This is a genomic window from Cupriavidus sp. a3 (assembly GCF_051015765.1).
In the GTDB taxonomy this organism is placed as follows: domain Bacteria; phylum Pseudomonadota; class Gammaproteobacteria; order Burkholderiales; family Burkholderiaceae; genus Cupriavidus; species Cupriavidus oxalaticus_A.
In genome coordinates, this window is record NZ_CP170643.1 from 966328 (window position 1) to 1079106 (window position 112779).

Consider the following 112779-nt stretch of genomic DNA (forward strand, 5'->3'; position numbering starts at 1 on the left):
CCAGCGCCTGCCAGCCGTAGCTGTTCCAGAACAGGATGGCGACGAGCGCGGTAAAGGTGACCAGCGCGATGCCGAAGAACACCAGCCCGAAGCAGGCCAGCAGTGCGACCTTCATCAGGCGCGTGCGTTCCTCGGCGAATTCGACGCTGGCAAGCTCCAGGCGGGTCTGGACCATCGCAACCACCGAGTTGAGGAGATTGCGCACGGATTCCAGCAGTTTGGGAGAGGGGGTGGGTTCGCTCATGGATTCGCTCGGCGGCTCCGGCGTGAAAGCGGCACGCCGGCCTGGCCGGGCGTGCCTTTCTGCGGACGGGGCCGGGCGCCGCTGTGCGGGCCCCCGGGCCACTGGCAACCCGTGCCTCGCGCGGGTTGCCGCTCTGGTGCGGCGCCTGGGGCCGCACCGGGACTTCAGCCGCTTACTTGCGGTTCAGCAGCAGACCGATCAGCAAGCCCACGCCGGCCGCCACGCCCACGGCGCGCCACGGGTGGTCGTGCACGTAGTCGTCGGTGGCGCGAGCGGCTGCCTTGCTCTTGGTCACGACGGCATCCTGCAGGTCCTGGGCCTTTTCTTTGGCTTGCTTGAGCAGACCCATGCCGCGCTCGCGCAGTTCGGCGGCTTTTTCGCCGGTGGTCGAAGCGGCTTGCTTCAGCAGCTCCTCGGCGTCGGACAGTACGGTCTTGACATCGCTCATCAGTTTCTCCTGTTTGCGGGCGGTTGGTTCGGTTTGTGCGGATTCTGACATTTTCTACGCTCCGAGGCTAACGGCATTGTCTGTCTGATACTTAGCATATGTGGCGGGCGGCGGTGGTTTCAAGGCCACGTGCCTCGACGCCGGTATCGGCGGGGCCATTGCCAGCATGCCCGAAAGCGCGCGAAAAGACTGTCAGAAAATGTCTATATGACTACGAGTGATTTTGTAGTGACTTTATATTCGTTTGGGTTGGATATCAATCGGGATACTCTGGTTCCACTTCGAAATCAGGAGATCTGAACATGGCATTGCGTCTCGGCGATATCGCCCCGGACTTCGAGCAGGATTCGAGCGAAGGCCGCATCCGCTTCCATGAGTGGCTCGGTGATGGCTGGGGCGTGCTGTTCTCGCACCCGGCCGACTACACGCCGGTGTGCACCACCGAACTGGGCCTGACGGCAAAGCTGAAGGACGAATTCGCGCGCCGCGGCGTCAAGGCGATCGCGCTGTCGGTCGATGGCGTGGAATCGCACCGCGGCTGGATCCGCGACATCAACGAGACCCAGTCGACCACGGTCAATTTCCCGATCCTGGCCGACGGCGACCGCAAGGTTTCGCAGCTGTACGACATGATCCATCCGAACGCCAATGAGACCCTGACGGTGCGTTCGCTGTTCATCATCGATCCGAAGAAGAAGGTGCGCCTGATCATCACCTACCCGGCCAGCACGGGGCGCAACTTCAACGAGATCCTGCGCGTCATCGATTCGCTGCAGCTGACCGACAACCATAGCGTGGCCACGCCCGGCAACTGGCAGGACGGCGACGATGTGGTGATCGTGCCCTCGCTGAAGGACGAGGCCGTGATCCGCGAGAAATTCCCGAAGGGCTATACGGCCGTGCGGCCATACCTGCGGCTGACGCCGCAACCCGGCAAGGCATGACGATCCAATGAACGCGGCCCCGCATGTTGCGGGGCCGGCGTCCAGGACAGGTGTTTTATCGACGGGGGCAGCCTCGTCGTCTCCTTGGTAGTGTGCTTGGCCCGGCTTTGCAGCCGGGCCTTTTTCATTCCGGGAGATCCTGTCCGTAAGGGCCTGGTTCCGGCTTCAGAAGAACGCCTGGAGGCCGGTCTGGGCGCGGCCCAGGATCAGCGCGTGGATGTCGTGCGTGCCTTCATAGGTGTTGACCACTTCCAGGTTCACCACGTGGCGGATCACGCCGAACTCGTCCGAGATGCCGTTGCCGCCCAGCATGTCGCGCGCCACGCGGGCGATGTCCAGCGACTTGCCGCACGAGTTGCGCTTCATGATCGAGGTGATTTCCACCGCGGCGGTGCCTTCGTCCTTCATGCGGCCCAGGCGCAGGCAGCCTTGCAGGCCCAGCGTGATCTCGGTCTGCATGTCGGCCAGCTTCTTCTGGACCAGTTGCGTCTGGGCCAGCGGACGGCCGAACTGCTTGCGGTCCAGCGTGTACTGGCGGGCGGTATGCCAGCAGAATTCGGCGGCGCCCAGCGCGCCCCAGGCGATGCCGTAGCGGGCCGAGTTCAGGCAGGTGAACGGACCCTTCAGGCCCTTTACGCCCGGCATGATGTTCTCTTCCGGCACGAACACCTGGTCCAGCACGATTTCGCCGGTGATCGAGGTGCGCAGGCCGACCTTGCCATGGATGGCCGGTGCCGACAGGCCCTTCCAGCCCTTCTCCAGGATAAAGCCGCGGATGTCTTCCTTGCCGTCTTCGCCTTGCAGCTTGGCCCAGACCACAAATACGTCGGCGATCGGCGAGTTGGTGATCCACATCTTGGCGCCGGTCAGCTCATAGCCGCCGTCGACCTTCTTGGCGCGGGTGACCATCGAGCCCGGGTCGGAGCCGTGGTTCGGCTCGGTCAGGCCAAAGCAGCCGATCCACTCGCCGGTGGCCAGCTTGGGCAGGTACTTCTGCTTCTGCGCTTCGGTGCCGAATTCATAGATCGGCACCATCACCAGCGACGACTGCACGCTCATCATCGAGCGGTAGCCCGAATCGACGCGCTCGACTTCACGGGCGATCAGGCCGTAGCTGACGTAGTTCAGGCCGGGGCCACCGTATTGCTCGGGGATGGTCGGGCCGAGCAGGCCCAGTTCGCCCATCTCGCGGAAGATCTCGACGTCGGTCTTCTCGTTGCGGAACGACTGCAGCACGCGCGGCATCAGCTTGTCCTGGCAGTACGCCGCGGAGGCGTCACGCACGGCGCGTTCGTCGGCGGTCAGTTGCTGGTCGAGCAGCAGGGGATCGGCCCAGTGGAATTCGGCGTTGGCAGCCATGCAGGTCTCCTTCGGTGGCGCGGTGGAAGCGGGGCGACTGGCGCGGTGCTTCCGGAGTATCGGGTTCGGTGGTTCGTGCGGAGGATTTTTGGTTCCGCATTGCGGAACTGTGTTCCGTTGAATTAGTATATCGCAATGGGTTTGCCGTGCAACCGGCAAAACCCCAAGCCACCGATCCCTTGTGCGATGAGCGGACAACCGCCGAACAGAGAGGAGCACATCTTGAACAGTCCGTCACTTCCGAGCGACGCACCGACGCCGGACACGCCGGTGCGTGAGAGCGATCCCAATTTCGTCACCGCGTTGGCGCGCGGGCTGGAGCTGCTGCGCTGCTTCCGTACTGGCGAAGCGATGCTTGGCAACCAGGATTTCGTACGCCGCACCGGGTTTCCCAAGGCCACGGTCAGCCGCCTGGCCGGCACCCTGGTGCAGTTGGGTTACCTGCGCTATGACGACAGCCTGGGCAAGTACGCGCTCGATGCCGGGGTGCTGGCGCTGGGGTACGCGTACTTGTCGGCATCAGACGTGGTGGCGCTGGCGCGGCCGCATATGCTGGCGTTCGCGCAGTCGTACGGCGTGTCGGTGTCGCTCGGAAAGCGTGAGCGGATGGAGGTGATCTACCTCGAGTCGATCCGTAACGACGCCGGCGTGATGCTGGGGCTTGGGGTGGGGTCACGGCTGTCGCTGGTGTCCAGTTCGATGGGACGGGCATATCTGGCGGCGCTGCCTGCGGCGCGGCGGGATCGGGTGCTGGCTGAGTTCAGCCAGGCGTTTCCAGAGCAGTGGAAGCAGCAGGAGGCGGCGACGCGGGTGGCGTTGGCTGATGCGCAGCAGCGCGGGTATGCGTCGTCATTCCGGGATTGGCATCCGGCGATTCATGCCTGCGCGGTGGCGTTTCGGCCCGTTGGGGAGAAGGATCTGCACATGCTGAGTTGCAGCGCTTCTTATGGGGCCGTGGAGGAAGAGGTTTTCCACCGGACGCTGGCGCCGGCGCTGGTGGCGCTGGCTGGGAGGTTGTCAGATGGGGTTTGAGGGCGGTCGAACGACTGGCTCTACTTCATGGTGGCGCCGGCCCTCACCCTCGGCCCCCCTCCCGAAAGCGGGAGAGGGGAGCAAACAGGCGAGCAGGGAGGGGTTCAAAGATCCGTCCTCAACCTCCACAGTTCCGGAAACAACACCACATCCAGCATCTTCCGCAAATAGCTGACGCCCTCGGTGCCGCCCGTGCCACGCTTGAACCCGATCACGCGTTCAACCGTCGTCACATGCCGGAACCGCCATTGCCGGAACGAATCCTCGAGGTCGACGAACTTCTCGCCAAGTTCGTATAGCTCCCAATGCGCGGAGGGATTGCGATAAACCTCAAGCCAGGCCGCCTCGACCGAAGCGTTGTAGCCAGCGGGCTGCGTCCAGTCGCGCTCGACGCATTCCGCATCGATCGCAAACCCGCGCCGCGCCATCAGGCGGATGGCTTCGTCATAAAGAGAGGGCGTCTTCAACGCGGCCTCAACCAGCGCCAGATGCTCGGCCCGATGCGCATGCGGCTTCAGCATGGCCGCATTCTTGTTGCCGAGGATGAATTCGATTTCCCGATACTGGTACGACTGGAATCCGGAGGACATCCCCAGGTAAGGCCGCATCGCCGAATACTCCGGCGGCGTCATCGTCGCCAGCACGTTCCAAGCCTGCACCAGCTGGTCCATGATGCGCGACACGCGCGTCAGCATCTTGAATGCCGGCGGCAGGCTGTCGGCCTTGACCGATTCCCGCGCCGCGCGCAGCTCATGCAGCATCAGCTTCATCCACAGCTCGGTGGTCTGGTGCTGCACGATAAACAGCATTTCGTTGTGGTCCGGCGACAGCGGGTGCTGCGCGCTCAGGATCTGGTCCAGGCCCAGATAATCGCCATAGCTCATGTCCTTGGCGAAATCCATCTGCGCGCCATGCCAGCCGTCGCGCTGCGATGCCGTTTGCGATGCGCTCGCCGCGCCCGAGAACGGGCATCCCTTGATTTCACTCATGATGTAACTCCCGATCAGGTCACCTGGCCGCGCACCTGAAAGCGCGCATCGCGATACGTGCCGCTATCCAGCACATCGCGCAGGATTTCCACTGCATCCCAGACTTCGGTGAAGCTGGTGTACAGCGGCGTAAAGCCGAAGCGGGCGATGCGCGGCTCTCGGTAGTCGCCGATGACGCCGCGCTCGATGAGCGCCTGGACCACGGCATAGCCTTCCGGATGTTCCCAGCTCACCTGGCTGCCGCGGCGCGCATGCTCGCGCGGCGTGACCAGCGTCAGCGGATGCTGGCCGCAGCGTGCTTCCACGAGCTCGATAAAGAGATCGGTCAGGAGCAGCGACTTGGCGCGCAGCACTTGCATGCTGGTCTGGGCATAGATGTCCAGCCCGCACTCGACCATCGCCAGGGACGTGACCGGCTGCGTGCCGCACAGGAAACGGCGCACGCCGTCCACCGGGCGATATTGCGGTTCCATCGCGAACGGCGCGGCATGGCCCCACCAGCCCGACAGCGGTTGCCAGAACGCATCGCGCAGCGCCGGCGCGACCCACACGAACGCGGGCGAGCCCGGGCCGCCGTTCAGGTACTTGTAGGTGCAGCCGATGGCGTAGTCGGCGCCGGACGCCTTCAGGTTGACCGGCACGGCGCCGGCGGAGTGGCACAGGTCCCAGACGGTCAGCGCGCCGCGGGCATGGGCCAGTTCGGTCAGCGCGGCCATGTCGAGCATCTCGCCGCTCTTGTAGTTGACGTGCGTCAGCATCAGTACCGCGGTGTCGGCGCCGACGGCGGCGTCGATCTCGGCCGGCGAGTCGACCAGGCGCAGCGAGTAACCCTGCTGGAGCAGGTCGGCCAGGCCCTGGGCGATATAGAGGTCGGTCGGGAAGTTGCTGGATTCCGAGACGATCACCTTGCGCGCCGGATCGCGCGTCTGCTGCACGCGCAGCGCGGCGGCCAGCACCTTGAACAGGTTGATCGAGGTAGTGTCGGTCACCACCACTTCGTCCTCGCCGGCGCCGACCAGCGGGGCGAGCTTGTTGCCCAGCCGCTGCGGCAGTTCGAACCAGCCGGCGGTGTTCCAGCTGCGGATCAGGCCATCGCCCCATTCCTCGGCCACCACCTGGGCGGCGCGCGCGGCGGCGGCGCGCGGGCGGGCACCGAGCGAGTTGCCGTCGAGGTAGATCACGCCCTCGGGCAGGGCGAACTGGTCGCGCAAGGGGCGCAGCGGGTCTTGCTGGTCGAGCCGTAGACAGTGCTCGCGGTCAATGGTCGTCATGTCTTGATGGTGGGTATGCGTGAAGTTTTGATGTGTTCAATCCAGGCTGCGCAGCACGGCGCGCACCGGGCTGGCATCGAGCCCGGCAAAGCGCAGCGGCAGCGCGATCAGTTCGTAGTCGCCTTCGTCGACGTCATCCAGCACGATGCCTTCCAGGATTGCCAGTCCATGCCGGCGCACGGCGTTGTGCGCGTCCATGGTCTTGGATTCCTGCGGGTCGAGCGAAGGCGTGTCGATGCCGACCAGCTGCACGCCATGCGATGCGAGCAGCGCGATGGTCTCGGCGGCGACAGCGCAGAAAGCGGGGTCCCATTGCGCCAGTGGCGCCTGCCGGTAGGTGCGCAGCAGCACGCGCGGCGGCAGGTCCCGCAGCGCGTGCTCGACATGGCGCGGTTCCACCACCGGCGATGCGCCGATGCAGTGGATCACCCGGCAGGTGCCGAGGTACGGCGTCAGCGGCACGTCGCCGATCGGCGCGCCGTCGGCCGCATAGTGCAGCGGCGCGTCGGCGTGGGCCCCGGTGTGTGGCGACAGCGTGATGCGGCCGACATTCACCGGGCAGTGTTCGTCCATCTGCCACGCGGGCGCTTGCTGGAACGGTGTGTCGCCGGGCCACACCGGGGTGGCCGGGGACAGCGGCGGGCTGATGTCCCACAGCCGGCGTGGGTCTTGTCTGGGGGCGGTCATGGAATGGGGCGGCGATGCCGTCTTTGTCTGCCTCGATGTCGGCATATTAGACAAATTCCCCGGGAAGAGGCTTGCGAAATGAGCGGTCCGGCACGTCATCTTTCGCATAAAATTCGAATATCTACATATTCATCGCAGGAAATTCGAATGACCCTCGATCCCATCGATCTGCGCATTCTCGCGTACCTGCAGGAGAACGGCCGCATCAGCAACCAGGACCTGGCCGACCGGGTGGCGCTGTCGCCTTCGGCATGCCTGCGCCGCGTACGGTTGCTGGAAGAGTCAGGAGTGATCGGCGGCTACCGCGCCTGGTTCGATGCCGAGCAGCTCGGGCTGGAGCTGGAGGCCATCGTGCAGGTGTCGATGCGCCATGACGTGGAGGGCTGGCACGACACCTTTATCGCCGCGGTCCAGTCCTGGCCCGAAGTGCTGTCGGCGTACATCATCACCGGCGACAGCAACTACATCCTGCGCGTGCAGGCGCGCAACCTGAAGCACTACTCGGATTTCATCGTGAACCGGCTGTACCGCACCAAGGGCGTGATGGATATCCGCTCGAACATCGTGCTGCAGCGGATCAAGACCGACAGCTCGCCGCTGGCGATCCTGAAGGCGGCAGGGGAAGACGCCTAGCGCTGCGTGTGCAGCGCGATCAGCTGGCGCAGCGTTTCCTTGAGCTGCGCCCCTTGCTCGGGGCCGAAATCGTTCAGCACCGCGTGCTCATGCTGGGCGGCGCGTTCCAGCAGCGGCCTGGCCAGCGCCAGCCCGCGCGGCGTGATCGAGATCAGCGCATGGCGGCGGTCGGTGGTGCCGGCGGTGCGCTTGACCAGCCCCTCGGCGGCCATGCGGTCGACCAGCTTGGTCAGCGTGGGCTGCTTGGTCAGCGTGATTTCGGCCAGCGCGCCGATGGTGCAGTCGGCGCGGTCGGCCAGCGTCGCCAGCACGCGCCATTCCGGCACAGACAGGCCGCGGGCTTCGACCTCGCGGTGGAATTCGCCGGAAATCAGATGGCTGGCGCGGGCCAGCAGGTAGGCCAGGTAGCCGTCGACGAAAGGCTGGTCCGCCATGATGGAGCCGCAGGCGCTCAGGGTTCGAGCGGACTGGTGGTGGAGAACTGGCCGCCCTGGAACACCAGCGGGCCATCGGGGCCTTCGAGCACGCCGCAGCGCTCGACCTCGCCGACGAAGATCACATGGTCGCCCTCGTCGTAGCGGCTGCGGTTATGGCATTCGAACCACGCCAGCGCATTGGCCAGGATCGGCAGGCCGGTGGCCGACAGCCGGTAGTCGACGCCCGCGAAACGGTCGCCCTTCAGCGTGGCGAAGCGCTGGCACAAGTCCAGTTGCGACGCTGACAGCACATTGATGATGTAGTGGGTGCCGTCGCGGAACATCGGCAGGCTGTTGGCGCGCGTGGCCATGCTCCACAGCACCAGCGGCGGATCCAGCGACACCGAGTTGAACGAACTGGCGGTGATGCCGATGAACGGCGGCGCGCCGGCCGCGACCGATTCGGCGCTGGCGCGGGTGGTGATCACCGTCACGCCGGTCGCGAACTGCGACAGCGTGCGGCGGAAATGCTGCGCATCGAAGTCCGGTGCGGCGGCGACGTTGGCGATCCGTGGCTGGGCCTCAGGCATGCCCATTGGGGCTCCACTGGAGTTCATGAAATTTCATATATATTATTCGCGCCAGGGACTTCAACCAAGTCCGCCGACACGCCGCCCTGCAGCGGGTGCCGGCCAGGATACAAAAAACAGCGCGGCGCATGCCGCCAAGAAAACACGCAGGAGACAAGACATGCTCATCGAGCAGATCGAACACCGATGGCTGGCGGCATTCCGGCGCACCCTGGAACTCTGTGCCCTGCAGGGCGCGGAAGTTGTTGGAATTGTAACGGAGTCGCAATCCCGCCCTGTCAACGTGGCCTTGGCCGAGCTGGCGGTGCAGTCGCTGGGCGCCACGCCCGTCCGGATCCAGGTGCCGACACCGGCGCTCAGTGCGCCGGCGCCGGTACGCTCGACCGGCGCCAGCGATGCCCTGCAACACCTCGCCCCGGTCGTGGCCGCACTGTCCCGCTGCCACCTGGTGCTCGACTGCACCGTCGAAGGCCTGTTGCATGCCCCCGAGTTGCCGCTGATCCTGCGCGGCGCCGACGGCGTGGTGCCGCGCATGCTGATGGTCAGCAACGAACATCCCGAGATCCTGGAGCGCTGCCAGCCTGACCCGGCGCTGGAAGGCACGGTGCGCGCCGCGATGAAGCGCCTGCGCGGCGCGAAAGAAATGCGCGTGCATTCGGCCGCCGGCACCGAGCTGCGCATCGGCCTGGCCGACGCTCGCGTGGGCGGCGTCTGGGGCTTTTGCAACAAGCCGGGGCAGGTCTCGCACTGGCCGGGCGGCCTGTGCCTGGCGTTTCCGGCCAGCCGCCAGGTCAACGGCACGCTGGTGCTGGCGCCGGGCGATGTCAACCTGACCTTCAAGACCTACCTGCGCGACACCGTGGTCTGCCATATCGAGGACGACTACATCGTCGCCGTCGAAGGGCAGGGCGTCGACGCCGACATGATGCGCGGCTATTACCAGGCATGGGCCGACCGCGAAGGCACGCGCGACGCGTACGCGGTCTCGCACGTCGGCTGGGGCCTGAACCGGACGGCGCGCTGGGATGCGCTGGCCTTCTACGACAAGCGCGACTGTAACGGCACCGAACTGCGCGCGTTCGGCGGCAACTTCCTGTTCTCCACGGGCGCCAACGAGGTGGCGGGCCGCCATACGCTGGGCCATTTCGACCTGCCGCTGTGCAACTGCACGGTCTCGCTCGACGGCCGCAATGAGGTGGAGGCAGGCCAGCTAGTGGAGGTGCAGGCATGAGCGCTCCCAACCTCCGCAGGCACGCCAACGGCATCGCCACGCTGGAATGGGGTGACGGCGAGGGCCCGGTCGCTGTCGTGATGCTGCACGGGATCGGCGGCGGCAAGGCCGCGTGGCCGGCGCAGGGCGAGGCGCTGGCGCAGGCGGGCTACCGCGCGCTGGCGTGGGACATGCCCGGCTATGGCGACAGCGCCATGATCGACCCCTACGATTTCGACGGCCTGGCCGGCGCGCTGGCGCCGCTGCTGCAGGCCGAGCGCGATGCCGGCCGGCGCGTGGTGCTGCTCGGCCACAGCATGGGCGGCATGGTGGCGCAGCAGGCGTATGCCGCCACGCCGGCGCTGGTCGACGGCATGGTGCTGTCCGGCACCTCGCCCGCATTCGGCAAGGGCGACGGGCCGTGGCAGCGCGAGTTCATCGCCGCGCGCACCGCGCCGCTGGACGCCGGCAAGAGCATGGCCGAGATGGCGGCGGGGCTGGTGCGCACGATGGTGGCGCCGGACGCCGACGCGCCCGCGGTGGCCTTCGCCACGAGCGTGATGGCCGCCGTGCCCGCACCCGCCTACCGCGCCGCGCTGGGCGCGCTGGTGCGCTTCAACCAGCGCGACGCGCTGCCGCACATCGCCGTGCCGGTGCTGGCGCTGGCCGGCCAGCACGACACCAATGCCTCGCCCGAGGTGATGCAGCGCATGGCGCAGCGCATCCCCGGTGCCGAGTACCTCTGCCTGCCCGATGTCGGCCACCTGGCCTGCATGGAGCGGCCGGCGGCCTTCAACGCGCCCGTACTCGCTTTCCTCCAGCGGCATTTCCCGGTGCGCTGAAACGCGCGCCGGTCCCGAAGTCCCTGAAAACCAGATCAACGGCGCAGGTCCATATCGGCCCGCGCCAAGGAGACCGCGACATGCCTTCCGGCCAGCTCGACTTCATTCCTGCCGTTGGTACGGCGGATTTCACCCCGCGCCAGGCGCGCCTGCTGGCGCTGGCCAACCGCCTGGGCCGCGAACGCTTTGCCGCGCGCGCTGCCACCTGGGACCGCGAGGCCAGCTTTCCGTTCGCCAACTACGACGACCTGCGCGAGGCCGGCCTGCTGGCGCTGTGCGTGCCGGAAGCCTTCGGCGGCGAGGGCGCGGACTTTGCCACCTATTGCATGGTGGGCGCCGAGATCGGCCGCTTCTGCGGCGCCACGGCGCTGACGTACAACATGCATATCTGCTCGACCATGTGGACCGGCACGCTGTCCGATGGCATCGAGATGACGCCCGGACAGCGCGCCGAGCACGAGGCCCGCCGCGCGCTGCATTTCGCACGCGTGGTGCGCGACGGCGCGGTCTACGCGCAGCCGTTTTCCGAAGGCTCGGCGGCGGCCGCCGGCAAGGCGCCGTTCGGCACCACCGCGCGCAAGGTCGAAGGCGGCTGGGTGCTGAATGGCCGCAAGATCTTCGCCTCGCTGTCGGGCGCGGCCGACTACTACGGCATTCTCTGCACCGAGGACCGCGGCGACCAGCATCCCGACATGCGCGATACCCTCTATATCGCCGTGCCGGGCAAGGCCGACGGCCTCACCGTCACCGGCGAATGGGATCCGATGGGCATGCGCGGCACGGTCTCGCGCACGCTGCTGCTCAAGGACGTGTTCGTGCCAGACCAGGAGCAGCTGATGCCGCGCGGGGTCTACTACCGCGCCGCGCAGACCTGGCCGGCCATGTTCTTCACGCTGTCGCCGACCTACCTCGGCGTGGCGCAGGCCGCCTACGACTTCACCGTGCAGTACCTGCGTGGCGAGGTGCCGGGCCAGCCGCCGGTCAAGCGCCGCATGTACCCGACCAAGCAGATCGCGGTGGCGCAGATGCGCATCCAGCTGGAGAGCATGCGCTCGATCTTCTGGCGCGTGATCCATGAAGCGAAGCCGAACCCTTCCAAGGACGAGCGCCTGCGCCTCTACGCCGCGCACTACACCGTGATGGAAGGCGCCAACGATATCGCGCGGCTGGCGATCCGAACCTGTGGCGGGCAGTCGATGCTCAAGGACCTGCCGCTGGAGCGCCTGTACCGCGATTCGCGCTGCGGCGCGCTGATGCTGCCCTGGACCGCCGAACTGATCCTGGACCGCATGGGCCGCGAAACGCTGTATGAATCCGGCGAGCGCGACGAATGAGCGGCGCCCGCCCTGGCCCTGGCCCCTCCCGTCCCGGTGCCGCCGGACTCGGCGCGCTGCCGGCCATGCTGTGGGCGCATGCCGAGGCGGCGCCGCAGCGGCCCGCACTGCATTACCTCGGCCGCACCTTCAGCTACGGCAAGCTGTGGCGCCGCGTGGAGCGCGCCAGCGCCCACCTGGCGGCGACATGGGCCATCCGCCCCGGCGACCGGGTCGGCACGCTGTGCCTGAACCATGAATTGCAGCTGGTGCTGCTGTTCGCCTGCGCGCGGGTCGGGGCGATGTTCGTGCCGCTGAACTACCGGCTCGCCGCGGCCGAGCTGCATGCCATCGCCGGCCATGCGCAGCTGGCGCTGCTGTTCCACGATGACGCGCATGCCGCGCTGGCGCTGGAGGCCGGCGCCAGCCAGTGCCGGCTGGCGCATCTGGAACGCATCATCGATCACCCGGCGCCGGCCGTCGCCAGCTTCCCGCACGTTGCCGGCGACGCGCCGCTGCTGCTGGCCTACACCTCGGGCACTACCGGCAAGCCCAAGGGCGCGGTGCATACGCAGGCCGGGCTGCTGGCCAATGCGCGCGCCAGCTGGTGGGCGCACGGCATGACGCCGGACGATCACGTGCTGTCGGTGCTGCCGGCCTTCCATGTCGGCGGCCTGTGCATCCAGACGCTGCCGGCGCTGCTGGCCGGTGCGCAGGTGACGCTGCATGACCGTTTCGCGCCCGGCGCGTGGCTGGCGTCGGTCGCGCAAGCGCGCCCGAGCCTGGCGCTGATGGTGCCGGCCACGCTGCGCGCGGTGCTGGAGCATCCCGGCTGGGACGGCGCCGACCTGTCGCCGCTGCGCGGCGTGATGGCCGGCTCCTCGACCATCCCACGGTCGTATATCGACGCGTTCCACGCGCGCGGCGTGCCGCTCGGCCAGGTCTATGGCGCGACCGAGACCGGACCGGTGTCGGTGGTGCTGAAGCTGGAAGACGCGATGGCGCGGCCCGGCTATGCCGGCTGGCCGGTGCCGGAGGTGACGGTGCGGCTGGCTGGCGCGGATGGTCCCTGCGGCGCCGAGGTAGCGCAGGGCGAAGTCGGCGAATTGTGGGTGCGCGGCGCCAACGTCATGGCCGGATACTGGAACCAGCCCGCCGATGGCCTGCCCGGCGGCTGGTTCCGCTCCGGCGACCTGGCCCACCGCGATGCCGACGGCTGCATCGAGGTGGTCGGCCGCAGCAAGGACATGATCATTTCCGGGGGCGAGAACATCTATCCGGCCGAGATCGAGAATGTGCTGCTCGGCCTGCCCGGCGTGCAGGAGTGCGCAGTGGTGGGGGTGGCCGACGCGCGCTGGGGCGAGGTGCCGGTGGCGGTGATCGTGCCGGCGCCGGGCGCCGACCGCGCGCCGCTGGCCCCGGCGCCGGTGCGCGAGGCGCTGGCCGCCCGTATCGCCCGCTTCAAGCTGCCGCGCGAGGTGGTGCTGCTAGACGACCTGCCGCGCAGCGCGCTGGGCAAGGTGATGAAGCCCCAGTTGCGGGCGCTGCTGGAATCGCAACGCCAAGGCGACCACGCCGGCTGACACGGCAGTCCAGCCGCATGGCCGATGCGCGCACGCCCGTCTGCGCTTATGCTTGAGGTCCGTGACACCGGACAACCATAGACATAGACCAGCCAAGGGAGCGGCGCACATGGAACAACGATTTGATACGGCCACGCTGGGGGGCGGGTGCTTCTGGTGCCTGGAGGCGGTCTACCAGCAGGTCAAGGGGGTAGTCGCGGTGGAGTCGGGCTATACCGGCGGCCATGTGGATCATCCGACCTACCAGCAGGTGTGCGAGGGCGATACCGGCCACGCCGAAGTGGTGCGCGTCACTTTCGACCCGTCCGTGATCACTTTCCGCGAGATCGTCGAGATCTTCTTTGCCATCCACGACCCGACCACGCCGGACCGGCAGGGCAACGACGTCGGGCCGCAATACCGCTCGGTCATTTTCACGCACTCGGAAGCGCAGCGCGCCGTCGCCGAGTACGTAATGCGCGAACTGGCCACGGCCAAGGTCTTCGATGCCCCGATCGTCACCCAGGTCGAGCCCGAGCAGCCGTACTGGCGCGCGGAAGAGGGCCACCAGAACTACTTCCAGGACCACCCGAGCCAGGGCTACTGCGCCTTCGTGATCTCGCCCAAGCTGGCCAAGTTCCGCAAGCAGTTCGCCGCCAAGCTGCGGGTGTAGCGGACGCTTACAGCCGTGCGGCGATGGCCTCGGCCATTCGCACGATGCTCAGCGGCGCGCAGCCTTCGGCATTGTTGCTGACGATGACGATGGCGGGCTGGCCGGCGCGCAGGGTGCCCGCCACGACGTCGGCGATGGCATCGCGCGTGCCGGGATCGTCGTCGACGATGCGGTCGAAGGGCGCGTACAGCTTCTCGGCATACGCGTAGGGCCTGCCCGCATGCAGCATCCAGCGCAGCAGCAGCGGCCCGGGGCCGGCTTCATCCATCAAGGCCTGCGCTGCGGCCTGGCGCGGCACCGCCGGCAGGCGGTCGCGCGCCGACAGGCAGAAGCGCGCGCCGTGGCGGCGCAGCAGCTTGATATAGCGCGGCGTCAGCAGCGCCGGGTCGCGCAGCTCGACGGCATAGCAGGCATGCGGCGTGATGGACGGGTCCAGCGGCGGCAGCGCGCCCAGGAACGCGTCGAGCCGCTCCAGGAATACGCCGCTGTCCGCCAGGCTGCCCATCGGCGACAGCTGGAACAGCAGCGGCCCGCATTTGCCGCCGAGGCCGGCGCTCGCCGGGGCGATGAAGTCGCGCACCGCGATCTCCGCGTCCAGGAACGCCGCGTTGGCGAGCCGGCCGGCGCCGTCCGAGCCGCGCAGCCAGGCGTCGCAGACGCTGGCTGGCGCCTTGACCACGAAGCGGAAGCCATCCGGCACTTGCGCCGCGTAGGAAAGGTAGTCGGCCAGCGGGATCGGCCCGTAGAAGCCGCGATCGATCCCCGCCGCGCGCAGCAGCGGATGGCGCGAGTATGCGGCCAGTCCCTTGCGCGACAGCATGCTGTCGCCGTACTCGCCGTCGTAGACCAGCTGGTTCCAGCCGGGGTATGCCCACGACGAGGTGCCGAAGTAAAGGCTGGCGGGCAGGCGCGCCGACAGCGCGCGCAGTGCCTCGTCCATCGGCGCGGGTTGCACGCCCTGGGCACGGACGGACTTTGCGGGAGGGGCGGGAGCTTGTTGCGGGGCGGGCACGGGCAGCCCGCCAAAGAGGTCTTCAGTCAATCGCTTCGGTTTCGGGTTCGGTATCGTTCAGTCGTTGCGCCCGATGGGCTGCTCATAAATATAGCGGCGCGACCAAGGCACCGTGCCCGACGACATCCCGGCCTTGTGGCAGACCACCTGGTAGATCGACATCTTGTCGGTCTCGAAGGCATGCGAGCAGCCGGCCAGGTACACGCGCCAGATGCGGTACTTCTTCTCGCCGACCATATCGCGGATGGTTTCGCCCTTTGCCTCGAAATTATCGGCCCAGTGGCGCAAAGTCTGCGCGTAGTGGCGGCGCAGCAGTTCCACGTCGATCGCCTCCAGGCCGCCTTGCTCCAGCGTCTTCAGCACCAGCCCGATGTGCGGCAGTTCTCCTTGCGGGAACACGTAGCGGTCCATGAACTCGGCGCCGTCCATCGGCGTCTGGCCGTTGTCGGGATCGGGCGAGGTGATGCCGTGGTTCATCGCGTAGCCGTCATCGGCCAGCAGTTCGCGCATGCGGCGGAAATATCCAGGCAGGTTGTCCTTGCCCACGTGCTCGAACATGCCGACGCTGGTGATACGGTCGAAGGTGCCGGTGGTGTCGCGGTAATCCTGCAGCCGGATCTCGATGCGGTCGGACAGTCCTGCCGCCCTGACGCGCTCGGCGGCCAGGTCAAACTGGTTCTGCGACAGCGTGATGCCCACGCAGCGCGCCCCGTACTTCTGCGCGGCGCGCAGCACCAGCGCACCCCAGCCGCAGCCGATGTCCAGCAGCGTCTGCCCGGGCTGCAGCCGGATCTTGGTCAGGATATGGTCGATTTTCTTCAGCTGCGCGGTGGCCAGGTCCTCGTCGCCGTTCTCGAAATAGGCGCACGAATACACCATGTTGGGATCGAGCCAGAGCTTGTAGAAGTCGTTGGAAACGTCGTAGTGGTACTGGATCGATTCCCTGTCTTTCTGCCTGGTGTGCGAGAAATGCTGCGCCACCCTGGCCAGCGCGCCGCCGGCGCGCCGCGTGGCGGCCGCCGACAGGCCGTAGCCGACCTTGATGATGTCGGCCAGCCTGCCGTCAAAGTCGATCTTGCCCTGCACGTAGGCCTCGCCCAGGTTGTCCAGGCTTGGCGTCAGCAGCAGCGGCAGTGCCGCGGCCTCGCGCACGGTCAGCGTGACCTGCGGCTTGTCGAAATGGCCCAAGGCATATTCGGTGCCATTCCACAGGCGCAAGCAGACCGGCAGGTTGGCATTGTCACGCAGGTCGGCGATCCAGTTGTCGAGTTGCTTTTCCAGGGCTTGCTTGAAAAACATGCGCTTTACCTCCCGATGGTTGCGGCACGCGCTCGACCGGTCCTCCGGACAAGGCAGGTACTGCCCCGAGCCTTGACCCGAGTCCGTCGCGAGCGCTTGCGTAAAAATCACCAAGCGACGCCAGTCCCACTTTAGTCGAATTCCGCGGGCAGTGCAGCGCACCCTCGGGAAGCCCCCGGGACAGACCCGTCCGGACCTCCGTGGCCAGCGCGTCAGGGCGAAAGGCGCACGATCTGCCAGGCACCGCCCGGCTGGACGCGATAGGCGATGCGGTCATGCAGGCGCGAAGGGCGCCCCTGCCAGAATTCCATCGCGGTCGGCACCAGCCTGTAGCCGCCCCAGTGCGGCGGGCGCGGCGGGTTGTCGCCGAACTTGCTGCGGTATTCCAGCTCGCGCTGCTCAAGCACGTCGCGGCCGGGCACTTCGCGGCTTTGTTCGGAAGCCCACGCGCCCACGCGCGAGCCGAGGGGGCGCGAGGCGAAATAGGCGTCGCTCTCGTCGTCGGCAACTTTTTCGACGATGCCTTCCACGCGCACCTGGCGCTCCAGCTGTACCCAGTGGAACAGCAGCGCGGCGCGCGGGTTTGCCGCCAGGTCCAGCCCCTTGCGGCTCTCGTAGTTGGTGAAGAAGGTGAAGCCGCGGTCGTCGATGCCCTTGAGCAGCACGATGCGCGCGGAAGGCTGGCCATCGGCGCCGACAGTGGCCAGCGTCATGGCATTGGGTTCGGGCAGCTTGGCCGTGACCGCCTCGTCGAACCAGCGCTTGAACTGGCTCATCGGGTCGGGGGCCACGTCGGTTTCGGACAGCGAGCCCAGGACATAGGTACGGCGGAGGTCGGCGAGTTGAGTCATGGCACAATCATCGGAGAATCGGTCGGGATGCGCGGCGGGCCCCGGGGGCGAGGGCGCAGGTCCGGCTGATTCGAGTATAGCGAATGCTTCGCGGGCCGCATTTGCGCGCCGGCAAGGCGTGCGGGCGGCGTCACAGTGGACAGGGCGCGCGCCGGGGCTCAAGCCGGCGGCAGCGCCCGGCGTCCCTGGCGCCGCGAGTAGTAACCGGCCACGCCCATGGCTCCGGCCATCGACAGGAAGATTGGCAGCATGCCAAGCGCCGTGCCGACCACGCCGAAGGTCAGCGGCCACACTACCTGGCTGGTATTGAGCACCGCGGAGCGCAGGCCCAGCGCCTCGCCCGCGCGCCCGTGCGGCGACACCGTGTGCAGGATGTTCATGACATTGGGCTGCGCGCTGCCCAGCGCCAGCCCGAGCACGAAGGCCAGCCCGCACATCAGCCAGAAATGCGTGACGAACGGGTAGGCCAGGTAGGCCAGAGCGCCCACCAGCAGCGCGGTGCGGATGATCTTCCACTCCGACAGGCGGCGCGACACCAGCGGCATCGCCACGCGGATAATCAGCGTGGCAATGGCGAAGGCGCCCAGCACCCAGCCGATCGACGACGGCGACAATCCGATGCGCGAGCCCTGGATCGGGATCAGGAAGGCATGCAGGTCCCAGGCCGCCGACAGCACCGCGCTGGCGACAAAGACGGCGCGCAGCTCGGGATACTGCAGCAGGTCCAGCGTGGAGCGGCGGCTGCCGTCCTCGATGGCGATGCGGCCGGCATTGCCGCCCTGCGCCGGCAGCCGCGGGCGCACCCACTGCAGGCCGGCCTGGCCGACCAGCGCCACCCCGACCAGCACGGTAAAAGCGGGGCGGAATCCGGCATGCTCGATGACGTAGCCCATCGCCACCGGCCCCAGCGTGCCCGACACCGACAGCCCGAGCGCGTGCCAGGTGTAATTGCGCAGCCGCGTCTCGTTGGTCGAGACCTGGCCGATCAGCAACTGCATTGCCACCTGGACCAGCATGAAGCCCACGCCGATCAGCGCGCACGACAGGTACAGCGCATCCAGTTCATGCCACAGCGCCGGCAGCAGCGTGCCGGCCACTAGCATCAGCGAGCCGGCGGTCATCGGCTTGCGTGGACCGATCTCGTCGATGCGCTTGCCGGCGCGGATCGCGAGCAGCATCGGCAGCAGCGCATACAGCGACATCAGCACGCCGAGCGTGACTGTGGAAGCCTTGAGGGAAATCGCGAAGAGCGACACCACCACGCGGCTGGCGTTGAATGCCACGTGGTTGCACACCGTCAGCGCGATCAGCCAGGTGATCGGCGGGACGGCGGTGTGCGGCAGCGACATGGGGGCGGGCGAGTGGCGTCGTGGGGCCGCGCTCGTGGGCGGCCGGCGGCCGTGCCGAGGCGGACAACAAAAAACGAAAACAAGCGGAAACAAAGGGCGGCCGCAGCCGCGCCTTCCGAAGAATGCGAACGGGCGAACCCGCCTCGCATCCGATGCTTGCCATGCTTAAACTTCTTGTAAATGGCCGTTTAATTATGCGCCGCATGTGGGCGAGTTACAACGGCAATCTGCGACGGGATGTCGCAGCCGGCGGAAGTGTTGCTGTTTCGCTTCAGACAACTGCAGACATGTCGCCACGCGGCGACATTCCCGGCAAGGCGCCGGGGTGTCCATTGGCTCAGCCGCCCTTGTATAGCGCCGCGTCGTTGTCCGGGCGCAATGGCTTGCGCGCTTCGCGCTCTGGCGGGGGCGACCGGTGTGCAGGGCGGCCGGCCTGCGCCTCGGCCTGTGCGGCGGTGCCGGGCGTTTCCGGCGGGATCGGCTTGCCTGCGGTCATGCCCGCGGTACCGCCGGCCTTTGGATCCTTATAGGTCTTGCCGGGAGGCGGCGCGAGCGGGCGCTTGCGCAGGTCGGCCAGCAGTGTGGCGCACTTGCTGCTGTCGCCGCCGGGCGACAGGTCCACCAGCGGCAGTACCGCGGTGGCGACCGGCGCCACCAGGGCGAGCGACAGCGCCCCGCCGGCGCGCAGCGCCAGCACGCCGATGTCGGGGCTGACGGTCGGCTTCTTCATGGTTCCGCCCACGTACAGCGGCGAGCGCAGGGAAAAGATGCGCAGGCCCTTGGAGTCCGGATGGATCGTCAGCGCCAGCCGCTCGCTGCGCAGGTCGATGCCGCCGGTGGTCACGATGACGGCATCGTCGGTATCGAGCACGAAGGTGCGCGCGCGTGCGATGCCATTGGTAAAGGCAAAGTCACTGACGCCGCAGTTGATCTGCACCGGCCGGTCGCCGAACAGCTTGTTGATCACCAGGCTGCCCACGTTCAGGCCGATCGCTTCCAGGATGAACTTGCTGACGGTGCCGTTCTCTACCAGCAGCTTGGCCTCGCCGTTGGATGTTCCCAGCAGTGTCCCGACCGAATTGCCGGTGGCGGACAGCCTGGCGCTGCCATTGAGTTCGCCGATGCTGGCGCGCATCAGGTCGATGGTGGGAAACAGCTGCTTGAGCTTCATGTGGCGCGCGGTCATGTCGACCATCGCGCCCATTGGCTCGCGCTTGCCGTCCAGGCGCACGTTCGACACGAGGTTGCCGCCGGCCACGCCGAAGTTGAGCGGATCGAGCAGCAGCACGCCATCCTGCAGCTTCAGGTGAGTGACCAGGTTGGTGATGGGCAGGTCCGCGTCGCGGATGATGCGCTTGCCAGTGAAGTGCACGTCGGCATCGATCTTGTCCCAGCGCTCGGTACGGAACGGCGCCACCGGCAGGGCCTTGTCGGGCGGCTGCCGCACCGGGCTGTCCTTGGCCGGTTGCCCGGGCTTGGCGTCGGCGCCGATCAGCGGCGCCAGGTCGACGAAGCGCAGCTGGTTCGACTGCAGGGTGCCGGCCAGCAGCGGGCGCGGCTCGCGCTTGGTGAAGGTCAGCGTGCCGGACAGGTCGCTGCCGCCGACACGGCCGGTGAACTTCTGGTACTCGTAGATCGAGCCTTCCTTGCGCAGCGTGGCCATCAGCCGGCCGCGGGTTTCATAGGGTGGGGTCGACGGCAGCACCACGCCGGTGAGCGCATATAGCTTGGCCATGCTGTCGCCGGCCAGCGTCAGGTGGACGTCGACCGCGGCCAGGTGGGCGGGATTGGTCACGGTGCCTTCGATGAGCGCGCGCGTGGTGCCCACGCGCACATCGGCCAGGAACGGGAACGGCACATCGGTATTGCGCAGGCTCAGCACGGTGCCTGCCTTGCCGCTGGCATTGATGGTGGCATCGTTGTAGCGGCCGGTGGCTTTCCAGCGCAAGCCGTAGCGGTCGTTGCCGGCGGTGGCCGAGGCGGGCGGACCCGATGCAGACGGCGCCGAGGCGGACGGCGGGGACGTTGCCGACGGCGCGGATGCCGCCGCACCGCTGGCGGGTGGCCCGGGCGGCACGGCGGAAGCCTGCGGCCCGACCAGCGCGCCGTCGCGCGCCTTGTCATAGAGCGGGTTGTCGCCGATGGTGTCGAGCTGGGCCTGCAACTCGATCTTCTTGAACTGGTCGGCCAGCGCCAGGTTGCCGCGCGCCAGCACTACTTCGCCAATATCCAGCTCCCATTTTGACGGGCCTTTCTTGGGGCCGAACTCGAGCGTCCAGTTGTTGCGCGAATCGGCCAGCCGCTCCAGCCAGACCGCGGGGCTGTCGACGACGATGGTGGGCACGGCGATCTGGTGCGCCAGCAGCGGGATCGGGCGCAGTACGAAGATCAGTTCGCGCACGGTGGCGAGGTGGGGCTGGCTGGCCCAGTCGGTATTGGCGATGGTGATGTCTCGAGCCGACAACCGCGGCCACGGCACCAGCGTATGCCAGCCGGTCTCGCCCTCGCCGCGGCGCCAGGTCACGGTAAGGTCGCCGTTGATGGCAAAGGGACGGCCGATGGCCTCGGAAACCTTGTCGTTGAGCCAGGGTTTGACGCGGTTCCAGTCGAAGGTCAGGAACAGGATGACCAGCAGCGCGATCAGCGCGATCGGTGTCAGCACACTCCACAGGACGACCTTGCGGCGCATGGGCATGAGGGGGGCTCCTCTATGGCGGGGCAGGTCCGCTGGTACCGGCCGGCCCGAAAGGCCTGGTGGGGGCTTGCCGGGCCTTGCGTAGGGCGGCGAACGGACCACTGCAGGTCTATTGTATAGTTGCGCGCTTTCCGTCTTTGTCGGGGATTGGCTGACATCGCCGCCGGATAATGCCGGTTTTTTCTGCCGGCGCGGCCCCGGCCGCGGCCGCCTCGTCCCCACTCCGAGCCCTCAGCATGAACGATGCCGCACACCCCTTGCCTGGCGAGCTTCCCGGAGACCTCCCCGGTCATCTGCCTGGCCTGCCCGAGCCGCTGACCCACGAAAGCCCGGCCGACGACGACTACCACCGCCGCTTCGGCGGCGTCGCGCGGCTGTATGGCGCTGCCGGGCTGGCACGGCTTGAGGCGGCCCATGTGTGCGTGGTCGGCATCGGCGGCGTGGGCAGCTGGGCCGCCGAGGCGCTGGCGCGCAACGCGGTCGGCCGCATCACGCTGATCGACCTCGACCATATCGCGCTGTCCAACACCAACCGGCAGGTCCACGCGCTGGGCGATGCCTACGGGCGCGCCAAGGTCGAGGCCATGGCCGAGCGCATCGTCGCCATCAACCCGCGCTGCCGGGTGACGCAGGTCGACGACTTCGTCACCACCGACAACGTGCCCGCGCTGCTCGGCGCCGGCTATGACTACGTGATCGACGCCATCGACGCCGTGCGCGTCAAGACTGAAATGCTCGGCTGGGCGCGGCGCCAGGGCGTGCCGGTGATCACCTGCGGCGGCGCCGGCGGCCAGCTCGATCCCACGCGCGTGCGCATCGACGACCTGGCGCGCACGATCCAGGACCCGCTGCTGTCCAAGGTGCGCGCCGGGCTGCGCAAGCAGTGGGGTTTCACGCGCGACCCCAAGAAGAAGTTCGGCATTGCCGCGGTCTATTCCGACGAGCCGCTGCAGTATCCGGAGCCTGAGCAGCAGGCCTGCGAGATCGACGAGGCGCCGCCGCACGATGGGCACGCCGGCCATCCGGTTGCGAGCGGGCCGCAGGGGCTGGCCTGCGCGGGCTTCGGCTCGTCGGTGGCGGTGACGGCCGTGTTCGGCTTCGTGGCGGCGTCGGCGGCGATCGGCGCGATCGTGCGCGGCTAAGGCCGCACAGCGTCAGCCGCCGCACAACGTTCAGGCGCTCAACGCGCGCAGCAGGCCGTCGACCTCGGCCTCGCCCGGCGCCAGGTTGTCGAAGAAGATCAGTTCGGGATATTCGTCCGCGGTGGGCATGAAGCGCCGCGTGCGGTACGCGTCCCAGTGCTCCAGCTTGTAGGCATCGTTAGGGTTGCCGCGCCGGATGATGCGCGCGTGCGCTTCGTCTTCCGGCAGGTGCACCCAGACGATGCGGACGGTGGTTCCTTGCGGCACCTGCAGCCATTCCGGATCGTTCAGCAGGTGGGCGCGAATCTCGCGCGACAGCGGGCCGATCACCAGTACGCTGATGCCCAGCGCCAGGTTTTCCCGCGCGGTATCGAGCAGGCCCTGGTATTCGGGGTCGCGCAGGTTGTCGAGGTAGGCCGGGCTGTCGCGGTCGTTGGGGTCGCCGGTGATCGCGGCCATGGCAGCGGCGCTGTAGCGGCCGTACAGCGTGTCCTTGTCGAGCAGGCAGAAGGGCTCGCCGGTGGCCTGCATCAGCGGGCCGATCAGGCGGTGGGCAAGGCTGGTCTTGCCGGTGCCGGCATGGCCGCAGAAGAAGATCAGTCGTGGCATGTGCGATAAAGGTGGCGGGCGGGGCGCATACCCCACAGCATACCCGCCCGGCTTGCGCAAGATCAGATGCGGGCCGCGGCGATTCGGTATCCTTGCCGTTCCCCACACGATTTCCCCACGATTGCCGCCGCTCCCCATGGACGCCAAAGACCAGCTTTCCTCCGCCGGCCTGCCCGAAGACCTCCATCTCGGCGAACCGGTCACCGATGCCACCCACGCCGAGTTCGTGCAATTGCTGGCCGCGGTGGCCAGTGCCGACGATGCCGGCTTCCTGGCCGCGATGGACGAGTGGATCGACCATACGCGCCACCATTTCGCGCAGGAAGAACAGTGGATGGAGGCGATGGGTTTCGGCCCGCGCCATTGCCACGCGGGCGAGCACAAGCAGGTGCTGGCCGTGGCCGTCGCCGTGCGCGACAAAGTCCGGACCGACGGCGAATTCGGACTGGGCCGCCGGCTGGTGTCCGAGCTGTCAGGCTGGTTCGACCATCACGTCAAGTCGATGGACACGATGATGGTCGAGCATATGCGCGAGAACGGCTTCACGCTGGTGGAAGGGCCGGCTGAGGCGGCCTGAATCCCCCGAAGCCGGCCGAAGCCAGGTCAGGCAGGCCGCGCCGCGTCGCGGTCGATCACCACGAAATACTTGCGCACCGGCTCCAGCACCTGGAACAGGCCGGTGAAGCCCGCCGGGATCACACAGGCGTCGCCCGGGCCGAACTCGCTGGCCTGGCCGGACTCGCCGCTGATGCGGATGCGGCCGCTGATCACATGGAAGAACTCTTCCTTGCCCGCCGGGAAGGCGATGCGCCACGCGCCGGGCTCGCAGGCCCAGATACCGCAATCGAAATCGCCGTGTTCGGCGCTGTAGTGCGTCCAGGTGGTGCAGTCGGGGTTGCCCGACACCAGGCGGTCGGGCCGCGGGCGGTCGTGGGTCGGGGCGGGTTCGGTCCTGAAATCGATCAGGCGGGGCGTGGACATGGCGCTTGGCTCCCGCTCAGTTCAGCGACGTGCTCAGCTGGCGGCGCCAGCGCGACACCACTTCGGGCCGGTCGGCCAGCATCTCGAATACCGACAGCATGGTCTTGCGGCCGATATCGTCCTCGAAGCCGCGGTCGGTGCGCACGATCGCCAGCAGCTGCTCCAGCGCCGGCTCGTATTGCTGGCGCGCGATCATCAGCCGCGCCAGGTCCAGCCGGGCCGCCAGGTCGCGCGGATCGGCGGCGATGCGGCCGGTGAGGGTGGCCTCATCGGGCAGGCCGGCGGCGTTTTCCATGGCTTCGATGCGCGTGCGCAGGGCGCCGTAGCCATCTTCATGCTCGGCGCGCGGCGAGAGCGCCGCGAATTCCGCCCTGGCCCGGTCGACGGCGTTGCCGTCCAGCAGGAAGCCGATATAGGCCAGCCGCGGGGCGTCGGATTCCGGGTCCGCGGCAATCGCGTCGGCGAACAGGGTCTCGGCGCCGTCGCGGTTGCCGGCGGCGGCCAGTTCCTGCGCCTCGGCCAGCGGCGACCTGGCCTGGCCCGGCGCCAGCCGGCCCAGGAACTCGCGCAGCCCCGATTCCGGCAGCACGCCGGTGAACTGGTCCACGGCCTGGCCGTCGGCGATCGCCACCACATGGGGGATGCTGCGCACGCCGAAATGCGCGGCCAGCTCCTGGTTCTCGTCGACATTGACCTTGACCAGTTTCCAGCTGCCTTCGGCTTCTGCCTCCAGCCGTTCCAGCATCGGACCCAGCGTGCGGCAGGGGCCGCACCAGGGCGCCCAGAAATCGACCAGCACCGGCGCCTGGTGCGAGGCGTCGATCACTTCAGTCTCGAAATTCTGCAGGTTGACGTCGCTCATGAACAATCCTGGAAAGAGGCGGAGATCCCTCTATTGTGAGGGCGAAGGCGCCAAATACAACGGCTGCCCGTTGTGTTCGGCCGTAGCCGCTCGCCGGCGTCCGGGAAAGTCACCGGTTGAAAATAGAACGATCGTTCAGTTATAGTCCTTGACCATACCGACAGACCCGGTCCGAAGACCGACGCACAGGAGACGTTTCATGCAGAACCCAGCTCGCCCGCATTTCCAGTTCTGGCCAAGGCGCCTGCCGACCGCCATCGTGCTGCCCGAGACGTCGCTCTGGTACAACCTGGAAGTGTCCGCGCTGCGCTATGCCGACAAGGCGGCGATCCGCTATTTCGGCAACGCCATCACCTTCCGCGAACTGGAAGCGCAGGCCACCGCGCTGGCCGGATGGCTGCAGCAGAAGGCGGGTGTGAAGAAGGGCGAGCGGGTGCTGCTGTACATGCAGAACTGCCCGCAGTTCATCATCAGCTACTACGCGATCCTGCGCGCTGACGCCGTGGTGGTGCCGGTCAACCCGATGAACCGCGCCGAGGAGTTCAAGCACTACGTCACCGATGCGCAGGCGCGCGTGGCTATCTGCACCGCCGACCTGGCCGCCGGCGTGGACCAGGCCGTGGCGGAACTGGCGCCGGCCGAGCGCCTGCAGCACCTGCTGGTGACGCAGTACGCCGACGCGCTGCCGCCCACGCACGAGCACCCCGAAGACGCGCCGCCCGCGTGGCTGACCACGCCGCACGCGCTGCCCGCCGGCGCGACCGCATGGGCCGAGGCGCTGGCCGCAGGCCTGCAGCCGGGGCCGCATACTGCCGGGCCCGACGACATGGCGGTGATGCCGTACACCTCCGGCACCACCGGCTTTCCCAAGGGCTGCATCCATACGCACCGCTCGGTCATGCACAACATTGTCGGCGGCGCGACCTGGTCGGGTTCGGGCGCCGAGTCGGTGATCCTGTCGGTGCTGCCGCTGTTCCACGTCACCGGCATGCAGTACGGCATGAACGGCCCGATCTACAGCGGCGCCACCGTGGTGATGCTGCCGCGCTGGGACCGCGAGGTGGCCGGCCGCCTGATCTCGCGCTACCAGGTCACGCACTGGACCAATATCCCGACCATGGTGATCGACTTCCTGGCCAGCCCCAACCTGGCGCAGTTCGACCTGTCGAGCCTGCGCTATATCGGCGGCGGCGGCGCGGCCATGCCGCAGGCCGTGGCCGAGCGCCTGCGCGAGCAGTTCGGGCTGCACTACCTGGAAGGCTACGGCCTGTCCGAGACCATGGCGCCGACGCACAGCAACCCGTCGGACCGGCCCAAGCTGCAGTGCCTGGGCGTGCCGACCTTCAACACCGACGCCCGCGTGATCGACCCGGTCACGCTCAGGGAACTGCCGCCCAACGAGATCGGCGAGATCATCGTCAGCGGCCCGCAGGTGTTCAAGGGCTACTGGGGCAAGGAAGACGCCACGCGCGAGTCCTTCATCGAGTTCGAGGGCAAGACCTTCTTCCGCACCGGCGACCTCGGGCGCATGGACGAGGAGGGCTACTACTTCATCACCGACCGCCTCAAGCGCATGATCAACGCGTCGGGCTTCAAGGTATGGCCGGCCGAGGTGGAGAACCTGCTGTACAAGCATCCCGACGTGCAGGAGGCCTGCATCATCGGCACCCGCGACCCGTACCGCGGCGAGACCGTCAAGGCGGTGGTGGTGCTGCGCGCCCATGCCAAGGGCAAGACCACGCCGGACGAGATCATCGATTGGGCCAAGGAGAACATGGCCGCGTACAAGTATCCGCGGGTGGTGGAGTTCGTGGACGCGCTGCCCAAGTCGGGGACCGGCAAGGTGATGTGGCGGCAACTGCAGGAGAGCGAGAACGCGCGAGCCGTGGCAGAGCAGAAGCCCGCGGCGGCCTGATCTGCGCCGCCAGCCTATGCCCGGGGCGGGTTCCCATTGCTGGCGAACCGCCACGGGGCGAGGCTCAATGCCCCCGCACTCGCATCAGCATCTTCACCATCGTCTTGTATCCCCGCTCGCGGGCATGGCGGGTCGGCGTCACGCCTTCGCGGTCGGCCAGGTTGGCGTCGGCGCCGGCATCCAGCAGCAACTGCACCGTTTCCTCGTAGCGCGTGCTGCCATCGCCCAGCACCACCGCTTCAAGCAGAGCCGTCCAGCCCAGGTTGTTGACGTGGTCGACGGCAATGCCCGCTTTCAGCAGCAGCTTGACCACTTCCACATGGCCCTGCTGGCTCGCGCCGATCAGTGCGGTGCCGTCGTAGCGGTCGGTGCTGGACAGGTCCGCGCCATGCGCCAGCGCCAGCCGGACGATCTCGGCCTGGCCACTGGTGGCGGCCAGCAGGAACGGGCTGTTGGCGTCGGCGTCCTTGTGGTTCACGTCCGCGCCGGCCAGCATCAGCATCCGCGCGACTTCGACGTGGCGGCTCTGCACGGCGGCCAGCAGCGCGCTGCGCCCGCGTTCGTCGGCTGCGCGCGCGGTGGCGCCCGCGGCCAGCAGGCGCGCCACCATGTCCTGGTCGCCGATGCTGGCGGCGGTGATCAAATTGCGGTCGAGTGCGCTCAGGCCGTCGCTGCGCAGCGGTGCGCGCGCCGTGCCGCGCGGCTGCGCGGCGCCGGGCTGGCTGGCGCCGCCGGCCCCGGGCCGTGCCGCCAGGGTCTGGCCGCCCTGCGCCGCCAGCAGGCTGCCCCCCACCAGCAAGCCCATCAGGCCCAGCATCTCGTTGAGTACCTGTCTGCGGCTGCGGGCGGCGGGGCGCGTCATGGCGGGAACTCCTCGGCTCAGACGGTTTCGCGAGGCCGGGCCGGCAAGGGCGGGACGTCGTCCGTGCGGGTGCCGGCCGCGCCAGCCTGGGCGGCGGCGCTTTCGGCGTCGGCGGCATCGTCCGCCTGGAGCTGGCGCCACAGCCGCCCCAGATAGGGGTCATCGACGCCGTTGGTGGCCAGCCCCAGCAGGGTTTGCTGCAGGTATTCGCGCGCCGGGCCGTACAGTCCGGCGGCGTGGCGAAGCCGCTCGACCACGCTGGTGTCCGGCAGCCGGCCGGCGTAGGACTCGTGCGTGCGGTTCATGACGAAGGCCAGGGCGCGTTGCCCGGGGCCCTGATCGCCATCGGCGCCGGTGCGGATGCGCAGCCAGCGCGGGTGGTACGCGCCGGTCAGCATCTCGCGGCGCCACAGCACGCGGAATTCCTGCTCGACCACGTGGCTGGGGATGCGGAACACCATGCCGTGGCAGCAGCCACCGCGATCCAGGCCCAGTACCAGCCCCGGATTGTCCCAGGTGCCGCGGTTGATGCGGGAGTAGAGGTAGAAGCCGCGGTGGTAGCCATGCACGGTCGCGCGCCGGCGCTCGGTGTGCACCACCATCGGGTTCCAGATCAGGGAGCCATAGCCGAACACCCAGACATCGCCGCCGAGCGCGGGATCTTCGGGCTTGCATGCCAGCGCGTCGCAGAGGGACTGCTCCAGCACGTGCTCGGGCAACAGCGAGGACGCGACCGGGGTACTGCACAGCGAGGTGCGCAGCCGGTCGGATTCGAGGTCCTGTCGCGTAATGGCCATGCTGCAAGCATAAATCAAAGCTGCGTCCCGGGCAGGTGGGGAAAATGACATAACTGCCAGTTTTTCCCGGAAATGCCTGAGCCGGCGGCAGCGGTGTGGGCGCTGGACAACGGTCGCGGCCGCGTGGCGGCCTTGCTACCCGGCGTGATGCCGGATCGATGCATGCACGCGCACGCTTGTCCGCCGTCAGCCCGGAGCGTTTTGCTGGCCCGCGGTGGCGGGCAGTCTTTACAATGGGAGCCTCAATCCGACCAGGAGGAACCTGCGATGGCGCGTACGCTTACGGTGGTGTTCGGCAGCGGCAAGGAGTATGACTTCACGATCGGCGCGGACGAGCTGGCCGCGGTCGGCGAGGATGCGGCGTGGCGCTGGTTCGACCGGGAGTACACCGAACTCGATTGCCAGGCGTCGAGCCCGGTCGGCAAGGTGCTGGTGATCGACAAGATCCTGAACGTCGCCAAGTTTTCCGGAGAAGCGCGCTTCTCCGGCGATCCTGCCTGGGCGCAGGACTATGCGCGCCATGCGGCGCGTCTGCTGGACCGCGACAAGGTCCGCGTCGATGTCGGCAACGCCGCCATCGGTTTCTGAGTCCGCTGAGTCCGCTAACGAGGCGCGCGGCGCGCGCCCGTTTTGCCGCTCCCGCCCGCGCGGGAGCGACGTGGCGGCGATCAGACCGCCAGCAGTTCCACTTCAAACAGCAGCGTCGCGTTCGGCGGAATCACGCCGCCAGCGCCGCGCGCACCGTAGCCGAGGTCGGCCGGGATCACCAGGCGGCGCACGCCGCCGACCTTCATGCCCTGCACGCCTTCGTCCCAGCCGCGGATCACGTGGCCGGCGCCCAGCGGGAACACGAACGGGTCATTGCGGTCCTTGCTCGAATCGAACTTGCGGCCGGCCTGGCCGTTCTCGTACAGCCAGCCGGTGTAGTGCACGGTGACGTGCTTGCCGGCGGTGGCTTCGGCGCCGGAGCCGACGGTGGTGTCTTCGTATTGCAGGCCAGAGGGCGTGGTTTGCATGGTGATTTCCTTCCGATGAAAACTGGCAGGGACCAGTCGAGGTGAATCGGGAGCGCGGCGGTGGCCGCCTCGTTCAATCCTGGGCGCGCTGCAGCACGTCCAGTCGCAGTTGCACGTTGCGGTCGTCGTCGGCGACCCAGATATCGCCGTCCTGGATCGTCACCGACAGGCGCATCGCGCGCTGCGCCAGCGCGGCGAGCGCGTCGACCGCTTCTGTCGGGACATTGTAGACGGTGACGTTGCGCAGCTTGCCGGCCTTGCCCGCCATGCCCTTCCACCACTCGCGCGCGCTGGCGCCGCTGTAGGTGTACACGGTCACGCGCTCGGCGCGGGCGGCGGCGCGCTTCAGGCGCGCTTCGTCGGGCTGGCCCAGCTCGACCCAGTGGGCGATATCGCCGGTCAGGCGCTTGTCCCACAGGTCGGGCTCGTCGGGCTCATCCAGGCCGCGGGTGAAGGCCAGCGACTCGGTGGCTTCGCAGGCGAAGGCGAGCACGCGCACCATCATGCGCGCGTCATTCTCGGACGGATGCTGGGCGATGGTGAGGCTGTGGCTGCCGTAGTAGGGCCGGTCCATGTCGGAGACGGCCAGCTCGGCTTTGAAGATGGTGGACTTGAGCGCCATGAAGTGAGGTGTGCGGCTGCGTCCGGGCGCGGTGGCGCGGTACGCGAAAGGCCGCATCATACGCGATTCGGCGGCGCCGCCGTATGCGCGTGGGCAGGGCAAGGTGGGCCAGCCGGCACAAATGGCCGGCCAGGGACGCGGCTGGGGAACGACCTCAGCGCTTGCGGTATTCCTTCAGGTAGAAGCGCAGCAGCGCCGACAGCAGCAGCTTGGCCAGGAAGCCGGCTGCCACCACCAGCGCCTGGCCGGCATCGGTATCGAGCTGGCCGGCCACACCGAGGCGGAACAGCCAGGTGCCGACCATCATCGCCAGGAACGGCATCAGCAGGGCGCCGCGGCCGTAGGTGCGCACCGCCCACAGCGGGAAGCGGCGCAGGAATTCGCCCGGAATGCTGCACAGCAGGCAGGCGCCAGCGGCGGCCAGGGCGGCTGCGACGATGTCGCCGGAATGGATCTCGAACATGGTCTCTGTCTCGCGTTGCCGCACACGCGGCGGCGTGGCAGGGATTGAGCAAAGCGCTGATTCTACAAGAGAAAACTGCGCCGGAGGTGACGCGTTGGGCTAGCGCGCGGGGCTGGCCGCCGGCGATGCCTCTATCGCCACCTGAAGCGTCACGATGTCGCCCGCATCGGGCAGGAAGCGGGTCATGCCGAAGGCACTGCGCGGCACTTCGGCGCGGAAGTCGCCGCCGCACACCTGCCGCGCCACGCCGAACATCGTGACCTCGCCGCAGCGGAAGCGCTCGGCCTGCAGCCGCACCGGGTGGGTGACGCCGTGCAGGCTCAACTCGCCCTCTACCGCCACAAGCCGGCCGCCGTCGCTGATAAAGCGATCGGCACGCAGCCGCGCCACGGGAAACTGCGCGATATCGAAGAACTGTGCCGAGCGCAGCACGCCGTCGAGCGTGCGGTTGCCGGTGTCGACCGAGGCCAGGTCGACGGTCACGTCGACCGCGCCTGCACCGCTGTCGGCATCATAGACGATGCGGCCGTCAATCTTGCCGAAGCGCCCGCGCACCGAGCTGCGCTCGAAATGGCTGGCGCCGAAATAGACGGTGGTGTGGACCGGGTCGAGCGTGTATTCCACCGGTGCAGCGCCGGCGCCGGCGCTGCCCAGCATGGCGATCGCAACGGCTGCCAGCAGGCGTACGGCTGCCGACATGGCTAGTGCACGAACACCGGCAGCAGGAAAATCCCCACCACCGACAGGTACCCGATGGTCCAGCACAGCGTGCGCAGCGTGGCCCGGTCGGTCAGGTAGCACACGGTGTAGAGGATGCGGGTGAGGATGAAGACCATCGACAGTTCGTCGATGCGCGCCTGCGGCGCTTGCAGGAAGCTGGCGGTGAGCACCGCCGCGGCAAAGAAGGGGAAGGCCTCAAAATGGTTGCGGTGCGCCAGGTCGGCGCGCCGCGCGCGCCCGGTCTGCTTGTCGAGCCAGCCGCGCGGGTCATGGTTGTCGAAGCCGGGCGCGCTGGCCTTGGCGATGGCTACCGTGGCGAGCGGCAGCACGCCGGCCAGCAAGACGCACCAGAACGCGATCGGCATGGTTTCGGTCCTTTCCGTTGCAGTGCCGCCGCCGCAGCAGCCGGGGCGGCCGCTGCGGCCGGTAGCGCAGTCAGGCGGCGACCACGCGGATCTCGATGCCCGCCAGGCCCACCACCTGCCCGGCGCGAATCTTCGCAGTCTTGCGCGATTCGGGCGCGCCGTCCACCGAGACTTCGCCGGCGGCGACCAGCGCCTTGCCGGCGCCGCCGCTGTCGCACACGCCAGCCAGCTTGAGCAGGTCGTTAAGGGCGATGAACTCGCCCTCGAGCGGGAAGGTGATGGTCTGCACCGGAGTTGCCTTGCCCATCACTTGCCCCAGCTGTCCTTCAACCCGACGATGCGGTTGAAGACCGGCTTGCCCGGCTGAGAATCATTGCGGTCGGCAACGAAGTAGCCGTGGCGCTCGAACTGGAACCGGTCTTCCGGCTGCGCCTCGCGCAGGCCCGGCTCCAGGTAGGCTGTGACCACCTTCTTGGAATCGGGATTGAGCGCGTCCAGGAAGTTCTTGCCGCCGGCGTCCGGGTTGGGGTCGTTGAACAGGCGGTCATACAGGCGCACCTCGGCCTCGTAGCCGTGCGCGGCGCTGACCCAGTGGATCACGCCCTTGACCTTGACGCTGTCGGCGCCCGGCGTGCCGCTCTTGGTATCGGGCAGGTAGTTGGCATGCACGGCGACGACGTTGCCGTCGGCGTCCTTGTCCACGCCGGTGCACTCGACCACGTAACCGTATTTCAGGCGCACCTTGTTGCCCGGGAACAGGCGGAAATAGCCCTTGGGCGGGGTCTCGTTGAAGTCCTCGCGCTCGATCCACAGTTCGCGCGACAGCGGGAACACGCGCTTGCCCAGTTCCGGCTTCTTCGGATGGACCGGGGCCGAGCATTCCTCGCTCTGGCCTTCGGGGTAGTTGTCGATGACCAGCTTGAGCGGGTCCAGCACGGCCACGCCGCGCGCGGCCCGGCCGTCCAGGTCGTCGCGCACCGCGCCTTCGAGCGTGCTCATGTCGATCCAGCTGTCGGCCTTGGCCACGCCGACGCGGTCGCAGAACAGCTGGATCGATTCCGGCGTATAGCCGCGGCGGCGCACGCCGACCAGCGTGGGCATGCGCGGGTCGTCCCAGCCGTCGACACGGTTCTCGTCGACCAGCTGCTTGAGCCTGCGCTTGCTGGTGATGGCGTAGGTCAGGTTCAGGCGCGCGAACTCATACTGGTGCGGCAGCGGGTCGCGGAACACGCCGGCGTCACGCAGGTGCTCCAGCACCCAGTCATACAGCGGGCGGTTGTTCTCGAACTCCAGCGTGCACAGCGAGTGCGAGATATTCTCCAGCGCGTCCGAGATGCAGTGGGTGAAGTCGTACATCGGATAGATGCACCACTTGTCGCCCGTGCGGTGGTGATGCGCGTGGCGGATGCGGTAGAGCACCGGGTCGCGCATCACGATGTTGGGCGCGGTCATGTCGATCTTGGCGCGCAGCACGTGCTCGCCGTCGCCGTACTTGTCGGCGCGCATGTCGCGGAACAGCTGCAGGTTTTCCTCGACGGTGCGGTCGCGGTAGGGCGAGGGCTTGCCCGGCTCGGAGAAGTTGCCGCGGCTGGCGGCGATCTGTTCGGCCGACTGGCTGTCCACGTAGGCGGCGCCGCGCTCGATCAGCGTCTCGGCAAAGGCGTAGAGCTGGTCGAAGTAGTCGCTGGCGTAGTACAGGTGCGGCTGCTTCTGGCCGTCCTTGCCTTCGCTGTCCCAGGAGAAGCCGAGCCAGTGCACGGCGTCGATGATCGAATCGACGTATTCGGTGTCTTCCTTGACCGGGTTGGTGTCGTCGAAGCGCAGGTGGCAGCGGCCGCCATAGTCGCGCGCCAGCCCGAAGTTCAGGCAGATGCTCTTGGCATGGCCGATATGCAGATAGCCGTTGGGCTCCGGCGGAAAGCGGGTGATGACGGTCGGCAGCGGCTCGCCTTGCTTGTCCTGGCGGCCGGCATAGGTGCCGGCGGCGAGGTCCTGGTCGATGATGCTCCGCAGGAAGTTGGAGGCGGCTGGGGTGCTGTCGGTAGGCTTGTTGTCGTGGCTCATGGTGGCGCCGGTTGGCCGGCCGGATGGATCGACGGGTTGGATCGATACGGTGGCCGGTCGGGTCGTCAGATTGCGTGGCGGAATGCCAATACCGGGATTTTACCGTGCCGGCGGCGCCGCACGCGGTGAGCATCGGCTCATTTATGGTTTGTCGGTTGCCGGCGCCGGTTGGCCGCACCGAAAGTGACGCGTCGGAGTAGCATGGAGACCCGTGCCGGCCGGCCACGGCCGCCAGTCCTTCACCGCAGCAGGAACGCCCATGAACGCCCACACCGATGCGGCACAAGTGCCGCCCATGCCCCACGATGTCGTTGCCGCGCTGTGGCGCGATGCCGGCCTGCCCGCGGAGGCGCTGGCCCATCTGCGCCTGGACGGCGCCGAGCCGGTGCTGCCTTCAAGCTTTGCCGTGGGGACCGCGGCGCAGGCCAGCCTGGCCGCGTCGGCGCTGGCCGCCGCCACGCTGTGGCAGGGCCGCAGCGGCCGCTGGCAGGACGTCAGCGTCGACATGCGCCACGCGATCACCGAGTTCCGCAGCGAGCGCTACCTGCGCGTCGACGGCGGTCCCGCGCCGGAGCTGTGGGACAAGATTGCCGGCACCTACCGCTGCGGCGACGGCCGCTGGGTCCGGCTGCACACCAATTTCCCGCATCACCGCGATGGCGTGCTGCGCCTGCTGGGCTGCGCCTATGACAAGGCGGCGGTGCAGGCGGCGCTGGAAAAGTGGGAAGCCGAAACGTTCGAAACCGCCGCGTCCGACGCCGGCCTGGTGGTCGCTGCGCTGCGCAGCTTCGACGAATGGGACCGCCATCCGCAGGCCGCGGCGCTGCGCGGCCTGCCGCCGGTGACGCTCGAGCGCATCGGCGATGCGCCGCCACAGCCATGGCCGGCGCCAACGTCTGCCGATGCGCGGCCGCTGTCGGGGGTGCGCGTGCTCGACTTCACCCGCATCATCGCCGGCCCGGTCGCCGGGCGCACGCTGGCCGCGCATGGCGCGGACGTGCTGCTGGTAACCTCCGCGCACCTGCCGTCGATCGCGCCACTGGTGATCGACACCGGCCGCGGCAAGCGCAGCTGCCAGCTCGACCTGCGCGACCCTGATGACAAGCGCACGCTGCACAAGCTGCTCCACGGTGCCGACGTGATGGTGCAGGGCTACCGGCCCGGCGGCCTGGCCGAGCTGGGCGTGGGCGCGGAAGCCGCGGCGCGGGCGCGGCCGGGCATCGTCTACGTGTCGCTGAGCGCGTATGGCCACGTGGGGCCGTGGGCGCACAAGCGCGGCTTCGATTCGCTGGTGCAGACCGCCACCGGCTTCAACCACGCCGAGGCCGAAGCGGCCGGCAGCGACACGCCGCGGCCATTGCCGGCGCAGGTGCTGGATCATGCCGCGGGCTACCTGCTGGCATTCGGCGCGATGGCCGCGCTGCACCGGCGCGCGCTGGAAGGCGGCAGCTGGCACGTGCGCGTGTCGCTGGCCCAGGTGGGGCAGTGGCTGCGCGGGCTGGGGCGGGTGCCGCAAGGGCTGAAGGCGCCCGAGCAGAAGATCGACGATGTCGCCGACCTGCTCGAAGCGGTGCCGTCCGGCTTCGGCATGCTGACCGTGGTGCGCCACGCGGCGCTGCTGTCCGGGACGCCGGCGCGCTGGACGCTGCCGTCCGAGCCGCTCGGCACGCACGCGCCGGAGTGGCTGCCGCGCTAGTACAGAGTATTACGCTGCCGTTCGGGCAGCTCGCGGTCATAGGCGGCGCCGTCGATGGCGTTCTCGCTCAGCGTGGCCAGGATCTTGCCGTTGCTCGGCAGCGTCTGCCGTGCGACCTGCGCGTCCGCGGACCACAGGCGCGAGCGGATCAGCGCGCGGGCGCACTGGAAGAACACCGACTGCACCGTGATCACGAGCACCGTGGTCGGCGCCTTGCCGTCGACCACGCAGCGCGCGATCAACGCCGGGTCGACGCTGATCTGCGCGGTGCCGTTGACACGGATGGTCTCGTTGACGCCGGGGATTACGAACAGCAGGCCGACGCGCGGATCGGCCACGATATTGCGCAGGCTGTCGATGCGGTTGTTGCCGCGCCGGTCGGGCAGCAGCAGCGTGCGCTCGTCCAGCACCTGCACGAAACCGGGCATGTCGCCGCGCGGCGAGCATTCGGCCCAGTCGTCGGCGACGGTCGACAGCAGGCAGAACGGTGCGGCCTCGATAAAGGCGCGGTAATGCGGGTGCAGGTAGTCGACTTCCTTGGACAGCGAAGGTGCCGCGGGCTGGGCGTAGAGCGCTTCCAGTTCGGCCAGGGAGGTGATGGCGTGCGAGGTCATGGCGGGGCGGGGCGGTTGGCGGGGCAAGCGACAATGTAGCGCAGCCGGCGGCGCTGCGCAGGGCGGTCAGAGTGTCACGGTGCCGCGGCCAATCTCCAGCACGCGGCCGCCCACGCGGATCGCGCCGTCCGGGCCGACCGACAAGCGCAGCCGGCACGGGCGGCCGACGGCCTCGCCCTGGTCGATGATGTATTCCGCCGGCAGCGCGCGGCTGGTGGCGAGCAGCCAGCCACCGAGGTTGGCGCAGGCCGAGCCCGTGCCCGGATCCTCGGCCACGCCGCCGCCCTGCTTGGCGAAGAAATAGCGCGACAGCACGCGGCCAGGCTGTTCGGGATCGAAGGCGAACACGTACGCGGTCTTGCGGCCCAGGCTGCTCTGCGGCCAGATGTCGAGCCGCGCGCTGTCGGGATTGGCGCGTCCCACGGCATCGGTGCTGTTCACGGCCACCAGCAACTGGTCGGCGCCGGTGTCGACCCACATCGGCGACACCAGCAGGTCGCTCTCCTGCAGGCCGAGCAGGCTTGCCATCCCGGCATCGGGCAGGCCGGCCGGGGCGGTCTTCGGCATGCCGCTGTGCGGTGCGGTGAAAGTCCACACATCGCCCTGCGCCGTCACCGGGACCACGCCGGCGAGGAACTCGAGCGTCAGCGTGTCGCCGGTGCCGGCCAGTTCGCGCACCACGTGCGCGGTGCCCAGCGTGGGGTGACCGGCGAAACGCATCTCATGGCCGGGCGTGAAGATGCGCACACGCGCGCTGGCATTGTCCGACGGCAGAATAAAGGTGGTTTCCGACAGGTTGAACTGCAGCGCGAGCGCCTGCATGGTGGCCTCGTCCAGGCCGCGCGCGTCTTCGAACACGCACAGGGGATTGCCGCCGAAGGTAGATTCGGCGAAGACGTTGAGCAGGCGGAAGGCGTAGGTGGGCATGGTGCGGGCTCCGGAAGCATCCGAGCAGTGTACGGAGGCGGAGTCGGTGCGCCATGCACAGTTGGCGGGGTTGTGGGCGGGCCAGTTGCGGGGTTTGCTCCCCTCTCCCGCGTGCGGGAGAGGGAGAACACCTTGCTTAGGCTAGCTCGGGCGGCTTGGGTGCACCCAAAACCGTTGGCTTCGTTGGTGGCTCAGAACCCCACCGCCTGCCCGTCGCGCCGGCTGTCGCTGGCGGCCACGTACCCTTGCTCCGGATCGTCCGACAGGCGCCAGATAAACTGGCCCGAGCCAAAGTCCATGTACGGGTCTTCCACCGACTTCAACTGGTGCCCGCGCGCCTTCAGCCCTGCGACCGTGGCCGGGTCCATGGTGCCTTCCACGTCCAGCGTGAAATCGCGGTTGACCTTCCAGCGGGGCGCGCAGCATGCGGCCTGCGGCTGCTGGTTGTAGTCCAGCATGCGCACCACCGTCTGCAGGTGGCCCTGCGGCTGCATGTCGCCGCCCATCACGCCGAAGCTCATCACCGGATGGCCGTTTTTCGTCAGGAAGGCCGGGATGATGGTGTGGAACGGGCGCTTGCCGCCGGCCACGGCGTTGGCGGACCTGGGATCCATCGAGAAGCCCACGCCGCGGTTCTGCAGGCTGATGCCGGTGCCCGGCACCACCACGCCAGAGCCGAAGCCCATGTAGTTCGACTGGATGAACGAGACCATCATGCCGCTCTCGTCGGCGGCGGTCAGGTAGATGGTGCCGCCCACCTTGGGCATGCCGAAGTTGAAATGCGTGGCGCGCTGCATGTCGATCAGCCTGGCGCGCGATTTCAGGTACGCGTCATCCAGCATCTGTTCCGGCGTGACTTCCATGCTGCGCGGGTCGGCCACGTAGCGGTACAGGTCGGCGAAGGCCAGCTTCATCGCTTCGATCTGCAGGTGCTGCGAATCGACGGAGTCGACCGGGATCGAGGCCATGTCGAACTGGCTGAGGATGCCCAGCGCCACCAGCGCGGCAATGCCCTGGCCGTTGGGCGGGATCTCGTGCAGTTCGTAGCCGCGGTAGGCCTTGCTGATCGGCTTGACCCAGTCGGGGCGATAGTTGCGCAGGTCGTCAAGCGTCATCGCGCCGCCGCACTGCTTGCTGAAGGCGGCGATCTTCTCGGCGATCTCGCCTTCGTAGTAGGCGCGGCCGCGGGTCTCGCCAATCTTGCGCAGCGTCTCGGCGGCAGCCTTCATGGTGAACTTCTCGCCGACCAGCGGCGCGCGGCCATTGGGCATGAAGGTCTCGGCGTAGCCCGGCTGGTCCTTCAGCTCGGGCACAGCGGCGGCCCACTTGTGCGCCACCACGGGCGGCACGGCGTAGCCACGCTCGGCGATCTCGATCGCCGGCTCCATCAGGTCGGCGAACGGCAGCTTGCCGAAGCGCTCGTGCATCGCCGCCCAGCCGGCGATCACGCCGGGCACGGTGACCGAGTCCCAGCCGCGGATCGGGCGGTTGGCCAGGCCGTTGGCGTCGGTGCCGTACTTGTTCCTGAAGTACTCCGGGTTCCAGGCGGCCGGGGCCACGCCGGAGGAGTTCAGGCCATGCAGCTCCTTGCCGTCCCACAGGATGGCGAAGGCATCGCTGCCCAGGCCGCACGATACCGGCTCGACGATGGTGATCGCGGCCGCCGCGGCGATGGCCGCATCGACGGCATTGCCGCCCTTGAGCAGCATGCGCAGGCCGGCCTGCGCAGCCAGCGGGTGCGAGGTGGACACCACGTTGCGCGCAAACAGCGGGATGCGCACGGAGGGGTAGGGGTTGGTCCAGTTGAAGTTCTGCATGGCTTTGTCTGTCGTTTCAGGAAGCGGCCGGGCCGTGGTGGGCGCCGGCAGCGTTGGCACTCGCGGTGCCGTTATTCTGCCGTGATCTTGCGATCCCTGATCAGCTTGCCCCAGCGGGCGCTGTCCTTCTTCACCATGGCGGCAAACTGCGCCGGCGTGCCGCCGACCGGCTCGGCGCCCAGCTTGCCCAGGCGTTCCCTGACCTCGGGCGACTGGATGGCCTTGTTGAACTCGGCATTCAGGCGATTGACGATGTCCGCCGGCATCCCCTTGGGCCCGTAGATGCCGAACCACGTATCCGACTCAAAGCCGGGCAGGCCCGACTCGCTGGCCGTGGGGATCTCCGGTGCCAGCGGCGAGCGCCTGGCGCTGGTCACCGCCAGCGCCTTGAGCTTGCCGTCCTTCACATGCGGCAGCCCCGAGACGATGCTGTCGAACAGCACCTGCACCTTGCCCGAGATCAGGTCGGGCACGGCCAGCGCGGTGCCGCGGTAGGGGATATGGGTGATGAACACGCCGGCCTGCGCCTTGAACGCCTCGGCGGTCAGGTGCACCACGGTGCCATTGCCGCTGGAGGCGTAGTTGAGTTCGCCGGGATGCTTCTTGGCGTAGTCGACCAGCTCGCGCACGTTCTTCACCGGCAGGCTGTTCGGCACCACCAGCACGTTGGTGGCGACCGCCACCTGGCCGATCGGGGTGAAGTCGGTCTCGGTGTTGTACGGCAGGCGGGTGTTGATGTACGGGCCGATCGAGTGCGTGCTGGTGGTCGCGATCAGCAGCGTGTAGCCGTCCGGCGCGGCCTTGGCCGCCATGTCGGAACCGATCGCGCCGCCGGCGCCCGGGCGGTTGTCCACCACGATCTGCTGGCCGATGTCGGTGCCCACCTTCTGGGCGATGGCGCGCGCCAGCAGGTCGGTCGCGCCGCTTGCCGGGAAGGGCACGATCAGGCGGATCGGCTTGCCGGGATAGTTGTCGGCCAGTGCGGGCGTGGTGGCCAGGCACATGCCACAGGCAGCGGCGATGCCGGCGAGGCGCAGCCAGGATTTCATGCTTGTCTCCGGAGTCAGGCTTGGGGCGGGCATACAGCGGGCAAGGATTGATGAGCCCGCTTAATTATTCCGTGCCGCCGGTCACAAAGAAAGCTAATATTTCTTTCCAATGTCACAAGGAAAATTTAAGTATCGACGCAGCTTTGCAGCATTGCGCACGGGCACCGATGAGCACTATCCGATTCCTTCGTACCTTCGTTTCCGTAGCCGACCAGGGCTCCTTTGCCGCAGCCGCCGGCCAGGTGGCCCTGACCCAGGCCGCTGTCAGCCTGCAGATGCGCGCGCTCGAAAGCGAACTGCGGCGTGAATTGTTCGACCGCAACGGCCGCGTCGCGGTGCTCAATGCCGATGGCCGCGCGCTGTTGCCGCAGGCGCGGCGCCTGCTCGCCCTGTACGAAGAGATGCGGCTGCCGCTGGCATCGGACCAGGCCATGGCCGGTGCCGTGGCCGTGGGCGCGGTGGTGTCGGTGATGGGCGGCCTGTCGCACGCGGTGGCCCGCATGAAGCGCACCTACCCGGCGCTCGACGTGCGCCTGGTCGGCGCCAAGTCGATCGAGCTGGCGGCACAGGTCGAGGCCGGCGAGCTCGACGCGGCGATCCTGGTGGAAGGCGCCACGCGGATCCCCGGCACGCTGCGCTGGACGCCGCTGTACCAGGAGCCGCTGGTGGCGATCGCCGCACGCGGCAGCCCCGGCCGCGATGCGCGCGAGGCGCTTGCCGGGAATCCTTACCTGCGCTTCGACCGCAGCCAGCGCACCGGCGTGCTGGTCGAGCGCGCGCTGCGCCGCGCGCACCTGAAGGTCAACGAGTTCCTCGAGCTGAACGCCATCGAGGCGCTGGTCGAGCTGGTGCGCCAGGAGGTGGGCGTGACCGTAGTGCCGCTGCTGCGGCGCGCGCGCTGGCACGACGACGAGGCGCTGCGCATCCTGCCTCTGCTGGTCAACGGCGAGCCGGTCATGCGCCACATCGGCATGCTCGAGCGGCGCGACCACGGGCGCGGGCAGGTAACGGCGGCGGTGCGGGCGGCATGCAGCGAACTGTTTGGCGCCTGAGTGGCACCAGAAGCCGGTCGCCATGGCGCCATAAGCGCGGTCTATCGGCCAGATAGACAGAATCGCATTCTCCTCGGGCCGAGCTGTGCATATATTTTGGTTGCGGACAGCCGCTGCGGAAGTCAGACAGCGCGGCTTCGCCCTGCGCGCGCCCCGATCGTCACGCCGGTGCGCGCCCGCGCGCGTCCGCGCACCGGCGGCAACCAGCCGGCTTGCGTTGCAAGAACGTCCGGCGAGTCGTGCCGGAGCGGGAATCTTCGAAGTCAGACAGCTATTCGGGCAATAACAGCAATCGAGCGACCGCTGACGCCATCGCGGCAGGCGTATGCAGTACGTCCCCCTAAGGAGAGAACGTATGTCTAACGAAGCAAAGTGTCCCTTCACGCATACCGCCGGCGGCGGTACGACCAATCGCGAGTGGTGGCCAAAGCAATTGCGGCTGGACCTGCTCAGCCAGCATTCCGGCAAGTCCAACCCGCTGGGCCCGGACTTCAACTACCGTAAAGCGTTCAAGGACCTGGACCTGGCCGCGGTGAAAAAGGACCTGGCGGCGCTGATGACCGACTCGCAGGACTGGTGGCCGGCGGACTTCGGCCACTATGGCCCGCTGTTCATCCGCATGGCCTGGCACGCCGCCGGCACCTATCGCATCGGCGACGGCCGCGGCGGCGCAGGGCGCGGCCAGCAGCGTTTCGCGCCGCTCAACAGCTGGCCGGACAACGTCAGCCTGGACAAGGCGCGCCGGCTGCTATGGCCGATCAAGCAGAAGTACGGCCAGAACATCTCGTGGGCCGACCTGCTGGTGCTGACCGGCAACGTCGCGCTGGAGACCATGGGCTTCAAGACCTTCGGTTTCGGCGGTGGCCGCGAAGATACCTGGGAGCCTGACGGCGACGTGTACTGGGGCGACGAAAAGACCTGGCTCGGCGGCGACCTCCGCTACGGCAAGGGTGCCGCGGGCAAGTACGACGACGCCGGCGTGCTGGTTGCCGACGAGGACATGCATGGCGTCGAGGCCAGCCGCACCGACCACGGCCGCCACCTGGAAAACCCGCTGGCAGCCGTGCAGATGGGCCTGATCTACGTGAACCCGGAAGGGCCGGAAGGCACCCCGGACCCGCTTGCCGCGGCGCACGATATCCGCGAGACTTTCGCGCGCATGGCCATGAACGACGAGGAAACCGTTGCGCTGATCGCCGGCGGGCATGCCTTCGGCAAGACGCACGGTGCCGGACCGGCGGACAACGTCGGCGCTGAACCGGAAGGCGCGGATCTCGAGCTCCAGGGCCTGGGCTGGTCGAGCAGCTTCCGCACCGGCAGGGGCGCCGATACCATCACCAGCGGGCTGGAGGTGACCTGGAGCAAGACGCCGACGCAATGGGGCAACAGCTACCTGGAAAACCTGTTCGGCCATGACTGGGAACTGACCAAGAGCCCTGCCGGCGCCAACCAGTGGGTGGCCAAGAATGGCGGCGAGACCATCCCGCATGCGTACGATCCGTCCAAGAAGCTGCGGCCGACGATGCTGACCACCGACCTGTCGCTGCGCTTCGACCCCGAGTACGAGAAGATCTCGCGGCGCTTCCTGGAGCATCCCGACCAGCTTGCCGACGCCTTCGCCCGCGCGTGGTTCAAGCTGACCCATCGCGACATGGGTCCGCGCGCGCGTTACCTGGGCCCGGAAGTCCCGCAGGAAGATCTGCTCTGGCAGGACCCGGTGCCGAAGGTTGACCATCCGCTGGTCAACGACCAGGATGTCGCCGCGCTCAAGCAGAAGGTGCTGGCTTCGGGCCTGCCGCTGTCGCAACTGGTGCAGACCGCGTGGGCGTCGGCATCGAGCTTCCGCGGTTCGGACAAGCGGGGCGGCGCCAATGGTGCGCGCATCCGGCTGGCGCCGCAGAAGGACTGGGCCGTGAATGAGCCCGGACAACTGGGCAAGGTGCTCAAGGTCCTCGAAGGGATCCAGGCCGAATTCAATGGCGCGCAATCCGGCGGCAAGAAGATCTCGCTGGCCGACCTGATCGTGCTGGCCGGCGGCGCGGCCATCGAGCAGGCGGCGCAGAAGGCGGGGCACAAGGTCACCGTGCCGTTCTCGCCGGGCCGCACCGATGCGTCGCAGGAACAGACCGACGTGGACGTAATGGCCGCGCTCGAGCCGAAGGCGGACGGGTTCCGCAACTTCGTCAAGGCGAAATACAGCATCCCGCCGGAGCACCTGCTGGTCGACAAGGCGCAGCTGCTGACGCTGACCGTGCCCGAGATGACGGTGCTGATCGGCGGCCTGCGCGTGCTGAACGTGCATACCGGATCCGATGCGCATGGCGTCCTGACTGACCGCCCGGAAACGCTGACCAACGACTTCTTCCGCAACCTGCTCGACATGCGTCTGGAATGGAAGCCGCTGTCGGACGAGCGCGAGTTGTTCGAAGGGCGCGACCGCAAGACCGGCGACAAGAAGTGGACCGGCACGCGTGTCGACCTGGTGTTCGGCTCGAACTCGCAGTTGCGCGCGCTCAGCGAAGTCTATGCCAGCGAGGATGCGCAGGAAAAATTCGTCAGGGATTTCGTCGCGGCCTGGGCCAAGGTGATGAACCTCGACCGCTTCGACCTGCTGGATTGACGCCTGCCGTTTGAGCGGCAGCTCGGCCCCCGTCACGGTGTCATGCCGTGGCAGGGGCCGGGCATGCGCGTCGTCATCAAGAGCAGCGCGCAAAAAAACGGCCGGCATGCGCCGGCCGCCAGATTGCTGACGTATGGCTTTGCCCTACATCATCCTGTGCGCGAAGTGCCCGCGCTTTGCATCGGCCATCAGTTCCATGAACTGGTCGGTGCTCATGTGCACCAGTTCCTGGTGGTCGCCCGCTTCGAAATAGACGTCGGCGTGCGTCAGCAGGCTGTCGTCCAGCCAGGTCTGCGTGCCATACGCCATGCCGACCGGCGGGATCGCGCCATGGTCGCAGTCCCTGAACACTTCGCGCACGCCATCCTCGTGCGCCAGCGACAGGTTGCGTCCGGTCTGCTCGCGGATCTCGGCAAGTTTCAAATGGTGCGTGGAAGGAATCACCGCGGCGACATAGCCGCTGTCGTCTTCCAGCAGGACGGTCTTGGCCAGGCGGTCTCCGGGAATGTGTGCAGCGTGTGCAGTGGCCATGCTGCTCAGGCTGTAGGGGTGCCGAACGGTGTCGAACTGGCTGTGCTTGGTGCTCAGGCATTTCGCCAGCGTATTAGCCATGGTCATGATCTCAAACCTCCGACGCGCTCATCGCGACAGTTGTCCGGGTGCTAATACTATAGGTCGCTGCGGGCCCGGCGGAGGCGTGTCACCGTGTCAATTCCCGGCAACAAAAAAAGGGCACCTCGCGGTGCCCCCAGTGTTGCATTGCGAGCCGGCCCGCAGGCCGGCGGCAAGTCCTGCTTATTCTTCCTGGAACGCTTCTTCGCGCTTGGCCTTGATCGAAGGCAGCGCCACGATCACCACCAGTACCGCGGCTGCGATCAGCAGGCCCATCGACAGCGGACGCGTCACGAACACGCTAAAGTCACCACGCGACAGCAGCAGCGAGCGGCGGAAGTTTTCTTCCATCATCGGCCCCAGCACGAAGCCGAGCAGCAGCGGAGCGGGTTCGCAGCGCAGCTTGATGAACAGATAGCCGATCACGCCGAAAGCCGCGGTCTGGAACACATCGAACGTGGTGTTCTGGACCGAGTACACGCCAATGCAGCAGAACGTCAGGATGGCCGGGTACAGGTAGCGGTAAGGCACCTTCAGCAGCTTCACCCAGATGCCGATCAGCGGCAGGTTCAGCACGATCAGCATCAGGTTGCCGATCCACATCGAGGCGATCAGGCCCCAGAACAGCGCCGGGTTGCTGGTCATCACCTGCGGGCCGGGCTGGATGTTGTGGATGGTCATCGCACCCACCATCAGCGCCATCACCGCGTTGGGCGGAATGCCCAGCGTCAGCAGCGGGATGAAGGAGGTCTGCGAAGCCGCGTTGTTGGCCGATTCCGGACCGGCCACGCCTTCGATCGCGCCCTTGCCGAATTCCTGCGGGTACTTGGAGGTCTTCTTCTCCAGCGAGTACGCCGCGAACGAAGCCAGCGAGGCACCGCCGCCCGGCAGGATGCCCAGCGCTGAGCCCAGCGCCGTGCCGCGCAGCACGGCCGGAATCATGCGCTTGAAGTCTTCCTTGGTCGGGAACAGGTTGGTGATGTGGTCGGTGAAGGTCTCGCGCTGCTCCTTCTGCTCCAGGTTGGCGATGATTTCAGCAAAGCCGAAGATACCCATTGCCACCGAGACGAAGTTCAGGCCGTCGGTCAGTTCCGGCACGTCGAACGAGAAGCGCGCTGCGCCCGAGTTCACGTCGGTACCCACCAGGCCCAGCAGCAGGCCCAGAACGATCATGGCGATCGCCTTGACCAGCGAGCCCGAGGCCAGCACCACGGCGCCGATCAGGCCCAGCACCATCAGCGAGAAGTACTCGGCGGGGCCGAACTTGAAGGCCAGTTCCGACAGCGGCGCGGCGAACGCGGCCAGGATCATGGTGGCCACGCAGCCGGCGAAGAACGAGCCCAGGCCGGCGGTGGCAAGCGCCACCCCCGCTCGCCCTCGTCTTGCCATCTGGTAGCCGTCGATGGTTGTCACCACCGAGGACGATTCACCCGGCAGGTTCACCAGGATGGCGGTGGTCGAGCCGCCGTACTGGGCGCCGTAGTAGATGCCGGCCAGCATGATCAGCGCGGCCACCGGCGGCAGCGTGTAGGTCACCGGCAGCAGCATGGCGATGGTGGCCAGCGGCCCCAGGCCCGGCAGCACGCCGATCAGGGTGCCCAGCACGCAGCCCAGGAAGGCGTACGCCAGGTTCTGGAAGGTCAGGGCGGTGGAGAAGCCCAGGCCCAGGTTAGTGAGTAGTTCCATGTTGGCGGCCTCCTTAGCTTGCCAGGAAAGCCGGCCACACCGGCATCTGCAGGTTGATGCCGTACACGAACGCGCCCAGGCTGATCAGCACCAGGATGATGGCGTTCAGGATGGCACCCTTCCAGCTGAATTCGTGGCTGGCCATCGACGACACCAGCACCAGCACCAGCACCGACAGCACCATGCCCAGCGGCTTGAGCAGCAGGCCGAACAGCACCACCGAGCCCAGAATCCACAGCAGCGTCTTGATATCCCAGCGGGCCAGCTGGTCTTCCTCAGCCTTGGAAGACAGCGAGCCCCACAGCACCAGCACGCCCAGCAGGGCAAGCACGATGCCGAGCCAGAACGGGAAGTATCCGGGTCCCATTTTTGCGGCGGTTCCCATGGAATAGCCGCGTGCGACCCAGGAAAAGCCGAATCCGACCAGGATGAACATCAGGCCGGAGGCGAAGTCCTTTTGGCTACGTATGCGCAAAGTGAATCTCCTCGAAAAGACGCTTGAAATCTGCGGTTGACCCTTTGTTGCCCTGCATCAATGCGGTCTGCAACGAAGGGCCCTCCTGCGGGCAGGGTGGAAGTTAAGGGGGCGACCTTTCAGCTACCTTTCAGATGTCTGCAAACAGGGTCATGGTTCGGGTATCCCCTAGTGAGATGGCGCTTAAAAGGCGCCTGGCCGGTCCGCAAAGCCAGTCTGGACGCGGGCTGGCGGGTGGGGCGGCGAGAGGCGCTGCGCTATCATCCCGGGCATCTGTACTGCAGTCTCCGGGGGCGCCGGCCTGAAAGCCCTGTAAGGTTTGAAAGGTTCCGGCAAGGACCCATACGTGACGCAAGGAGCAGCTTGGAGAGCATCGACCACGTCATCCTGATCGGTGGCATCGTGATGTCGCTGGGCATCGTGCTGGGGGCGTTCTCGGCACGCTTCGGCGTGCCGTTCCTGCTGGTGTTCCTGGCAGTCGGCATGCTGGCCGGCGTGGACGGACCCGGCGGCATCCGCTTCAACGACACCTGGCTCAGCTTCCTGGTCGGCAACCTGGCGCTGGCGGTGATCCTGCTCGACGGCGGCCTGCGCACGCGCTTCGCCACCTTCCGGGTTGCGCTCAAGCCGTCGCTGTCGCTGGCGACCGTGGGCGTGCTGGTGACGGCCGGGCTGGTGGGCGTGTTCGCGGCGTGGCTGCTCGGTATCGACTGGCGGCTCGGGCTGCTGCTCGGCGCCATCGTCGGCTCGACCGATGCGGCGGCGGTTTTCTCGATGCTTCACAGCAGCGGCATCCGCCTCAAGGACCGGGTCGCGAGCGTGCTGGAGATCGAGTCGGGTATCAACGACCCGATGGCGATTTTCCTGACCCTGACGCTGATCGAATGGGTCACCGCACCCGGCGGGCTGACGCCGCTGGGGTTGGTGATGAGCCTGCTGGTGCAGTTCGGCGTGGGCGGTGTGCTTGGGCTGGCGCTGGGATACTGCCTGGCCCGTGTGCTGGAGCGCATCCACGTGGCCGAAGGCCTGCAGGCGATCCTGCTGTGCGCAGGCGGGGCCATGGTGTTCGCGCTGGTGCAGACCGCCGGCGGCAGCGGCTTCCTGGCGGTGTACCTGACCGGCATGCTGATCGGCAACCGCGAGCGCGCGGTCACCGCCGACGTCATGCGCGCGATGGACGGCATGGCCTGGCTGGCGCAGTCGGCAATGTTCCTGCTGCTGGGCCTGCTGGTGGCGCCGCATCGGATCCTGGAAGTGGCCGGGCCCGCGGTGGCGGTCGCCGCGTTCCTGATGCTGGTGGCGCGCCCGGTGGCGGTGTGGGTGGCGCTGCTGCCGTTCCGCTTCAATGCGCGCGAGAAGGGCTTTATCGCGTGGATGGGCCTGCGCGGCGCGGTGCCGATCGTGCTGGCGCTGTTCCCGCTGCTGCGCCAGGCGCCCGAGGCCGGCTTGCTGTTCCGCATCGCCTTTGCCGTGGTGCTGGCCAGCCTGCTGTTCCAGGGCACCACCGTATCGGTCGCGGCGCGGCTGGCGCGCGTGCGCCGGCCCGGCTATCCGGAGCCGGTGGCGCGTTCGCGGCTGCGCGGCACGCGCGCGCCGATCCTGGAGGTGATGCAGTTCTGCGTGGGGCCCAACGCGCCGGTGGAAAACGTGCGCGCCGACCAGCTCGAACTGCCGCCGCGCAGCCGCCTGCTGACGGTGGCGCGCGACGACGCGCTGGCCGAACCGAATCAGACCGTACTGCGCGCTGGCGATGCGGTTAGCGTGCTGGCACCGGCGACAACGCTGCCGAGGCTCTCGCTGTTGTTCCAGAGCCCTGGGCGCGCGCCCACCTGGGAGGAGGTCTCGCACGATTTCCTGCTGTCCGGCGATGCGCCGTTGGGCGACGTGGCGGCCATTTACGGCACGCGCGCGCTGACGCCGGAGGAAGAAGCGTTATCGCTGGAAGCGGCGATGCTGCGGGTGTTCACCTCGCCGCCGGTGGAGGGCGACAGCGTCGAGATCGCGGGGGTGCCACTGACGGTGACGCGGATGGAGGGGGCGAAGATCCTGCAGGTGGGATTGCTGCTGCCGCGGCTGGAGGGGGATTCCGGCGGGAAGCTGTGGGTGAGGCGGCGCAGGGAGGAAGCGGGCCGCGAGCGCGCTTGATTTGCGTTGGTTTGCTCCCCCCTCCCGCCTGCGGGAGAGGGAGAACACCTTGCTTGGGCTAGCTCGCGCGGCTTGGGAGCACCCAAAGCCGTTGGTCCTGCGATGGTTTGGACTTCAGTCCACCTTCGCCCCCGACACCTTGACGATCTGCGCATACTTCTTCAGTTCCTTCTGCACCAACGCCCCAAACTGCTCGGGCGTGGTCGGCGCCGGCTGTGCGCCGATCCGGGCCAGGCGCGCCTTCATGTCGTCCGTCTTCAGGATCGCTACGATCTCGTGGTTCAGCTTGTCCACGATTTCTCGCGGCGTATTGGCCGGAGCGAACACGCCGAACCACGTCGAGATATCGAAGCCTTCCAGCCCCAGCCCCTTGCCGGCCTCGGCAATGGTCGGCAGTTCGGGGAACGCCGCCGCGCGGCTGGCGGTGGTCACGGCGAAGGCCTTGAGCTTGCCCGCCTTGATATTGGCCGATGCCGAAGCCAGGTTGTCGAAGATCAGGTCGGTCTGGCCCGACAGCACCGACAGCTGCGCGGGCGACGCGCCGTTGTAGGGGATATGGACCATGCTGATCTTCGCCATGCTCTTGAACAGCTCGCCCGACAGGTGCCCGGCGCTGCCGTTGCCACCCGAGGCGTAGTCCAGCTTGCCCGGGTTCTTGCGCGCGTAGGCGACCAGGTCGCGCACGTTGTTGATGTGCAGGTCGGCGGCCTTGCCGGGGTGCATCACCAGCACGTTGGGCACGTCGGCGACCAGCGTGATCGGCGCGAAGTCCTTGACCGGGTCGTACGGCATCTTGCTGAACAGCGTCGGGTTGATGGCATGCGTGGCCACCGCGCCCATGACGATGGTGTAGCCGTCGGCCGGCTGCTTGGCGACGTAGTCCGCGCCCAGGTTGCCGCCGGCGCCCGGCTTGTTCTCCACCACCACGGGCTGGCCCAGGCTGTCGCGCAGCTTGTCGCCGATGGCGCGCGCCACGGTGTCGAGCGGGCCGCCGGCGGGATAGGGCACCACGAAGCGGACGGGCTTGGCGGGGTAGGCGGTGGTGGCCGCGGCGGCGGCGGCGGGCATCAGCGCCGCGGTCAGCGCGGCGGCAAACAGTTTCTTCAGCATGTTGCGGATGACAGAGGGATTGGGATTCTTAGCGGGCCCCGATGCCGCGCGCCATCATCACGGCGCACAGCGGCAGCAGGATCACCAGGTGCGATTCGATCATGACCCAGCGCCGCGCCGCCTTGATCTCGGACGGCGGCGGCACGTAATCGGGCAGCCTGCGCGCCTGCTTGCGCCAGCGCGCGATGGCAAAGGTCGGCGGCAGCGAGCACAGCGCGATCAGCACGAACACGCCCATCTTGGCGTGGAACCACGGATTGTGCAGGTAGAAGTCGACGCCCTTGGCGCCGTAGAACAGGCGCAGCAGGCCGGTCCCCAGCGCCAGCATCGCCGACAGGAAATAGAACAGGTCATACAGCGACAGGCGCCGCACGGTGGCCGGGGTCAGGTCCGGGCGCAGTGCCACGGCCTCGGCGGCCATCAGCGTGATCAGGACAAAGATCGCAAGGAAATGCAGGAAGGCCAGGATGGCGTCGGTCAGCATGGGTTCTCCTTTGCTTTGCGCAGGCCCGCGCGGGGGGCGCGGGCCCGTGGAAAGTACTTCAGTGGGAACTGAACTTCCGGAAAGCACCTGCGGCAGGGCAGGCCTGGCCTGCCGCGGTCAGGAGGAGAATCTTACAGCACACCTTTTGCGCGAAGTGCGGCGATCTGCCCGGCGCTGTAGCCCAGGGTCTCGCCCAGCACCGTGTCGGTGTGCTCGCCCAGCAGCGGCGGGTGGCGCAGCGCCTGCGGTGGCGTCACGCTCATCTTGATCGGGCTGCCGACCAGCTTGACCTCGCCCGCGCTGGGGTGGGGCAGGTCCACGCGCAGGCCGCGCGCCTTGACCTGGTCGTCCTCGAACACGTCGTCGAGCGTGTTGATCGGGCCGCACGGCACGCCCGCGGCTTCCAGGTCGCGGATCCACTGCGCGCGGGTGCGCGGGCGCACCATCTCGGCCAGGATCGGCACCAGCACGTCGCGGTTGGCCACGCGCTGCGGGTTTTTGGCAAAGCGCGGGTCGTCGGCCAGCTCTGGCCGGCCGCCGTCGGTGACGAACTTGCGGAACTGCCCGTCGTTGCCCACCGCGACGATGATCCAGCCGTCGGCGGCCTGGAAGGTCTGGTAGGGGACGATGTTGGGGTGCGCATTGCCCCAGCGGCGCGGCGCCTCGCCGCTGGCCAGGTAGTTGGTGTTCATGTTGGCGAGCATGGCCACCTGCACGTCGAGCAGCGCCATGTCGATGTACTGGCCCTCGCCGGTGCGGTCGCGGTGGGCGAGTGCCGCCAGCACCGCGATGGTGGCGTACTGGCCCGTCATCAGGTCGGAAATCGCCACGCCGGCCTTCTGCGGGCCGCCGCCGGGCAGGTCGTCGCGCTCGCCGGTCAGGCTCATGAAGCCGCCCATGCCCTGGATGATGAAGTCATAGCCGGGGCGCGCGGCGTACGGGCCGGTCTGGCCGAAGCCGGTGACAGAGCAGTAGATCAGGTCGGGCTTGACCTGCTTCAGGGAGTCGTAGTCCAGGCCATATTTCTTCAACTGGCCGACCTTGTAGTTCTCCAGCACCACGTCGCTCTGCGCGGCGAGGTCGCGCACGATCTGCTGGCCCTCGGGCGTGCTGATGTCGCAGGTGACCGAGCGCTTGTTGCGGTTGGCGGCCAGGTAGTAGGCGGCCTCGGCGGTGTCGCGGCCGTCTTCGTCCTTGAGCCAGGGCGGGCCCCAGGTGCGGGTGTCGTCGCCGGCGCCGGGGCGCTCGATCTTGATCACATCGGCGCCGAAGTCGGCAAGGTTCTGGGCGCACCAGGGACCGGCGAGGACGCGGGTCAGGTCGAGGACGCGGAGATGGCTTAAGGCTCCCATGGCGGTAGAAGAAATTCTGAGGTGATGCGGGGAAGGATCGGAAAACCGGCTGCCGGCGCCGCGGCGCGCAATGGCCGGCGCGGGGTGCCTGCACTGTATCACCCGGGCCCGGCGAGGCAAGCCATAAAGTGATGCAATCGGCTCTCCGTGGTATTTGATTTGGGCGATAGCCGGCCGGTCCCGGGGCGCGGTGCCTGGTCTGCCTGCCATGCCCCCGCCATGCCCCCGCCATGCCCCCGCCATGCCCTTTTGGGGCTGGCTTGCCCGTATAATCAACGGTTTGCAAATCCAAAACTGACTCGTCGCGCCCGGCCCAGCCGCAGCAGCGTCCGCCATCCCATGAAAGTCTCAGACATTCGCAGCAAGTTCCTGCAGTTCTTCGAATCGAAGGGCCATACCGTGGTCCGCTCGTCCAGCCTGGTGCCGGCGAACGACCCGACGCTGCTGTTCACCAACTCCGGCATGGTGCAGTTCAAGGACGTGTTCCTGGGCACCGACAAGCGGCCGTACACCCGCGCGACCTCGTCGCAGCGTTCGGTGCGCGCCGGCGGCAAGCACAACGACCTGGAGAACGTGGGCTACACCGCCCGCCACCATACGTTCTTCGAGATGCTGGGCAACTTCTCGTTTGGCGACTACTTCAAGCGCGATGCCATCCTGTACGCGTGGGAACTGCTGACCAGGACCTACCAGCTGCCGGCCGAAAAGCTGTGGGTGACAGTCTACGCGGAAGACGACGAGGCATACGACATCTGGGCCAAGGAAGTGGGCGTGCCGACCGAGCGCATCGTGCGCATCGGCGACAACAAGGGCGCGCGCTACGCCTCGGACAACTTCTGGCAGATGGCCGACACCGGCCCGTGCGGCCCGTGCTCGGAAATCTTCTACGACCACGGCCCGGAGGTGTGGGGCGGCCCGCCGGGATCGCCGGAGGAAGACGGCGACCGCTACATCGAGATCTGGAACCTGGTGTTCATGCAGTTCAACCGCGACGAGCAGGGCAACATGACGCCGCTGCCCAAGCCGTGCGTGGATACCGGCATGGGCCTGGAGCGCATCGCCGCGGTGCTGCAGCACGTGCACAGCAACTATGAGATCGACCTGTTCCAGGCACTGATCAAGGCCGCCGCGCGCGAGACCCATATCGACAACCTGAACCAGAACTCGCTGAAGGTCATCGCCGACCATATCCGCGCGTGCTCGTTCCTGATCGTCGACGGCGTGATCCCGGGCAACGAAGGCCGCGGCTACGTGCTGCGCCGCATCGTGCGCCGCGCCATCCGCCACGGCTACAAGCTGGGCCAGAAGACCCCGTTCTTCCACAAGCTGGTGCCGGACCTGGTCGCGCAGATGGGCGAGGCCTATCCGGAACTGGCCGAAGCCCAGTCGCGCGTGACCGAAGTGCTGAAGGCCGAGGAAGAGCGCTTCTTCGAGACCATCGAGAACGGCATGTCGATCCTGGACGCCGCGCTGGCCGAGCTGAAGCTCAAGGGCGGCAAGACGCTGGACGGCGAACTGGCCTTCAAGCTGCACGACACCTTCGGCTTTCCGCTGGACCTGACGCAGGACGTGTGCCGCGAGCAGGAAATCGCCGTGGACGAGGCCGCGTTCGATGCCGCGATGAGCCGCCAGCGCGAGCAGGCGCGCGCCGCCGGCAAGTTCAAGATGGCTGCCGGCCTGGAGTACACGGGCGACAAGACCGTGTTCCATGGCTACGAAAAGCTGGAACTGCCGCGGGCGTTGGTCACCGCGCTGTATGTGGATGGCGCCTCGGTCCAGTCCATGCAGCCGGGCCAGACCGGCGTGGTGGTGCTCGACAACACCCCGTTCTACGCCGAGTCCGGCGGCCAGGCCGGCGACCAGGGCGTGCTGAAGGCTGGCAACGCTGTATTCGCGGTCGCCGACACCACCAAGGTCCAGGCCGACGTGTTCGGCCACCAGGGCACGCTGGCAGGCGGCGCGCTGAAGGTGGGCGACGCCGTCTCGGCGCAGGTCGACGCGCTGCGCCGCGCGCGCACCGTGCGCAACCACTCGGCCACCCACCTGATGCACAAGGCCCTGCGCGAAGTGCTGGGCAGCCACGTGCAGCAGAAGGGCTCGCTGGTGGATGCGGACAAGACCCGCTTCGACTTCTCGCACAACGCCGCGCTGACCGAAGAGCAGATCCGCAAGGTGGAAGAGATCGTCAACGCCGAGATCCTGCGCAACGACGATACGCACGCCGAGATCATGCCGTTCGACGATGCCGTCAAGAGCGGCGCGATGGCGCTGTTCGGCGAGAAGTACGCCGACGACGTGCGCGTGCTGTCGATCGGCACCTCGAAGGAACTGTGCGGCGGCACCCACGTGCATCGCACCGGCGATATCGGCCTGTTCAAGATCGTGGTGGAAGGCGGCGTCGCTGCCGGCATCCGCCGCGTGGAAGCGATTACCGGCGACAACGCGCTGCACTACCTGCAGAACCTGGATGCCAGGCTCAACGAAGCCGCTGCCGTGCTGAAGGCGCAGCCGTCGGAACTCGTGCCGCGCATTGGCCAGGTGCAGGACCAGGTGCGCGCGCTGGAGAAGGAGCTGGAGCGCCTGAAGAGCAAGCTGGCGGCTTCGCAGGGCGACGAGCTGGCGGCGCAGGCCGTCGACGTGAAGGGCCTGAAGGTGCTGGCTGCCCAGCTCGACGGCGCCGACGTGAAGACGCTGCGCGAGACCATGGACAAGCTCAAGGACAAGCTGCAGAGCGCGGCAATCGTGCTGGCGGCCGTGGCCGACGGCAAGGTCAGCCTGATCGCCGGCGTCACCGCCGATGCCACCGGCAAGGTCAAGGCCGGCGAGCTGGTCAACTTTGTCGCCCAGCAGGTGGGTGGCAAGGGCGGCGGCCGTCCGGACATGGCGCAGGCTGGCGGCACCGAGCCGGCCAAGCTGCCGCAGGCGCTGGCGGGTGTCAGCGAGTGGGTGGCGGCCAAGGTCTGATGGCCTGACCATTCCGCAAGCCGATTCGCAAGCAGATGAAGAAGGGGCGCCAGTGGCGCCCCTTCTGCTTTCCTACTTCTCGGTGTTGCCCATGGCACTCCGCAGCGTCGTCAATAAATCCATCGGCAACGGAAACACGATCGTCGAACTCTTGTCCCCGGCGATCTGCGTCAGCGTCTGCATATAGCGCAGCTGCATCGCCTGCGGCTGCCGCGCCAGCATCTGCGCCGCTTCCAGCAGCTTCTCGGATGCCTGCAGCTCGCCCTCGGCGTGGATCACCTTGGCGCGCCGCTCGCGCTCGGCCTCGGCCTGCCGCGCAATCGCGCGCACCATCGACTCGTTCAGGTCGACGTGCTTGATCTCGACGTTCGAGACCTTGATCCCCCACGCATCGGTCTGCGCGTCCAGCACCTTCTGGATATCGAGGTTGAGCTTTTCCCGTTCGGCCAGCATCTCGTCCAGTTCATGCTTGCCGAGCACCGCTCGCAGCGTGGTCTGCGCGAGCTGGCTGGTGGCCTCGAGGAAGTTCGCTACCTGGATAATCGCCAGCTCAGGATCGACCACGCGGAAATACACCACCGCGTTCACCTTGACCGACACGTTGTCGTGCGAGATCACGTCCTGCGGCGGCACGTCCATCACCACCGTGCGCAGGTCCACCCGCACCATCTGCTGCACGGCGGGAATGATCAGCACCAGGCCCGGACCCTTCACCTTCCAGAAGCGCCCAAGCATGAAGACCACGCCGCGCTCGTACTCGCGCAGCACGCGGAACGACGTGATGATGAGCAGCGCCACCAGGAAGATCAATCCGCCGAAGCTGAATCCGAATGCCATGTTCACGCTCCCTTTTTTGGAGTCGGTTGAGCAGCAGAGGGCGCGGCGACCACTTCGAGCACCAGCCCGTGCCGCGCGGTCACCACCACCGGCGTGCCGCGCGCCAGCGGACTCGCGCTGCGCACGCGCCAGCGTTCGCCGCGCACCGAGGCCCAGCCTTCCTGGCCGGGTGCGTCAGGCACGTCGTCGAGCAGTTCGCCGCGGCTGCCGACCAGCGTGTCGGCGCCGCTGACCACCGGCCGCCTGCGCGAGCGCAGCAGCAGCGCCGACATGCCGAATACAAAGAACGCCGACATCGCCGACAGCGCCGCCACCATCGGCAGCGGCACGCCGAAACCCGGCACGTCGGTGTCGATCAGCATCACCGCGCCGAAGGCAAAGGCAATGATGCCGCCCACGCCCAGCGCGCCGAAGGTCGGCAGGAACAGCTCGGCGACCATGCAGCCGATGCCGAGCACCACCAGCGCCAGCCCGGCATAGTTGACCGGCAGCATATGCAGCGCGAACAGCGCCAGCAGCAGGCAGATCGCGCCAACGATGCCGGGCACCACCATGCCTGGCGTGGAGAACTCGAAAATCAGCGCGTAGATGCCGATCATCATCAGCATCAGCGCCACGCTGGGCTCGGTGATGACGGCCAGGAAGCGGTTGCGCCAGTCAGGTTCCAGCGTCACCACCGGGGCATCGCGCGTGCGCAGTTCGCTGGTTTTGCCGCCGGCGGTGACCAGCTTGCGGCCTTCGACCTGGCGCAGCAGTGCGGGCAGGTCGGGCGCGACCACGTCGATCACCTTCTGCGCCAGGGCTTCGTCGGCCGACAGGCTGACGGCTTCGCGCACGGCGCGCTCGGCCCATTCGACATTGCGCCCGCGCAGCTGGGCCAGGCCGCGGATATAAGCCGAGGCATCGTGCATCTGCTTGCGCGCCATGGTGTCTGCCGCGGCAGGTTCGCTTGACGGCGCCGAGGCCGGCGTTGCGCCCGGCAGGGCGTCCGGCTTCTGCGGCCCGCCGATGCCGATCTGCACCGGGCTGGCCGCGCCCAGGTTGGTGCCCGGCGCCATGGCCGCGACATGGCTGGCGTAGAGGATGTAGGTGCCCGCGCTGGCCGCGCGTGCGCCGCCCGGATAGACATAGCTGGCCACCGGCACCGGTGACGCCAGGATTGCCTGGATGATCTCGCGCATCGAGGCATCGAGCCCGCCCGGCGTGTCCATTTCCAGCACCACCAGCTGCGCACCGCCTTCGCGGGCGCGCGCAATGCCGCGCAGGATAAAGCTGGCGCTCGCCGGGCTGACCGCGCCTTTGAGCGGGATCACGTAGACCGGCGGGGTGGCCGTGGCGGCAGGCGCGGAGGCGGGTGCGGCGCGCGCATGCAGGTTGGCGAAGCTGACGGCCAGTGCAGCGCTGCATGCCAGCACCAGGCCGGCCAGCAGCCGAATCGCCCGCATAAACGCGGTGGCAGGTTTCATCGCAAGGGCGGGGCACGCAGGGTGCCGGGGTGGCGCCACTTTCAGTGTAGGCCACCGGGCACATCTTGCATGGCGGCAATGTGCCGACAGCCGGTCGCCGCGAGGGCGCTCAGGCTGCGACGAGCTCGGCCTCGCCTTGCGGTCCGGGTGCGTGCTTGCGCAGCATATCGACCAGCGCATGCAGCGCGGCGCCCGCCATGGCCGGATGCCAGGCCAGCATGGTGCGCACGCGGCCCGCAGGCCCCAGGCCGTGCTGGCTGATGGCGGGCAGGTCCCGGTACAGGGCCAGCACCGATCGCGGCACGATCGCGGCGCCGATGCCGGCCGCCGCGCAGGCGACGATGGCATGGTAGGAGCCCAGCTCCAGTACGCGTGGCGGCGGGGCCGAGTCGCCGCCGGCATACCAGGCCTCGACGCGCGCGCGGTAGTTGCACCCGGACTCGAACGCCAGCAGCGTCGGCACTTCCAGGTCGGCGGAGGAGCGGATCGGGCGATGCCCGGCACGCGCGATTACCACCAGCTCCTCCTCGAAGGCGGGAACGGCTGCCAGCCCCGGCTCGGAAAGCGGCTCGGCGACAAAGGCGCAATCGACCTCGAAGCGCGCCAGCGCATCAAGCGCCTGCCGCGTCGCCAGCGTCACCAGTTCCAGCTGGACCTCGGGCCACGCCTGGTGGTACGCCGCCAGCACATTGGGCAAGCGGCTGGCCGCGGTGCTTTCCATCGAGGCGATGCGCAGGCGGCCGCTGGGACGTGCCGGCAGCACCGCCTGGCGCGCTTCCTCGGTCAGCTGCAGGATGCGGCAGGCGTAGTCGAACAGGGTCTGTCCCGCCGGCGTCAGCACCATGCGCCGGCCATCGCGCACGAACAACTCGACCCCGAGCGACTGCTCCAGCTGGCGGATGCGAGTGGTCACGTTGGATTGCACCCGGTGCAGCCGCTCGGCCGCACGGGTGATGCCGCCGGCTTCGACGACGGCACGGAAGATTTCAAGCTCGGCAAGGTCCATGGCCATGGTCTCGGAACGGGAATCCGAAATCCATCTCGACTAATGATGCATTACATCTGGATAATTCATTTTTCGGGATGGCATTCACAGCGTAGCATACAGGGACTGCAATGCAACCGCTGCGCCCACAGCCAGAGCCATGTCCAAGCTCCACAGCCTCGATCCCGACCAGGTCGCCGCCGCCAGCCCCACCACTTCGATACCGGCCGCGCCGTTGCGTCACGCCGGTCCGGTGGCGGTGGCGATGGCCGGCCTGGTGTCGCTGGCGGTGGTGATGGGAATCGGCCGCTTCGCCTTTACGCCCTTGCTGCCGATGATGCTGCACGACGGCATCGTCGACTTGCACCAGGGCGGCTGGCTGGCAACGGTCAACTACCTCGGCTACTTCCTTGGCGCCGCGCTGTGCATGTTTATCCGCACGGACGCCGTGCGCATGGTTCGCTGGGGGCTGGTAGCGACGGTGCTGCTGACGCTGGGCATGGCGCTGCCGGGTGGCATGCCGGCGTGGTCGCTGTGGCGCTTCGCCGCCGGCGTGGCCAGCGCGGTGGTGCTGGTCTATACCGCCGGCTGGTGCCTGCAGCGGCTGGCCGAACTGGGCAAGCCGCAACTGGGCGGGCTGATCTTCTGTGGGCCGGGGCTTGGCATCGTCGCCACGGGCCTGGGCGCCTCCGGCATGGTCGGCGCGGGCTGGCAGGCCGACCATGGCTGGCTGGCCTTCACCGTCTTGGCCGCGGTGCTTGTGGCTCTGGTGTGGCGCATTTTCGTGGCGCCGCCGATCGCCGCGGACGCCGGCCAGGCGCGCGCCACTGGCGCCGCGCAGCCGGCCGGCGCCGCCGCGCGGCTCGACGCCCAGACCTGGACCCTGACGCTGGCCTACGGCCTGGCCGGCTTCGGCTACATCATCACCGCCACCTTCCTGCCGGTGATTGCGCGCGAGGCGCTGCCGGGCACGGTCTGGGCCGACCTGTTCTGGCCGATCTTCGGCGCCGGCGTAGCGGTCGGGGCCGTGCTGGCGACGCGGGTGAGCATGGCGCACGACAGCCGCAAGCTGCTGACGATTTCCTACGGCATGCAGGCGCTGGGCGTCGCGATTGCGGTGCTGTGGCCGACGGTGGCGGGGTTTGCGCTGAGCAGCCTGCTGGCCGGCCTGCCGTTCACCGCGCTGGTCGCCTTCGCCATGCGCGAGGCCCGGCGCCTGTGGGGCCCGCACGCGCCGCGGCTGATGGGGTTGATGACCGCGTCGTACGGCCTCGGCCAGATCGCCGGACCGCCACTGGCAACCGCGCTGGTGGCGCGCACTGGCGGCTTCGCCAGCTCGCTGGCCTGCGCGGCGGCATCGCTGCTGGTGGGTGCGCTGGTGTTCGCCTGGATGCGCCGCGCCTGGCCGCTGGCGCCCGCACGGAGCGGATCGTGAAGGTGCGCTACAGTATCGCCTTTGCCGCCTGACGCGCCACGCATCGCGGCTGCCGCGCCTGCGCCGCAGCCCGTGGCGCAGCACAGAAGGCCGGGGCCGACCCCGGCACGCGAGACCGGGCGGCGCAGGAGCGAGCCCCATGTCTTTTGCCTTGCAGCCCGCGCGTGCCGCGGGCGCCTCCCCGCAGCCTGTCTCCGCCGAAGAGCAGCGCGTGCGCCTCGACCTTGCCGCCGCCTACCGGCTGGCCGCGCGCGAGGGCTGGGATGACCTGATCTACACCCATATCTCGGCCACCGTGCCCGGCGAGCCGGACCATTTCCTGATCAACCCGTTCGGCTTTGCCTTCGACGAGATCCGCGCCAGCGACCTGGTCAAGATCAATGGCCGCGGCGAGGTCGTCGGCGAGACTGTCCACCAGGTCAACGTCACCGGCTTCTCGCTGCACGCCGCCGTGCACGCGGCCCGGCCCGACGCGATGTGCGTGATGCACCTGCATAACACCGCCGGCATCGCGGTGTCGGCGCAGGCAGCCGGCCTGCTGCCGCTGTCGCAGCACGCGATGCGCTTTTACGGCCGCATCGCTTATCACGACTACGAAGGGCTGGCCTTCAGCCCGGCCGAAGGCGGGCGGCTGACCGCTTCGTTGGGCGAGCACCCCGCCATGCTGCTGCGCAACCACGGCACGCTGACCGTGGGCCGCACCGTGGCCGAGGCCTATGTGCTGATGGCGACGCTGATCAAGGCCTGCGAGATCCAGATCGCTGCGCAGGCGGGCGGCGCGCTGGTGCAGCCGGATCACGGCGTCGCCCACAAGACCTCCGGGCAACTGTTCGACAACGGCGCCATCGAGGGCGTGATGGAGTGGCCCGCGCTGCTGCGCAAACTCGATAGAATCGATCCTTCCTACCGGGACTGATTGCCACGTCCCGTGGCGACTACCTAGAACACCAATCATCACAAGGAGCATTGCATGCCGACTTTCCACGTCGAAATGTTTGAAGGCCGTACCATCGATCAGAAGCGCAAGTTCGTCGAGGAAGTGACGCGCGTCACCTGCGAGACGCTGGGCTGCTCGGCCTCGGCCGTCGACATCATCATCACCGACGTCAAGCGCGAGAACTGGGCCACCGGCGGCGAGCTGTGGGCCGACAAGAAGTAAGGCACTGAACGGCCTGGACACCATGCAGCACTTCGCCTCCGACAACTACGCCGGCTTCTGCCCGGAATCGCTCAAGTATTTCCTGGAAGCCAATGCCAGCGGCCACGAGCAGGCCTATGGCGACGACAGCTGGACGCAGAAGGTCTGCGACCGCATCCGCGACCTGTTCCAGACCGATTGCGAAGTGTTCTTCGTGTTCAACGGCACGGCGGCCAACTCGCTGGCGCTGTCGGCGCTGTGCCAGTCGTACCACTCGGTGATCTGCCACGAACTGGCGCATATCGAGACCGATGAGTGCGGCGGCCCGGAGTTTTTCTCCAACGGCTCCAAGCTGCTGACCGCGCCGGGCGAGAACGGCAAGCTCACGCCCGATGCGATCGAGGCGCTGGTCACGCGCCGCTCGGACATCCACTACCCCAAGCCCAAGGTGGTGTCGCTGACGCAGTCGACCGAGGTCGGCACGGTGTACAGCGTGGAAGAGGTGCGCGCGATCGCGGCCATCGCCAAGCGCCGGCAGCTGCGCGTGCATATGGACGGCGCGCGCTTTGCCAATGCGGTGGCGTCGCTGGGCGTGCATCCGTCCGAGATCACCTGGCGCGCCGGCGTCGACGTGCTGTGCTTCGGCGGCACCAAGAACGGCTTGCCGGTGGGCGAGGCGGTGGTATTCTTCGACCGCCGCCTGGCCGAGGATTTTGCCTATCGCGTCAAGCAGGCCGGGCAGCTGGCGTCGAAGATGCGGTTTATCTCGGCGCCATGGCTGGGGCTGCTCGAGAACGATGTGTGGCTGGCCAACGCGCGCCATGCCAACGCCATGGCGCAACTGCTGCAGCAGCGCATTGCCGACATCCCCGGCGTGCGCATCATGTTCCCGACGCAGTCCAACGCCGTCTTCGCCGAGCTGCCGCTGCCGGCGATCGAGGCGCTGCGCGCCAGGGGCTGGCGCTTCTATACCTTCATCGGCGCCGGCGGCTGCCGCTTCATGTGTTCGTGGGACCTGCAGCCGCAGACGGTGGAGGCGCTCGCCGCCGACATGCGCGCGGCATGTGGCGCCTCAAGGGGTGCCTGAGCAGGTGCTTGAACGAGGCGGCGCGATCATTCTGATAACGAGACACCTACAGGAGCCCCCCAATGCAATACCGATTCTGCCCGCAGTGCGGCGCGCCGCTCGAGGTGCTGCCGCTGTCCGGGCGCGAACGCCATGCCTGCGTGCAGCATGAATGCGGCTTCGTGCACTGGAACAACCCGCTGCCGGTGCTGGCGGCGGTGGTGGAGTACCAGGACAAGCTGCTGCTGGCGCGCAACGCCGCCTGGCCGGAGAAGATGTTTGCGCTGGTGACGGGGTTCCTGGAGCGCGACGAGCCGCCCGAGCTGGGCGTGGCGCGCGAGCTGAAGGAAGAGACCAACCTCGATACCGAGTCGGTCTCGCTGATCGGCGTCTACGAGTTCATGCGCAAGAACGAGCTGATCATCGCCTACCACGTCAAGGCGACCGGCACCGTCCAGCTGTCCGAGGAACTGGCCGAATACAAGCTGGTGGCGCCCGAGGACGTGCGCGTGTGGTCGGCAGGTACCGGCTTCGCCGTGGCCGACTGGCTGGCCGCGCGCGGTTACCCGGTGCGCTTCTTCGACCGGCAGACCGGCGCGGATATTCCGGACCCGCGCCGCCCGCATGACTTCAGCCAGGTCGGGGCTTCGCTACAATATCGCTGGTGAGAGTCCCCCGAATAGCCTCAGAACCCGAAGGAAGAGACGAATGGAGTTCCAGAAAGAAGTGGATGCGCGCGGCCTGAACTGCCCGCTGCCGATCCTGCGCACCAAGAAGGCGCTGGCCGACATGGCCAGCGGCGAAGTGCTGAAAGTGCTGGCGACCGATCCCGGCGCGACGCGCGATTTCCAGGCCTTCGCCAAGCAGACCGGCAACGAGCTGCTGTCGCATTCGGAAGTCGACAAGGTGTTCGTGTTCTACATGCGACGCCGCTGATCGATCTCGACGAGAGACAAAGAAAAAGCCGCTTCAAGCGGCTTTTTCATTTGGTGAACGAGGCGAACGTTCAGCTGTTCGGCCGCGTCAGGTGCTCGCGCGATTCCAGATAGGCGCTGAATTCGGCGCCGACTTCCGGGTGCTTCAGCGCAAACTCGACCGTCGCCTTCAGGTAGCCCAGCTTGCTGCCGCAGTCATAGCGGCGCCCCTGGTATCGGTAGGCCAGCACCTGCTCCTGGCCCAGCAGCGACTGGATCGCGTCGGTCAGCTGGAACTCGCCGCCGGCGCCAGGCTTCAGCTCGCGCAGGTGGTCGAAGATGCGCGGCGTCAGGATGTAGCGGCCGACCACGCCCAGGTTCGACGGGGCGTCTTCCGGGGCAGGCTTTTCCACGATGCCCGATACCTTGATCACGCCTTCATCCCACTCGCGGCCATCGATCACGCCGTAGGAGCGGCTCTGCTCCGGCGAGATTTCCTCGACGCCCAGCACCGAGCAGTTGTAGTGGTTGAAGGTATCCACCATCTGCTTCATCACCGGCGGGTTGCCGTCGATCAGGTCGTCGGCCAGCATGATCGCGAACGGGGTGTCGCCGACCAGCTTGGCGGCGCACAGCACCGCGTGGCCCAGGCCCAGCGCCTCGGGCTGGCGCACGTAGTAGCACTCCACGTTGGCGGGCTTGATCGAGCGCACCACGTCCAGCAGCGCCTGCTTGTTCTTGGCTTCCAGCTCGACTTCCAGCTCGAAGGCCTTGTCGAAATGGTCCTCGATGGCGCGCTTGGAGCGGCCGGTGACGAAAATCATCTCGGTAATGCCGGCGGCCATGGCTTCTTCCACGGCGTACTGGATCAGCGGCTTGTCCACTACCGGAAGCATTTCCTTCGGGCTGGCCTTGGTGGCTGGCAGGAAGCGGGTGCCCAGGCCTGCGACCGGGAAGACGGCCTTGGTGACGCGATTTTCCATATCAGGTGTACCTCTCAGATGCTGGTTCATAACCCTGCCAGCCATTACCGGCGCCGTCTGTCCGGTTCCGTCCGACGCCGCTGGACGGAAACCAGACTGGCAGGGGCGTCATCGGCTGCCGGTCAGGCCGGCAGCCGTTGCAGCTGACCCTGCAGCTTGGCCAGCGTTTGCTCGAAATCAGCGAGTCGTTGCGTCTCTTGCGCCACCACGGCGGGCGGCGCCTTGGCGACAAAGCTTTCATTGGAGAGCTTGCCGCGGCACTTGCCGATCTCTGCAGCGATGCGTTCGACCTCTTTCGACAGGCGCGCGCGCTCGGCGGCGACGTCGATTTCGATCTTCAGCAGCAGGTGGTTGCCGCCGGCAATGGCTACCGGCGCACCTGCGCCTTCGGCCTGCAGGGTGCTCTCGTCTTCGAAGACGCGCACCTCGGAAAGTTTCGCCAGCGCCTGAATATGTGCGCTGGCCGCCTTCAGGAATTCGCTGTCGCCTTCGGCATAGAGCGGGATGCGCTGCGCCGGCGAGATGCTCATTTCGCCACGCAGGTTGCGGCAGGCATCGACCACTTCCTTCAGGCGCGCCACCCATTGCTCGGCGTCCTCGTCGATCTTGGCGACAGCCGGCAGCGGGTAGGACTGCAGCGAGATGGTCTCGCTGCCGTCGCCCTTGGCGCGGCCGGCAAGCGGGGCCACCTTCTGCCACAGCTCTTCGGTGATGAAGGGAATGATGGGGTGCGCCAGGCGCAGCACGGTCTCGAGCACGCGCAGCAGCGTGCGGCGGGTGGCGCGCTGCTGGGCTTCGGTGCCGGTCTGGATCTGCACCTTGGCCAATTCCAGGTACCAGTCGCAGTACTCGTCCCAGACGAACTTGTAGATCGCGTTGGCGATATTGTCGAAGCGGTACTCGGCAAAGCCCTTCTCGACCTCGGCTTCCACGCGCTGCAGCAGCGACACGATCCAGCGGTCGGCCTGCGAGAAGTGCAGGTAGCCGTCCGGGCCGCAGTCATTGTTGCACGGGCCCATGCCGCAGTCATGGCCTTCGGTGTTCATCAGCACGAAGCGGGTCGCGTTCCACAGCTTGTTGCAGAAGTTGCGGTAGCCCTCGCAGCGGCCGGTGTCGAAATTGATGTTGCGGCCCAGCGTCGCCAGCGAGGCGAAGGTAAAGCGCAGCGCATCGGCGCCGAAGGCGGGAATGCCCTCGGGGAATTCCTTCTTCGTCTTCTTCTCGATCTTGGGCGCGTCCTTGGGGCGGCGCAGGCCGGTGGTGCGCTTCTTCAGCAGCGTGTCGAGGTCGATGCCGTCGATCAGGTCCACCGGGTCGAGCGTGTTGCCCTCGGACTTGCTCATCTTCTTGCCTTCCGAATCGCGCACCAGGCCGTGCACGTAGACGGTATGGAAGGGCACCTTGCCGACGAAGTGCTTGGTCATCATGACCATGCGCGCCACCCAGAAGAAGATGATGTCGTAGCCGGTGACCAGCACCGACGACGGCAGGAAGTGCTTCATCTCCGGGGTTTCCGCCGGCCAGCCCAGCGAGGAGAAGGGCACCAGCGCCGACGAGAACCAGGTGTCGAGCACGTCTTCCTCGCGGCGCAGCGCGCCGGTGCTGCCGGCGGCGCGGGCCTTGGCGAGCGCTTCCTCTTCGGTGCGGCCGACGAAGCAGTTGCCGGCATCGTCGTACCACGCCGGGATCTGGTGGCCCCACCACAGCTGGCGCGAAATGCACCAGTCCTGGATGTTGCCCAGCCACTGGTTGTAGGTGCTGATCCAGTTTTCCGGCACCAGCTTGATCTCGCCGCTCTGTACGGCTTCGAGCGCCACCTCGGCGATCGAGCGGCCCGGGTTGAAGGTGCCTTCCGGCGCCGGCTTGCTCATGGCGACGAACCACTGGTCGGTCAGCATCGGCTCGATCGCGCTGCCGGTGCGCTCGCTGCGCGGGGTCATCAGCTTGTGCTTCTTGACCTCTTCCAGCAGGCCTCGCTTGTCGAGGTCCTCGACGATAGCCTTGCGCGCGTCGAAGCGGTCCAGGCCGGCGTAGGCGGCCGGCGCGTCGGCAACGACCTTTGCTTCCAGCGTCAGGATCGACAGCTGCGGCAGGTTGTGGCGCTGGCCGACGGCATAGTCATTGAAGTCGTGGCCCGGGGTCACCTTGACCACGCCGGTGCCGAACTCGCGGTCGACGTATTCGTCGGCGATCACCGGAATCTGGCGGCCGGTCAGCGGCAGGTGCACCGATTTGCCGATCAGGTGCGCGTAGCGCTCGTCTTCCGGGTGGACCATCACGGCCACGTCGCCCAGCATGGTTTCCGGACGCGTGGTGGCCACGGTCAGGTGGGTCAGGCCGCGCTTGGCGTCAGCCTCGACCAGCGGATAGCGGATATGCCACAGCGAGCCTTCTTCCTCGACGCTGTCGACTTCCAGGTCCGACACGGCGGTGCCCAGCACCGGATCCCAGTTGACCAGGCGCTTGCCGCGGTAGATCAGGCCCTGCTCGTACAGGCGCACGAACGCTTCGGTCACCGCCTTCGACATCTCCGGCGACATGGTGAAGTACTCGCGGCTCCAGTCGATCGACGCACCCATGCGGCGCACCTGGCGGGTGATGGTCGAGCCCGACTCTTCCTTCCAGGCCCACACCTTCTCGGTGAACTTCTCGCGGCCGAGGTCATGGCGCGACACGCCCTCGCCCTCGAGCTGGCGTTCCACCACGATCTGGGTGGCAATGCCGGCGTGGTCGGTGCCCGGCACCCACAGCGTGTTGGCGCCCAGCATGCGCGCGTGGCGCGCCAGGCCGTCCATGATGGTCTGGTTGAAGGCATGGCCCATGTGCAGCGTGCCGGTCACATTCGGCGGCGGCAGTTGGATCGCGAAGTCCGGGCGGGCAGGGTCGAAGGTCGGCTTGGCGATGCCGCGGCTCTCCCACTCGGGGGCCCATTTCGCCTCGATGGCGGCGGGTTCGAAGCTCTTGGCAAGCGATTGGTCTTGGGCGGTCATGCTGGGATGTCGAGGTTGGCGTCTGGATGCGTCGCAGGGCTGTAGCGGGGTGCGGCGGCCTGCGCCTGGCGGCCTTGCGCCAGTGAAACCCCAAATTATACGGGGGCGGGCCGGTCGCTGCCTATTTTGCGGACAGCGGCCCCGGGCGGGAAAGGCTGGCTAAGGCAGGTGCGCGCCTGCATGCAGGGCAGTTTTCGCCGCTCGGATGTGACGGATCGGACAGGGCCGACCGGTATAATTGGCGCCATTCCACAAGGCCCCTCCGATGTCCGACCTGCTCGCCAACCTCAATGCCGAACAACTTGCCGCCGTCACACTGCCTGACGAGCCGGCGCTGATCCTGGCGGGCGCGGGCAGCGGCAAGACCCGCGTGCTGACCACGCGCATCGCCTGGCTGCTGCAGAACGGCCGGGTCTCGCCGGCGGGCATCCTGGCGGTGACCTTCACCAACAAGGCCTCGAAGGAAATGCAGACGCGGCTGCAGTCGATGCTGCCGATCAACACCCGCGGCATGTGGATCGGCACCTTCCACGGCCTGTGCAACCGCATGCTGCGCGCGCATTTCCGCGACGCCGGCTTGCCGCAGACCTTTGCCATCCTGGACAGCCAGGACCAGCTTTCGGCGCTCAAGCGGCTGCTTAAGTCGCTCAACGTCGACGACGAGAAGTACCCGGCCAAGAACCTGCAGTACTTCATCAACAACGCCAAGGAGCAGGGCCTGCGCCCGGCCGACGTCGAGGCCAACGACGACTTCAACAAGCGCTTCGTCGACCTCTACGCCGCCTACGACATGCAGTGCCAGCGCGAGGGCGTGGTCGACTTTGCCGAGCTGCTGCTGCGCTGCTACGAACTGCTGCGCTATAACGACGCGATCCGCCAGCACTACCAGCACCGCTTCCGCCATGTGCTGATCGACGAGTTCCAGGACACCAACGTGCTGCAGTACCAGTGGCTCAAGCTGCTGGCCGGCCACGGCACGCAGAACCCGGCCGCGGTCTTTGCCGTGGGCGACGACGACCAGAGCATCTACGCCTTCCGCGGTGCCAACGTCGGCAATATGCGCGACTTCGAGCATGAGTTCCGCGTGCGCCGGCTGATCAAGCTGGAGCAGAACTACCGCTCGCACGGGCATATCCTGGATTCTGCCAACCACCTGATCTCGCACAACGCGCGCCGCCTGGGCAAGAACCTGCGCACCGACGCCGGCCATGGCGAGCCGGTGCGCGTGTACCAGGCCGGCACCGACGGCCAGGAAGCGGGCTGGATCATCGAGGAAATCCGCGACCAGATCGCGCAGGGCGCCAGCCGCGCCGAGATTGCCATCCTGTACCGCAGCAACGCCCAGTCGCGCGTGATCGAACACGCGCTGTTCTCCGCCGGCATCCCGTACCGCGTCTATGGCGGCCTGCGCTTCTTCGAGCGCGCCGAAATCAAGCACGCGCTGGCGTATATGCAGCTGCTGGAAAATCCGCGCAACGATGCCGCCTTCGGCCGCGTGGTCAACTTCCCGGCGCGCGGCATCGGCGCGCGTTCGCTCGAGGTGCTGCAGGACATGGCGCGGCAGTACGATTGCGCGCTGTCCGAGGCCGTGGCCTACGTGCCCGGCGCGGCCGGCAGCAAGCTTGCCGCGTTCACGCGCCTGATCGACAAAATGCGCGACGACACCCGCCGCATGACGCTGGCCGAGACCGTCGAGTACATGATCAACACCAGCGGCCTGATTACCCACTACCAGGGCGAGAAGGAAGGCCAGGACCGCATCGAGAACTTGCAGGAACTGGTGACTGCCGCGCAGGCCTTCGTGGTGGAAGAGGGCTACGGGCTGGATGCGCTCGCTGCGGTGATTCCCGCGGATCGTGCGCCCGCCATGCCGGTGCTGGCCGACGGCGACCAGTCCCAGCAGGTGCTCGACCCCGAGGCGCTGCCGGTGGTGATGACACCGCTGGTCGCGTTCCTGACGCATGCCTCGCTGGAGGCCGGCGACAACCAGGCCCAGGCCGGCCAGGACGCGGTGCAGATGATGACGGTGCACGCGGCCAAGGGGCTGGAGTTCGATGTGGTCTTCATCACCGGGCTGGAAGAAGGGCTGTTCCCGCACGAGAACAGCATGATGGACCCCGACGGGCTGGAAGAAGAACGCCGCCTGATGTACGTGGCGATCACGCGCGCGCGCGAGCGCCTGTTCCTGTCGTTCGCGCAGAGCCGCGTGCTGCATGGCCAGACCAAGTACCACGTGCGCTCGCGCTTCTTCGAGGAACTGCCCGAGGAAGCGCTCAAGTGGCTGACGCCCGCGGTGCAGGGCTACGGCGGCGTACGCCGCCAGGAACGCGACAATGCCTGGGGCCGCGACTGGTTCCGCAAGCCGGAGGATGTTCCCTACACCGGCACGCGCCCGACCGGCGGCATGGACAAGGGCAACGGCTATGCCGACGCCAAGCGCGAGGCGGGCACCGGCTTGCGCGTGGGCCAGTCGGTGTTCCACAACAAGTTTGGCGAAGGCGTGATCACCGCGCTGGAGGGCGAAGGCAACGACGCCCGCGCCAATATCAAGTTCAAGCGCCACGGCGCCAAGTGGCTGGCGCTGTCGGTGGCGAAGCTGGACGCGATCGACTGAGCGGCGCCGGCCTTCCCGCCGCCGCTCACCGGGCTCAGGACAGGGCGTGCCGCACTTCGCCGGCCTTCGGGTCGGGAGTGTCCACGGTCAGCAACGGATTGATGAACAGCGACGCCACCGCGCCAACGCCCAGCAACGCCCCCGAGATCATGAACGGCAGGTCATAGCTGCCGGTCCGCTCGATCAGGTAGCCGAACACCACCGGCGACACCATGCCGGCCAGCCCGAAGCCGGTGTTCATCATGCCGCCGGCGGTGCCGGCGTACTTGCCGGCAATGTCCAGCGGCAGGCTCCACAGCACGGCATTGGTCAGCTCCAGGAAGAAGAACGACAGCGACAGCAGGATCACCGCGTTGACGGCATCGGCCGTGAAGGTCATCGGCGCGATGAACATCAGCGAGCCGGCCAGCCCGACGAACAGGATCGCGCCGCGCGCCAGGCGCAGGTTGCCGGTGCGCCGGTAGATGCGGTCCGACAGCACGCCGCCGAGGGTGTCGCCGACCACCCCCGCCATCAGCGGCAGCGCGGTGAACAGCGCCAGCTGCTTCAGGTCGAAGCCGCGCGCTTCCTTCAGGTACGACGGCAGCCAGGTCAGGTAGACCCACAGCGACCAGCCGTAGCAGAAGTCGACGAAGGTCACCAGCCACATGCGGCGGAACAGCCGGCGCCACGGCGTGGGTGCCTTGGCCGCCTGCTGCGAATCGCCGCGCCGGTAGCCGATCTCCTGCAGTTCTTCCGGCGTGACCCGCTTGTGCTTGTCGGGCGAGTCCTTGAACGTCAGCGCGTACAGCACGGTCCAGCCCAGGCTCACCGCACCCAGCACGACGAAGGCCTCGCGCCATCCCGCCGCGGCGACGATGGCCAGTACGATCGGCGGCGTGATCGCACCGCCCAGCCGCGCGAAGCTGTGCGTAATGCCTTGCGCGAAGCCGCGTTCGGCCACCGGCATCCAGTAGGTGAAAGCGCGCGTGGCGGTCGGAAACGCGCCGCCTTCGCCGATGCCCAGCACGAAGCGCAGCGCCACCAGCATCATCACGCTGCCGGCAAAGCCGGTCAGCACCGTGGCCACGCCCCAGATCAGCGACAGCACGATCAGCACCTTTTTGGGCCCGAACTTGTCGGACATCCAGCCGCCCAGGATCTGCATGGCGGCATAGGGATAGGCAAAGGCCGAGAACACCAGCCCGAGTTGCGAGGACGTCAGCCCCATCTCTTCGCGGATCAGCGGGGCGGCGACCGAGATGTTGACGCGGTCGATATAGGCGATGAAGTACATGAGGCACATGACGCCGAGGATCATGTGCCGGGTCTTGATGCGTTGCTGCATAACCACCTCCTATGCGCGGCGGGCGCGCGTGGCGTTGACGGGGCGGCGGCCGGCGCGTGGTCCATTGCCATGCGCTTGCGGCTCGCCGGAGCGCGCCAGCGATAAGTCCTGGCTGCGCTGCCCCGTCCTTGAGCAAACAGCTGTGTGTCTCTGTGCGTGTCTCCGGATGTCGTGGTAGCGGGGTGAGCGGGCTCCTTGGCGAAAGTTGGGGGAAGGGATGGGGTGTCAGCTCATGCAGGGTCCAGCAGCTTCAGCCGCTGCACCTTGCCGGAGGGCCCGCGCGGCAATTCCGCGATGAAGCGGAATTCCCGGGGCGTCTTGTAGCGGCCCAGCTCGCGCAGGCAGTGCGCGCGCAGCGCCGCGTCGTCGCAGGCCACGGCTTCGCGCCTGACGATGAAGGCGACGATCTCCTGCCCGTAGGCCGGGTCGGGCACGCCCACCGCCGCCGCTTCCAGCACGCCCGGATGGCGCAGCAGCGCTTCGTCGATCTCGCGCGGGGCGATGTTCTCGCCGCCCTTGATGATCAGTTCCTTGGCGCGGCCGGTGATGTAGAAGTAGCCCTCCGCATCGCGGTAGCCGAGGTCGCCGGTGCGCAGCCAACCGTCGGGCGTGAAGGCTTCGCGCGTGACCTCGGGCGCCTTGTAGTAGCCCGCCATCACGCTCTCGCCTTGCAGCACGATCTCGCCGATCTCGCCGTCGGGCAGCGGTCGCCCGTCGTGCCCCAGCACGCGAGCCTGCGTGCCGGAGGGCCGGCCGATGCTGCCGATGCGCCGCTGCTGCGGATCGAGCGGATTGCTGAACGCCGGCGCCGCGGTCTCGGTCATGCCCATGGTCTCGATCACGCCGATGCCGAAGCGCTGCTCGAACGCGCGGTGGTGCTCCGGCGGCAACGCGGCGGAAGCGGAGCGGCAGAAGCGCACGCCGGCCGGCGCACGGCCATCGGGATCGTTGAGCAGGTAGGCGATGATGGTCGGAACCACGTTGAGCCAGGTGCAGCCGTGGCGGGCAATGTCGTGCCAGAACGCACTGGCCGAGAAGCGCATCGGCATCACCACTGAGCCGCCATGTGCCAGCGGCGCGATCGCGGTCACCACCAGCCCATTGATGTGATACAGCGGCAGCGTGGCCAGCACGCGATCGCCCGCGCCGAGCGCATGCTCGCGGCTGACGCTGGCGCCGTTGGCGGCGAGGTTGCGGTGGGTCAGCAACACGCCCTTGGGTGTGCCCGTGGTGCCGGACGTGTACATCAGCAGCGCCGGGTGATGCGGCTGCGGTGGCGGAAGCGGAGCGGCACCGGGCTGCACTACCGGCAGCGCGGGCAGGGCGGTGTCGTCGGGCGCGGTGACCACCACTGGCACTTCCACGCCGGCTTCGGCCAGCGCCGTGCGGATCGCGGCTTCGCCTTCGGAGGAAGTGAAGACCAGCCGCGTGTCCGCGTGCCCGAGGATGTAGCGCAGCTGCGCGGGCTGGCACAGCAGGTTGATCGGATTGGCCACCAGCCCGCAGGCCATGGTGCCGAGCAGCAGCCGCGCGGTCTGCTCGCCGTTGGGCAGGTACACCGACACCGTCTGGCCGCTGCCGAGGCCGGCCTCGGCGTAGCGGCGGCCGAGCGCATCCGCGTCGGCGGCCAGGTCGCCGAAGCTGAGCGCGCGGCCGCTGTCGGGAGACAGCAGGTAGGCCTTGTCGGAAGCTTGCGCGGCACGGGCGGCCAGCAGCGTGGCCACGGTGTCGAGCACTTCGGGGCGGATGCGCGCGTTCATTGGCCGACCCTCGCGAAGTAGTCGCCCAGCAGCTCGCGCTCGTCGGGCACGCATTCGGCGATCGGTTCGGCGATGCGGGTGATGTTGAGGTATTGCCGCCAGCCGAGGTTGTCCGAAAAGTTGTTGCCGCCCCAGGTGCCGCAGCCCATCGACAGCGAGAACGGCAGGCCGTTGTCGAAATTGCCGCCGGTGGCGAAACAGTGCGCCTGGTTCACGATCACGCGCGCCACCGGCAGTTCCTGCCCGAGTTGCAGCGCCTGCCGCGGATCGGCCGTATGCAGCCCGACCGAGTGGCCCGCGCCCATGTAGTCGTAGAGGCTCGCCACGCGCGCCACGGCGGCGTTGTAATCGGCGGCGCGATAGAGCGTGAGCACCGGCGAGAGCTTTTCGCCGGAGAAGGGATAGTCGCTGCCGACGCCGGTCTCAGGCACCAGCAGCATGGTCGGCTGCAGCGCACGCACGCGCGCCAGGCCCGCCAGCTCGGCAATGCGCGGCGCGCTCTGGCCGGTCATGTCGCCGGCGAGCTTGCCGTGCCGCCACATCAGCGCCTGCAGCCGCGCCTTTTCCTCGGCGGTGAGCAGCACGCCGCCGACGGCGGCAAGCGCTTCGAGCATGGGCTGGTAGACCGCGTCGAGGATCACCAGGCTGTTCTCCGACGAGCAGCTGGTGGCGTTGTCGAAGGTCTTGGAGCGGACGATCTTTGCGGCCGCATCGCCCAACGCCGCGCTGGCATCGACGATGGCGGCCACGTTGCCCGCGCCGACGCCGAACGCCGGCGTGCCGCAGGTGTAGGCCATGCGCACGTTCGCCTGCGAGCCGGTGGCCACCACCAGGTCGGCCTGGCGCATCAGTTCGGCGGTCGAGGCCTTCGACACCGGCGCGGGCAGCATCTGCACCAGGTCGGCGGGCAGGCCGGCGCGCGCGAACTCGGCGTGGATGAACGACAGCAGCAGCTCGCATGTGCCCTGTCCCTTGGGAGAGGGCGCGACCACCACGCTGTTGCCGCACTTGAGCGCGTTGATAATCTTGTTGGCCGGCGTTGCCCCGGGGTTGGTCGACGGCGTGATCGCGGCGACCACGCCGACCGGCCGCGCGATCTCGGTGATGCCGGTGGCGGCGTCACGCGCGATCACGCCGACGGTCTTGCGTCCGTGCAGGTCGCGCAGCAGGCCCAGCGTCTTGCGATGGTTCTTGCGGATCTTGTCGTCGACGTTGCCAAGGCCGGTGTCGGCCACGGCCCGCTCGGCCAGTTGGCGGTTGCGCGCGGGCTCCATGATGGCCCACGCGGCGGCGGCCGCGGCGGTGTCGACGATGGCCTGGCCGGCACGCGCGAACGCGCGCTGCGCCTGCCGGGCGCGCGCCACGATCGCATCGACCTGGTCTTCCGGCACGGGCACATCGGTGGAATGGGACTGCTGGCGCTGCAGTATCTGCACACTCATGGATCGGCTCCGGGGTTGGGTCAGGTAGGTCCGCCGCGGCGGCCCCGAGTCGAATCTAGTGAACCCAAACCGGCATGCCGTCCCAATTTGTGCGCTTTCGCGAGCACGGCTGCGGGTTGCATCCGGTAGTGCAGATTTCGGGACGCCAACGCGTCCCGGAATCCGCTAAATTGCATCCATGAGTAATCACTCGAACGCCGCCGCGGTGCGCGCCTTCCGCATCCTGGAGATCCTGTCCGCCGCCGACGGGCCCATGCCGCTGTGCGCCATCGTTGAGGAAATCGGACTGCCCAAGCAGACCGTGCACCGCATCCTCAAGCAGCTGGAAAGCACCTGGCTGGTGTCGCGCACGGCGGGCAGCCCCGGCTATGAATGTTCGTCACGCGTGCGCCAGCTCGCGGTCAATGTGCTGATGCAGGCGGGGCCGGCCGCGGCGCGGCACGCGATCCTGCAGCAACTGGTCGACAAGGTCGGCGAGACCTGCAACCTGACCATGCTGTCGGGCGACGACGTGGTTTATCTGGACCGGGTCGAAACGCAATGGCCGCTGCGCATGCACCTGCAGCCGGGCTCGCGTGTGCCGCTGCATTGCACCGCCAGCGGGAAGCTGCTGCTGGCCTTTCTGCCGAGCGCGCAGCGCGAACGCCTGGTGGCCAACCTGCCGCTGCGCGCGCATTCGGCGCGTACCATCACCGACGCCGCGGCACTGCACGCGGAGCTGGCCGAGACGCGGCGGCGGCGCCTGGGCATCAACAACCAGGAAAACCTAGAGGGGATGATTGCGGTGGCGGTGCCGGTGATGCGCAACCGCAGCCGCGCCTGCGCGGCGATCGCGGTGCAGGCGCCGCTGGCGCGGATGACGATGGACCGGCTGATGGGATTCGTGCCCGACCTGCGCATGGCGGCGGACGCGATGGTGAAGACGTTTGGGGAGTAGACCGCGCTGCGGTGGTTTGCTCCCCTCTCACGCTTGCGGGAGAGGGAGAACACCTTGCTCAGGCTTGCTCGGGCTGCTTGGGAGCACCCAAAACCGCTCGCTCTTGCTTGGGTTTCAAACCGCCGGCGCCGTCGGCTCGACGCCCGGCGGCGTCACGTTGAAGCAACCGCGGTACGTCGCATAGAACGAGCAATACAAGATCGCCAGCATCAGCAGCGAATACGGCGTCACCAGGAACGACAGCACCGTCTCCGCCCCGAACGCGCTGAATACCGCCTCCAGGATAAACGGGATCGCCACCAGCAGCATCGCGAACAGCACGATATAGGTGAAGAACGCCCCGCGATTGCGCCAGCACGCGGTCCAGCTGAAGAACAGCGCCTTGACCGGTGGTACCCCGTGCCAGGCCGCCAGCAGCGGCGCGAACCAGAACATCATCGCGATCGGCGTGTACAGCAGCGCGCCGATCATCATTGCGTAGTAGAGCTGCCGCACCGCTTCGGCCGAGGGCGCTTCTTCCTTCAGCACGATCGGCACCAGCGCGCTCATGTCGACCACCGCGCCGGCGATCAGCCCCAGCATGAACACCAGCCCGGCGTAGATGCCGCCCAGAACCAGCAGGTTGCGCGTGGCTTCCTTGCCGTTGGCGCGAAAGCCCGCCAGCAGCACGGTGGGCAGCACGCGCTTGTTCTGGATCACGTCGCGGCACGCGGTCATTACGCCGACCGACAGGCCCGGCGTGACCACCAGCAGCGCGATGATGCCGATCAGCGGCACCACGATGGCCAGCTGCGCGGCGATCAGGTAGACGAACAGCAGCATCAGGAAAGTCAGCGGATTCTTGCGGAACAGCCAGATACCCTGGCGGAACCAGACGTAGCCTTCCTTGGCAGGAACTTCCAGTAGTTGCATGACGGATCAGATCCAGGGGAGCGGGCGCGCGGGACTGGTGTCCAGGCGCCGGCGCAGGATGCGTTCGAAATGAGTGGGATCGTGCGGCTGCAGCATGTCGGCCTCGCGCGGCAGGTAGAAGTCCCACAGCCGCGACACCCAGAAGCGCAGCGCGCCCGCGCGCAGCATGTCCTGCCAGTGCGCGGCCTCGGTGTCGCTCAGCGGCCTGACCGCATGATAAGCGCGCAGCATTGCCTGCGCCCGCGCGTGGTCGAGTTCGCCGCTGGCCAGGTCGATGCACCAGTCGTTGACGGTGACCGCCAGGTCGAACAGCCACTTGTCGTTGCCGGCGAAATAGAAGTCGAAGAAGCCGCCCAGACGGTGGCGTCCGCTGCCGTCTTCCTCGAACAGCACGTTGTCGCGGAACAGGTCGCAATGGCACGGGCCTTCGCCCAGGCTGGCGTAGTCGGCGCTGGCGAAGAACGCCGCCTGGTGCGCGATTTCCTGTTGCAGCAGGGTACGCTGGCCGGCGTCGAGGAAAGGCAGGATCTCGGGCTCGGTCTGCTGCCACCAGGCCAGGCTGCGCAGGTTGGGCTGGCGGCGCGGGTAGTCCTGGCCGGCCAGGTGCATGCGCGCCAGCATGTCGCCGACTTCGGCGCAGTGCTGCGCGTCCGGCGCCAGCTGCGAGGCGCCGGGCAGGCGCGTGACGATGGTGGCGGGCTTGCCCTTGAGCGGGCGCAGGATCTCGCCGTCGCGCGCCGGGATCGGCGCCGGCACGCGGATGCCGCGCTCGGCCAGGTGCGCCATCAGGTGCAGGTAATAGGGCAGCTGCGCGAACGACAGGCGCTCGAAGATGGTCAGCACGTACTGGCGTGCCTGGCCATCCTGCTCCATGGTAAGGAAGAAATTGCTGTTCTCGATGCCCGAGGCGATGCCGCGCAGTTCGCGCACTTCGCCAAGGTCGAAATCAAGCAGCCAGCTGGCGATCTCGTCCTGCGAGACCGTGGTGAATACGGCCATACTCGTTGTGTGAAGCGAATCGGAAAGCGGCGGCAAAACCAGGGCCGCCGCCGCGGCATGACTGCCGGAGGGCCGGCGCGGCCCGCTTACGCCGGGCCGTGGGTCAGCGTCCCGCCGCCGCTGCGGCAGGGCGCTTGCGTGGTCAGAATTTCAGGTTGACCGATGGTACGCGGTTGACATCGTGCTCGCGGATGCGCGGCGAGCTGTCTTCCGGCTTGCTCATCTCGTACTTGGTGCCGAAGCCGGACTTGACCTGGATATCGGTGGCGCGGCCCTTGTCGCGGTACTCGCGCACCTGCGTGCCGTCGCGCTCGTTGAGCTGGAAGCTCGGCTGGCGCGGCTGGTTCAGCTGCGTCTTGGCTGCCGGCGCGATCGGCTGGTTGTTGATCTGGTTCAGTTCCTGCTGCGACAGTGCGCTGCTTTCCTGGTTGCCCTGGGCCAGCACGGGCGCCGCCAGCGCAAATGTGGCGGTAGCCGCGGCCAGCAGGCGCAGGCCCGCGGGCAGGGGGTCGTCGGACCGGGCAGAACGGCACGACCGGGTGGAACGGGAGGTCATCAGGGGCTCCTGTGCGGCGTCGCGGCGCCCCAAGGGCAATAAGGGGCGGCGGGCGACGCCGCGGCATGCGGCGGTTGGCTGCAACCCGGCGGCGCCGGGCTTGGCAGAACGGACAGGTTCCATTCTAGCAATTCTGCCGTGCCCGGAGGCCGGGCCGTGCCCCGCGGCGCACCCGCGCAACGGCAGGAGTGCCTGACGCGTGGCTTGCGGCGCAAGCCGGCCGGGCCCAGGCCCGGCGGCGCGCTTACAGGTAGAACATCTCTTCCTTGGGCGGGATCGGCTTGTCGCCGCCACGGCGCTCGTAGTAGTCGTAGACCGCTTCGAGTACTTCATGCGGCTCGTCGACGATCTTCATCAGGTCGAGGTCGTGCTCGGCGATCAGGCCCATCGGCAGCAGCGTGAAGCGGAACCAGTCGAGCAGGCCCTTCCAGAAGCGGCTGCCGAACATGACCACCGGCACCGAGCGCGACTTGCCGGTCTGCACCAGCGTCAGCACCTCGGCCAGCTCGTCCAGCGTGCCGAAGCCGCCCGGCATCACGATAAAGGCGTCGGAGTTCTTGACGAAGGTGACCTTGCGCGTGAAGAAGTGGCGGAAGCGCATGGCAATGTCCTGGTACGGATTGCCCTGCTGCTCGTGCGGCAGTTCGATGTTCAGGCCCACGCTGGCAGACTTGCCGGCGTGCGCGCCCTTGTTGGCCGCTTCCATGATGCCGGGGCCGCCGCCCGAGATGACGGCGAAGCCGGCATCGGAGAACAGCCGCGCGATCTCGATGGTGCGCTGGTAGTAGGGCGAATCCTCGCGCAGGCGCGCGCTGCCGTAGATCGACACGGCCGGGCGGATCTCCGAGAGGTACTCGGTCGCCTCGATGAACTCTGCCATAATCGTGAACATTTGCCACGATGCGCGCGCCTTCTTCGCGGTCGCGCGGTCTTCGTCGGCCAGCGCACGCAGGCTGGGGATCATCTTGCGCGGATTGGCACGCGCCGCGGCGGCGGCGGCTTTTTCTGCGGCCACTTCAGGCGGATGGCCAGCGGCGGCGGCATCGGCCGCGGCGGCTACGGCTGCGGCGTGTTCGGACGCTGCCTCCGGCGGGGGTTGCACGGTATCGCCGGAGATATCGGATACATCCGGATCAGCAAGGGGGGCGGTCGAAGCACCGCCCGCAGCGGCACCAGTCAATTTTGAGTCCATGGGAATGTCGGATAGTCCAAAAACACTCTTGCTCGTCGACGGATCGAGCTATCTGTATCGCGCTTATCACGCTCTGCCGGACCTGAGGAATGGAGAGGGCCTGCCCACAGGGGCAATCTACGGCATGATCAACATGCTGCGCAAGCTGCGCAACGATTACCCGGCAGAGTATAGCGCCTGCGTGTTCGACGCAAAGGGCAAGACCTTCCGCGACGACATGTATCCGGCCTACAAGGAACACCGCCCGTCCATGCCGGAAGACCTGGCCCGCCAGATCGAGCCGATCCACGAGGCCGTGCGCGCGCTGGGCTGGCCGATCGTGGTGGTCGACGGCGTCGAGGCCGACGACGTGATCGGCACGCTGTCGCGCCAGGCCACCGAGCAGGGCGTGCGTACGGTTGTATCCACCGGCGACAAGGACCTGGCGCAGCTGGTCAACGACCAGGTCACGCTGGTCAACACCATGAGCGGCGAAGTGCTCGATCCCCCGGGCGTGGCGGCCAAGTTCGGCGTGCCGCCGGAGCGCATCATCGACTACCTGTCGCTGATCGGCGATGCGGTCGACAACGTCCCCGGCGTGCCCAAGGTCGGCCCCAAGACCGCGGTCAAATGGCTGTCCGAGCATGGCTCGCTCGACGGCGTGATGGCCGCCGCGCCGGGCATGAAGGGCGTGGTCGGCGAAAACCTGCGCAATACGCTCGACTGGCTGCCAATGGCGCGCAAGCTGGTCACGGTCAAGACCGACTGCGACCTGAGCAAGGCGGTGGCGGATTTCCACGCGCTGCGCGAGACCGGCGAGGACAAGGACAAGCTGGTCGAATTCTTCCAGCGCTACGGTTTCAAGACCTGGCTGCGCGAAGCCACGGGAGAACGCTTACCTGACGCGCGCGCGCAGGCCCGCGCCCGCGCGGCCGCGGCGCCGGCGCCGGCGCCGGCGCAGGGCGGCCTGTTCGATGCGCCGGCGGCGGCCACCGGCAATGTGGTCCAGGCAACGGAAGAGAGCGCGCCCACCGAGATCCGCCACGAGACGGTCACCACGCAGGGCATGCTGGAAGACTGGATGCGGCGCATCGAGGCCGCGCCGCTGGTGGCGATCGATACCGAGACCGATTCGCTCGATCCCATGCAGGCGCAGCTGGTGGGCATCTCGTTGTCGGCGACGCCGGGCGAAGCCTGCTACATCCCCGTGGCGCACCGCGGCCCGGACGTGGCCGGCCTGCCCGAGCACGGGCAGCTCTCGCGTGAATTCGTGCTGGAGCGCATGCGCGCCTGGCTCGAGGACGCCAGCCGCCCCAAGCTCGGCCAGAACCTGAAATACGACATCCACGTCTTCGCCAACCACGGCGTGACGCTGCGCGGCGTGGCGCACGACACCATGCTGCAGAGCTACGTGCTGGCCTCGCACCGCAACCACGGCATGGACAGCCTGGCCGAGCGGCTGCTCAACCTGAAGACCATCACCTACGAAGAGGTGTGTGGCAAGGGCGCCGGCCAGATCGGCTTCGACCAGATCGACCTGGCGCGCGCCACCGAGTACGCCGCCGAAGACGCCGACGTGACGCTGCGCCTGCATCGCAAGATGTTTCCGCAGGTGGAAGCGGCCGCAGGGTTGCGCCGCGTGTATGAAGAGATCGAGATGCCGGTCTCGGTGGTGCTGCAGAAGATCGAGCGCAACGGCGTGCTGATCGACGCCGAACGCCTGGCCGCGCAGAGCGCCGAGCTGGGCCAGCGCATGCTGGCGCTGGAGCAGTCCGCGTACGAGGCCGCGGGCCAGCCGTTCAACCTGGGCTCGCCCAAGCAGATCGGCGAGATCCTGTTCAACCAGATGAAGCTGCCGGTGGTGAAGAAGACCGCCAGCGGCGCGCCGTCGACCGACGAAGAGGTGCTGCAGAAGCTGGCCGAGGACTACCCCCTGCCCAAGCTGCTGCTCGACTACCGCGGCCTGGCCAAGCTCAAGTCCACCTACACCGACAAGCTGCCCAGGATGGTCAATGCGCGCACCGGCCGCGTGCACACCAGCTACGGGCAGGCCACCGCGGTGACGGGCCGGCTGGCATCGACCGAGCCCAACCTGCAGAACATCCCGGTGCGCACCGAGGAAGGCCGCCGCATCCGCGAAGCCTTTATCGCCGAGCCGGGCAGCGTGATCGTGTCGGCCGACTATTCGCAGATCGAGCTGCGCATCATGGCCCATATCTCCGGCGACGAGAACCTGCTGCGCGCCTTCGCCAACGGCGAGGACATCCATCGTGCCACCGCCGCCGAGATCTTCGGCGTGGAGCGCGACGCGGTCGGCAGCGAGCAGCGCCGCTATGCCAAGGTCATCAACTTTGGCCTGATCTATGGCATGAGCGCGTTCGGGCTGGCCAGCAACCTGGGCATCGAACGCGACGCGGCCAAGCACTATATCGACCGCTACTTCATGCGCTACCCCGGCGTGGCGCACTACATGGAAGAAACCCGGCAGACCGCGCGCGAGCAGGGCTATGTCGAGACCGTGTTCGGCCGCCGGCTGTGGCTGCCCGATATCAACGGCGGCAGTGGCCCGCGCCGCCAGGCCGCCGAGCGCGCCGCCATCAATGCGCCGATGCAGGGCACGGCCGCCGACCTGATCAAGCTGTCGATGATCGCGGTACAGGGCTGGCTGGAGCGCGACGGGCTGCAGACGCGCCAGATCATGCAGGTGCACGATGAACTGGTGCTGGAAGTGCCCGAGCATGAGCTGGAACTGGTGAAGGCGCGCCTGCCAGAGCTGATGTGCACGGTGGCGCAGTTGCGCGTGCCGCTGGTGGCCGAGGTGGGCAGCGGCGCCAACTGGGAAGAAGCGCACTGAAAGCGCAATGAAGTTGAGCTGACAACCCTCCCCCGCGTTTGCATGGCGGTATCGATTGAAGCGACTGCTGAGTCGTGTTATGCGGCTTGCCATGCATGCTGCAATGCAGCAGACTGTGGCCATGCCTCAGGCACGGATTTCACAATACGCACGGGTAGACCATGACAGAAGCAAAGGCGCACCGCATCGTTGTCGTCGGCGGCGGGGCAGGAGGGCTGGAACTGGTAACCAGGCTCGGCGACAAGCTTGGCAGGAAGGGAACGGCGCAGGTGGTCCTGGTGGACCGCTTGCCTACCCACATCTGGAAACCGCTGCTGCATGAAGTTGCCGCCGGCAGCATGGATCCCAACACGCACCAGCTCGAATACGCGGCGCAGGCGCGCTGGCACCATTTCGAGTTCCAGCAGGGCGAGCTGACCGGCATCGACCGCGCGCGCAAGACCATCGCCGTATCTGCCTGCAATGACCAGGACGGCGCCGAGCTGCTGCCCGCGCGCGAGTTGCCGTATGACACGCTGGTGCTGGCGATCGGCTGCGTCACGCATTTCTTCGGCGTGCCGGGCGCCGCCGAGAACGCCATCGCGCTCGATACCGTGGCGCAGGCCGAACGCTTCCGCAAGCGCCTGATCGCCGCCTGCGTGCGTGCGCAGAACGGGCGCGGGCGCATCGGCGAGGACGGCCGTCCGCGCGTTGACGTGGCCATCATCGGGGCCGGCGCCACCGGCGTCGAACTGTCGGCGGAGCTGCGCAACACCGCGCACGTGCTCAGCGCCTATGGCCTGCACCGCCTCGACCCGCGCCGCGACGTGCGCATCCACGTGGTCGAGGCCGGCCCGCGCATCCTGCCGGCGCTGTCGGAGCGCGTCTCGGCCGAGACCGCCAAGCTGCTGAAGAAGCTCGATGTCGATGTCTTTACCAGCGAGCGCGTGACCGAGGTCACGCCGCAGGCCGTGCTGACCGCCAGCGGCAAGACCATCGATGCCGACCTGACGGTGTGGGCCGCGGGCATTACCGCGCCGCAGGTGCTGGCCACGCTGGGCCTGCCGACCAGCCGCCAGGGGCAGATCGTGGTCGGCCCGACGCTGCAGAGCGAGGGCGATCCCGACATCTTTGCCTTCGGCGACTGCGCCAGCTGCCCGTGGCCGGAGAAGCAGACCTCGGTGCCGCCGCGCGCGCAGGCGGCGCACCAGCAGGCGACCTTCCTCTACCAGGCGCTGTGCGCGCGGCTCGAAGGCAAGCCGCTGCCGTCGTTCGCTTTCAAGGATTTTGGCTCGCTGGTGTCGCTGGGGCACTTCAGCGCGGTGGGCAGCCTGATGGGCGGGCTGATCGGCGGCTCGATGTTTATCGAAGGACTGATGGCGCGCGTCATGTACACCTCGCTGTACCGGATGCACGTGATGGCGCTGCACGGCGCGGTCGGCATGGCGCTGGACACCGTGTCGCACTGGCTGCGCAGCAAGACCAGCCCGCGGGTGAAGCTGCACTGAGGCAGCACTGGGAACATCGTGCAGGCATGAGCACGAAGCGTCATGTCTGCTTAGAATCGGTGGCTGGCGATTTTTGGCGCGCCAGCCACCCATGTTCCTGGAGACACGCATGCTCAAACCCGAAGTGGAAAGCCTCGTCCCCGGCCAGACCTTCGACCGCCGCGGCTTCGTCAAGACCGCGCTCGGTTCCGCCTTTGCCGCGGCTGCCTTGCCGGTGATGGCCCAGCAAGCCATCAAGACCGATTTCGCCGGCCTGACCGCGGGCGAGGTCACGATCCCGTCCGGCGGCTTCAGCATGCCCGCCTACCGGGCCCAGCCGGAAGGCAAGAAAAACCTGCCGGTGGTGCTGGTCGTCAGCGAGATCTTCGGCGTGCACGAATACGTCGCCGATATCTGCCGGCGCTTCGCCAAGCTCGGCTACCTGGCGATCGCGCCCGAACTGTTCGCGCGCCAGGGCGACCCGCAGAGCTTCGGTTCCATCCAGGAACTGCAGCGCGAGGTGATCGCCAAGGTCTCGGACGCCCAGGTCATGGGCGACCTCGACGCCGCGGTGGCCTGGGCGGGCGCCAATGGCGGCGACCGGTCGCGGCTCGGCATCACCGGCTTCTGCTGGGGCGGCCGCATCACCTGGCTGTTCGCGGCGCACAGCCGGCAGCTCAAGGCCGCCGTGGCCTGGTACGGCCAGCTGTCGCCAGAGCCCGCGCCGCTGAAGCCCAAGAACCCGATCGACCTTGTCGGCCAGCTGCATGCGCCGGTGCTCGGCCTGTACGGCGGCAAGGACACCGGCATCCCGCTGGAGCATGTGGAGAAGATGAAGGCGGCGCTGGCGGCTTCATCCGACCGGGACGCCAAAGGCTCGCGCTTCGTGGTCTATCCCGAGTCCGGCCATGCTTTCCATGCCGACTACCGGCCCAGTTACCGCGAAGCGGACGCCAGGGACGGCTGGCAGAAGGCGCTGGCCTGGTTCAAGCAGCACGGCGTAGCGTGATCCGTTCGGGGTGACTCGGTCGAGAGCAGGATTGCAAAGTCCCGGCGGATACGTACAATGCGGCCTTTGAGTTATTGCAACATTGTTGCGTTAGCCGCCCGGCGCAATGCGGGCGGAACGGCGGAGCTGCTTGCTGGATGGCTGAAAGGCCGCCAGCGTCGCCACCTGGGAGCCCATCATCCATTCGACGCTTTTGTATATCCTGCTCGCCGCCACGATCTCGGGCGTGGGCAGCATCTTCGGGGCGGCGCTGCTGTCGCTGACGGTGGCGTCCCGCGTGGTCGAGCGCATGGTGAGCTTCTCGGTGGGCGTACTGCTCGCCACGGCGCTGCTGCATTCGCTGCCGGAGGCGTTCGAGTCCGGCGCCGACCCGCGCGCGCTGTTCGGCACGCTGCTGGCGGGGCTGCTGGGCTTCTTCCTGCTGGAGAAGATCTCGCTGCTGCGCCACTCGCACCACCACGAGGGCGACGGGCACCACCACCATCACGGCCATGACCGCGAAGAGGCGGGGCGCAGCGGCCTGACCATCCTGGTGGGCGATACCTTCCACAACTTTGCCGACGGCATCGTGATCGCGGCGGCCTTCCTGGCTGACCCGCATATCGGCGTGGTCACCGCGCTGGCCATTGCCGCGCACGAAATCCCGCAGGAAGTGGGCGACTTCATCGTGCTGCTCAACGCGGGGTTCTCCAAGGCGCGCGCCTTCGCCTTCAACCTGCTGTCGAGCGTGGCGGCCATCGCCGGCGGCCTGGTCGGGTACTTCCTGCTCGACGAGATGAGCGGCTGGATCCCCTACGTGCTGGTGATCGCCGCCAGCAGCTTCCTCTATATCGCCGTCAGCGACCTGATGCCGCAGATGCAGCGCAAGCCGCGCTGGCGCGAGTCGGCGATCCAGGTAGTGCTGGTGGCGGCGGGGATTTCGGCGATCGTCTTTATCACCAACGGCGTGCACGAGCGGCACGGCCACGCGCACGGCAGCGCCGCGCCGGTGGCCACTTCGCACTGAGCTGCCGCTCGCGTCAGGCGGCGCCGGTCGCCACCGGGCGCGCCGGATCAGCGCACCATTCGCTCCACGAGCCCGGGTAGAGCGCCGCGCCGCCCAGGCCGGCTGCTTCCAGCGCCAGCAGGTTGTGGCAGGCCGTCACGCCGGAGCCGCACTGCATCACCGCCTGAGCGGGCGCGCGCTGGCCCAGCACCGCGCCAAACTCGGCGCGCAGCGTTTCCGGGGACTTGAAGCGACCTTGGGCGTCGAGGTTGTCCTTGAAGAAGCGGTTGACCGCCCCGGGGATACGGCCGCCGACCGGATCCAGCGTTTCGTTCTCGCCGCGGAAGCGGTCGGGCGCGCGTGCGTCGACCACCAGCAGCGCGGCGCGGCCGAGGTTGTCGAGCAGGTCGGCGGCGTCCACCGTCGGCACCAGCGACTCGCGGCGCGAAATCTTGCCGGGAAACTCCGGCTCCGGGGTGGCCTCATGCTCCAGCGGCATGCCTGCCTTGATCCAGGCATCCTTGCCGCCATCCAGCACCGCGACCTCGTCATGGCCGATCCAGCGCAGCAGCCACCACAGCCGCGCGGCGAACATGCCGCCCTGCGCGTCGTAAGCCACTACCGGGGTGTCGTCTTCCACGCCCAGCGCCTGCAGCCGCGCGACGAAGTCGTCGGCATCGGGCAGGGGGTGCCGGCCGTTGCTGCCGGTCTTGCGGCCCGACAGTTCGTTGTCCAGGTGCAGGTAGAACGCGCCCGGCAGGTGGCCGACGTGGTACGCCTCGCGCCCGGCGGCGGGGTTGGCCAGGTCGAAGCTGCAGTCGATCACGACGCAGCGGCCGTTGCCGGCCAGCAGCGCCTGCAGTGCGGTGACGGAAATCAGCGGTTTCTGCATGGGAATCCTGTAGCGAGCGAAGGGAACGAAAGCTTAACGGATGCTACACCTCGGGATGCACTTCCGCCTCGGGCGACTTGACCGGCGTGGCCGGTGTCGGCTTGGCGTCGGTGCCCTGGCGCGCGCGCATCAGCGTGGTGGCAATGCCGCTGGCAATGATCAGCCCCATGCCCAGCCACGACAGCCAGTTGAGCTTGTCGGACCAGATCAGCATGCCCCACACACTGGAAAAGACGATGCCGGCATATTGCAGGTTGGCGGTCAGAAGGGTGTTGCCGCGCTTGTAGGCGCGCGTCATCGCGGTCTGGCCCAGCGTCGCCAGGATGCCGATGGCCAGCAGCAGGCCAACGCCATACCAGGTATGCGGGCTGACGCCGGAAATCAGCATCCAGGCCAGACCGGCGATCATGCCGACCAGCGAGAAATAGAACACGATGCGGCCCTCGGGCTCGCCCAGCTGGCCGAGTTGGCGTACCTCGACGTAGGCCAGCGCGGTGAAGACCCCGGAGATCAGGCCGACCAGGCCGCCGGTGAGCTGGTCCTTGCCGACCGAGGGCTGCAGCAGGCAGATCACGCCGGCGAAGGACAGCAGGATCGCCAGCACCAGGCGCCGGTCGGCATTGCCGGCGGTGCCGGCCAGGGCGGCGCTGGCGCCGAGGATCAGCGCGATCCACACCGGCGACATGTAGTTCAGCGTCATCGCCGTCGCCAGCGGCAGCAGCGTGATCGAGGTGAACCACAGCATCAGCGCGGTCACGCCGAACACGCTGCGCTTGATATGCGACAGCATGTAGGGCGTGCGCACCGGCACGCCGCGCGACGACAGCAGCACCCACATGATGACCACGCTGATCAGCCCGCGGTAGAACACGATCTCGCCGGTGGTGTAAAGGTCGGATGCCAGCTTGACGCCCACCCCCATCAACGAGAACGAGAAGGCGGCGAACAGCATCCAGAGCGATTGCATGGCGGGGGCGGAGCGTGGAGTGGCGTGGTGTTGCGGGGGACTTGCGAAAGGCGCGGGCGGCGACGCCGCCGGCATTGCGGAGCAATGATTCTATCAGCGCACATCGCGCCCTAAAGCAAAACGGACCGCCGTGGCGGTCCGTGATGGCGCAAGCCGTGCGGTTATCGCACTAGCCCTGGTATGACATGGCGCGGCGATACCACTCGTGGAAGTGCTGCATGCCGTCTTCCATCGGCGACTGGTACGGCCCGACCTCGCTGGTGCCGCGCTTCAGCAGCGCCAGCCGGCCGGCATCCATGCGCTCGGCGATCTCGTCGTCCTCGACGCAGGTTTCCATATAGGCGGCGCGCTCGGCCTCGACAAACTCGCGCTCGAACAGCGCGATTTCCTCGGGATAGTAGAACTCCACCACATTGCGGGTCTTGCGCGGGCCCAGCGGGTGCAGCGTCGAGATCACCAGCACGTTCGGGTACCACTCCACCATGATGTTGGGGTAGTAGGTCAGCCAGATCGCGCCGTGCTTGGGCAGCACGCCGTTGTTGAAGCGCAGCACCGCGTCGTGCCATTTCTGGTACGTCGGGCTGCCGGGGCGCTTCAGGCCCGCGTGCAGGCCCACGGTCTGCACGCTGTGCCATTCGCCGAACTCCCACTTCAGGTCGTCGCACGAGACAAAGCTGCCGAGCCCCGGGTGGAACGGCACGACGTGGTAATCCTCCAGGTAGACCTCGATAAAGGTCTTCCAGTTGTAGTCACAGTCATGCACTTCGACGTGGTCGAGCATGTAGCCGTCGAATTTCAGGTCCTGCGCCACGCCCAGCCTGGCCAGGTCGGCGCGCACGTCGCGCTTGCCGTCGAACAGCAGACCGTTCCAGTTCTGCAGCGGCGAGCGCTTCAGGTGCAGGCATGGCTGCTGGTCGAAATGCGGCGCGCCGAGCAGTTCGCCCTTGAGGTCGTAGGTCCAGCGGTGCAGGGGGCAGACGATGTTCTGCTTGTTGCCGCGGCCATTGAGCATGATGGCCTGGCGGTGGCGGCACACGTTGGACATCAGTTCCACGCCGGCGGCATTGCGCACCAGCATGCGGCCCTCGTCCTCGGCCTTGAGCGTGTGGTAGTCGCCGACCTCGGGAACCATCAGTTCGTGGCCGACGTAGCCGGGACCTTGCCTGAACAGCAGTTCCAGTTCTTGTTGGTGCAGCGTTTCGTCGAAGTAGACGCCGACGGGCAGTTGCGTATCAGCCGGCGCCAGCTTAAGCGCGGTGCTGAGATTGGACATTATCCCCACTCCCAGATGAACAGGTGAAAGCAGTGAACAACCCAACCATCGAAAATTGAATCGATTTGGGAAAGACAGCCGCGGGTTGGCGAGGATGCGTCAGACCCTCGCGGCGAACGGGGGATTGTACCCGAGCCAAAAAGTTAAGGGACTGATTTTTTTGCCTTTTTAGCGAAAAAGTCGACCCGGGTCGTCATCGGGGTGCCGTACCGGCCGCATTCGGAAAGACGACCCAAGCGCACAAGTCACATACGCCCCGGCTGCACTCCGTCGGCACGCGGTTGGCGTCCACTCCCGCATGCTCAAGGATGGGGCAAGCGCCGGCTTTGGCGTAAAATCCGGGCTTCATCATCCGGGTTTTGCCCCCGGCGCCATATTCTCAGGGCCCTACATGCCAAAGACGACGACCGCTGCGGTCCAGACCGAAGACACCACCACGGCCTCCGTGCCGCCCGCTTCCTATGAAGCGGCGATGGCCGAACTCGAGACCCTGGTGGCCAGCATGGAGAGCGGCGAACTGCCGCTCGAGGCCTCGCTGGCGGCCTACCGCCGCGGCGCCGAGCTGGTGCGCTACTGCCAGCAGAAGCTGGAGCGCGTCGAGCAGCAGGTCAGGGTGCTGGAGGGCGAGGTACTGAAGCCGCTCGCCGGCGAAGGCAACGGCGGCAACGGGATCAATGGCGCGCAGGGGGCGGACGAGGCATGACCGATTTCGCCCAGTGGATGCAGGGGCAAAGCGCCCGTACCGAAGCCGCACTGCAAGCAGCGTTGCCAGATGCCAACACCGTGCCGCATACGCTGCACGAAGCGATGCGCTATGCTGCACTGAGCGGCGGCAAGCGCGTGCGGCCGCTGTTAGTGCACGCTGCCGGCGAGGTCAGCGGGGCCGACCCCGCCGCCTGCGATGCCGCGGCCTGCGCGCTGGAGATGATCCACGCCTACTCGCTGGTCCACGACGACATGCCGTGCATGGACGACGATGACCTGCGCCGTGGCCGGCCTACCGTGCACAAGGCCTACGACGAGGCCACTGCGCTGCTGGTGGGCGACGCGCTGCAGACCCAGGCCTTCATCGTGCTGGCCGGCGCCGAGGTTCTGACACCCGCGGCACGGCTGAAGCTGGTGGCGGAGCTGGCGCAGGCGTCGGGCTCGACCGGCATGGCCGGCGGCCAGGCGATCGACCTGCAGAACGTGGGCCGCGCGATGACGCGCGACGCGCTCGAGGCCATGCACCGGATGAAGACCGGTGCGCTGCTGCGCGCCAGCGTGCGCATGGGCGCGTTGTGTGGCGAAATCGACGCCGGCGGGCTGGCCGAGCTGGACAAGTATGCGGCGGCGGTGGGATTGGCGTTCCAGGTGGTTGACGATATTCTGGACGTCACCGCGGATACCGCCACGCTGGGCAAGACCGCCGGCAAGGACGCCGCGCACGACAAGCCGACCTACGTGTCGCTGATGGGGCTGGCAGCGGCGCGCGACCTGGCCGGGGCGTTGCGCACCGAGGCGCATGCAGCGCTGGCCGGCTTCGGCAGCCGCGCAGCCCGCCTGGCCGACCTGGCGGACCTGATCGTGCTGCGCACACACTGAAATGACGAGCCGGACGAAAGAAACCGGTGGCCGAACGGAAATCATGACCTACGCACTCCTCAAGAAGATTGACGCCCCCGCAGACCTGCGCAAGCTCGACCGTCGCGAACTCCAGACGCTTGCGGATGAACTGCGCGCCTACGTGCTGGAGTCGGTCTCGCAGACCGGCGGCCACCTGTCTTCGAACCTCGGCACGGTCGAGCTGACCATCGCGCTGCACTACGTCTTCAACACCCCCGATGACCGGCTGGTGTGGGACGTGGGCCACCAGAGCTACCCGCACAAGATCCTGACCGGGCGCCGCGAGCGCATGGGCACGCTGCGCCAGTGGGGCGGCATCTCGGGCTTCCCGCGCCGCAGCGAGAGCGAGTACGACACCTTCGGCACCGCGCATTCGTCGACGTCGATCTCGGCAGCGCTGGGCATGGCGCTGGGCGCGCGCACGCTGGGCGAAAAGCGCGTCTCGGTGGCGGTGATAGGCGACGGCGCCATGACCGCGGGCATGGCCTTCGAGGCGCTGAACAACGCCGGCGTGTACAAGGACCTGCCGCTGGTGGTGGTGCTCAACGACAACGACATGTCGATCTCGCCGCCGGTGGGCGCACTCAACCGGCACCTGGCCCGGCTGCTGAGCGGCCAGTTCTATGCCGCCACCAAGAAGGGCATCGAGAAGGTGCTGTCGGTGGCGCCGCCGGTGCTGGAATTCGCCAAGCGCTTCGAGGAACACGCCAAGGGCATGATGGTGCCGGCGACGCTGTTCGAGGAATTCGGCTTCAACTACATCGGCCCGATCGACGGCCACGACCTGAACTCGCTGGTGCCGACGCTGCAGAACATCCGCGAGCGCGCGCTGGAAGGCGCGGGCCCGCAGTTCCTGCACGTCGTGACCAAGAAGGGCCAGGGCTACAAGCTGGCCGAGGCCGACCCGATCCTGTACCACGGCCCGGGCAAGTTCAACCCCGCGGAGGGCATCCGCCCGGCCGCCAAGCCGGCGCGCAAGACGTATACGCAGGTGTTCGGCGACTGGCTGTGCGACATGGCCGCCGCCGACAAGCGGCTGGTCGGCATCACCCCGGCGATGCGCGAAGGCTCGGGCATGGTCGAGTTCGAGAGGCGCTTCCCGGACCGCTACTACGACGTCGGCATCGCCGAGCAGCACGCGGTGACCTTCGCCGGCGGCCTGGCCTGCGAGGGCCTGAAGCCAGTGGTGGCGATCTACTCCACCTTCCTGCAGCGCGGCTATGACCAACTGATCCACGACGTGGCGCTGCAAGGCCTGCCGGTGGTGTTCGCGCTGGACCGCGCCGGTCTGGTCGGCGCAGACGGCGCCACCCATGCGGGTGCCTACGATATCGCCTACCTGCGCTGCATCCCCAACATGATGGTGATGACGCCGTCGGACGAAAACGAGTGCCGCCAGCTGCTGACCACGGCGTTCCACCAGGATTGCCCGACCGCGGTGCGCTATCCGCGCGGCACCGGCCCGGGCGCGGCAATTGCCGCCGAACTCGCCGGCGTACCGGTCGGCAAGGGCGTGGTGCGCCGCGAAGGCGCTGCGCGCGCCGGCCAGCGCGTCGGCTTCCTGGCCTTCGGCTCGATGCTGCATCCGGCCCTGGGCGCCGCCGAGGCGCTGGATGCGACCGTTGCCGACATGCGCTTCGTCAAGCCGCTCGACGTGGAACTGGTCAAGCGCCTGGCCGCCGGGAACGACTTCCTGGTCACGGTGGAAGAGGGCAGCGTGATGGGCGGTGCGGGCAGCGCCGTGCTTGAGGCGCTGGCCGAAGCCGGCATCGATATCCCGGTGCTGGTGCTGGGCCTGCCCGACCGCTTCGTCGACCATGGCGACCCGGCCTACCTGCTGCAGCAGTGCGGGCTCGACGCGGCCGGCATCGAGCGCTCGGTGCGGCAGCGCTTCGGCCTGGACCAGCCCAAGGTCTCGGTCGCTTCGCGCGTGGCCTGACCGCTGCCGGAGTGATCCCCGGCGGCTGGCCGGGATTACCTGTGCCGGCCAGGGGGATTTGGCCCTCGGCAACGAGTGCGTCCAAATTCCCTTAAACTCCCCCTTTTTGTGTTCGCAGCTGCGGGTCGGCGCGCCCTGTGCCGGGTCCCGTGGTTTCACACTCGTTGCGCGGCATGGATGGACTGCGAAAATGCCGCGACCGTAAGGACCTGTGCCAAGCGCTCAAATGCTCAAACGCTCAAACGCTGGTGCAGCCCTGGAGGAAACCGTAGATGAATGACATCAATCCCGCCTTCGTGATGCCCGACGTCCAGTCGAGCCTCGACACCCGCCAGATCCCCATCCAGCGCGTCGGTGTCAAGGGCGTGCGATATCCCGTGACCCTGAAGACCCCGGCCGGCATCATGCCGAGCGTGGGTACCTTCAACCTCGACGTGCACCTGCCGGCGGACCAGAAGGGCACGCATATGTCGCGCTTCGTCGCGCTGCTGGAAGAAGAGCGCGCGCCGCTGGAGCTGGCCAGCTTCTGCCTGCTGCTCGGCAAGATGCTGGAAAAGCTGGAAGCCGAGGCGGGCCGCATCGAGGTCACCTTCCCGTACTTCATCAGCAAGATCGCGCCGGTGTCGGGCGTGGAGTCGCTGCTGGACTATGAGGTCACGCTGACCGGCGAAGTGCGCAACGGCCAGACGCGCGTGTTCCTGAAGGCGATGGTGCCGGTGACCAGCCTGTGCCCGTGCTCGAAGAAGATCTCGCAGTACGGCGCGCATAACCAGCGCTCGCATATCACGATGGACGTGGAACTGGCTGCGGAACTGCCGGTGGAAGCGCTGGTGCGGATGGCCGAGGAAGAGGCGTCGTGCGAACTGTGGGGGCTGCTCAAACGCCCGGACGAGAAGTTCGTCACCGAGCGCGCGTACGAGAACCCCAAGTTCGTCGAAGACCTGGTGCGCGATATCGCGATGCGGCTGAATGCGGATGAGCGCATCGTGGCCTATGTACTGGAAGCGGAGAACTTCGAGTCGATCCACAACCACAGCGCGTATGCGGTGATCGAGCGGGACAAGCGGGTGAACTGATCCCCCAAGTTGCTGAAACGAAGAAGCCACCGCACGCGGTGGCTTCTTCCTTTGGCGAGGGAACCGTCAGGCCGCGGACGGCAGCCGGATATCCGCCAGGTCCCACCTCGGCGTCACGCCATAGCCGTACTCGCGCCGCGCCAGTTCCGGCGCCGCCTGCAGGCGCATCGCGCCGGCAAATGCAATCATCGCGCCGTTATCGGTGCAGAACGCCAGGTCCGGGTAATACACGTCGATCCTGCGCTGCCTGCCGAGCAGGTCCAGCCGCTCGCGCAGCTGCCGGTTGGCGCCGACGCCGCCGGCCACCACCAGCCGCTTGTGGCCGGTCTGCTTCAGCGCCGCGAACGACTTCGCCGCCAGCACATCGACGATCGCTTCGACAAAGGCGCGCGCCAGGTTGGCGCGGTCCTGCTCGCAGGTATTGGACAGCTTGCGGGTTTGCGTCAGCACCGCGGTCTTCAGCCCCGCGAAGGAAAAATCGAGATTGCCCGAATGCAGCATCGGCCGGGGCAGCGCGAACGCGCCGGGCGTGCCGAACTCGGCCATTCGTGATACTTCCGGCCCGCCGGGATAGCCCAGGCCGAGCAGCTTGGCGGTCTTGTCGAAGGCCTCGCCGGCGGCATCGTCCAGCGTCTCGCCCAGCAGCGTGTAATCGCCGACGCCGCGCACGTCCATCAGCTGGGTATGCCCGCCGGACACCAGCAGCGCCACGAACGGGAACGGCGGCGGCTCGCGCGTCAGCAGCGGCGACAGCAGGTGGCCTTCGAGATGGTGCACGCCGACCATCGGCACGTTCAGCGCAAAGCCCAGCGCATTGGCGACCGAGGCGCCGACCAGCAGCGCGCCGGCAAGACCCGGCCCCTGGGTAAAGGCGATGGCGTCGATGTCCCGGCGGGTGCGGCCGGCATCGGCCAGCACCTGTTCGAGCAGCGGCAGCACACGGCGGATATGGTCGCGCGAGGCAAGTTCGGGGACCACGCCACCATAGTCGCGGTGCATGGCGATCTGCGAATGCAGTGCATGCGCCAGCAGGCCGGCCTCGGTGTCGTAGAGGGCCAGCCCGGTTTCGTCGCAGGAAGATTCGATGCCGAGGACAAGCATGAGGAAGAAGCCAAAGGCCGCAGCGAAAGGCGAAACGGCCGTCGAAACAACAGGTTGCAGGAAGCGCGCAGGGTAGCACAGCGGCGGGCAGCGTGCTTTTCGCTACAATCTGCCCTTTCTTGAGCGGTGGCAACAGATGGATTGGCGAGGCGAGCAATGAGCGGGGCGACGGGAACCCGGACGGGCCGGTATGACGTGGCCGTGCTGGGCGCGGGCGCGGCCGGCATGATGTGCGCCGCCGTCGCCGGCCAGAACGGCGCCAGCGTGGTGCTGGTCGATCACGCGACCAAACTGGCCGAGAAGATCCGCATCTCCGGCGGCGGCCGCTGCAATTTCACCAACCTGCAGGCGGGGCCGGCCAACTACCTGTCGTCCAATCCGCACTTCTGCCGCTCCGCGCTGGCGCGCTATACCCCGCAGGACTTCCTCGACCTGATGCGCCGCCACGGCATCGCCTGGCATGAGAAACATCGCGGCCAGCTGTTCTGCAATGACAGCGCCGAGGACGTGATCGCCATGCTGCGCGCGGAATGCGACACCGGCCGCGTACGCTGGCAGACCGCCTGTGCGGTAGCGGAAGTCCGCCGCGAGGGCGATGACTTCGTGTTGCTGACCTCCGCCGGCACGATCCGCGCCGGCGCCCTCGTGGTGGCAACCGGCGGGCTGTCGATCCCCAAGATCGGCGCCACCGACTTCGGCTACCGCATCGCGCGCCAGTTCGGGCTGGGCATCGTCGAAACCCGGCCGGCGCTGGTGCCGCTGACTTTCGACGGCAAGGACTGGACCCCGTTCGCGCCGCTGGCCGGCGTGTCTCTGGAGGTGGATGTCGCCACCGGCAACGGCAAGACGGCGGGCGCGTTCCGCGAAGACCTGCTGTGGACGCACCGCGGGTTGTCCGGGCCGGCGGTGCTGCAGATCTCGAGCTACTGGAAGCCGGGCACGCCGATTGCCATCGACCTGTTCGACGGAGAAGACGCCGCGGCCTGGCTGCTGGAGCAGAAGGGCGGCAGCCGCAAGCACCTCGGCAACCTGCTGGCGCAGCGGCTGCCGGCGCGGCTGGCCGACGCATGGTGCGCCGCCGCTGGCGTGGATGCCGCCATGCCGCTGCACGATGTCACGGACAAGGGACTGCGCAAGCTTGGCGCATCGCTCAACGGCTGGCGCATTGTGCCGTCGGGCACCGAAGGCTATCGCAAGGCTGAGGTGACGATCGGCGGCGTCGATACGCGCGCGCTGTCCTCGGCCACGATGATGGCGCGCGAGGTGCCGGGGCTCTACTTCATCGGCGAGGTGGTCGATGTGACGGGCTGGCTGGGCGGCTACAACTTCCAATGGGCCTGGGCGTCCGCCGTCGCGGCAGGCAAGGCGGTGGCGGAGGCCAGCCGCAGCGCTGCCGCGGGACAGTCAGTGGCCTGACCGCCGATCCTGTTTGTACTCAGGGCCCGCTTTTTCCGTGCCCGTTGCGCGCCACTTCCGTGCTCGGGGCTTGGTGCTACAATCCAGAACTTCGTAAAGCCGCTATCCCGAAAATCGAAGCTGTTCTGAACCGGGCCTCGCGCTTGCACCAACCCGCTGTGGCGCCACGCTTCGGCGGGTTTTTGCGTTATGGGCCTTGCAGTGGGCGGCTCTCGCCGCCACCTGTGAGTGTCCGCACACTTTCTGGAAGATCACGATGTCCCTCAAAGCCCGTATCAGCGAAGATATGAAGACCGCCATGCGCGCCCGCGAAACCGAGCGCCTCGGCACCATCCGCCTGCTTCTGGCCGCGATCAAGCAGCGCGAGGTCGACGAGCGCACGGAACTTGACGATACCGCCGTGCTGGCCGTGGTTGAGAAGCTGATCAAGCAGCGCAAGGATTCAATCTCCCAGTTCCAGCAGGCCGGCCGCAACGACCTGGCCGACAAGGAACTTGCCGAAGTCGAGGTGCTGAAGGTCTACATGCCCGCCGCGCTGTCCGAGGCCGAAGTCGCCGCCGAAGTCCAGCAGGCGGTCGCCGCCACCGGGGCTGCCGGCCCGCAGGACATGGGCAAGGTCATGGGCGTACTCAAGGGCAAGCTCGCCGGCCGTGCCGACATGACGGCCGTGTCGGCGCTGGTCAAGGCGGCGCTGGCTCCGAAGTAAGTGCTGATTTAATCAGATATAGGCGTGATGCACGCCGGATCGTCGGGATTCGGCGTAAATGCACGGAGTTGATAAACATTGCGGGCGGCCTGAGCGCGCTGCACTACAATATTCCGATAGCAACCGGGCGCCGCACCGGTCACGCATTCCTAGAAATTGCCTCCCGTCGCGGGACGGCCAAGCCTCAGGACGGTCAGTCGGGTGATTCCGCAATCCTTTATTCAGGACCTGCTCAACCGTGTCGACATTGTCGATGTGGTGGGCAAGTATGTGCAGCTGAAGAAGGGCGGCGCGAATTTCATGGGGCTGTGCCCCTTCCATAACGAGAAATCGCCGTCGTTCACGGTTTCGCCGACCAAGCAGTTCTACCACTGCTTCGGCTGCGGCGCCCATGGCTCGGCCATCGGTTTCCTGATGGAGTACTCCGGCCAGTCCTACCCGGAGGCGGTGCGCGAGCTGGCGCAGTCGGTCGGCATGACCGTGCCGGAAGAGCGCGACCGGCTGCCGCCGGGGCAACGCGCCGAACAGCAGGCCCGCTCGGTGGCGCTGTCCGACGCCATGACCCGCGCGACCGACTTCTACCGCCGCCAGCTGCGCACCGCGCCGCAGGCGATCCAGTACCTGAAGGGGCGCGGGCTGACCGGCGAGATCGCCGCGCAGTTCGGCCTGGGCTATGCGCCGGACGACTGGCAGGGGCTGGAAGCGGTGTTCGGCAGCTATCGCGACGACAATATCGCCGCGCCGCTGGCCGAATCGGGCCTGCTGATCGAAAGCGACAAGCGCGACCCCGACGGCAAGCCGCGGCGCTATGACCGCTTTCGCGACCGGATCATGTTCCCCATCCGCAACACCAAGGGAGCCGTGATCGGCTTCGGCGGCCGCGTAATGGGCCAGGGCGAGCCCAAGTACCTGAACTCGCCGGAAACCCCGCTGTTCAGCAAGGGGACCGAACTATACGGCCTGTTCGAGGCGCGCCATGCCATCCGGGAAACCGGATACGTATTGGTGGTCGAAGGGTATATGGACGTCGTGGCACTGGCCCAGCTCGGTTTTGCCAATGCCGTCGCTACCCTCGGCACGGCGTGCACCCCCGTGCACGTGCAGAAGTTGCTGCGCCAGACCGACGCGGTGGTGTTCTCGTTCGACGGCGATGCCGCCGGCCGCCGTGCGGCGCGAAGGGCACTCGAAGCCTGCCTGCCGCATGTGGCCGACAACAAGACCATCCGCTTCCTGTTCCTGCCGGCCGAGCACGATCCCGACAGCTATGTGCGCGAAGAGGGCACCGAAGCCTTTGCCACGCAGGTGCGCAATGCCATGCCGCTGTCGCGCTTCCTGCTGCAGTCGGTGACCGAGGAGCTTGACCTGCGCCAGCCCGAGGGCCGGGCCCGCGCCCAGTACGAGGCCAAGCCGCTGCTACAGGCGATGCCCGCCGGCGGCCTGCGGCTACAGATTGTGCGCGAACTTGCCGATGCCACTGGTACGACACCTGCCGAGATCGAGGCCATCTGCGGCTTGCGCAGCGATCCGGCCCGCGTGGGCCGTTTCGAGAAGCCGCGCCCGCGGGCAAGGCGGCAGGCGCCGACCGGCCTGGAGCAGCGCGTGATCCAGTTGCTGATGTGCTATCCGGCACTGTCCGCCCGGCTCGACGAAGACGCGCGCGCCTTGCTGCTGGATGGCGAGGGCGGCACAGGCGGAGAGAGCGAAGTGCTGACGCACCTGGTGTCGACATGCGATGGCCTGCAGGGCGAGGTGAATTTTGCGGCATTCAGCGAGCGGCTGGCCCAGTCGCCATATGCCGAACTGTACGCGGCTGCGCGCACCGCCGTGCTGAAGGAAGAGATCGAAGAGGCGCCTGCGACGCAGGAGTTCGATGCCGCCATCACCAAGCTGCTGGCAGAGCCGTTGCGGCGCGAACTCGACATGCTGCAGGCCGAAGTCGTGGCAGGGACCGCCGATGAGGCGGCCAAGCAACGCATGCGCTGGCTGGTGGGCGAGATCCACCGGCGGCGTCAACTTGGCTGAAGCGCGGCGGCGCGACGGCTATCAACCGGGAGGCAGGTTCAGGCGTTGGATGAGGGACTAGGCCGGCACCGCCGAGCTTAAGCCTTGATTTTTCAGGTGAAAACCTCACCTGACAGGAAGCTGGCTATCCGTGGCGTGCTACAATAGCCGGTTTGGATTGCGAAATCTTTCTTCCCAGTTCTGGTGAAAGTGAGCGTGCCAATGGCAAAGGCCAAAGCAACCGAAAAGGTTACAACGAAGGCTCCCCAATCAGGGAGCGGCAAGGCGTCTGCGAAAACGACGGCGGCGAAGACATCGACCGCGCCAGTCAGGACACCAGCCCGGTCTGCGCCATCCAAGTCCGTGCGTAGCGCGCAAGCGCCCGCCGTGACCACTCCTGCCAGGACTCGCACATCCAAGGAAACACAGGCCTCGACTTCGGCACGCGAGGGCGCCAGTACGAGCGGCAAGGTTGCCGTGTCTGCACCAGTGAAAGGCAAGAGTATCACCGTGGCGAAACAGCAGAATACCGAAGTCGAGAGCAAGCGAGCGGCAGCAGCCGGCGCCAAGAGCGGGGCCGCCAAGGCGGACAGCACCGCGACGGCATCCAAGGCGCGCACCGCGACCCCTGCATCCGTTGCATCCGAGCGTCCCGCTGCCCCGGCAATCAAGCCGGAGCCGAAAAAGCGCGGCCGCAAGCCCAAGGCCGAGATGCAGCACGACGACAGCACAACAGACGACGTGACTGAAGAGTTTTACGAGAACGACGTGCGCGCCGCGACGCCCGCAGCCGCGCCGAAGACCGAAAAGCAGAAGGCCAAGGACCGCAAGGCCAAGGAAAAGGCGCTGCTCAAGGAGTTCGCCTCGACCCAGCAGGGGACGGAAGAGGAGCTCGAGCTGCGTCGCCAGAAGCTCAAGGCGCTGATCAAGCTGGGCAAGTCGCGCGGCTACCTGACCTACGCGGAGATCAACGATCACCTGCCGGACGACATGGTCGATTCGGAAACGATCGACACGCTGGTCGCAACGCTGAACGACATCGGCATCGCCGTCTACGAACAGGCGCCGGATGCCGAGACGCTGCTGCTCAATGACAACGCGCCGTCCGCCACCAGCGAGGAAGAAGCCGAGGAAGAGGCCGAGGCGGCCCTGTCCACGGTTGACTCCGAGTTCGGCCGCACCACCGACCCGGTGCGCATGTACATGCGTGAAATGGGCACGGTCGAGCTGCTGACCCGCGAGGGCGAAATCGAAATCGCCAAGCGCATCGAAGCCGGCCTGAAGGACATGGTGATGGCGATCTCGGCATGCCCGGTCACCATCTCCGAGATCCTGGCCCACGCCGAGCGCGTGGCCAATGACGAGATCAAGATCGACGAGTTCGTCGACGGCCTGATCGACCCGAACGCCGATGAAGCCCCGGAAGCCCCCTCGGCCCCGGCCGCGGCGTCCGAAGACGAGGAGGAAGGCGACGAGAACGACGACGAGGAAGGCGACGAGGAAGACGACGACGAAGGCGGCGCCGGCGCCGGTGCCTCCGCGCGCCAGCTGGAAGAGCTGAAGCAGAACGCGCTGGAAAAATTCCGCGTGATCGCCGAGCAGTTCGACAAGATGCGCCGTGCCTTCGAGAAGGAGGGCTACAAGTCCAAGCCTTATGTCAAGGCCCAGGAAGCCATCCAGGCCGAACTGATGGGCATCCGCTTCACCGCCCGCAATGTCGAGCGCCTGTGCGACACGCTGCGCGGCCAGGTGGACGAAGTGCGCAAGCTCGAGCGCTCGATCCTGAATATCGTGGTCGACAAGTGCGGCATGCCGCGCTCGGAATTCGTCGCCCGTTTCCCGGGCAACGAGACCAACCTCGAGTGGATCAACACCGTGGTGGCCGACGGCAAGGGCTACAGCGCCATCGTCGAGCGCAACGTGCCGGCAGTGCATGAGCTGCAGCAGAAGCTGATCGACCTGCAGTCGCGCGTGGTGCTGCCGCTGAAGGAACTGAAGGGCGTCAACCGCAAGATGGCCGAGGGCGAGCGTCGTGCCCGCGAAGCCAAGCGCGAGATGACCGAGGCCAACCTGCGCCTGGTGATCTCGATCGCCAAGAAGTACACCAATCGCGGCCTGCAGTTCCTCGACCTGATCCAGGAAGGCAACATCGGCCTGATGAAGGCGGTGGACAAGTTCGAATACCGCCGCGGCTACAAGTTCTCGACGTATGCCACGTGGTGGATCCGCCAGGCCATCACGCGCTCGATCGCCGACCAGGCGCGCACCATTCGTATTCCGGTGCACATGATCGAGACGATCAACAAGATGAACCGCATCTCGCGCCAGATCCTGCAGGAAACCGGCAATGAACCGGATCCGGCAACGCTGGCCGAGAAGATGGAGATGCCGGAAGACAAGATCCGCAAGATCATGAAGATCGCCAAGGAACCGATCTCCATGGAAACGCCGATCGGTGACGACGACGACTCCCATCTGGGGGACTTCATCGAGGACACCAACACGCTGGCCCCGGCCGAAGCGGCGCTGCACGGCTCCATGCGCGACGTCGTCAAGGACGTGCTGGACTCGCTGACGCCGCGCGAAGCCAAGGTGCTGCGCATGCGCTTCGGCATCGAAATGAGCACCGACCACACGCTGGAAGAGGTCGGCAAGCAGTTCGACGTCACGCGCGAACGGATCCGCCAGATCGAGGCCAAGGCCCTGCGCAAGCTGCGCCACCCGAGCCGCTCCGACAAGCTGAAGAGTTTCCTGGAAGGCAACTAAACGCTTCCAAGGGCCTCTAGCTCATGCCTGGTTAGAGCAGCGGACTCATAATCCGTTGGTGCCGTGTTCGACTCACGGGAGGCCCACCAATGCTGTGAAAGAAGGGGTTACGGTGAATGCCGTAACCCCTTCTTTGCTTTGTCGCCAGTGACTTCCAGAAGCCCGCATGTGGCAACGCCGCTTCCAATGGCCAGCACACCACACGTTGAGGTGCAGGGCGCGATCCCTGGAGGAACCTCTGCCCGTGTAGCGATGGACTAAGGTAGTCGGATGCAACCCGTTCGCACCCGTTTAACCCGAAGAGGAGTCAAATCCATGTCCTATATCGACGGATTCTTGCTGGCCGTGCCGCAGGCCAATCGCGAAACCTACCGCCAGGTGGCGCAGAAGGCCGCAGCGGTGTTCAAGGAGCACGGCGCGCTGAAGGTGGTGGAATGCTGGGCGATGACGTGCCGGAGGGAAAGGTGACGTCCTTCACCATGGCGGTCAAGCGCAAGGACGATGAAGCGGTGGTGTTCTCCTGGATCGTGTGGCCGTCAAAGGAGAAGCGCGACACCGGCATGAAGGCGGCGATGGAAGACCCGCGCCTGAAGGAAGGGATGGACCCGATGCCGTTCGACGGTCAGCGGATGATCTACGGCGGCTTCGAGGTGATTGTCGACGAGTAAGGTCGCAGGGCGCCGTCGTAACGAGCACCGCGCCGACGTGGCAGCGCCGGCGCCAGGCATGCCGGTTCAGATCAGGTGGAAGACCATGCCCAGGGCGATCGCGCCGCCCAGGGTTTCCACTGCTGCGAGGGCGAGAAGGTTCTTCAGTACGAATGCGTCTTCTTTTTTCGTCACCATGGTCTGTCTCCCGGTCATTGGAATCGTCTTGGTGCTCCATTGACTGCGGCGATGTGCCGCCTTGGCTGTGCCATATCAATGTGATACCAGTAGACCCCATGCGCGGCGCGACCGGAAGCTGGCGGAAACCCGCTCGGAGAAAACCCCGATTCCTGGCTGGGCGAGTGCGAGTGATGATTGACAGGCTTTACAGGTGACGCCAGGCGCGCGCCGCCCGGCGCTCTGTTGTCGGCCGTACGACCCGCATTTGGGTGATGTGGGCCTTGGCGCGATCGGACAAGATCACCGCGTGGGTAATCGGAAGGTTGCCCCGCTACCACTTGAGCCCCGCTGCCCTCCCCGGCACCGGGGCTTTTTCCTTGCCAGGCGACCAGCTGGACCCATGGCAGGCCTCATGTGCGGCGGCTACACGAAGTGGGGCAAGATGATCCAGGACAACGGCATCCGCGGCGACCGAGTCACCTGGACGCCGCGCCGGTGGTGGACGGATCTCCCTGTCAGGCCGCCTGCTGTGCAGGCTGGGCCGGCTGACTCGCCGGCCGCGCCGGCAAGGGCAGGACGGTGGCCAGGCCTAGGAACTGGCTCGAAGTGCGCAGGAACTGCTGGCAGGTCTGGCGGAATTGCTCGAAGTCCATATTGGTCTCGGTGGTCGGAAGGTGGCGTCCGCGCGGCCGGTTCTGGCTCGCCTTGTCAACGGTGCCGCCGCATCATCCATTGCCGATGTGACAGTTTCTTGAAATCGCCCCGGCGGGGGCCGCGCAGTGTCGCGGCGCGCCTGCACACCCGCCCCATGCTGGTCACTCTAGCGGCAGAAATGCTAAAATTTAAGTCTTTGATTCTCTTGGCCAAAAGCTGCAAGCCCTGTGCAAGCGGCATGGCCGCGCCGGCGCCTCCCCGGTGTCAGCCGAGAGCCAGGGCGAGATGAGTTCCAGACGCGTATCCGTTTGTGCCGGGTTCGCCTCCCGCCAGACACCGATACCCATGACCACTACGACCGCACCAGAACCCACCACCGCCGGGCAGACCGCGGTGCAGACCTTCGAAAGCTTTGGCCTGGACGCGCGCATCCTGCGTGCCTTGTCCGACCAGGGCTACACCACGCCCACGCCGATCCAGGCACAGGCCATTCCCGTCGTGCTGCTCGGCAAGGACGTGATGGGCGCCGCGCAGACCGGCACCGGCAAGACCGCCGGCTTCGCGCTGCCGATCATCCAGCGCCTGTTGCCGCTGGCCAATGCCAGCGCCTCGCCGGCGCGCCATCCGGTGCGCGCGCTGATGCTGACGCCCACGCGCGAACTGGCCGACCAGGTCTACGACAACGTCGCCCGCTACGCCAAGCACACCGACCTGCGCAGCACGGTGGTGTTCGGCGGCGTTGACATGAATCCGCAGACCGACGCCCTGCGCCGCGGCGTCGAGATCCTGGTGGCCACGCCGGGCCGCCTGCTCGACCACGTGCAGCAGAAGTCGGTCAACCTGTCGCAGGTGCAGATGCTGGTGCTGGACGAAGCCGACCGCATGCTCGACATGGGCTTCCTGCCGGACCTGCAGCGCATCATCAACCTGCTGCCGGCACAGCGCCAGACGCTGCTGTTCTCGGCCACGTTCTCGCCGGAAATCAAGCGGCTGGCCGCCAGCTACCTGAAGCAGCCGGTCACCATCGAAGTGGCGCGCAGCAACTCGACCAACGAGAACGTGCGCCAGGCGGTGTACCAGGTCGAGGACGGCCACAAGCAGGCCGCGGTGGTGCACCTGCTCAAGCAGCGCGCCGAGCAGTCGCAGTCGCGCCAGTGCATCGTCTTCGTCAACAGCAAGATCGGCTGCTCGCGGCTGGCGCGGCACCTGGAGCGCGAGGGCATCAACGCCGCCGCGATCCATGGTGACAAGACCCAGACCGAGCGCATGCAGACGCTGGACGGCTTCAAGAGCGGCACCATCGATGCGCTGGTCGCCACCGACGTGGCGGCGCGCGGGCTCGATATCCCCGACATGCCATGCGTGATCAACTTCGACCTGCCGTTCAGCGCCGAGGACTACGTGCACCGTATCGGCCGCACCGGCCGTGCCGGCGCCAGCGGCGATGCGCTGTCGATCTACGTGCCGGGCAACGATGAGCGCCTGTTGTCCGATATCGAGAAGCTGATCAAGCGCAGCATTCCGCGCGGCAAGCTGGAGGGCTTTGACCCGACCGGCGAGAAGTCGCGCCAGGACGAGGCAGAGCGCCGCCGCCAGCGCAGCGACCTGCGCCGTGCGCGCGGCAGCGGCGACGAGGAGCGGCCGCGCCGCCACGAGCACAGCGGCAGCCGCCAGGTGTTCCGCCCTTCCGACGATCCGTTCTTCTCGCGCCCGTACGAGCCCAGCGCAAGCAGCTCGCAGGTCAAGCCGTCGGAGGAAATCGCCGCCGCGCTGAGCCGTGGCCGCCAGGCGCCCAAGCGCCCGGTCGCGGCGCTGCTGGGCGGCGTGCCGCGCAAGTCCTGAATCCTAAGTCCTAAGTCCTGATTGGGCGACCCGCCCGAGGCGGCCTGCGGGTCAGGCCGCCGCCATTCGCTGGCGCCAGTCCTCCGTGGCGCGCGCCAGCCAGTCCCGCACATTGCCTTCGTGGTTCGCCAGTCCCAGGTTCATGCCGGCCTGGCGCAGCGCCTCCAGAGGAGCGCCGGTGTCGATCGCCTGCGCGCCGCTCTGCTTGCTCAGCTTTTCCCCGATCTCGTTGACCACCACCGGCACGTGCAGGTAGCTCGGCGTGGGCAGGTCCAGCAGGTGCTGCAGGTGGATCTGCCGCGGCGTCGAGTCAAGCAGGTCGGCGCCACGCACGATATGCGTGATGCCCTGCAGGCCATCATCCACCACCACCGCCAGCTGGTAGGCCCACAGCCCGTCGGCACGGCGCAGCACGAAGTCCCCCAGCTCGGTCTCGAGGTCCTGGCACTGGCGCCCCTGCCAGCGGTCGTCAAAGCAGATCGTGGCGGCCGGGCCGTCCGGCACGCGCACGCGCCACGCGCGCGGCAGCTTGCCGTTCAGGCCATGACGGCAAATGCCGGGGTAGCCCAGCGTCTGGTGCCGCTCGCGCACGTGCACCAGCGAATCGGCGATTTCCTTGCGTGAGCAGCCGCAGGGGTAGAGCTGCCCGGCGGCATCGAGCCGGCGCAGCGCCTCGGCGTAGTGCGCCTCGCGCCGGCTCTGCCACACGGGCGGCTCGTCCGGCGTCATGCCCAGGCGCGCCAGCGTCTGCAGGATGTCCTGGTCGGCGCCGCGCACGCAGCGCGGCATGTCGATGTCCTCGATACGCACCAGCCACTGGCCGCCGTGCGCGCGCGCATCCAGCCAGCTGGCCAGCGCGGTGACCAGCGAGCCCATATGCAGCGGGCCGGTCGGCGAGGGGGCAAAGCGGCCGCGGTAGCCGGCCGCCGAGGCAAACATTGCAGCCGTCACTGCCATGCGGACACCCTCAGCCGGCGAGTTCGGGTTGCAGCAGCAGTGCCTGCGCCAAGCGCGGGTCTTCCAGCTTGCCGGCCCACCACTGCAGCGCCTTGCCGCGGTTGCTGGTGCGCCACGCCACCTTGAAGTTGCCCGGGGCGCGCACCTCGACGGTCTCGCGCGCCTGCAGCACGCCGCTCTCGATATGCGGCTGCGCCATCGGCGCCGGCAGCCAGCCGCAGCCCAGGCCCCGGATCTGCGCTTCCAGCTTGTCGCGCATGGTCGGCACCACCAGCACGTCCTGGCCGGCCAGCACGCCATGGGTGCGCGCGGGCAGGTTGCGCGAGGTATCGCCCACCGCGACGATGCGGTGCCTGGCGATCTGGATGGTGGTGAGCGGGCCTTCCTCGGTGGCCAGCGGATGGTGCGCCGCCACCGCGAACACGAACGGCATCGTACCCAGCGGGCGGATCTGGAAGCCCTGCGTGCTGGGCGCGTCGTAGGCGCCGCCGATCACCAGGTCGGCACGGTTGCTGACCAGCGCGTCCCAGGCGCCGCCCAGCACTTCCTTGGCAAAGCGCAGCCGCGTGGCAGTGTTCTCTGCATAGAAGTCGTGGACCACCGGCAGCAGCGCGCGGAAATTGATCAGGTCGTCCACCACGATGGTCAGCGTGGCTTCCCAGCCGGTGGCCAGCCGCTTGACGCGGCGCGCCAGGTCGTCGGCGGCGTGCAGCAGGTGGCGGCCTTCGTCGAGCAGTGCGCGTCCGGCCGGGGTCAGCTCGGCGCGGTGCCGGCGCCGGTCGAACAGCAGCACGTCCAGGTCTTCTTCCAGCTTGCGCACCACATAGGTCAGCGCGGAGGGCACCTTGCCCATCTCGTGGGCGGCGGCGGCGAAGCTGCCCTTGCGCTCGATGGCGTCCAGGACTTCGAGGGATTCGAGTGAGAGTGGCATATTCAGAAAAACTGAATGAGTGCTTCTAAGGCGGTCCCCGTAAATATACGCGTCGGGGCCTAAACTTCCTAGCATCAACAACGCAATACATGCCATCCAGCGGTCCCAGGCAGTTCGGATGCCGGTGGCGACACGGATACAGGCCAAGGAGGGCCATCAAAATGATTGAAATCAGAAAGTCTGCAGAGCGCGGTTATGCGGATCACGGCTGGCTGAAGTCCTATCATTCGTTCTCGTTTGCCGACTACTACGATCCGCAGCATGTGCAGTTCGGGCCGCTGCGCGTGATCAACGAGGACCGCGTCGCGCCGGGCATGGGCTTCGGCACGCACGGCCACCGCGACATGGAGATCATCAGCTACGTGCTCGAAGGCGAACTGGCGCACAAGGACAGCATGGGCAACGGCAGCGTGATCCGTCCGGGCGACGTGCAGCGCATGAGCGCCGGCACCGGTGTGCGGCACTCGGAGTACAACCACGCCGCGCACGATACGACCCACTTCCTGCAGATCTGGATCATGCCTGCGCAGAATGGCATCGAGCCGGGCTACGAGGAAAAGCACTTCGAGGCGGCCGACAAGCGCGGCAAGCTGCGCCTGGTGGCCAGCCAGGACGGCGCCGACGGCTCGGTGGTGGTGCACCAGGACGTGCGCCTGTACGCCGGGCTGCTCGATGGCGAGGAGGCCGCCACGCTGGCCCTCGCGCCGGGTCGCCGCGCCTATGTCCATGTCGCGCGTGGCCGCGTGCTGGTCAACGGCAAGGCGCTGGAAGCGGGCGATGCGGCCAAGCTGGAGTCGGTCGGCGAGGTCGCGCTGTCTGGTGGCGATGACGCCGAGGTGCTGGTGTTCGACCTGCCCTGACCATCACGCGTAGATTCGCTTGAAAATCCTGCCCGCCAACCGGCGGGCTTTTGCTTTTTGTGTCGCAACGGGTAGGGTCAGGTACCGCTGTGCTATCTTCTCGCTATGCATTGCGCCTGCGCCGGCACATCGGGCGGGGCGCCCCCCTTGGAACACCCGTACCAAGATGACCTTTGTTTCTATTCTCCTGGCGCTGATCGCCGAGCAGTTCCGCGCCCTGGGCCGCAACAACCCGATCCACGAGATCGTGCGCGCGCTGGGCGACCGCGCCGAGCATGCCTTCGATACCGGCCGCCCCCGCGATGCGGCGCTGGCGTGGTTCACCGTGGTGCTGCCGCTGACGCTGGCAGTGGTCGTGGTGCACTACCTGCTCGCATCGATCAGCGTGGCGCTGACGCTCGCCTGGAACGTGCTGGTGCTCTACATGACGCTGGGCTTCCGCCAGTTCAGCCACTACTTCACCGATATCCATGAGGCGCTGAACCGCGACGACGTCCATACCGCGCGCACGCTGCTGCATGAGTGGACCGGCATCGACACAGTCGATATGCCTGTCACCGAGATCGTGCGGCACACGCTGGAAGCGGCGATCATCGCCGTGCACCGGCATGTGTTCGGCGTGTTCTTCTGGTTCCTGGTGCCGATCGGACCCGGCGGCGTGGTGCTGTACCGCGTCGCGGAATACCTCGGCCGCCACTGGAACGAGCCGTCGACCGAACGCAGCCCCGCGCTGGGCCGCTTTGCCGCGCGCGCGTTCTACTTGCTCGACTGGATCCCCTCGCGCCTGACCGCAATCGGCTTTGCCATCGTGGGCAATTTCGAGGATGCGGTGTATGCGTGGCGCAACCATGCGCGCAAGTGGAACGATGCGGTCAACGGCATCCTGCTCGCCAGCGGCGGCGGGGCGCTGGGCGTGCGCCTGGGCACGCCGCTGGCCGAGGACGATTCCACCGTGGTGCTGCGTACCAGCGCGGTCGGCCCGGCGGTGGACTATGCGCCGGGCATGGAAGAGGACAACGGTCCTGAGCCGTCGGCGCCGGAGTTCGGCGCCGAGCCAGGCGTGCGCACGCTGCAGTCGGCTGTCGGGCTGGTATGGCGTGCGGTGGTGCTGTGGATGCTGCTGCTCGCCATGGTGTCGCTGGCGCTGTGGGTGGGCTGATACCGGCGTCGTATATGAAAGGGCCGCCCGGCGCTAGTCGCGCGCCGCGCCGCAGCGCCAGCAGGCGCCAAATTGCGCCTCATGCCATTCGTGGCAGTGGCGGCATTGCCAGCTTGGCCCTGGCACCGGGTTCGCGGCGGCATTGAGGGCTGCCCACGCCTGCGCTTCCATGTCGTCATCGAGCAGCCAGACCTGCGGCGCACTTTCCCGGAATGGGATCTCGCCGGTGGCGCCACCCAGCCAGGTGTTGCGTAGTTCCGCCCGGATGCCGGCGGCCCGCAGCACATTCTGGCAATGGGCGGCGTGAACCAGCGAGGTGGCGTACAGCAGCAGTTTCATGGCGACTCACCGGTTACCCAGGCGCATTCACCTTACCACGGCTTCTGCTGGCTGGACTCGTGCAGCAGCTGCGCGTAGAGCTGGTGGCGGCGCTCGGCGATCGCTCCCGACGCCACTGCCGCCAGCACGCCGCAGCCGGGTTCGTTGGTGTGGTGGCAGTTGTAGAAGCGGCACTCCGTCAGCAGCGGACGGAACTCGGGGAAGGCGCGTTCCAGCATGCCTTCGCTCAGGTGGTACAGGCCGAATTCCTGGAAACCGGGCGAGTCGATCAGCGCACCATGGCGCCCGTCGACCATGCCCCAGTCCGCCGGCAGGTGATACAGCCGCGTGAAGGTGGTGGTGTGCTTGCCGGAATCAAGCTTGGCCGAGATCTCGCGCGTCTGCGCATCCACCCCGGGAATCAGCAGGTTCAGCAGCGACGACTTGCCCATGCCCGACTGGCCGATCAGGATGCTGGACAGCCCCGCCAGCCGCGGTTGCAGCGCCGCCAGCGCCTGTTCCGGGTTGGCGCGCACCGACAGTTCCAGCGTGTCATAGCCCAGCTCGCGGTACAGCGCCAGGCGCCGGCGCGCCTCGTCCAGCCGCTCGGGCAGGTCGGTCTTGTTGAGCACGATCAGGGGCCGGATCTCCAGCGCCTCGGCCGATACCAGCGCACGTCCCAGCAAGTCTTCGGAAAAGCCCGGCTCGGTCGCCAGCACGATGATGACCTGGTCGATATTGGCCGCCAGCAGCTTGGACTTGAACTGGTCGGAACGGTGCAGCAGGTTCTTGCGCGCCTGGACCCTGGTGATCACGCACTGGTCCGCCGCGGCGCGCTCGACGCTGACATGGTCGCCGACGGCGCTGTCGCTCTTCTTGCCGCGCGGGAAGGCATGCATGCGCGTGCCGTCGGCCAGCTCGACGACGTAGTGCCGGCCGTGCGCGGCGATGATCAGTGCGGGCTCGGCGCTTGTGCCTGCATTTGTGCCTGCATTTGCGCGTGCATTCGCGCCGGCATTATTGGCGCCGCCGGCGCCGCGGTGTCGGGAGGTACGGCTCATGCGTGCGCCAGCAACCGGTCGATCCGCTGCGCGGCGGGCGGATGCGAGTAGTAGAAGGCGCTGTAGAGCGGATCGGGCGTGAGGGTCGAAGCGTTGTCCTTGTACAGCTTCACCAGTGCCGACACCAGGTGGTCGGCGTTGGTCTGGTCGGCGGCGAAGGCGTCGGCCTCGAATTCATGGCGGCGCGACGACTGGCTCGACAGCGGCCCCAGCAGGAAGGTGAACACCGGCAGCGTCAGGAAGAACAGCACCAGTGCCAGCGCATGGTTGGATACGCCCAGGTTGGGCGCCACGCCGAGGCCCGTGTAGAACCACGTGCGCGTTGCCAGCCAGCCCAACAGCGCCAGGAATACCAGGCTCAGCGCAAAGGTGACGGCGATGCGCTTGGCCACGTGGCGGCGCTTGAAGTGGCCGAGTTCGTGCGCCAGCACCGCCTCGATCTCGTCGCCCGACAGGCGCGCCAGCAGCGTGTCGAAGAAGACGATGCGCTTGGCCGCGCCGAAGCCGGTGAAGTAGGCGTTGCCGTGCGCGCTGCGCTTGCTGCCGTCCATCACGAACAGGCCCTTGCTGGCAAAGCCGCAGCGCTGCATCAGGCCCTCGATGCGCTGGCGCAGCGATTCGTCGGCCAGCGGCTCGAACTTGTTGAACAGCGGCGCGATAAAGGTCGGGAACACCACCAGCAGGAACAGGTTGAAGCCCATCCATACCAGCCACGTCCACAGCCACCACAGCGAGCCGGCGCGTTCCATCAGCCACAGCACCGCCAGCAGCAGCGGCAGGCCCAGCACGCTGGCGACCGCCAGCATCTTGACCATGTCGGCCAGCCACAGGCCGAAGGTCATCTTGTTGAAGCCAAAGCGCTCCTCGATGCCGAACTGGCCATAGAGCGCGAAGGGCAGGTCGACCAGCCCCCCGATCACCGCCACGCTGGCGACCAGCGCCACGCCATACGCATAGCCCGGGCCGAAGGTCTCCAGCCAGAACTGGTTGAGCCACTGCAGCCCGCCCAGCATGGTGAAGCCGATCAGCACCGCGGCGCCTGCCAGCACTTCAAGCATCGACAGCCGGGTGCGGGCGACGGTGTAGTCGGCCGCCTTCTGGTGCGAGGCGAGCGAGATGGTGTCGGCAAACCGCGCCGGCACCGCGTTGCGGTGCTGTGCCACATGGCGCACCTGGCGCGCGGCCAGCCAGAGCTTGGTCAGCACCATCAGCACCAGCGCGGCGAGGAAGACAAAGGTGAACATCGGCAAGAGCCTTGGAACGGATATGCGAGAATTATAAGTTGTTCGCGTCCGCCTCCGCCGCCGACGCTTCCCCAAATCCCTTTCTCAGCAGTCCCGATGACCACCCACGCCACCGCCAAATCCGTCAAGAGCGAACACAACCTGATCTGGCTCGATATGGAAATGACCGGCTTGCAGCCGGATACCGACCGCATTATCGAAGTGGCGATCGTCATTACCGACTCCGAGCTCAATATCCTGGCCGAAGGCCCGGTGCTGGTGATCCACCAGAGCGACGCCGTGCTCGACGGCATGGACAACTGGAACAAGGGCACCCACGGCCGCTCCGGCCTGATCGACAAGGTCAAGGCGTCCACGCTGACCGAGGAGCAGGCCGAGGCCGAGCTGCTGGCCTTCCTCAAGCGCTGGGTGCCGGCCGGCAAGTCGCCGATGTGCGGCAACTCGATCTGCCAGGACCGCCGCTTCATGGCGCGCTACATGCCCAAGCTGGAGGCGTTCTTCCACTACCGCAACCTGGACGTGTCCACGCTCAAGGAGCTGTGCAAGCGCTGGGAGCCGGTCATCCACAAGGGCTTCGTCAAGCGCCAGCTGCACACGGCGCTGGCCGACATCCTGGAATCGGTGGAAGAGCTGCGCTACTACCGCACGCACTTTATCCGTCACACGCCGCCGGGCGCACCGGCCGCCGCTACTCCGGCCGCCGCTACTCCGGCTGCTGATACTCCGGCTGCCGACACCCCGGCGCAATAAGCCGACGCTAATAAGCCGGCGCTAATAAGCCGGCTTCGCGGCCTCCGACAACAACAACCAACCACCACCGACGGGGCGCGCGCTGCCCTCCCGGGCACCTCCCGTCGAGCCTGCCATGTTCGAGCGCATCGTATCCATCATCACGCCGGTCATCCTGATCATCCTGGTCGGGTGGCTGTACGGGCGCAAGGCCCACCCGGACATGGCCGGGATCAATCGCGCCACCCTCGATGTGATCGCGCCGCTGCTGGTGGTGTCGGCTTTTGTCAGCAAGGACTTCGTGCTGGCAGACCAGCTGGCGCTGCTGGTCTGTGCGGTGGCGGTGGTGCTCGGTTCGGGCGTGCTGGCGTGGGCGGTGGCGCGGCTGCTCAAGGTCGATCCGCGTACCTTCGTGCCGCCGATGATGTTCAACAACTGCGGCAACATGGGCTTGCCGCTGTCGGTCTTTGCCTTCGGCCACGCCGGGCTGGCTCCGGCGGTGGCGCTGTTCGCGGCGTCGAACCTGATGCACTTCACCCTCGGCCTGAAGATCGTCAACCGGCATGCGTCGATGGCACAGATCGCGCGCAACCCGATGGTGCTGGCCACGGTGGCCGGTGTCGGGCTGTCGCTGGCGCGGCCCTGGTTCACCTTGCCGGACCCGGTCTACCAGTCGGTCAAGCTGCTGGGCGATGCCACTGTGCCGCTGATGCTGTTCGCGCTGGGCGTGCGCATGAAGGACGTGAGCCTGCGCAACTGGGGCATGGGCGTGGTGGGCGCGGTGGCGTGCCCGCTGACCGGCGTCGCGGTGGCGCTGCTGCTGGCGCAGTGGGTGCCGCTGACGGAACTGCAGCGCGGGCTGCTGTTCGTTTTCGCGGCGCTGCCGCCGGCGGTGCTGAACTTCCTGATCGCCGACCATTTCCGGCAGGAGCCCGACCAGGTCGCGTCGATCGTGCTGCTCGGCAATATTGCCGCGGTGGTGTTCGTGCCGCTGGGGTTGTACCTGGGATTGCGCTGAGGCGCGGGATGGCTGCCGCCGGCAGGCGCCGGCGGCGCGGTTGGGGTGTGACTTACGCAGCAGGCTTGGCGCGCACCGCGTTCTTCGGCCGCCAGGCCTTGACCACGGCCTCGTCGGTTTCCATGTAAGGCCCGCCGATCAGGTCGATGCAATACGGCACCGCGGCAAAGATGCCTTGCACCACCGGCTTGCCGTCGGCATCGCGCAGGCCTTCCAGCGTCTCGCGGATGGCGCGCGGCTGGCCGGGCAGGTTGATGATCAGCGCGGCGCGGCTGGCGGTCTCGCGGATCACCGCCACCTGGCGCGACAGGATCGCGGTCGGCACGAAGTGCAGGCTTACTTGCCGCATCTGCTCGCCGAAGCCCGGCATTTCCTTGGTCGCCACGGCCAGCGTGGCCTCCGGCGTGACATCGCGCCGCGCCGGGCCGGTGCCGCCGGTGGTCAGCACCAGGTCGCAGCCGGCCACATCCACCAGCTCGATCAGCGTGCGCGAGATCTGCGCCTGCTCATCCGGGATCAGCCGCTCCACCGCCTGCCACGGCGAGGTCATCGTGCGGCCGAACCACTCGCGCAGCGCCGGGATGCCTTCATCCTGGTAGGTACCGGCCGAGGCGCGGTCCGAGACCGAGACAAAGCCGACGACGAGTTCGTCGGGATGGTTGCGGGATACCGGCTGCGTCGACTGCGTGGTCTGGGTCATGCCTCGGGCTCCGGTGAAGGGGCTGCGTCGGTGGAGGCAGCGCCGTCCTTGGCGTCGAGCGCTGCCTTGATGGCCTGGAACAGTTCGCGGAAGTAGCGCGGCGGCTTGGCCTGCTCCTTCTCCTTGCGTGCGTTGCGGATGATGTTGCGCAGCGACTGCACGTCGGCGACCGGGTGCTCGCCGAGGAAGCGCGTCAGCGCCGCGTCGTCGGCCAGCAGCAGCTCGCGCCAGCGCTCGATCAGGTGCATGCGGGCGGTCTCGGCCTTGCTGGTGCCCTTGAAGCCTTCCAGCGCGGCGCGGATCGCATCGACCTCGTCGTCGTCCAGGCCGCGCATGACCTTGCCCACGAACTGCATCTGGCGGCGCTTGCCTTCATGGCTGGTGATGCGGCGGGCCTCGTGGATGGCGTCGGCCAGCGACTCGGGCATGGGCACGCGCGCCAGCCGGTCCT

The 112779-nt window shown here is 67.5% G+C and carries 101 protein-coding genes, 1 tRNA gene and 1 pseudogene (2 of these 103 cut by a window edge); 44 read left to right on the forward strand and 59 right to left on the reverse strand.

All coding sequences use genetic code 11. The annotated features are described in order from the left end of the window. On the reverse strand, positions 1-244 hold the 5' portion of the coding sequence (locus ACAD63_RS04565; protein WP_133092414.1) for a phage holin family protein. 137 nt of this gene lie to the left of the window's left edge; the window shows 244 of its 381 coding nt (coding positions 1-244); its start codon is at positions 242-244; its stop codon lies beyond the left edge, outside the window. 172 nt (positions 245-416) lie between these two features. Next, positions 417-743, reverse strand: coding sequence for a DUF883 family protein (locus tag ACAD63_RS04570; RefSeq protein WP_010813729.1), 327 nt, complete (start codon positions 741-743; stop codon positions 417-419). 251 nt (positions 744-994) lie between these two features. Between ACAD63_RS04570 and ACAD63_RS04575 the strand changes: the two genes are divergently transcribed. Beyond that, positions 995-1636 (forward strand): peroxiredoxin, encoded by a 642-nt coding sequence (locus ACAD63_RS04575; protein ID WP_135705688.1) that lies wholly within the window; start codon positions 995-997, stop codon positions 1634-1636. Positions 1637-1801: 165 nt separating this feature from the next. On the opposite strand, the gene ACAD63_RS04580 is transcribed toward ACAD63_RS04575, so the two are convergent. Then, entirely contained in the window at positions 1802-2995 is a 1194-nt protein-coding gene (locus ACAD63_RS04580; protein ID WP_063240480.1) for an acyl-CoA dehydrogenase, read from the reverse strand. 222 nt (positions 2996-3217) lie between these two features. Here ACAD63_RS04580 and ACAD63_RS04585 point away from each other — a divergent pair, with 222 nt between their 5' ends. Further along, positions 3218-4027, forward strand: a complete 810-nt coding sequence (locus ACAD63_RS04585; protein WP_135706300.1) for an IclR family transcriptional regulator — start codon at positions 3218-3220, stop codon at positions 4025-4027. A gap of 104 nt (positions 4028-4131) precedes the next feature. Here ACAD63_RS04585 and kynA read toward each other — a convergent pair whose 3' ends face one another. The 3 genes from kynA to kynB are packed head-to-tail and all read right to left on the reverse strand — an operon-like array spanning position 4132 to position 6974. Further along, positions 4132-5016, reverse strand: coding sequence for a tryptophan 2,3-dioxygenase (kynA, locus tag ACAD63_RS04590; protein WP_135705687.1), 885 nt, complete (start codon positions 5014-5016; stop codon positions 4132-4134). A gap of 14 nt (positions 5017-5030) precedes the next feature. Continuing rightward, on the reverse strand, positions 5031-6287 hold the full coding sequence (gene kynU / locus ACAD63_RS04595) for a kynureninase (protein WP_195427323.1): 1257 nt from the start codon (positions 6285-6287) through the stop codon (positions 5031-5033). A gap of 36 nt (positions 6288-6323) precedes the next feature. After that, positions 6324-6974 carry an arylformamidase gene (gene kynB, locus ACAD63_RS04600; protein ID WP_195427324.1) on the reverse strand — a complete coding sequence of 217 codons (651 nt, stop codon included), beginning with the start codon at positions 6972-6974 and terminating at the stop codon, positions 6324-6326. A gap of 147 nt (positions 6975-7121) precedes the next feature. Here kynB and ACAD63_RS04605 point away from each other — a divergent pair, with 147 nt between their 5' ends. Next, positions 7122-7607, forward strand: a complete 486-nt coding sequence (locus tag ACAD63_RS04605; RefSeq protein ID WP_434033495.1) for an Lrp/AsnC family transcriptional regulator — start codon at positions 7122-7124, stop codon at positions 7605-7607. On the opposite strand, the gene ACAD63_RS04610 is transcribed toward ACAD63_RS04605, so the two are convergent. Continuing rightward, complete coding sequence (locus ACAD63_RS04610) at positions 7604-8041, reverse strand: MarR family winged helix-turn-helix transcriptional regulator (protein WP_133092407.1); 438 nt, start codon at positions 8039-8041, stop codon at positions 7604-7606. The genes ACAD63_RS04605 and ACAD63_RS04610 overlap by 4 nt on opposite strands. Positions 8042-8058: 17 nt before the next feature. Continuing rightward, complete coding sequence (locus tag ACAD63_RS04615; RefSeq protein ID WP_133092406.1) at positions 8059-8619, reverse strand: flavin reductase family protein; 561 nt, start codon at positions 8617-8619, stop codon at positions 8059-8061. 154 nt (positions 8620-8773) lie between these two features. Between ACAD63_RS04615 and ACAD63_RS04620 the strand changes: the two genes are divergently transcribed. The 5 genes from ACAD63_RS04620 to msrA all read left to right on the forward strand — a co-directional run bounded on the left by ACAD63_RS04620 (position 8774) and on the right by msrA (position 14213). After that, a complete protein-coding gene (locus ACAD63_RS04620; RefSeq protein ID WP_434033496.1) occupies positions 8774-9844 on the forward strand; it encodes a peptidase M29 in 1071 nt (356 codons plus the stop codon). Further along, complete coding sequence (locus ACAD63_RS04625) at positions 9841-10665, forward strand: alpha/beta fold hydrolase (RefSeq protein ID WP_195427326.1); 825 nt, start codon at positions 9841-9843, stop codon at positions 10663-10665. Before ACAD63_RS04620 ends, ACAD63_RS04625 begins: the two co-directional genes overlap by 4 nt. 80 nt (positions 10666-10745) lie before the next feature. Then, positions 10746-11999, forward strand: a complete 1254-nt coding sequence (locus ACAD63_RS04630) for an acyl-CoA dehydrogenase family protein (protein ID WP_133092403.1) — start codon at positions 10746-10748, stop codon at positions 11997-11999. Continuing rightward, positions 11996-13561, forward strand: a complete 1566-nt coding sequence (locus ACAD63_RS04635) for a class I adenylate-forming enzyme family protein (RefSeq protein WP_434033497.1) — start codon at positions 11996-11998, stop codon at positions 13559-13561. Before ACAD63_RS04630 ends, ACAD63_RS04635 begins: the two co-directional genes overlap by 4 nt. Positions 13562-13670: 109 nt before the next feature. After that, positions 13671-14213 carry a peptide-methionine (S)-S-oxide reductase MsrA gene (gene msrA / locus ACAD63_RS04640; RefSeq protein WP_133092401.1) on the forward strand — a complete coding sequence of 181 codons (543 nt, stop codon included), beginning with the start codon at positions 13671-13673 and terminating at the stop codon, positions 14211-14213. Between the two features lie 7 nt (positions 14214-14220). Here msrA and ACAD63_RS04645 read toward each other — a convergent pair whose 3' ends face one another. The 5 genes from ACAD63_RS04645 to ACAD63_RS04665 all read right to left on the reverse strand — a co-directional run bounded on the left by ACAD63_RS04645 (position 14221) and on the right by ACAD63_RS04665 (position 21419). Continuing rightward, the gene (locus ACAD63_RS04645; protein ID WP_434033498.1) at positions 14221-15255 is read right to left on the reverse strand and encodes a DUF72 domain-containing protein; all 1035 of its coding nucleotides are present in this window, start codon (positions 15253-15255) and stop codon (positions 14221-14223) included. 27 nt (positions 15256-15282) lie between these two features. Next, a complete protein-coding gene (locus ACAD63_RS04650; RefSeq protein WP_133092399.1) occupies positions 15283-16524 on the reverse strand; it encodes an SAM-dependent methyltransferase in 1242 nt (413 codons plus the stop codon). 212 nt (positions 16525-16736) lie between these two features. Next, positions 16737-17375 carry a pyridoxamine 5'-phosphate oxidase gene (gene pdxH / locus ACAD63_RS04655; RefSeq protein ID WP_133092398.1) on the reverse strand — a complete coding sequence of 213 codons (639 nt, stop codon included), beginning with the start codon at positions 17373-17375 and terminating at the stop codon, positions 16737-16739. A gap of 158 nt (positions 17376-17533) precedes the next feature. Then, on the reverse strand, positions 17534-18724 hold the full coding sequence (locus ACAD63_RS04660; RefSeq protein ID WP_434033499.1) for an MFS transporter: 1191 nt from the start codon (positions 18722-18724) through the stop codon (positions 17534-17536). Between the two features lie 337 nt (positions 18725-19061). Next, positions 19062-21419, reverse strand: a complete 2358-nt coding sequence (locus ACAD63_RS04665) for an AsmA family protein (protein WP_135705676.1) — start codon at positions 21417-21419, stop codon at positions 19062-19064. Positions 21420-21655: 236 nt separating this feature from the next. On the opposite strand from ACAD63_RS04665, the gene tcdA reads away from it, so the two are divergent. Next, complete coding sequence (tcdA, locus tag ACAD63_RS04670; RefSeq protein WP_243736723.1) at positions 21656-22561, forward strand: tRNA cyclic N6-threonylcarbamoyladenosine(37) synthase TcdA; 906 nt, start codon at positions 21656-21658, stop codon at positions 22559-22561. Positions 22562-22591: 30 nt separating this feature from the next. Here tcdA and ACAD63_RS04675 read toward each other — a convergent pair whose 3' ends face one another. Further along, entirely contained in the window at positions 22592-23170 is a 579-nt protein-coding gene (locus tag ACAD63_RS04675; protein ID WP_133092395.1) for an AAA family ATPase, read from the reverse strand. Positions 23171-23306: 136 nt separating this feature from the next. Between ACAD63_RS04675 and ACAD63_RS04680 the strand changes: the two genes are divergently transcribed. Next, complete coding sequence (locus ACAD63_RS04680; RefSeq protein WP_133092394.1) at positions 23307-23747, forward strand: bacteriohemerythrin; 441 nt, start codon at positions 23307-23309, stop codon at positions 23745-23747. A gap of 26 nt (positions 23748-23773) precedes the next feature. Here ACAD63_RS04680 and ACAD63_RS04685 read toward each other — a convergent pair whose 3' ends face one another. Both ACAD63_RS04685 and trxA read right to left on the reverse strand, forming a co-directional pair. Beyond that, positions 23774-24151 (reverse strand): cupin domain-containing protein, encoded by a 378-nt coding sequence (locus ACAD63_RS04685; RefSeq protein WP_434033500.1) that lies wholly within the window; start codon positions 24149-24151, stop codon positions 23774-23776. 16 nt (positions 24152-24167) lie between these two features. Further along, complete coding sequence (gene trxA / locus ACAD63_RS04690) at positions 24168-25013, reverse strand: thioredoxin (RefSeq protein ID WP_133092392.1); 846 nt, start codon at positions 25011-25013, stop codon at positions 24168-24170. Positions 25014-25212: 199 nt separating this feature from the next. Between trxA and ACAD63_RS04695 the strand changes: the two genes are divergently transcribed. Next, complete coding sequence (locus ACAD63_RS04695) at positions 25213-26928, forward strand: long-chain fatty acid--CoA ligase (protein WP_135705674.1); 1716 nt, start codon at positions 25213-25215, stop codon at positions 26926-26928. Between the two features lie 64 nt (positions 26929-26992). Here ACAD63_RS04695 and ACAD63_RS04700 read toward each other — a convergent pair whose 3' ends face one another. After that, positions 26993-27790, reverse strand: coding sequence for an ankyrin repeat domain-containing protein (locus ACAD63_RS04700; protein WP_434033501.1), 798 nt, complete (start codon positions 27788-27790; stop codon positions 26993-26995). A 17-nt stretch (positions 27791-27807) separates the two neighbouring features. Further along, positions 27808-28587, reverse strand: coding sequence for a gamma-glutamylcyclotransferase (locus ACAD63_RS04705; protein ID WP_434033502.1), 780 nt, complete (start codon positions 28585-28587; stop codon positions 27808-27810). 267 nt (positions 28588-28854) lie between these two features. Between ACAD63_RS04705 and ACAD63_RS04710 the strand changes: the two genes are divergently transcribed. Next, positions 28855-29175, forward strand: coding sequence for a hypothetical protein (locus ACAD63_RS04710; protein WP_133097387.1), 321 nt, complete (start codon positions 28855-28857; stop codon positions 29173-29175). Positions 29176-29255: 80 nt separating this feature from the next. Here the strand turns inward: ACAD63_RS04710 and ACAD63_RS04715 are convergent, their stop codons facing one another. The 7 genes from ACAD63_RS04715 to ACAD63_RS04745 form a co-directional block, all read right to left on the reverse strand. Next, positions 29256-29603 carry an FKBP-type peptidyl-prolyl cis-trans isomerase gene (locus tag ACAD63_RS04715; RefSeq protein WP_018008195.1) on the reverse strand — a complete coding sequence of 116 codons (348 nt, stop codon included), beginning with the start codon at positions 29601-29603 and terminating at the stop codon, positions 29256-29258. 73 nt (positions 29604-29676) lie between these two features. Further along, complete coding sequence (locus ACAD63_RS04720) at positions 29677-30225, reverse strand: YaeQ family protein (protein ID WP_195427359.1); 549 nt, start codon at positions 30223-30225, stop codon at positions 29677-29679. Positions 30226-30379: 154 nt separating this feature from the next. Beyond that, positions 30380-30688, reverse strand: coding sequence for a hypothetical protein (locus ACAD63_RS04725; RefSeq protein WP_434033503.1), 309 nt, complete (start codon positions 30686-30688; stop codon positions 30380-30382). A 99-nt stretch (positions 30689-30787) separates the two neighbouring features. Continuing rightward, complete coding sequence (locus ACAD63_RS04730; RefSeq protein WP_135705671.1) at positions 30788-31387, reverse strand: YceI family protein; 600 nt, start codon at positions 31385-31387, stop codon at positions 30788-30790. 2 nt (positions 31388-31389) lie between these two features. Beyond that, on the reverse strand, positions 31390-31773 hold the full coding sequence (locus ACAD63_RS04735; protein WP_133097389.1) for an MAPEG family protein: 384 nt from the start codon (positions 31771-31773) through the stop codon (positions 31390-31392). Positions 31774-31843: 70 nt separating this feature from the next. Next, on the reverse strand, positions 31844-32080 hold the full coding sequence (locus ACAD63_RS04740) for an RNA-binding S4 domain-containing protein (protein WP_029045503.1): 237 nt from the start codon (positions 32078-32080) through the stop codon (positions 31844-31846). Beyond that, on the reverse strand, positions 32080-33837 hold the full coding sequence (locus ACAD63_RS04745) for a glutamine--tRNA ligase/YqeY domain fusion protein (protein WP_135705670.1): 1758 nt from the start codon (positions 33835-33837) through the stop codon (positions 32080-32082). The genes ACAD63_RS04740 and ACAD63_RS04745 overlap by 1 nt, the downstream gene beginning before the upstream one ends. Positions 33838-34096: 259 nt before the next feature. Between ACAD63_RS04745 and ACAD63_RS04750 the strand changes: the two genes are divergently transcribed. Further along, positions 34097-35533 (forward strand): CoA transferase, encoded by a 1437-nt coding sequence (locus ACAD63_RS04750; protein WP_135705668.1) that lies wholly within the window; start codon positions 34097-34099, stop codon positions 35531-35533. Here ACAD63_RS04750 and ACAD63_RS04755 read toward each other — a convergent pair. The 4 genes from ACAD63_RS04755 to ACAD63_RS04770 form a co-directional block, all read right to left on the reverse strand. After that, on the reverse strand, positions 35530-36147 hold the full coding sequence (locus ACAD63_RS04755) for a pyridoxamine 5'-phosphate oxidase family protein (protein ID WP_434033504.1): 618 nt from the start codon (positions 36145-36147) through the stop codon (positions 35530-35532). The two genes, ACAD63_RS04750 and ACAD63_RS04755, sit on opposite strands and share 4 nt — an antisense overlap. A gap of 66 nt (positions 36148-36213) precedes the next feature. Continuing rightward, complete coding sequence (locus tag ACAD63_RS04760) at positions 36214-37074, reverse strand: PhzF family phenazine biosynthesis protein (RefSeq protein ID WP_135705666.1); 861 nt, start codon at positions 37072-37074, stop codon at positions 36214-36216. A gap of 191 nt (positions 37075-37265) precedes the next feature. After that, complete coding sequence (gene ggt, locus ACAD63_RS04765; RefSeq protein ID WP_133097394.1) at positions 37266-38891, reverse strand: gamma-glutamyltransferase; 1626 nt, start codon at positions 38889-38891, stop codon at positions 37266-37268. 71 nt (positions 38892-38962) lie between these two features. Continuing rightward, on the reverse strand, positions 38963-39940 hold the full coding sequence (locus ACAD63_RS04770) for a Bug family tripartite tricarboxylate transporter substrate binding protein (protein WP_434033505.1): 978 nt from the start codon (positions 39938-39940) through the stop codon (positions 38963-38965). Between the two features lie 167 nt (positions 39941-40107). Here ACAD63_RS04770 and ACAD63_RS04775 point away from each other — a divergent pair, with 167 nt between their 5' ends. Then, positions 40108-40992, forward strand: coding sequence for a LysR substrate-binding domain-containing protein (locus tag ACAD63_RS04775; protein WP_135705664.1), 885 nt, complete (start codon positions 40108-40110; stop codon positions 40990-40992). 355 nt (positions 40993-41347) lie between these two features. Next, positions 41348-43612: a catalase/peroxidase HPI gene (gene katG, locus ACAD63_RS04780; protein WP_434033506.1), complete on the forward strand. Its 2265-nt coding sequence runs from the start codon at positions 41348-41350 to the stop codon at positions 43610-43612. 144 nt (positions 43613-43756) lie between these two features. On the opposite strand, the gene ACAD63_RS04785 is transcribed toward katG, so the two are convergent. The 3 genes from ACAD63_RS04785 to ACAD63_RS04795 form a co-directional block, all read right to left on the reverse strand. Then, positions 43757-44230: an aminoacyl-tRNA deacylase gene (locus ACAD63_RS04785; protein WP_135705662.1), complete on the reverse strand. Its 474-nt coding sequence runs from the start codon at positions 44228-44230 to the stop codon at positions 43757-43759. A 177-nt stretch (positions 44231-44407) separates the two neighbouring features. Further along, positions 44408-45910, reverse strand: coding sequence for a tripartite tricarboxylate transporter permease (locus tag ACAD63_RS04790; RefSeq protein WP_116320835.1), 1503 nt, complete (start codon positions 45908-45910; stop codon positions 44408-44410). Between the two features lie 13 nt (positions 45911-45923). Next, positions 45924-46385, reverse strand: a complete 462-nt coding sequence (locus ACAD63_RS04795) for a tripartite tricarboxylate transporter TctB family protein (RefSeq protein ID WP_029045514.1) — start codon at positions 46383-46385, stop codon at positions 45924-45926. Positions 46386-46748: 363 nt separating this feature from the next. Here ACAD63_RS04795 and ACAD63_RS04800 point away from each other — a divergent pair, with 363 nt between their 5' ends. After that, a complete protein-coding gene (locus ACAD63_RS04800) occupies positions 46749-48530 on the forward strand; it encodes a potassium/proton antiporter (protein ID WP_135705661.1) in 1782 nt (593 codons plus the stop codon). A 114-nt stretch (positions 48531-48644) separates the two neighbouring features. On the opposite strand, the gene ACAD63_RS04805 is transcribed toward ACAD63_RS04800, so the two are convergent. The 3 genes from ACAD63_RS04805 to ACAD63_RS04815 all read right to left on the reverse strand — a co-directional run bounded on the left by ACAD63_RS04805 (position 48645) and on the right by ACAD63_RS04815 (position 51476). Beyond that, the gene (locus ACAD63_RS04805; RefSeq protein ID WP_135705660.1) at positions 48645-49640 is read right to left on the reverse strand and encodes a tripartite tricarboxylate transporter substrate binding protein; all 996 of its coding nucleotides are present in this window, start codon (positions 49638-49640) and stop codon (positions 48645-48647) included. Positions 49641-49668: 28 nt separating this feature from the next. Further along, complete coding sequence (locus ACAD63_RS04810) at positions 49669-50124, reverse strand: DUF2214 family protein (protein WP_133097402.1); 456 nt, start codon at positions 50122-50124, stop codon at positions 49669-49671. Positions 50125-50255: 131 nt separating this feature from the next. Next, complete coding sequence (locus ACAD63_RS04815; protein WP_135705658.1) at positions 50256-51476, reverse strand: CaiB/BaiF CoA transferase family protein; 1221 nt, start codon at positions 51474-51476, stop codon at positions 50256-50258. Between the two features lie 339 nt (positions 51477-51815). Between ACAD63_RS04815 and alaS the strand changes: the two genes are divergently transcribed. After that, the gene (gene alaS, locus ACAD63_RS04820; RefSeq protein ID WP_434033507.1) at positions 51816-54440 is read left to right on the forward strand and encodes an alanine--tRNA ligase; all 2625 of its coding nucleotides are present in this window, start codon (positions 51816-51818) and stop codon (positions 54438-54440) included. Between the two features lie 72 nt (positions 54441-54512). Here alaS and ACAD63_RS04825 read toward each other — a convergent pair whose 3' ends face one another. From ACAD63_RS04825 to ACAD63_RS04835, 3 genes are all read right to left on the reverse strand, one after another. Next, a complete protein-coding gene (locus ACAD63_RS04825) occupies positions 54513-55277 on the reverse strand; it encodes a slipin family protein (protein ID WP_133097405.1) in 765 nt (254 codons plus the stop codon). 2 nt (positions 55278-55279) lie between these two features. Next, positions 55280-56743, reverse strand: a complete 1464-nt coding sequence (locus tag ACAD63_RS04830; RefSeq protein ID WP_434033508.1) for an NfeD family protein — start codon at positions 56741-56743, stop codon at positions 55280-55282. A 109-nt stretch (positions 56744-56852) separates the two neighbouring features. Next, complete coding sequence (locus tag ACAD63_RS04835) at positions 56853-57749, reverse strand: LysR family transcriptional regulator (RefSeq protein ID WP_135705654.1); 897 nt, start codon at positions 57747-57749, stop codon at positions 56853-56855. 139 nt (positions 57750-57888) lie between these two features. Here ACAD63_RS04835 and ACAD63_RS04840 point away from each other — a divergent pair, with 139 nt between their 5' ends. The 6 genes from ACAD63_RS04840 to ACAD63_RS04865 all read left to right on the forward strand — a co-directional run bounded on the left by ACAD63_RS04840 (position 57889) and on the right by ACAD63_RS04865 (position 62303). Then, positions 57889-59163 carry a YbfB/YjiJ family MFS transporter gene (locus tag ACAD63_RS04840; protein ID WP_434033509.1) on the forward strand — a complete coding sequence of 425 codons (1275 nt, stop codon included), beginning with the start codon at positions 57889-57891 and terminating at the stop codon, positions 59161-59163. A 139-nt stretch (positions 59164-59302) separates the two neighbouring features. After that, positions 59303-60079, forward strand: a complete 777-nt coding sequence (locus tag ACAD63_RS04845; RefSeq protein ID WP_434033510.1) for a class II aldolase/adducin family protein — start codon at positions 59303-59305, stop codon at positions 60077-60079. Between the two features lie 54 nt (positions 60080-60133). Further along, entirely contained in the window at positions 60134-60322 is a 189-nt protein-coding gene (locus tag ACAD63_RS04850) for a 4-oxalocrotonate tautomerase (protein ID WP_029045525.1), read from the forward strand. A gap of 22 nt (positions 60323-60344) precedes the next feature. After that, entirely contained in the window at positions 60345-61388 is a 1044-nt protein-coding gene (locus ACAD63_RS04855) for a threonine aldolase family protein (RefSeq protein WP_434033511.1), read from the forward strand. 62 nt (positions 61389-61450) lie between these two features. Continuing rightward, a complete protein-coding gene (locus ACAD63_RS04860; protein WP_133097410.1) occupies positions 61451-62035 on the forward strand; it encodes an NUDIX domain-containing protein in 585 nt (194 codons plus the stop codon). Between the two features lie 40 nt (positions 62036-62075). Next, a complete protein-coding gene (locus ACAD63_RS04865) occupies positions 62076-62303 on the forward strand; it encodes a sulfurtransferase TusA family protein (RefSeq protein WP_029045528.1) in 228 nt (75 codons plus the stop codon). A 70-nt stretch (positions 62304-62373) separates the two neighbouring features. Here the strand turns inward: ACAD63_RS04865 and galU are convergent, their stop codons facing one another. Next, complete coding sequence (gene galU, locus ACAD63_RS04870) at positions 62374-63264, reverse strand: UTP--glucose-1-phosphate uridylyltransferase GalU (RefSeq protein WP_133097411.1); 891 nt, start codon at positions 63262-63264, stop codon at positions 62374-62376. Between the two features lie 122 nt (positions 63265-63386). Then, positions 63387-66254 carry a valine--tRNA ligase gene (locus tag ACAD63_RS04875; protein WP_133097412.1) on the reverse strand — a complete coding sequence of 956 codons (2868 nt, stop codon included), beginning with the start codon at positions 66252-66254 and terminating at the stop codon, positions 63387-63389. 265 nt (positions 66255-66519) lie between these two features. On the opposite strand from ACAD63_RS04875, the gene ACAD63_RS04880 reads away from it, so the two are divergent. Continuing rightward, a complete protein-coding gene (locus ACAD63_RS04880) occupies positions 66520-68868 on the forward strand; it encodes a UvrD-helicase domain-containing protein (RefSeq protein ID WP_195427335.1) in 2349 nt (782 codons plus the stop codon). Positions 68869-68902: 34 nt separating this feature from the next. Here ACAD63_RS04880 and ACAD63_RS04885 read toward each other — a convergent pair whose 3' ends face one another. From ACAD63_RS04885 to sauS, 3 genes are all read right to left on the reverse strand, one after another. Beyond that, on the reverse strand, positions 68903-70195 hold the full coding sequence (locus ACAD63_RS04885) for an MFS transporter (protein ID WP_135705649.1): 1293 nt from the start codon (positions 70193-70195) through the stop codon (positions 68903-68905). A gap of 230 nt (positions 70196-70425) precedes the next feature. Further along, positions 70426-71955 (reverse strand): acyl--CoA ligase, encoded by a 1530-nt coding sequence (locus tag ACAD63_RS04890; RefSeq protein ID WP_135705647.1) that lies wholly within the window; start codon positions 71953-71955, stop codon positions 70426-70428. Next, on the reverse strand, positions 71952-73397 hold the full coding sequence (gene sauS, locus ACAD63_RS04895) for an acylating sulfoacetaldehyde dehydrogenase (RefSeq protein WP_135705646.1): 1446 nt from the start codon (positions 73395-73397) through the stop codon (positions 71952-71954). Before sauS ends, ACAD63_RS04890 begins: the two co-directional genes overlap by 4 nt. A gap of 178 nt (positions 73398-73575) precedes the next feature. Between sauS and ACAD63_RS04900 the strand changes: the two genes are divergently transcribed. After that, on the forward strand, positions 73576-74334 hold the full coding sequence (locus tag ACAD63_RS04900; protein WP_195427337.1) for an IclR family transcriptional regulator: 759 nt from the start codon (positions 73576-73578) through the stop codon (positions 74332-74334). 114 nt (positions 74335-74448) lie between these two features. Here ACAD63_RS04900 and ACAD63_RS04905 read toward each other — a convergent pair whose 3' ends face one another. The 4 genes from ACAD63_RS04905 to ACAD63_RS04920 all read right to left on the reverse strand — a co-directional run bounded on the left by ACAD63_RS04905 (position 74449) and on the right by ACAD63_RS04920 (position 77993). Continuing rightward, entirely contained in the window at positions 74449-75246 is a 798-nt protein-coding gene (locus tag ACAD63_RS04905; RefSeq protein ID WP_133097418.1) for a BPSS1780 family membrane protein, read from the reverse strand. A gap of 6 nt (positions 75247-75252) precedes the next feature. Continuing rightward, the gene (locus ACAD63_RS04910) at positions 75253-76245 is read right to left on the reverse strand and encodes a homoserine kinase (RefSeq protein WP_133097419.1); all 993 of its coding nucleotides are present in this window, start codon (positions 76243-76245) and stop codon (positions 75253-75255) included. A gap of 142 nt (positions 76246-76387) precedes the next feature. After that, the gene (locus ACAD63_RS04915; RefSeq protein WP_434033512.1) at positions 76388-76801 is read right to left on the reverse strand and encodes a hypothetical protein; all 414 of its coding nucleotides are present in this window, start codon (positions 76799-76801) and stop codon (positions 76388-76390) included. Positions 76802-77045: 244 nt separating this feature from the next. Beyond that, entirely contained in the window at positions 77046-77993 is a 948-nt protein-coding gene (locus tag ACAD63_RS04920) for a TIGR00730 family Rossman fold protein (RefSeq protein WP_232353319.1), read from the reverse strand. A 4-nt stretch (positions 77994-77997) separates the two neighbouring features. Between ACAD63_RS04920 and polA the strand changes: the two genes are divergently transcribed. The 4 genes from polA to ACAD63_RS04940 all read left to right on the forward strand — a co-directional run bounded on the left by polA (position 77998) and on the right by ACAD63_RS04940 (position 84307). Continuing rightward, complete coding sequence (gene polA, locus ACAD63_RS04925) at positions 77998-80826, forward strand: DNA polymerase I (protein WP_434033513.1); 2829 nt, start codon at positions 77998-78000, stop codon at positions 80824-80826. Between the two features lie 161 nt (positions 80827-80987). Further along, a complete protein-coding gene (locus ACAD63_RS04930) occupies positions 80988-82313 on the forward strand; it encodes an NAD(P)/FAD-dependent oxidoreductase (RefSeq protein ID WP_135705643.1) in 1326 nt (441 codons plus the stop codon). A 109-nt stretch (positions 82314-82422) separates the two neighbouring features. After that, a complete protein-coding gene (locus ACAD63_RS04935; protein ID WP_434033514.1) occupies positions 82423-83301 on the forward strand; it encodes a dienelactone hydrolase family protein in 879 nt (292 codons plus the stop codon). Positions 83302-83494: 193 nt separating this feature from the next. Beyond that, positions 83495-84307, forward strand: coding sequence for a ZIP family metal transporter (locus ACAD63_RS04940; RefSeq protein WP_218959477.1), 813 nt, complete (start codon positions 83495-83497; stop codon positions 84305-84307). A 13-nt stretch (positions 84308-84320) separates the two neighbouring features. Here ACAD63_RS04940 and ACAD63_RS04945 read toward each other — a convergent pair whose 3' ends face one another. The 3 genes from ACAD63_RS04945 to ACAD63_RS04955 all read right to left on the reverse strand — a co-directional run bounded on the left by ACAD63_RS04945 (position 84321) and on the right by ACAD63_RS04955 (position 87418). Next, the gene (locus tag ACAD63_RS04945) at positions 84321-85178 is read right to left on the reverse strand and encodes a sulfurtransferase (protein ID WP_135705641.1); all 858 of its coding nucleotides are present in this window, start codon (positions 85176-85178) and stop codon (positions 84321-84323) included. 43 nt (positions 85179-85221) lie between these two features. Beyond that, on the reverse strand, positions 85222-86145 hold the full coding sequence (locus tag ACAD63_RS04950; RefSeq protein ID WP_133093092.1) for a DMT family transporter: 924 nt from the start codon (positions 86143-86145) through the stop codon (positions 85222-85224). Positions 86146-86314: 169 nt separating this feature from the next. Next, positions 86315-87418, reverse strand: coding sequence for an aromatic ring-hydroxylating oxygenase subunit alpha (locus ACAD63_RS04955; protein WP_135705639.1), 1104 nt, complete (start codon positions 87416-87418; stop codon positions 86315-86317). Between the two features lie 391 nt (positions 87419-87809). Here ACAD63_RS04955 and ACAD63_RS04960 point away from each other — a divergent pair, with 391 nt between their 5' ends. From ACAD63_RS04960 to folE2, 4 genes are all read left to right on the forward strand, one after another. Next, positions 87810-88121: an exodeoxyribonuclease VII small subunit gene (locus ACAD63_RS04960; RefSeq protein WP_133093090.1), complete on the forward strand. Its 312-nt coding sequence runs from the start codon at positions 87810-87812 to the stop codon at positions 88119-88121. Next, positions 88118-89002, forward strand: a complete 885-nt coding sequence (locus tag ACAD63_RS04965; RefSeq protein ID WP_135705637.1) for a polyprenyl synthetase family protein — start codon at positions 88118-88120, stop codon at positions 89000-89002. The genes ACAD63_RS04960 and ACAD63_RS04965 overlap by 4 nt, the downstream gene beginning before the upstream one ends. A 43-nt stretch (positions 89003-89045) precedes the next feature. Next, positions 89046-90962, forward strand: a complete 1917-nt coding sequence (gene dxs, locus ACAD63_RS04970) for a 1-deoxy-D-xylulose-5-phosphate synthase (protein ID WP_133093088.1) — start codon at positions 89046-89048, stop codon at positions 90960-90962. 272 nt (positions 90963-91234) lie between these two features. Next, positions 91235-92038, forward strand: a complete 804-nt coding sequence (folE2, locus tag ACAD63_RS04975) for a GTP cyclohydrolase FolE2 (RefSeq protein WP_434033515.1) — start codon at positions 91235-91237, stop codon at positions 92036-92038. Positions 92039-92104: 66 nt separating this feature from the next. Here the strand turns inward: folE2 and tsaD are convergent, their stop codons facing one another. After that, positions 92105-93139: a tRNA (adenosine(37)-N6)-threonylcarbamoyltransferase complex transferase subunit TsaD gene (tsaD, locus tag ACAD63_RS04980; protein WP_434033516.1), complete on the reverse strand. Its 1035-nt coding sequence runs from the start codon at positions 93137-93139 to the stop codon at positions 92105-92107. Between the two features lie 156 nt (positions 93140-93295). On the opposite strand from tsaD, the gene ACAD63_RS04985 reads away from it, so the two are divergent. The 6 genes and pseudogenes from ACAD63_RS04985 to ACAD63_RS05010 all read left to right on the forward strand — a co-directional run bounded on the left by ACAD63_RS04985 (position 93296) and on the right by ACAD63_RS05010 (position 100696). Continuing rightward, the gene (locus tag ACAD63_RS04985) at positions 93296-94555 is read left to right on the forward strand and encodes an NAD(P)/FAD-dependent oxidoreductase (protein WP_434033517.1); all 1260 of its coding nucleotides are present in this window, start codon (positions 93296-93298) and stop codon (positions 94553-94555) included. 256 nt (positions 94556-94811) lie between these two features. Next, positions 94812-95261 (forward strand): GatB/YqeY domain-containing protein, encoded by a 450-nt coding sequence (locus ACAD63_RS04990; protein WP_133093084.1) that lies wholly within the window; start codon positions 94812-94814, stop codon positions 95259-95261. A 201-nt stretch (positions 95262-95462) separates the two neighbouring features. Then, complete coding sequence (gene dnaG, locus ACAD63_RS04995) at positions 95463-97283, forward strand: DNA primase (RefSeq protein WP_135705627.1); 1821 nt, start codon at positions 95463-95465, stop codon at positions 97281-97283. Between the two features lie 201 nt (positions 97284-97484). Next, complete coding sequence (rpoD, locus tag ACAD63_RS05000; protein WP_133093082.1) at positions 97485-100028, forward strand: RNA polymerase sigma factor RpoD; 2544 nt, start codon at positions 97485-97487, stop codon at positions 100026-100028. A gap of 10 nt (positions 100029-100038) precedes the next feature. Next, positions 100039-100117: transfer RNA gene (locus ACAD63_RS05005), tRNA-Ile, on the forward strand. A gap of 226 nt (positions 100118-100343) precedes the next feature. Further along, a pseudogene (locus tag ACAD63_RS05010) lies at positions 100344-100696 on the forward strand (DUF1428 domain-containing protein). A 674-nt stretch (positions 100697-101370) separates the two neighbouring features. Here the strand turns inward: ACAD63_RS05010 and ACAD63_RS05015 are convergent. Then, positions 101371-101508: a hypothetical protein gene (locus tag ACAD63_RS05015; RefSeq protein WP_434033518.1), complete on the reverse strand. Its 138-nt coding sequence runs from the start codon at positions 101506-101508 to the stop codon at positions 101371-101373. A gap of 346 nt (positions 101509-101854) precedes the next feature. Here ACAD63_RS05015 and ACAD63_RS05020 point away from each other — a divergent pair, with 346 nt between their 5' ends. Next, positions 101855-103351, forward strand: coding sequence for a DEAD/DEAH box helicase (locus tag ACAD63_RS05020; protein WP_195427340.1), 1497 nt, complete (start codon positions 101855-101857; stop codon positions 103349-103351). 51 nt (positions 103352-103402) lie between these two features. Here ACAD63_RS05020 and gluQRS read toward each other — a convergent pair whose 3' ends face one another. Together gluQRS and ACAD63_RS05030 are read right to left on the reverse strand one after the other, a co-directional pair. Then, on the reverse strand, positions 103403-104308 hold the full coding sequence (gene gluQRS / locus ACAD63_RS05025; protein ID WP_434033519.1) for a tRNA glutamyl-Q(34) synthetase GluQRS: 906 nt from the start codon (positions 104306-104308) through the stop codon (positions 103403-103405). Between the two features lie 10 nt (positions 104309-104318). After that, positions 104319-105239 carry a LysR family transcriptional regulator gene (locus tag ACAD63_RS05030; RefSeq protein WP_133093078.1) on the reverse strand — a complete coding sequence of 307 codons (921 nt, stop codon included), beginning with the start codon at positions 105237-105239 and terminating at the stop codon, positions 104319-104321. A 161-nt stretch (positions 105240-105400) separates the two neighbouring features. Between ACAD63_RS05030 and ACAD63_RS05035 the strand changes: the two genes are divergently transcribed. After that, on the forward strand, positions 105401-106099 hold the full coding sequence (locus ACAD63_RS05035; RefSeq protein ID WP_133093077.1) for a pirin family protein: 699 nt from the start codon (positions 105401-105403) through the stop codon (positions 106097-106099). Between the two features lie 166 nt (positions 106100-106265). Then, entirely contained in the window at positions 106266-107258 is a 993-nt protein-coding gene (locus ACAD63_RS05040; RefSeq protein WP_133093076.1) for a CobD/CbiB family protein, read from the forward strand. Between the two features lie 33 nt (positions 107259-107291). On the opposite strand, the gene ACAD63_RS05045 is transcribed toward ACAD63_RS05040, so the two are convergent. Genes ACAD63_RS05045 through ACAD63_RS05055 form a run of 3 tightly spaced genes read right to left on the reverse strand, consistent with a single transcriptional unit; the run spans position 107292 to position 109881 of the window. Further along, positions 107292-107597, reverse strand: a complete 306-nt coding sequence (locus tag ACAD63_RS05045) for a putative signal transducing protein (RefSeq protein ID WP_133093075.1) — start codon at positions 107595-107597, stop codon at positions 107292-107294. A gap of 32 nt (positions 107598-107629) precedes the next feature. Beyond that, positions 107630-108637 carry a ribosome small subunit-dependent GTPase A gene (gene rsgA / locus ACAD63_RS05050; protein ID WP_135705619.1) on the reverse strand — a complete coding sequence of 336 codons (1008 nt, stop codon included), beginning with the start codon at positions 108635-108637 and terminating at the stop codon, positions 107630-107632. Then, positions 108634-109881, reverse strand: coding sequence for a M48 family metallopeptidase (locus tag ACAD63_RS05055; protein WP_434033520.1), 1248 nt, complete (start codon positions 109879-109881; stop codon positions 108634-108636). Before ACAD63_RS05055 ends, rsgA begins: the two co-directional genes overlap by 4 nt. Before the next feature lie 96 nt (positions 109882-109977). Between ACAD63_RS05055 and orn the strand changes: the two genes are divergently transcribed. After that, positions 109978-110631, forward strand: coding sequence for an oligoribonuclease (gene orn, locus ACAD63_RS05060; protein ID WP_135705617.1), 654 nt, complete (start codon positions 109978-109980; stop codon positions 110629-110631). A 115-nt stretch (positions 110632-110746) separates the two neighbouring features. Continuing rightward, on the forward strand, positions 110747-111628 hold the full coding sequence (locus tag ACAD63_RS05065; protein ID WP_133093071.1) for an AEC family transporter: 882 nt from the start codon (positions 110747-110749) through the stop codon (positions 111626-111628). Between the two features lie 52 nt (positions 111629-111680). Here ACAD63_RS05065 and mog read toward each other — a convergent pair whose 3' ends face one another. Then, positions 111681-112328 (reverse strand): molybdopterin adenylyltransferase, encoded by a 648-nt coding sequence (gene mog, locus ACAD63_RS05070; protein ID WP_135705615.1) that lies wholly within the window; start codon positions 112326-112328, stop codon positions 111681-111683. Continuing rightward, positions 112325-112779: the 3' portion of a ribosome biogenesis factor YjgA gene (gene yjgA, locus ACAD63_RS05075; RefSeq protein ID WP_276609583.1), read on the reverse strand. 151 nt of this gene lie beyond the right edge of the window; only the last 455 of its 606 coding nucleotides appear in the window; the start codon falls outside the window, past its right edge; its stop codon occupies positions 112325-112327. The genes mog and yjgA overlap by 4 nt, the downstream gene beginning before the upstream one ends.

Coding starts and splice junctions, on each gene's coding strand:
- ACAD63_RS04605 (WP_434033495.1), top strand. CDS start 7,122: ATGACCCTCGATCCCATCGATCTGCGCATTCTCGCGTACCTGCAGGAG.
- ACAD63_RS05015 (WP_434033518.1), bottom strand. CDS start 101,508: ATGGACTTCGAGCAATTCCGCCAGACCTGCCAGCAGTTCCTGCGCACT.
- ACAD63_RS04960 (WP_133093090.1), top strand. CDS start 87,810: ATGCCAAAGACGACGACCGCTGCGGTCCAGACCGAAGACACCACCACG.
- ACAD63_RS04710 (WP_133097387.1), top strand. CDS start 28,855: ATGGCGCGTACGCTTACGGTGGTGTTCGGCAGCGGCAAGGAGTATGAC.
- ACAD63_RS04615 (WP_133092406.1), bottom strand. CDS start 8,619: ATGGGCATGCCTGAGGCCCAGCCACGGATCGCCAACGTCGCCGCCGCA.
- ACAD63_RS04805 (WP_135705660.1), bottom strand. CDS start 49,640: ATGCTGAAGAAACTGTTTGCCGCCGCGCTGACCGCGGCGCTGATGCCC.
- ACAD63_RS04740 (WP_029045503.1), bottom strand. CDS start 32,080: ATGGGCAAGGCAACTCCGGTGCAGACCATCACCTTCCCGCTCGAGGGC.
- ACAD63_RS05020 (WP_195427340.1), top strand. CDS start 101,855: ATGACCACTACGACCGCACCAGAACCCACCACCGCCGGGCAGACCGCG.
- ACAD63_RS04950 (WP_133093092.1), bottom strand. CDS start 86,145: ATGCAATCGCTCTGGATGCTGTTCGCCGCCTTCTCGTTCTCGTTGATG.
- ACAD63_RS04835 (WP_135705654.1), bottom strand. CDS start 57,749: ATGGACCTTGCCGAGCTTGAAATCTTCCGTGCCGTCGTCGAAGCCGGC.
- tsaD (WP_434033516.1), bottom strand. CDS start 93,139: ATGCTTGTCCTCGGCATCGAATCTTCCTGCGACGAAACCGGGCTGGCC.
- ACAD63_RS04855 (WP_434033511.1), top strand. CDS start 60,345: ATGCAGCACTTCGCCTCCGACAACTACGCCGGCTTCTGCCCGGAATCG.
- pdxH (WP_133092398.1), bottom strand. CDS start 17,375: ATGACTCAACTCGCCGACCTCCGCCGTACCTATGTCCTGGGCTCGCTG.
- ACAD63_RS04955 (WP_135705639.1), bottom strand. CDS start 87,418: ATGTCCAATCTCAGCACCGCGCTTAAGCTGGCGCCGGCTGATACGCAA.
- sauS (WP_135705646.1), bottom strand. CDS start 73,397: ATGAGTGTGCAGATACTGCAGCGCCAGCAGTCCCATTCCACCGATGTG.
- ACAD63_RS04990 (WP_133093084.1), top strand. CDS start 94,812: ATGTCCCTCAAAGCCCGTATCAGCGAAGATATGAAGACCGCCATGCGC.
- ACAD63_RS04725 (WP_434033503.1), bottom strand. CDS start 30,688: ATGTTCGAGATCCATTCCGGCGACATCGTCGCAGCCGCCCTGGCCGCC.
- folE2 (WP_434033515.1), top strand. CDS start 91,235: ATGAATGACATCAATCCCGCCTTCGTGATGCCCGACGTCCAGTCGAGC.
- ACAD63_RS05055 (WP_434033520.1), bottom strand. CDS start 109,881: ATGTTCACCTTTGTCTTCCTCGCCGCGCTGGTGCTGATGGTGCTGACC.
- trxA (WP_133092392.1), bottom strand. CDS start 25,013: ATGAGCGACGTCAACCTGCAGAATTTCGAGACTGAAGTGATCGACGCC.
- alaS (WP_434033507.1), top strand. CDS start 51,816: ATGAAAGTCTCAGACATTCGCAGCAAGTTCCTGCAGTTCTTCGAATCG.
- ACAD63_RS04665 (WP_135705676.1), bottom strand. CDS start 21,419: ATGCCCATGCGCCGCAAGGTCGTCCTGTGGAGTGTGCTGACACCGATC.
- ACAD63_RS04965 (WP_135705637.1), top strand. CDS start 88,118: ATGACCGATTTCGCCCAGTGGATGCAGGGGCAAAGCGCCCGTACCGAA.
- kynU (WP_195427323.1), bottom strand. CDS start 6,287: ATGACGACCATTGACCGCGAGCACTGTCTACGGCTCGACCAGCAAGAC.
- ACAD63_RS04685 (WP_434033500.1), bottom strand. CDS start 24,151: ATGTCCACGCCCCGCCTGATCGATTTCAGGACCGAACCCGCCCCGACC.
- gluQRS (WP_434033519.1), bottom strand. CDS start 104,308: ATGGCAGTGACGGCTGCAATGTTTGCCTCGGCGGCCGGCTACCGCGGC.
- ACAD63_RS04935 (WP_434033514.1), top strand. CDS start 82,423: ATGCTCAAACCCGAAGTGGAAAGCCTCGTCCCCGGCCAGACCTTCGAC.
- orn (WP_135705617.1), top strand. CDS start 109,978: ATGACCACCCACGCCACCGCCAAATCCGTCAAGAGCGAACACAACCTG.
- ACAD63_RS05045 (WP_133093075.1), bottom strand. CDS start 107,597: ATGAAACTGCTGCTGTACGCCACCTCGCTGGTTCACGCCGCCCATTGC.
- ACAD63_RS04750 (WP_135705668.1), top strand. CDS start 34,097: ATGAACGCCCACACCGATGCGGCACAAGTGCCGCCCATGCCCCACGAT.
- polA (WP_434033513.1), top strand. CDS start 77,998: ATGTCGGATAGTCCAAAAACACTCTTGCTCGTCGACGGATCGAGCTAT.
- ACAD63_RS04945 (WP_135705641.1), bottom strand. CDS start 85,178: ATGCAGAAACCGCTGATTTCCGTCACCGCACTGCAGGCGCTGCTGGCC.
- ACAD63_RS05065 (WP_133093071.1), top strand. CDS start 110,747: ATGTTCGAGCGCATCGTATCCATCATCACGCCGGTCATCCTGATCATC.
- ACAD63_RS04705 (WP_434033502.1), bottom strand. CDS start 28,587: ATGGCCATTACGCGACAGGACCTCGAATCCGACCGGCTGCGCACCTCG.
- kynB (WP_195427324.1), bottom strand. CDS start 6,974: ATGACCGCCCCCAGACAAGACCCACGCCGGCTGTGGGACATCAGCCCG.
- ACAD63_RS05030 (WP_133093078.1), bottom strand. CDS start 105,239: ATGCCACTCTCACTCGAATCCCTCGAAGTCCTGGACGCCATCGAGCGC.
- ACAD63_RS04900 (WP_195427337.1), top strand. CDS start 73,576: ATGAGTAATCACTCGAACGCCGCCGCGGTGCGCGCCTTCCGCATCCTG.
- ACAD63_RS04580 (WP_063240480.1), bottom strand. CDS start 2,995: ATGGCTGCCAACGCCGAATTCCACTGGGCCGATCCCCTGCTGCTCGAC.
- rpoD (WP_133093082.1), top strand. CDS start 97,485: ATGGCAAAGGCCAAAGCAACCGAAAAGGTTACAACGAAGGCTCCCCAA.
- ACAD63_RS04815 (WP_135705658.1), bottom strand. CDS start 51,476: ATGGGAGCCTTAAGCCATCTCCGCGTCCTCGACCTGACCCGCGTCCTC.
- ACAD63_RS04695 (WP_135705674.1), top strand. CDS start 25,213: ATGCAGAACCCAGCTCGCCCGCATTTCCAGTTCTGGCCAAGGCGCCTG.
- ACAD63_RS04915 (WP_434033512.1), bottom strand. CDS start 76,801: ATGACCTCCCGTTCCACCCGGTCGTGCCGTTCTGCCCGGTCCGACGAC.
- ACAD63_RS04875 (WP_133097412.1), bottom strand. CDS start 66,254: ATGACCGCCCAAGACCAATCGCTTGCCAAGAGCTTCGAACCCGCCGCC.
- ACAD63_RS04630 (WP_133092403.1), top strand. CDS start 10,746: ATGCCTTCCGGCCAGCTCGACTTCATTCCTGCCGTTGGTACGGCGGAT.
- ACAD63_RS04890 (WP_135705647.1), bottom strand. CDS start 71,955: ATGAACGCGCGCATCCGCCCCGAAGTGCTCGACACCGTGGCCACGCTG.
- ACAD63_RS05040 (WP_133093076.1), top strand. CDS start 106,266: ATGACCTTTGTTTCTATTCTCCTGGCGCTGATCGCCGAGCAGTTCCGC.
- kynA (WP_135705687.1), bottom strand. CDS start 5,016: ATGAGTGAAATCAAGGGATGCCCGTTCTCGGGCGCGGCGAGCGCATCG.
- ACAD63_RS04880 (WP_195427335.1), top strand. CDS start 66,520: ATGTCCGACCTGCTCGCCAACCTCAATGCCGAACAACTTGCCGCCGTC.
- ACAD63_RS04910 (WP_133097419.1), bottom strand. CDS start 76,245: ATGGCCGTATTCACCACGGTCTCGCAGGACGAGATCGCCAGCTGGCTG.
- ACAD63_RS04625 (WP_195427326.1), top strand. CDS start 9,841: ATGAGCGCTCCCAACCTCCGCAGGCACGCCAACGGCATCGCCACGCTG.
- msrA (WP_133092401.1), top strand. CDS start 13,671: ATGGAACAACGATTTGATACGGCCACGCTGGGGGGCGGGTGCTTCTGG.
- ACAD63_RS04885 (WP_135705649.1), bottom strand. CDS start 70,195: ATGCAGCAACGCATCAAGACCCGGCACATGATCCTCGGCGTCATGTGC.
- ACAD63_RS04755 (WP_434033504.1), bottom strand. CDS start 36,147: ATGACCTCGCACGCCATCACCTCCCTGGCCGAACTGGAAGCGCTCTAC.
- ACAD63_RS04660 (WP_434033499.1), bottom strand. CDS start 18,724: ATGTCGCTGCCGCACACCGCCGTCCCGCCGATCACCTGGCTGATCGCG.
- ACAD63_RS04735 (WP_133097389.1), bottom strand. CDS start 31,773: ATGCCGATCGCGTTCTGGTGCGTCTTGCTGGCCGGCGTGCTGCCGCTC.
- ACAD63_RS04745 (WP_135705670.1), bottom strand. CDS start 33,837: ATGAGCCACGACAACAAGCCTACCGACAGCACCCCAGCCGCCTCCAAC.
- ggt (WP_133097394.1), bottom strand. CDS start 38,891: ATGCAGAACTTCAACTGGACCAACCCCTACCCCTCCGTGCGCATCCCG.
- ACAD63_RS04830 (WP_434033508.1), bottom strand. CDS start 56,743: ATGAAACCTGCCACCGCGTTTATGCGGGCGATTCGGCTGCTGGCCGGC.
- mog (WP_135705615.1), bottom strand. CDS start 112,328: ATGACCCAGACCACGCAGTCGACGCAGCCGGTATCCCGCAACCATCCC.
- ACAD63_RS04760 (WP_135705666.1), bottom strand. CDS start 37,074: ATGCCCACCTACGCCTTCCGCCTGCTCAACGTCTTCGCCGAATCTACC.
- ACAD63_RS05035 (WP_133093077.1), top strand. CDS start 105,401: ATGATTGAAATCAGAAAGTCTGCAGAGCGCGGTTATGCGGATCACGGC.
- ACAD63_RS04620 (WP_434033496.1), top strand. CDS start 8,774: ATGCTCATCGAGCAGATCGAACACCGATGGCTGGCGGCATTCCGGCGC.
- ACAD63_RS04865 (WP_029045528.1), top strand. CDS start 62,076: ATGGAGTTCCAGAAAGAAGTGGATGCGCGCGGCCTGAACTGCCCGCTG.
- ACAD63_RS04720 (WP_195427359.1), bottom strand. CDS start 30,225: ATGGCGCTCAAGTCCACCATCTTCAAAGCCGAGCTGGCCGTCTCCGAC.
- ACAD63_RS04810 (WP_133097402.1), bottom strand. CDS start 50,124: ATGCTGACCGACGCCATCCTGGCCTTCCTGCATTTCCTTGCGATCTTT.
- ACAD63_RS04860 (WP_133097410.1), top strand. CDS start 61,451: ATGCAATACCGATTCTGCCCGCAGTGCGGCGCGCCGCTCGAGGTGCTG.
- rsgA (WP_135705619.1), bottom strand. CDS start 108,637: ATGAGCCGTACCTCCCGACACCGCGGCGCCGGCGGCGCCAATAATGCC.
- ACAD63_RS04930 (WP_135705643.1), top strand. CDS start 80,988: ATGACAGAAGCAAAGGCGCACCGCATCGTTGTCGTCGGCGGCGGGGCA.
- katG (WP_434033506.1), top strand. CDS start 41,348: ATGTCTAACGAAGCAAAGTGTCCCTTCACGCATACCGCCGGCGGCGGT.
- ACAD63_RS04700 (WP_434033501.1), bottom strand. CDS start 27,790: ATGACGCGCCCCGCCGCCCGCAGCCGCAGACAGGTACTCAACGAGATG.
- ACAD63_RS04680 (WP_133092394.1), top strand. CDS start 23,307: ATGGACGCCAAAGACCAGCTTTCCTCCGCCGGCCTGCCCGAAGACCTC.
- ACAD63_RS04850 (WP_029045525.1), top strand. CDS start 60,134: ATGCCGACTTTCCACGTCGAAATGTTTGAAGGCCGTACCATCGATCAG.
- ACAD63_RS04985 (WP_434033517.1), top strand. CDS start 93,296: ATGAGCGGGGCGACGGGAACCCGGACGGGCCGGTATGACGTGGCCGTG.
- ACAD63_RS04610 (WP_133092407.1), bottom strand. CDS start 8,041: ATGGCGGACCAGCCTTTCGTCGACGGCTACCTGGCCTACCTGCTGGCC.
- ACAD63_RS04825 (WP_133097405.1), bottom strand. CDS start 55,277: ATGGCATTCGGATTCAGCTTCGGCGGATTGATCTTCCTGGTGGCGCTG.
- ACAD63_RS04675 (WP_133092395.1), bottom strand. CDS start 23,170: ATGCCACGACTGATCTTCTTCTGCGGCCATGCCGGCACCGGCAAGACC.
- ACAD63_RS04575 (WP_135705688.1), top strand. CDS start 995: ATGGCATTGCGTCTCGGCGATATCGCCCCGGACTTCGAGCAGGATTCG.
- ACAD63_RS04650 (WP_133092399.1), bottom strand. CDS start 16,524: ATGTTTTTCAAGCAAGCCCTGGAAAAGCAACTCGACAACTGGATCGCC.
- ACAD63_RS04840 (WP_434033509.1), top strand. CDS start 57,889: ATGTCCAAGCTCCACAGCCTCGATCCCGACCAGGTCGCCGCCGCCAGC.
- ACAD63_RS04730 (WP_135705671.1), bottom strand. CDS start 31,387: ATGTCGGCAGCCGTACGCCTGCTGGCAGCCGTTGCGATCGCCATGCTG.
- ACAD63_RS04770 (WP_434033505.1), bottom strand. CDS start 39,940: ATGAAATCCTGGCTGCGCCTCGCCGGCATCGCCGCTGCCTGTGGCATG.
- ACAD63_RS04790 (WP_116320835.1), bottom strand. CDS start 45,910: ATGGAACTACTCACTAACCTGGGCCTGGGCTTCTCCACCGCCCTGACC.
- ACAD63_RS04635 (WP_434033497.1), top strand. CDS start 11,996: ATGAGCGGCGCCCGCCCTGGCCCTGGCCCCTCCCGTCCCGGTGCCGCC.
- tcdA (WP_243736723.1), top strand. CDS start 21,656: ATGAACGATGCCGCACACCCCTTGCCTGGCGAGCTTCCCGGAGACCTC.
- ACAD63_RS04785 (WP_135705662.1), bottom strand. CDS start 44,230: ATGACCATGGCTAATACGCTGGCGAAATGCCTGAGCACCAAGCACAGC.
- dxs (WP_133093088.1), top strand. CDS start 89,046: ATGACCTACGCACTCCTCAAGAAGATTGACGCCCCCGCAGACCTGCGC.
- ACAD63_RS04570 (WP_010813729.1), bottom strand. CDS start 743: ATGTCAGAATCCGCACAAACCGAACCAACCGCCCGCAAACAGGAGAAA.
- ACAD63_RS04845 (WP_434033510.1), top strand. CDS start 59,303: ATGTCTTTTGCCTTGCAGCCCGCGCGTGCCGCGGGCGCCTCCCCGCAG.
- galU (WP_133097411.1), bottom strand. CDS start 63,264: ATGGAAAATCGCGTCACCAAGGCCGTCTTCCCGGTCGCAGGCCTGGGC.
- ACAD63_RS04905 (WP_133097418.1), bottom strand. CDS start 75,246: ATGCAACTACTGGAAGTTCCTGCCAAGGAAGGCTACGTCTGGTTCCGC.
- ACAD63_RS04920 (WP_232353319.1), bottom strand. CDS start 77,993: ATGGACTCAAAATTGACTGGTGCCGCTGCGGGCGGTGCTTCGACCGCC.
- ACAD63_RS04715 (WP_018008195.1), bottom strand. CDS start 29,603: ATGCAAACCACGCCCTCTGGCCTGCAATACGAAGACACCACCGTCGGC.
- ACAD63_RS04775 (WP_135705664.1), top strand. CDS start 40,108: ATGAGCACTATCCGATTCCTTCGTACCTTCGTTTCCGTAGCCGACCAG.